The 115,098-nt window shown below is 70.7% G+C and carries 101 protein-coding genes and 1 pseudogene (2 of these 102 running past the window's edge); 62 read left to right on the top strand and 40 right to left on the bottom strand.

Annotated elements, in window-relative coordinates; all coding sequences use genetic code 11:
• Positions 1–759 carry the 5' portion of a mechanosensitive ion channel family protein gene (locus OC490_RS08245; RefSeq protein WP_262057150.1) on the bottom strand. The gene continues 339 nt to the left of window position 1, outside the view, so the window shows 759 of its 1,098 coding nt (coding positions 1–759); it begins with the start codon at positions 757–759; its stop codon lies off the left edge, out of view.
• Between the two features lie 415 nt (positions 760–1,174).
• Between OC490_RS08245 and OC490_RS08240 the strand changes: the two genes are divergently transcribed.
• The 8 genes and pseudogenes from OC490_RS08240 (at position 1,175) to OC490_RS08205 (ending at position 7,195) form a co-directional block, all read left to right on the top strand.
• Positions 1,175–1,366 (top strand): hypothetical protein, encoded by a 192-nt coding sequence (locus OC490_RS08240; protein WP_410098597.1) that lies wholly within the window; start codon positions 1,175–1,177, stop codon positions 1,364–1,366.
• Positions 1,367–1,515: 149 nt separating this feature from the next.
• Positions 1,516–1,719: a hypothetical protein gene (locus OC490_RS08235; RefSeq protein WP_262057148.1), complete on the top strand. Its 204-nt coding sequence runs from the start codon at positions 1,516–1,518 to the stop codon at positions 1,717–1,719.
• Between the two features lie 4 nt (positions 1,720–1,723).
• A pseudogene (locus OC490_RS08230) lies at positions 1,724–2,005 on the top strand (transposase); the annotation flags it as partial.
• The gene (locus OC490_RS08225) at positions 1,998–2,447 is read left to right on the top strand and encodes a hypothetical protein (RefSeq protein ID WP_410098598.1); all 450 of its coding nucleotides are present in this window, start codon (positions 1,998–2,000) and stop codon (positions 2,445–2,447) included. The pseudogene OC490_RS08230 and the gene OC490_RS08225, both read left to right, overlap by 8 nt.
• Positions 2,448–2,569: 122 nt before the next feature.
• The gene (locus tag OC490_RS08220) at positions 2,570–3,739 is read left to right on the top strand and encodes a low temperature requirement protein A (RefSeq protein ID WP_262057147.1); all 1,170 of its coding nucleotides are present in this window, start codon (positions 2,570–2,572) and stop codon (positions 3,737–3,739) included.
• 121 nt (positions 3,740–3,860) lie between these two features.
• Positions 3,861–5,057, top strand: coding sequence for an MFS transporter (locus tag OC490_RS08215; protein WP_262057146.1), 1,197 nt, complete (start codon positions 3,861–3,863; stop codon positions 5,055–5,057).
• Between the two features lie 22 nt (positions 5,058–5,079).
• The gene (locus OC490_RS08210) at positions 5,080–5,454 is read left to right on the top strand and encodes an ester cyclase (RefSeq protein WP_262057145.1); all 375 of its coding nucleotides are present in this window, start codon (positions 5,080–5,082) and stop codon (positions 5,452–5,454) included.
• Between the two features lie 109 nt (positions 5,455–5,563).
• Positions 5,564–7,195, top strand: coding sequence for an FAD-binding oxidoreductase (locus OC490_RS08205; RefSeq protein ID WP_262057144.1), 1,632 nt, complete (start codon positions 5,564–5,566; stop codon positions 7,193–7,195).
• 67 nt (positions 7,196–7,262) lie between these two features.
• Here the strand turns inward: OC490_RS08205 and OC490_RS08200 are convergent, their stop codons facing one another.
• From OC490_RS08200 to OC490_RS08175, 6 genes are read right to left on the bottom strand one after another with little or no spacing between them, the layout of a single operon-like run.
• A complete protein-coding gene (locus OC490_RS08200) occupies positions 7,263–8,099 on the bottom strand; it encodes an SDR family NAD(P)-dependent oxidoreductase (protein ID WP_262057143.1) in 837 nt (278 codons plus the stop codon).
• A 17-nt stretch (positions 8,100–8,116) separates the two neighbouring features.
• Positions 8,117–8,566 carry a VOC family protein gene (locus tag OC490_RS08195; protein WP_262057142.1) on the bottom strand — a complete coding sequence of 150 codons (450 nt, stop codon included), beginning with the start codon at positions 8,564–8,566 and terminating at the stop codon, positions 8,117–8,119.
• 10 nt (positions 8,567–8,576) lie between these two features.
• The gene (locus tag OC490_RS08190; RefSeq protein WP_262057141.1) at positions 8,577–8,948 is read right to left on the bottom strand and encodes a nuclear transport factor 2 family protein; all 372 of its coding nucleotides are present in this window, start codon (positions 8,946–8,948) and stop codon (positions 8,577–8,579) included.
• Between the two features lie 42 nt (positions 8,949–8,990).
• On the bottom strand, positions 8,991–9,809 hold the full coding sequence (locus OC490_RS08185) for an ester cyclase (protein ID WP_262057140.1): 819 nt from the start codon (positions 9,807–9,809) through the stop codon (positions 8,991–8,993).
• Positions 9,810–9,819: 10 nt separating this feature from the next.
• Positions 9,820–11,439: a GMC family oxidoreductase gene (locus tag OC490_RS08180; RefSeq protein ID WP_262057139.1), complete on the bottom strand. Its 1,620-nt coding sequence runs from the start codon at positions 11,437–11,439 to the stop codon at positions 9,820–9,822.
• Between the two features lie 25 nt (positions 11,440–11,464).
• Entirely contained in the window at positions 11,465–11,878 is a 414-nt protein-coding gene (locus tag OC490_RS08175) for a nuclear transport factor 2 family protein (RefSeq protein WP_262057138.1), read from the bottom strand.
• Positions 11,879–12,197: 319 nt separating this feature from the next.
• On the opposite strand from OC490_RS08175, the gene OC490_RS08170 reads away from it, so the two are divergent.
• Genes OC490_RS08170 through OC490_RS08150 form a run of 5 tightly spaced genes read left to right on the top strand, consistent with a single transcriptional unit; the run spans position 12,198 to position 18,800 of the window.
• Complete coding sequence (locus tag OC490_RS08170) at positions 12,198–13,037, top strand: type 1 glutamine amidotransferase domain-containing protein (RefSeq protein WP_262057137.1); 840 nt, start codon at positions 12,198–12,200, stop codon at positions 13,035–13,037.
• Positions 13,038–13,087: 50 nt separating this feature from the next.
• Positions 13,088–14,764 (top strand): thiamine pyrophosphate-binding protein, encoded by a 1,677-nt coding sequence (locus OC490_RS08165; protein ID WP_262057136.1) that lies wholly within the window; start codon positions 13,088–13,090, stop codon positions 14,762–14,764.
• A 5-nt stretch (positions 14,765–14,769) separates the two neighbouring features.
• Positions 14,770–15,363 (top strand): DJ-1/PfpI family protein, encoded by a 594-nt coding sequence (locus tag OC490_RS08160; protein WP_262057135.1) that lies wholly within the window; start codon positions 14,770–14,772, stop codon positions 15,361–15,363.
• A gap of 27 nt (positions 15,364–15,390) precedes the next feature.
• On the top strand, positions 15,391–17,379 hold the full coding sequence (locus OC490_RS08155) for an alpha-1,4-glucan--maltose-1-phosphate maltosyltransferase (protein ID WP_315986659.1): 1,989 nt from the start codon (positions 15,391–15,393) through the stop codon (positions 17,377–17,379).
• Entirely contained in the window at positions 17,376–18,800 is a 1,425-nt protein-coding gene (locus OC490_RS08150) for a maltokinase N-terminal cap-like domain-containing protein (RefSeq protein WP_262057134.1), read from the top strand. Before OC490_RS08155 ends, OC490_RS08150 begins: the two co-directional genes overlap by 4 nt.
• Before the next feature lie 305 nt (positions 18,801–19,105).
• Here OC490_RS08150 and OC490_RS08145 read toward each other — a convergent pair whose 3' ends face one another.
• The gene (locus OC490_RS08145; RefSeq protein ID WP_262057133.1) at positions 19,106–20,461 is read right to left on the bottom strand and encodes a helix-turn-helix domain-containing protein; all 1,356 of its coding nucleotides are present in this window, start codon (positions 20,459–20,461) and stop codon (positions 19,106–19,108) included.
• A gap of 277 nt (positions 20,462–20,738) precedes the next feature.
• On the opposite strand from OC490_RS08145, the gene OC490_RS08140 reads away from it, so the two are divergent.
• Positions 20,739–20,891: a hypothetical protein gene (locus OC490_RS08140; RefSeq protein WP_158697264.1), complete on the top strand. Its 153-nt coding sequence runs from the start codon at positions 20,739–20,741 to the stop codon at positions 20,889–20,891.
• Positions 20,892–20,921: 30 nt separating this feature from the next.
• Here the strand turns inward: OC490_RS08140 and OC490_RS08135 are convergent, their stop codons facing one another.
• From OC490_RS08135 to OC490_RS08125, 3 genes are read right to left on the bottom strand one after another with little or no spacing between them, the layout of a single operon-like run.
• Positions 20,922–23,249, bottom strand: coding sequence for an ABC transporter ATP-binding protein (locus tag OC490_RS08135; RefSeq protein ID WP_262057132.1), 2,328 nt, complete (start codon positions 23,247–23,249; stop codon positions 20,922–20,924).
• Positions 23,246–24,139 (bottom strand): ABC transporter permease, encoded by an 894-nt coding sequence (locus OC490_RS08130; RefSeq protein ID WP_262057131.1) that lies wholly within the window; start codon positions 24,137–24,139, stop codon positions 23,246–23,248. Before OC490_RS08130 ends, OC490_RS08135 begins: the two co-directional genes overlap by 4 nt.
• On the bottom strand, positions 24,136–25,119 hold the full coding sequence (locus OC490_RS08125; RefSeq protein WP_262057130.1) for an ABC transporter permease: 984 nt from the start codon (positions 25,117–25,119) through the stop codon (positions 24,136–24,138). The genes OC490_RS08130 and OC490_RS08125 overlap by 4 nt, the downstream gene beginning before the upstream one ends.
• 149 nt (positions 25,120–25,268) lie before the next feature.
• On the opposite strand from OC490_RS08125, the gene OC490_RS08120 reads away from it, so the two are divergent.
• Positions 25,269–26,918 carry an ABC transporter family substrate-binding protein gene (locus tag OC490_RS08120; protein WP_410098596.1) on the top strand — a complete coding sequence of 550 codons (1,650 nt, stop codon included), beginning with the start codon at positions 25,269–25,271 and terminating at the stop codon, positions 26,916–26,918.
• Between the two features lie 55 nt (positions 26,919–26,973).
• Here the strand turns inward: OC490_RS08120 and OC490_RS08115 are convergent, their stop codons facing one another.
• The 6 genes from OC490_RS08115 to OC490_RS08090 all read right to left on the bottom strand — a co-directional run bounded on the left by OC490_RS08115 (position 26,974) and on the right by OC490_RS08090 (position 35,753).
• Positions 26,974–28,191, bottom strand: coding sequence for an IS701 family transposase (locus OC490_RS08115; protein WP_262057128.1), 1,218 nt, complete (start codon positions 28,189–28,191; stop codon positions 26,974–26,976).
• Complete coding sequence (locus tag OC490_RS08110; RefSeq protein WP_262057127.1) at positions 28,184–30,343, bottom strand: AGE family epimerase/isomerase; 2,160 nt, start codon at positions 30,341–30,343, stop codon at positions 28,184–28,186. The genes OC490_RS08115 and OC490_RS08110 overlap by 8 nt, the downstream gene beginning before the upstream one ends.
• Position 30,344: 1 nt before the next feature.
• The gene (gene glgX, locus OC490_RS08105; protein WP_262057126.1) at positions 30,345–32,480 is read right to left on the bottom strand and encodes a glycogen debranching protein GlgX; all 2,136 of its coding nucleotides are present in this window, start codon (positions 32,478–32,480) and stop codon (positions 30,345–30,347) included.
• A gap of 62 nt (positions 32,481–32,542) precedes the next feature.
• Entirely contained in the window at positions 32,543–33,253 is a 711-nt protein-coding gene (locus tag OC490_RS08100; RefSeq protein ID WP_019072611.1) for an NAD(P)H-binding protein, read from the bottom strand.
• A gap of 59 nt (positions 33,254–33,312) precedes the next feature.
• Positions 33,313–34,647, bottom strand: coding sequence for an NDP-sugar synthase (locus OC490_RS08095; protein WP_262057125.1), 1,335 nt, complete (start codon positions 34,645–34,647; stop codon positions 33,313–33,315).
• A gap of 173 nt (positions 34,648–34,820) precedes the next feature.
• Positions 34,821–35,753 (bottom strand): YbhN family protein, encoded by a 933-nt coding sequence (locus OC490_RS08090; protein ID WP_262057124.1) that lies wholly within the window; start codon positions 35,751–35,753, stop codon positions 34,821–34,823.
• A gap of 138 nt (positions 35,754–35,891) precedes the next feature.
• On the opposite strand from OC490_RS08090, the gene OC490_RS08085 reads away from it, so the two are divergent.
• Positions 35,892–37,766: an ABC transporter ATP-binding protein gene (locus OC490_RS08085; protein WP_262057203.1), complete on the top strand. Its 1,875-nt coding sequence runs from the start codon at positions 35,892–35,894 to the stop codon at positions 37,764–37,766.
• Between the two features lie 40 nt (positions 37,767–37,806).
• Here OC490_RS08085 and OC490_RS08080 read toward each other — a convergent pair whose 3' ends face one another.
• A complete protein-coding gene (locus tag OC490_RS08080) occupies positions 37,807–39,258 on the bottom strand; it encodes a purine-cytosine permease family protein (RefSeq protein WP_262057123.1) in 1,452 nt (483 codons plus the stop codon).
• A gap of 136 nt (positions 39,259–39,394) precedes the next feature.
• On the opposite strand from OC490_RS08080, the gene panD reads away from it, so the two are divergent.
• From panD to OC490_RS08060, 4 genes are all read left to right on the top strand, one after another.
• Positions 39,395–39,814 (top strand): aspartate 1-decarboxylase, encoded by a 420-nt coding sequence (gene panD / locus OC490_RS08075; protein ID WP_262057122.1) that lies wholly within the window; start codon positions 39,395–39,397, stop codon positions 39,812–39,814.
• Positions 39,815–39,836: 22 nt separating this feature from the next.
• Positions 39,837–40,184 carry a GNAT family N-acetyltransferase gene (locus OC490_RS08070; RefSeq protein ID WP_262057121.1) on the top strand — a complete coding sequence of 116 codons (348 nt, stop codon included), beginning with the start codon at positions 39,837–39,839 and terminating at the stop codon, positions 40,182–40,184.
• Between the two features lie 49 nt (positions 40,185–40,233).
• Complete coding sequence (locus OC490_RS08065; protein WP_262057202.1) at positions 40,234–40,872, top strand: aspartate/glutamate racemase family protein; 639 nt, start codon at positions 40,234–40,236, stop codon at positions 40,870–40,872.
• A gap of 501 nt (positions 40,873–41,373) precedes the next feature.
• Positions 41,374–41,727, top strand: a complete 354-nt coding sequence (locus tag OC490_RS08060; RefSeq protein WP_262057120.1) for a VOC family protein — start codon at positions 41,374–41,376, stop codon at positions 41,725–41,727.
• Positions 41,728–41,766: 39 nt separating this feature from the next.
• Here the strand turns inward: OC490_RS08060 and gndA are convergent, their stop codons facing one another.
• Positions 41,767–43,206 (bottom strand): NADP-dependent phosphogluconate dehydrogenase, encoded by a 1,440-nt coding sequence (gene gndA / locus OC490_RS08055; RefSeq protein ID WP_262057119.1) that lies wholly within the window; start codon positions 43,204–43,206, stop codon positions 41,767–41,769.
• 233 nt (positions 43,207–43,439) lie between these two features.
• Between gndA and OC490_RS08050 the strand changes: the two genes are divergently transcribed.
• Complete coding sequence (locus tag OC490_RS08050; RefSeq protein WP_262057118.1) at positions 43,440–44,663, top strand: transglycosylase family protein; 1,224 nt, start codon at positions 43,440–43,442, stop codon at positions 44,661–44,663.
• Here OC490_RS08050 and OC490_RS08045 read toward each other — a convergent pair.
• Positions 44,653–45,792 carry a DMT family transporter gene (locus OC490_RS08045; RefSeq protein WP_262057117.1) on the bottom strand — a complete coding sequence of 380 codons (1,140 nt, stop codon included), beginning with the start codon at positions 45,790–45,792 and terminating at the stop codon, positions 44,653–44,655. The genes OC490_RS08050 and OC490_RS08045 overlap by 11 nt on opposite strands.
• Positions 45,793–46,001: 209 nt before the next feature.
• Between OC490_RS08045 and OC490_RS08040 the strand changes: the two genes are divergently transcribed.
• From OC490_RS08040 to OC490_RS08005, 8 genes are all read left to right on the top strand, one after another.
• The gene (locus OC490_RS08040; RefSeq protein ID WP_262057116.1) at positions 46,002–46,757 is read left to right on the top strand and encodes a (2Fe-2S)-binding protein; all 756 of its coding nucleotides are present in this window, start codon (positions 46,002–46,004) and stop codon (positions 46,755–46,757) included.
• A 40-nt stretch (positions 46,758–46,797) separates the two neighbouring features.
• On the top strand, positions 46,798–47,949 hold the full coding sequence (gene glgA, locus OC490_RS08035) for a glycogen synthase (RefSeq protein ID WP_262057115.1): 1,152 nt from the start codon (positions 46,798–46,800) through the stop codon (positions 47,947–47,949).
• A 51-nt stretch (positions 47,950–48,000) separates the two neighbouring features.
• Complete coding sequence (glgC, locus tag OC490_RS08030; protein WP_262057114.1) at positions 48,001–49,221, top strand: glucose-1-phosphate adenylyltransferase; 1,221 nt, start codon at positions 48,001–48,003, stop codon at positions 49,219–49,221.
• Between the two features lie 143 nt (positions 49,222–49,364).
• Positions 49,365–51,977 (top strand): PA14 domain-containing protein, encoded by a 2,613-nt coding sequence (locus OC490_RS08025; RefSeq protein ID WP_262057113.1) that lies wholly within the window; start codon positions 49,365–49,367, stop codon positions 51,975–51,977.
• Positions 51,978–51,994: 17 nt separating this feature from the next.
• Positions 51,995–54,304: a GH92 family glycosyl hydrolase gene (locus tag OC490_RS08020; RefSeq protein ID WP_262057112.1), complete on the top strand. Its 2,310-nt coding sequence runs from the start codon at positions 51,995–51,997 to the stop codon at positions 54,302–54,304.
• A gap of 155 nt (positions 54,305–54,459) precedes the next feature.
• Positions 54,460–55,785 (top strand): wax ester/triacylglycerol synthase family O-acyltransferase, encoded by a 1,326-nt coding sequence (locus tag OC490_RS08015; protein WP_262057111.1) that lies wholly within the window; start codon positions 54,460–54,462, stop codon positions 55,783–55,785.
• A gap of 106 nt (positions 55,786–55,891) precedes the next feature.
• Positions 55,892–57,385, top strand: coding sequence for an SDR family NAD(P)-dependent oxidoreductase (locus OC490_RS08010; protein WP_262057110.1), 1,494 nt, complete (start codon positions 55,892–55,894; stop codon positions 57,383–57,385).
• Between the two features lie 72 nt (positions 57,386–57,457).
• Positions 57,458–57,691 (top strand): hypothetical protein, encoded by a 234-nt coding sequence (locus OC490_RS08005; protein ID WP_262057109.1) that lies wholly within the window; start codon positions 57,458–57,460, stop codon positions 57,689–57,691.
• 16 nt (positions 57,692–57,707) lie between these two features.
• On the opposite strand, the gene OC490_RS08000 is transcribed toward OC490_RS08005, so the two are convergent.
• The 3 genes from OC490_RS08000 to OC490_RS07990 all read right to left on the bottom strand — a co-directional run bounded on the left by OC490_RS08000 (position 57,708) and on the right by OC490_RS07990 (position 59,890).
• On the bottom strand, positions 57,708–58,517 hold the full coding sequence (locus OC490_RS08000) for an SDR family oxidoreductase (protein ID WP_262057108.1): 810 nt from the start codon (positions 58,515–58,517) through the stop codon (positions 57,708–57,710).
• Between the two features lie 25 nt (positions 58,518–58,542).
• Positions 58,543–59,118 carry an HD domain-containing protein gene (locus OC490_RS07995; RefSeq protein WP_262057107.1) on the bottom strand — a complete coding sequence of 192 codons (576 nt, stop codon included), beginning with the start codon at positions 59,116–59,118 and terminating at the stop codon, positions 58,543–58,545.
• 136 nt (positions 59,119–59,254) lie between these two features.
• On the bottom strand, positions 59,255–59,890 hold the full coding sequence (locus tag OC490_RS07990; RefSeq protein WP_262057106.1) for a TetR-like C-terminal domain-containing protein: 636 nt from the start codon (positions 59,888–59,890) through the stop codon (positions 59,255–59,257).
• Positions 59,891–60,002: 112 nt separating this feature from the next.
• Between OC490_RS07990 and OC490_RS07985 the strand changes: the two genes are divergently transcribed.
• Positions 60,003–61,073, top strand: a complete 1,071-nt coding sequence (locus OC490_RS07985; RefSeq protein ID WP_262057105.1) for an esterase FrsA — start codon at positions 60,003–60,005, stop codon at positions 61,071–61,073.
• A 19-nt stretch (positions 61,074–61,092) separates the two neighbouring features.
• On the opposite strand, the gene OC490_RS07980 is transcribed toward OC490_RS07985, so the two are convergent.
• Positions 61,093–61,659, bottom strand: a complete 567-nt coding sequence (locus OC490_RS07980; RefSeq protein WP_262057104.1) for a class I SAM-dependent methyltransferase — start codon at positions 61,657–61,659, stop codon at positions 61,093–61,095.
• A gap of 131 nt (positions 61,660–61,790) precedes the next feature.
• Between OC490_RS07980 and OC490_RS07975 the strand changes: the two genes are divergently transcribed.
• From OC490_RS07975 to OC490_RS07955, 5 genes are all read left to right on the top strand, one after another.
• A complete protein-coding gene (locus tag OC490_RS07975) occupies positions 61,791–63,062 on the top strand; it encodes a sensor histidine kinase (RefSeq protein ID WP_262057103.1) in 1,272 nt (423 codons plus the stop codon).
• A complete protein-coding gene (locus OC490_RS07970) occupies positions 63,059–63,766 on the top strand; it encodes a response regulator (RefSeq protein WP_262057102.1) in 708 nt (235 codons plus the stop codon). Before OC490_RS07975 ends, OC490_RS07970 begins: the two co-directional genes overlap by 4 nt.
• Before the next feature lie 59 nt (positions 63,767–63,825).
• Entirely contained in the window at positions 63,826–65,580 is a 1,755-nt protein-coding gene (locus tag OC490_RS07965; protein WP_262057101.1) for an alpha/beta hydrolase, read from the top strand.
• Positions 65,581–65,693: 113 nt separating this feature from the next.
• A complete protein-coding gene (locus OC490_RS07960; protein ID WP_262057100.1) occupies positions 65,694–65,867 on the top strand; it encodes a hypothetical protein in 174 nt (57 codons plus the stop codon).
• 55 nt (positions 65,868–65,922) lie between these two features.
• Positions 65,923–66,405, top strand: coding sequence for a GNAT family N-acetyltransferase (locus OC490_RS07955; RefSeq protein WP_262057099.1), 483 nt, complete (start codon positions 65,923–65,925; stop codon positions 66,403–66,405).
• A 9-nt stretch (positions 66,406–66,414) separates the two neighbouring features.
• Here OC490_RS07955 and OC490_RS07950 read toward each other — a convergent pair whose 3' ends face one another.
• Entirely contained in the window at positions 66,415–67,758 is a 1,344-nt protein-coding gene (locus tag OC490_RS07950) for an amidase (RefSeq protein WP_262057098.1), read from the bottom strand.
• A 257-nt stretch (positions 67,759–68,015) separates the two neighbouring features.
• On the opposite strand from OC490_RS07950, the gene OC490_RS07945 reads away from it, so the two are divergent.
• Positions 68,016–69,875 (top strand): beta-N-acetylhexosaminidase, encoded by a 1,860-nt coding sequence (locus OC490_RS07945; protein ID WP_262057097.1) that lies wholly within the window; start codon positions 68,016–68,018, stop codon positions 69,873–69,875.
• Between the two features lie 18 nt (positions 69,876–69,893).
• A complete protein-coding gene (locus tag OC490_RS07940) occupies positions 69,894–71,441 on the top strand; it encodes an alpha-L-fucosidase (protein WP_262057096.1) in 1,548 nt (515 codons plus the stop codon).
• Positions 71,442–71,465: 24 nt separating this feature from the next.
• Here the strand turns inward: OC490_RS07940 and OC490_RS07935 are convergent, their stop codons facing one another.
• Both OC490_RS07935 and OC490_RS07930 read right to left on the bottom strand, forming a co-directional pair.
• Positions 71,466–72,371: a helix-turn-helix domain-containing protein gene (locus tag OC490_RS07935; RefSeq protein ID WP_262057095.1), complete on the bottom strand. Its 906-nt coding sequence runs from the start codon at positions 72,369–72,371 to the stop codon at positions 71,466–71,468.
• Between the two features lie 159 nt (positions 72,372–72,530).
• Entirely contained in the window at positions 72,531–72,782 is a 252-nt protein-coding gene (locus OC490_RS07930) for a DUF397 domain-containing protein (RefSeq protein WP_200709817.1), read from the bottom strand.
• Positions 72,783–72,992: 210 nt separating this feature from the next.
• On the opposite strand from OC490_RS07930, the gene OC490_RS07925 reads away from it, so the two are divergent.
• Positions 72,993–73,541, top strand: a complete 549-nt coding sequence (locus OC490_RS07925) for an ATP-binding protein (RefSeq protein ID WP_262057094.1) — start codon at positions 72,993–72,995, stop codon at positions 73,539–73,541.
• A gap of 65 nt (positions 73,542–73,606) precedes the next feature.
• On the opposite strand, the gene OC490_RS07920 is transcribed toward OC490_RS07925, so the two are convergent.
• The gene (locus tag OC490_RS07920; protein ID WP_262057093.1) at positions 73,607–74,413 is read right to left on the bottom strand and encodes an SAM-dependent methyltransferase; all 807 of its coding nucleotides are present in this window, start codon (positions 74,411–74,413) and stop codon (positions 73,607–73,609) included.
• Between the two features lie 70 nt (positions 74,414–74,483).
• Entirely contained in the window at positions 74,484–75,491 is a 1,008-nt protein-coding gene (locus OC490_RS07915; protein ID WP_262057201.1) for a LacI family DNA-binding transcriptional regulator, read from the bottom strand.
• A gap of 271 nt (positions 75,492–75,762) precedes the next feature.
• On the opposite strand from OC490_RS07915, the gene OC490_RS07910 reads away from it, so the two are divergent.
• Genes OC490_RS07910 through OC490_RS07880 form a run of 7 tightly spaced genes read left to right on the top strand, consistent with a single transcriptional unit; the run spans position 75,763 to position 85,741 of the window.
• Entirely contained in the window at positions 75,763–77,055 is a 1,293-nt protein-coding gene (locus OC490_RS07910; RefSeq protein WP_262057092.1) for an ABC transporter substrate-binding protein, read from the top strand.
• Between the two features lie 6 nt (positions 77,056–77,061).
• Complete coding sequence (locus tag OC490_RS07905) at positions 77,062–77,955, top strand: carbohydrate ABC transporter permease (RefSeq protein ID WP_262057091.1); 894 nt, start codon at positions 77,062–77,064, stop codon at positions 77,953–77,955.
• Positions 77,952–78,854 (top strand): carbohydrate ABC transporter permease, encoded by a 903-nt coding sequence (locus OC490_RS07900; RefSeq protein ID WP_262057090.1) that lies wholly within the window; start codon positions 77,952–77,954, stop codon positions 78,852–78,854. Before OC490_RS07905 ends, OC490_RS07900 begins: the two co-directional genes overlap by 4 nt.
• Before the next feature lie 43 nt (positions 78,855–78,897).
• A complete protein-coding gene (locus OC490_RS07895; protein ID WP_262057089.1) occupies positions 78,898–80,154 on the top strand; it encodes a glycoside hydrolase 5 family protein in 1,257 nt (418 codons plus the stop codon).
• Positions 80,151–82,169 (top strand): endo-beta-N-acetylglucosaminidase, encoded by a 2,019-nt coding sequence (locus OC490_RS07890; RefSeq protein ID WP_262057088.1) that lies wholly within the window; start codon positions 80,151–80,153, stop codon positions 82,167–82,169. Before OC490_RS07895 ends, OC490_RS07890 begins: the two co-directional genes overlap by 4 nt.
• Positions 82,170–82,211: 42 nt before the next feature.
• Positions 82,212–85,226: an alpha-mannosidase gene (locus tag OC490_RS07885; protein ID WP_262057087.1), complete on the top strand. Its 3,015-nt coding sequence runs from the start codon at positions 82,212–82,214 to the stop codon at positions 85,224–85,226.
• Positions 85,227–85,273: 47 nt separating this feature from the next.
• Positions 85,274–85,741 carry a DUF4231 domain-containing protein gene (locus OC490_RS07880; protein ID WP_262057086.1) on the top strand — a complete coding sequence of 156 codons (468 nt, stop codon included), beginning with the start codon at positions 85,274–85,276 and terminating at the stop codon, positions 85,739–85,741.
• Between the two features lie 179 nt (positions 85,742–85,920).
• Here OC490_RS07880 and OC490_RS07875 read toward each other — a convergent pair whose 3' ends face one another.
• Positions 85,921–86,622 carry a FadR/GntR family transcriptional regulator gene (locus tag OC490_RS07875; RefSeq protein WP_262057085.1) on the bottom strand — a complete coding sequence of 234 codons (702 nt, stop codon included), beginning with the start codon at positions 86,620–86,622 and terminating at the stop codon, positions 85,921–85,923.
• A 164-nt stretch (positions 86,623–86,786) separates the two neighbouring features.
• On the opposite strand from OC490_RS07875, the gene OC490_RS07870 reads away from it, so the two are divergent.
• From OC490_RS07870 to OC490_RS07835, 8 genes are read left to right on the top strand one after another with little or no spacing between them, the layout of a single operon-like run.
• Positions 86,787–87,860 (top strand): sugar ABC transporter substrate-binding protein, encoded by a 1,074-nt coding sequence (locus OC490_RS07870; RefSeq protein WP_262057084.1) that lies wholly within the window; start codon positions 86,787–86,789, stop codon positions 87,858–87,860.
• On the top strand, positions 87,857–89,350 hold the full coding sequence (locus OC490_RS07865; protein WP_262057083.1) for a sugar ABC transporter ATP-binding protein: 1,494 nt from the start codon (positions 87,857–87,859) through the stop codon (positions 89,348–89,350). Before OC490_RS07870 ends, OC490_RS07865 begins: the two co-directional genes overlap by 4 nt.
• A complete protein-coding gene (locus tag OC490_RS07860; protein ID WP_262057082.1) occupies positions 89,343–90,371 on the top strand; it encodes an ABC transporter permease in 1,029 nt (342 codons plus the stop codon). Before OC490_RS07865 ends, OC490_RS07860 begins: the two co-directional genes overlap by 8 nt.
• A 60-nt stretch (positions 90,372–90,431) precedes the next feature.
• A complete protein-coding gene (locus OC490_RS07855) occupies positions 90,432–91,781 on the top strand; it encodes an L-fuconate dehydratase (protein WP_262057081.1) in 1,350 nt (449 codons plus the stop codon).
• On the top strand, positions 91,778–92,533 hold the full coding sequence (locus OC490_RS07850) for an SDR family NAD(P)-dependent oxidoreductase (protein ID WP_262057080.1): 756 nt from the start codon (positions 91,778–91,780) through the stop codon (positions 92,531–92,533). The genes OC490_RS07855 and OC490_RS07850 overlap by 4 nt, the downstream gene beginning before the upstream one ends.
• Entirely contained in the window at positions 92,530–93,519 is a 990-nt protein-coding gene (locus OC490_RS07845; protein ID WP_262057079.1) for an aldo/keto reductase, read from the top strand. Before OC490_RS07850 ends, OC490_RS07845 begins: the two co-directional genes overlap by 4 nt.
• The gene (locus tag OC490_RS07840; RefSeq protein WP_262057078.1) at positions 93,516–93,830 is read left to right on the top strand and encodes an L-rhamnose mutarotase; all 315 of its coding nucleotides are present in this window, start codon (positions 93,516–93,518) and stop codon (positions 93,828–93,830) included. The genes OC490_RS07845 and OC490_RS07840 overlap by 4 nt, the downstream gene beginning before the upstream one ends.
• Entirely contained in the window at positions 93,827–94,666 is an 840-nt protein-coding gene (locus OC490_RS07835; RefSeq protein ID WP_262057077.1) for an amidohydrolase family protein, read from the top strand. The genes OC490_RS07840 and OC490_RS07835 overlap by 4 nt, the downstream gene beginning before the upstream one ends.
• Here OC490_RS07835 and OC490_RS07830 read toward each other — a convergent pair.
• Positions 94,654–96,081: a lipase maturation factor family protein gene (locus tag OC490_RS07830; RefSeq protein WP_262057076.1), complete on the bottom strand. Its 1,428-nt coding sequence runs from the start codon at positions 96,079–96,081 to the stop codon at positions 94,654–94,656. The genes OC490_RS07835 and OC490_RS07830 overlap by 13 nt on opposite strands.
• A 135-nt stretch (positions 96,082–96,216) precedes the next feature.
• Between OC490_RS07830 and OC490_RS07825 the strand changes: the two genes are divergently transcribed.
• The 3 genes from OC490_RS07825 (at position 96,217) to OC490_RS07815 (ending at position 100,618) form a co-directional block, all read left to right on the top strand.
• Positions 96,217–97,590, top strand: a complete 1,374-nt coding sequence (locus OC490_RS07825; protein WP_262057075.1) for a DUF6777 domain-containing protein — start codon at positions 96,217–96,219, stop codon at positions 97,588–97,590.
• A gap of 66 nt (positions 97,591–97,656) precedes the next feature.
• Positions 97,657–99,723: a SpoIIE family protein phosphatase gene (locus tag OC490_RS07820; protein ID WP_262057074.1), complete on the top strand. Its 2,067-nt coding sequence runs from the start codon at positions 97,657–97,659 to the stop codon at positions 99,721–99,723.
• A 31-nt stretch (positions 99,724–99,754) separates the two neighbouring features.
• Complete coding sequence (locus OC490_RS07815; RefSeq protein WP_262057073.1) at positions 99,755–100,618, top strand: Fpg/Nei family DNA glycosylase; 864 nt, start codon at positions 99,755–99,757, stop codon at positions 100,616–100,618.
• A gap of 31 nt (positions 100,619–100,649) precedes the next feature.
• On the opposite strand, the gene OC490_RS07810 is transcribed toward OC490_RS07815, so the two are convergent.
• From OC490_RS07810 to OC490_RS07800, 3 genes are all read right to left on the bottom strand, one after another.
• Positions 100,650–101,300 carry a zf-HC2 domain-containing protein gene (locus OC490_RS07810; RefSeq protein WP_262057072.1) on the bottom strand — a complete coding sequence of 217 codons (651 nt, stop codon included), beginning with the start codon at positions 101,298–101,300 and terminating at the stop codon, positions 100,650–100,652.
• Between the two features lie 141 nt (positions 101,301–101,441).
• Entirely contained in the window at positions 101,442–101,957 is a 516-nt protein-coding gene (locus OC490_RS07805; RefSeq protein ID WP_019068324.1) for a hypothetical protein, read from the bottom strand.
• 157 nt (positions 101,958–102,114) lie between these two features.
• On the bottom strand, positions 102,115–102,660 hold the full coding sequence (locus tag OC490_RS07800; RefSeq protein ID WP_093623629.1) for a sigma-70 family RNA polymerase sigma factor: 546 nt from the start codon (positions 102,658–102,660) through the stop codon (positions 102,115–102,117).
• Positions 102,661–102,882: 222 nt separating this feature from the next.
• On the opposite strand from OC490_RS07800, the gene OC490_RS07795 reads away from it, so the two are divergent.
• Positions 102,883–104,022 (top strand): CapA family protein, encoded by a 1,140-nt coding sequence (locus OC490_RS07795; protein ID WP_262057071.1) that lies wholly within the window; start codon positions 102,883–102,885, stop codon positions 104,020–104,022.
• Positions 104,023–104,047: 25 nt separating this feature from the next.
• Here the strand turns inward: OC490_RS07795 and OC490_RS07790 are convergent, their stop codons facing one another.
• Positions 104,048–104,518 (bottom strand): MarR family winged helix-turn-helix transcriptional regulator, encoded by a 471-nt coding sequence (locus tag OC490_RS07790; protein WP_262057070.1) that lies wholly within the window; start codon positions 104,516–104,518, stop codon positions 104,048–104,050.
• Positions 104,519–104,575: 57 nt separating this feature from the next.
• On the opposite strand from OC490_RS07790, the gene OC490_RS07785 reads away from it, so the two are divergent.
• Complete coding sequence (locus OC490_RS07785) at positions 104,576–105,403, top strand: alpha/beta fold hydrolase (protein WP_262057069.1); 828 nt, start codon at positions 104,576–104,578, stop codon at positions 105,401–105,403.
• A 7-nt stretch (positions 105,404–105,410) separates the two neighbouring features.
• Here the strand turns inward: OC490_RS07785 and OC490_RS07780 are convergent, their stop codons facing one another.
• Positions 105,411–105,872, bottom strand: a complete 462-nt coding sequence (locus OC490_RS07780; protein ID WP_262057068.1) for a universal stress protein — start codon at positions 105,870–105,872, stop codon at positions 105,411–105,413.
• 89 nt (positions 105,873–105,961) lie between these two features.
• Here OC490_RS07780 and lysX point away from each other — a divergent pair, with 89 nt between their 5' ends.
• Together lysX and OC490_RS07770 are read left to right on the top strand one after the other, a co-directional pair.
• Entirely contained in the window at positions 105,962–109,240 is a 3,279-nt protein-coding gene (gene lysX / locus OC490_RS07775) for a bifunctional lysylphosphatidylglycerol synthetase/lysine--tRNA ligase LysX (protein ID WP_262057067.1), read from the top strand.
• 91 nt (positions 109,241–109,331) lie between these two features.
• Positions 109,332–110,171 carry a polysaccharide deacetylase family protein gene (locus OC490_RS07770; RefSeq protein WP_262057066.1) on the top strand — a complete coding sequence of 280 codons (840 nt, stop codon included), beginning with the start codon at positions 109,332–109,334 and terminating at the stop codon, positions 110,169–110,171.
• A gap of 39 nt (positions 110,172–110,210) precedes the next feature.
• Here OC490_RS07770 and OC490_RS07765 read toward each other — a convergent pair whose 3' ends face one another.
• Positions 110,211–110,882, bottom strand: a complete 672-nt coding sequence (locus OC490_RS07765) for a class F sortase (protein ID WP_093623622.1) — start codon at positions 110,880–110,882, stop codon at positions 110,211–110,213.
• Positions 110,883–111,214: 332 nt separating this feature from the next.
• Here OC490_RS07765 and OC490_RS07760 point away from each other — a divergent pair, with 332 nt between their 5' ends.
• The gene (locus tag OC490_RS07760) at positions 111,215–111,718 is read left to right on the top strand and encodes a hypothetical protein (protein WP_262057065.1); all 504 of its coding nucleotides are present in this window, start codon (positions 111,215–111,217) and stop codon (positions 111,716–111,718) included.
• A gap of 97 nt (positions 111,719–111,815) precedes the next feature.
• Here OC490_RS07760 and OC490_RS07755 read toward each other — a convergent pair whose 3' ends face one another.
• The 3 genes from OC490_RS07755 to OC490_RS07745 form a co-directional block, all read right to left on the bottom strand.
• Positions 111,816–112,364: a hypothetical protein gene (locus OC490_RS07755; RefSeq protein WP_262057064.1), complete on the bottom strand. Its 549-nt coding sequence runs from the start codon at positions 112,362–112,364 to the stop codon at positions 111,816–111,818.
• A gap of 222 nt (positions 112,365–112,586) precedes the next feature.
• A complete protein-coding gene (locus OC490_RS07750; RefSeq protein ID WP_262057063.1) occupies positions 112,587–113,351 on the bottom strand; it encodes a DUF4239 domain-containing protein in 765 nt (254 codons plus the stop codon).
• Between the two features lie 16 nt (positions 113,352–113,367).
• Positions 113,368–113,994 carry a hypothetical protein gene (locus OC490_RS07745; RefSeq protein WP_262057062.1) on the bottom strand — a complete coding sequence of 209 codons (627 nt, stop codon included), beginning with the start codon at positions 113,992–113,994 and terminating at the stop codon, positions 113,368–113,370.
• A gap of 320 nt (positions 113,995–114,314) precedes the next feature.
• Here OC490_RS07745 and OC490_RS07740 point away from each other — a divergent pair, with 320 nt between their 5' ends.
• Positions 114,315–115,098, top strand: partial view of an SCO0930 family lipoprotein gene (locus OC490_RS07740; protein ID WP_262057200.1) — the 5' portion only. 128 nt of this gene lie beyond the right edge of the window; 784 of the gene's 912 nt are visible here — the first part of the coding sequence; its start codon is at positions 114,315–114,317; its stop codon lies beyond the right edge, outside the window.

Raw genomic sequence — 115,098 nt, 5'->3', positions numbered from 1 at the left:
GCTGTCGTAGCCGACGCCCACCTGGACCAGGATCGTCAACTGCTGCTCAGGACGCATGAAGTTGGTCATGTTCGTCTTGGCGAGCTGGCCGTTCGGTATCACGACGAGGTTGTTGGAGAGCGCCCTGACCGTCGTCTGACGCCAGTTGATGTCCTCGACGTATCCTTCCTCGCCGCTGCTCAGCCGGATGTAGTCGCCGGGCTGCACGGTCTTCGACGCGAGGATGTGGATGCCCGCGAAGAGGTTCGCGAGGGTGTCCTGAAGCGCGAGCGCGACGGCGAGACCACCCACGCCCAGGGCGGTGAGCATCGGCGCTATCGAGATGCCCAGCGTCTGCAGCATCACCAGGAAGCCGATGGCCAGGACCAGTATCCGGGTGATGTTGACGAAGATCGTGGCCGAACCGGCAACACCGGAGCGGGAGTTGGTGACCGCCCGGACCAGGCCGGCTATCACCCGGGCCGCCGACACCGTCACGGCGAGGATGACCAGCACCTTGAGGCTCTGGTTGACCTGGTGCTGGACCGTGTGCGTCAACGGCAGCACCGCCCCCGCGACCGCCGCGCCACCGGCGATCGCCGACCACGGCAGCGCGGTCCGCAGCGCGTCGACCATCACGTCGTCGCCGCTCCAGCGCGTGCGGTCGGCGTGCTTGCCGAGCCAGCGCAGCAGTACGCGCAGCAGGAACGCCGCCAACAGGCCCGAGGCCAGGGCGATTCCGGCCAGCATGAAGTCGTCCAGGGTCGGCGTGCGGTTCATCGGTCACCTCCGGGAGAAGAAACTGCGGCGAAGAGCGCCGCGGACGGCCGGATGTGAAGTGTCGTCACGTTGCCACCTGCTCGAATTGCGGGCATTGCAGGAAATACGCTCGCGCCGGCCGGGACGGGCCCGTGCACCGGCGCGACCGCTCATCCTGCCGTATCCGGACGGGGAGTTCGTACCCGGTGCGGGGCTGTGAGCACGGCTTTCGGACGATCGGCCCATCGATCTTCCAACGGTGTCGGCCGAGCCGCACGTCGGACTCGATGCCCGGGCGCGCGATGCGCGGGCCCCGGCCCGTTGGTTGCGCGTCACGTGGGACGAGGGCGACGGGAACCGGTCCCGATGACCAACGCCCGTACCTGCTTACTACACTCCCACGATGAACAACATACGGTGCACCCAATGCGGTGCGGTGGGGCTGGAGCCGGGCTTCGTCGAGGACTCCGGACAGGGCGCTCGCGGGTTCGCGAGGTGGATCGCGGGTCCCCTTCAACGAGGCCCGCTCGGCAATGCCAAGAGGATGGGCCGACCGCGCTGGCAGATCGACGCCTATCGTTGCCCCACCTGCGCACACCTGGAACTGTTCGCCGCCCAGCAGGACTAGGTCCTGTCTGACGAATGATCAGTGCGTCGCCGGATTGGTGGAACCATATTCGCCTTGCTCCGGCTGGGCAGGACAACAATGCTGGGCCGGTGGCACGACAGAAGAAGACCAGGCACCGGGACGGCAGGCAGCGAGTAGCCGCTCGTCTCGTGTCTGAAGCCGGCGGCTGGGAAGTGGTCTTCGAGACTCAGGACGAGTCGGCATGGCGTGCCTACCTCCGCCTACTGCGGGCAGCGGACGAGCAGATCGACTGGTCAGCGGCTCGCATGGACACGTTCTGCGGACGACTGACACAGCCGACCACCTACCGGCTGAGTCTGTTCGTGCCGGACCGGGCACGCCCGGACCATTGATCTCGTGGTGGGACGAGGCGAGGTGACGGATGCGGCGTGGGAGCGGATAACGCCGCCACTGCCGGGTGTTGATGGCCGTGGGCGGCCGTGGCGGGATCACCGGCAGGCCATCCACGGTGTGTTGTGGCGGCTGCGGACCGGAGCACCGTGGCGTGACCTGCCGGAGCACCATGGCCCGTGGCAGACCGTCTACGAACGCTTCGCCCGCTGGGAGACGGACGGGACGTGGGCGAAGCTGCTGGACACATTCGCTCACCGGACCCGCGTACGCCCGTCTGGTGCCGGGCACCCGGCCCGAAGGGGCGCACACCACCGGCGAGTTGCAGCAGTCGGTGCACCTGTACCGGCAGCGGATCGGCACCCGGGTGGTCGTGGTCGGTGCCGAGGACGTCTCCTACTGGGCAGCCGACGCCGCGCGGGCCGCCGGGGCCGAAGTCGTCGCCATGGTCACGGAGTTCGACCGCTCGCAGACGACACCCGCCCGCGCCCACCACGCCCGCCTCCGCCACCGGGACGGCCGTACCGCCCAACTGGCCCGCGTCACCGTCGTGTTCACCGGGGGCTTCGTGTCCGACCACGAACTCGCCAGGTTCGGCGGGCTCGTTCTGGACCCCGGTACCCGGAGCCCCGCCGTCGGCCCGGTGTGTTCGCCGCCGGCGGTGTGCTGCACCCCGGGCAGAGCGCGGCCACCGCCACCCGAGAGGGCGCTCGTGTCGCTCTCTCCGTAAGGGAGTTGCTCGCGGGTGCGTAGGCCCCGGAGTTTCCACAGCAAGCGGCTCGACTCGCCGCAGTAGGCGGCCGTTTCTCACATTTCCCGTCCGCCGGACCCCGCCCGTGCGGCGATACGACGATGACCGACGCAACCGCGACAACGACCGTCCCGGCCGTTCAGGTGCGCGACCGGGCCACCTGGGCGGAGCTCTTCTTCGATCTGGTCCTCGCGTTCGGCGTGGGCCAGATCGCGCACCTGCTCGCCGGACACCCCACCTGGCCCGTCCTCGGACAGTGTCTGCTCGTGCTCGTCCCGCTCTGGTGGGCCTGGGTGGACGTCGTCATGGCGATGAACGCCGTCCACGAGACCAATCTGCAACGCGTGTTCCTCCTGATGACCGCACTCGCCGTCTACGGCATGGCAGTTGCCGCGCCGCAGGCACTCGTCGACCGCGAACAGGCCCTGCTGTACGCGGGCAGCTACCTCGCCCTGCGCCTGCTCATCGGCGAGGCCATCCGCAGAGAGTGCGCCCTCTACACCATCCATCCCTACCGGGCCGGACTCGCCTTCGCCCTGGTGCTGTTCGCCGCCGCCACCCTCCCCGCCCCCTGGCGCGAGGTGTGCTGGGCGTTCGCGGTGGTCGCCGAACTCGTGGCACCCGTGCTGCTCAGCGGCCATCTGCGGCGACTGGCCTTCGGGGTCAACCATCTCCCGGAAAGGTTCGGCCTGTTCATCATCATCGCCCTCGGCGAGAACATCTTCTCCGTCGGTGCCGGAGTCGCCAAAGGACCGCTCGACCCGGTCAGCCTGACCGCCCTCATCCTCGCGTTCCTCATCGGCTGCGCCCTGTGGTGGCTCTACTTCCACCTCGCCGCCTCGGCCGTCGCCCACGCCCTGCGCACCCACCCCACCCCCGCCGTCGTCGTCCGCGACGTCCTCAGCTACGGCCATCTCGCCCTGGTCGCCGGGCTGTTGCTGGTCTCCGTCGGCGCCGTACGCACCGTCCACCACCCGCTGCGGGCCCCGCACTCCGGCGCCGCCGGACTGCTGCCCGTCGGCGCCGCCCTGATCCTGCTGACGTTCTGCTACACGCGCCGCCGGATGTTCGGCGCCGCGTCCGCCACCCGCTTCTACTGCGGACTCGTCCTGCTGGCCGCCGCCGTCGTGGCACCCTTCGTGCCTGCCCTCGCCGTGCTGGCCCTCACCACCCTGCTGCTCCTGCTGGTCAACGGCGTCGAGCACTGGCTGATCAGTACCGGCCGGAGCGTGCCGCTGGTGTTGCGCTCACGGTCCTTCGGCGCGACCTGACGTAGTGCGGGGGCGGATCTCGGGCAGTACCGCCGGCCTCCGCGCGACGCGCGCGAGGGTCCGCCCGGCGTTCCTACGGTCGCCGTATGCAACTTTCCCGTTCGGAAGAGGAGGTGGCGTGATGCCCTCCCGCAACGCCTTACCGGCCTTGCTGTCGCTGTCACTCGGCTACTTCAGCCTGGGGACGATCTCGCTGGCGGTCGTCGGCCTGAACGGTCCGATCGGGGACGACCTGCATGTCCAGCCCGCCTCGGTGGGCATCCTCGTCACGGTCTTCGCGCTGACCTTCGCCGTCTGCGCGCCCAGCGCCCCCATCCTGCTGCGCCGGTGGAACCGCAAGCGGATCCTCCTCGTCGGCATCGGGCTGCTCACCGTCGGCGCCGCGCTCGGCGCCGTGGCGCCCAACTACGGCTTCCTGACGGTCACTCGGGTCCTCGCCGCGATGGGCGCGGCCGTCTTCGGCCCCGGTGCCTCGGCGGCCGGGGCGCTCATCGTCCCGGCGGAGCGCAGACAGCGGGCGCTCGCGACTGTCTTCGGCGGTATGACGGCCGCCGCCGTGCTCGGTGTGCCGCTGGCGTCCTTCCTCGGCGGCAGCCTCGGCTGGCGTCCGGCCCTCCTCGGCGTGGCCGCGCTCTCCGCCATCGCCTTCGTGACGGTGTTCGTGTTCGTCCCCGAGATCCCGGCCGGCGAACCGCCCACCGTCCGGGCCTACCGTGGTGCGCTGCACACCCCCGCCACCGTGGCCACCGTCTCGACGACCCTGCTGTTCATGGCCGCCCAGTTCACCGTCTACGGCATCGCGGGCGCCTATCTCAAGGACCGCTTCGACGCGTCCTCCGGGCTGATCTCGGTGACCCTGCTCGCCTTCGGCGTCATCGGCGTCGCGGGGAACGCCTCCGCGCCGAGGATCGCCGAACGGATCGGCGGCGACCGCACGGTGGGCGTCGCGGTCATCGGACTCGCGGCCGGCTTCGCCCTGTTGCTGGTCGCCCCGCACTCCCACGCCGGGCTGGTGTTCTTCGCGTTCTGGGCCTTCTTCAGCCAGCTCTACCAGGCCCCGCAGCAGGCCCGGCTGGTCGAACTCGTGCCCCTGCAACCGGGGTTGATCCTCGCCCTGAACGCCGCCGCGCTCTACCTCGGGATGAGCCTCGGCAGCTTCATCGGCAGCTCCCTGCTGCCGGGCGTGGGCGCGGGCCCCATCCCGGCCGCGGCCCTGGGCGTCCTCGTCCTCGCCGCGCTGGCCCATGTGCTGTCCGTCCGGCAGGCCTCGGCGGCGGCGTCCGCCGAACAGCCCGCCACACCTGTACACATCAGTTAGATCAGTCAGTCAAGGAGAACTCATGAGCAGCCACCAGGTGCACTTCGTCAGCGAATACCTGGAGACCGTCTGGAACCAGGGGCAGACCGACCTGGCCGACAAGTACCTGGCCGCGGACCTCATCCAGCACAACCCGAACCTGCCCGACGGGCGCAAGCCGCTGGTCGAGTTCATCGAGGGCTTCCGCAAGCAGCTCCCCGACGCACGGTTCGAGATCAAGCGCGCGGCGAGCTCCGGTGACCTGGTCTTCGTGCACACCCACTTCCGCGCCACCGCGACGGACCGGGGCTCGGTGGTCGTGGAGATCTTCCGGCTCGAAGGCGGACTGATCGTCGAGCACTGGGACGTCCGCGACGAGATCCCGGAGACCACGGTCAGCGGACACGACGTCGTCTGACGCCCCCTCAACTCCTGCCGCCCAGAAGGCTCCCGGCCTCCTGGGCGGCAGTTTTTCGTCCAACCGCCAGAAGACGAAGTCCAGCGACCACAAGACGAAGGAGACAGCAGTGACACCACCACAACCCGACCGACGCCCGTCCGCCGGCCTCACCCGGCGCGGACTCCTCGGCACCGCCACCGCCGCGGGGATCGCCGCGGCCGTGGTCCCCACCCGCGCCCTAGCCGCCGACAGCACGGTCACGGACACCACCACGCCCGCCGCGGTCACCGTGAACGCGGCCGACCCCCGCTATCTCGATCTCACCTCCCGCGGCTACAACGCGAGATTCACCGCCGCACCCGACTCGATACGGCTCGTCCACACCACCGCGCAGGTGGTGTCCGTCGTCCAGGAGGCGGTCGACGCCGGCAAACGCATCGGCGTGCGCGGCGGCGGGCACTGCCTCGACGGACTCGTCGACGACCCGGACGTACGGATCCTCGTCGACATGTCGGAGATGGACGCGGTCCGCCACGACCCCGCCCGCCGCGCCTTCCTCGTCGAGGGCGGCGCCACCCTCGGCCACGTCTACCGCACCCTCTACCTGGAGTGGGGCGTGTCCCTGCCCGGCGGCACCTGCCCGACCGTCGGCGTCGGCGGCCATGTCACCGGCGGCGGCTACGGCGCGATGTGCCGTCAGTACGGCGCTGTCGTCGACCACCTGTACGCCGTGGAGGTCGTCGTGGTCGACGCCTCCGGCACCGCACGCGCAGTCGTCGCCACCCGCGAGGCCGACGACCCGCACCGCGACCTGTGGTGGGCTCACACGGGTGGCGGCGGAGGCACCTTCGGCATCGTCACCCGCTACTGGTTCCGCACCCCGGACGCCACCGGCACCGCCCCCTCCACCCTCCTGCCCAGACCGCCCAAGACACTCCTGAAGTCGACGGTCGCCATCAAGTGGAGCGACCTGACGGAGGCCGCCTTCACCGCGCTGATCGCCAACCACGGCACCTGGCACGCCCGCAACAGCGTCGCCGGTTCCTCCTACGACAGCCTCCACAGCATCCTGATCCTCTACAACCGGATCCAGGGCAGCCTGGTCCTCAACACCCAGATGGACGGCACCCGTTCGGACGCCTCGGCCCTCCTCGACGCCTACGTCTCCGCCGTGACCAACGGCATCGGAGTCCCGTACACCGACGCCCGCTCCTCCTGGCCCTGGCTGAAGACGACTCTCAAGGACCCCTACGACACGGGCCTCTACAACCGCACGAAGTCGAAGGGCGCCTATCTGCGCCAGGGCTGGTCCGCCGAACAGGCCAAGACTCTCTACGGTTACCTGTCCGACGCCGCCTACGACGGGCACGCCGGCATCCTGCTCTACTCCTACGGCGGCAAGGTCAACACCGTGTCGCCCACCGCCACCGCGCTGGCCCAGCGGGACTCGATCCTCAAGGCCAACTTCACGACGTACTGGCCCGATCCGACGCAGGACGACCGGCACGTGGCCTGGATGCGCGCCCTGTACCGCGACCTGTACGCGGACACCGGCGGGGTGCCCGTGCCGAACGCCACCAACGACGGCTCGTACATCAACTACCCCGACACCGACCTCACCGACCCGGCCTGGAACACCTCCGGCGTGCCCTGGCAGACCCTCTACTTCAAGGGCAACCTCGCCAAGTTGCGCCAGGTAAAGGCCACTTGGGACCCGGGCAACGTGTTCCACCACAAGCTGTCCGTCACCGCGAGCTAGTACCCGCACACCACGAAGCCCCCGCCTCGCGTGCACGAGGCGGGGGCTCGGTACTGCCGTGGGCCGCTCAGCCGCTCAGGTCGGCCGGGAAGACCACCCCGGTCAACGACTCGCTCAGCGCCCGCAGTTGGGCACGCGCCTTCTCGTCGTAGGCCTGGGCGCCCGCCCGGGCGCGCTGGGTGCGGTTGAAGTAGGTGCCCGTGACGTCGTCGAGGGCAGGGTCGGTGATCAGGCGCAGGGTGCTGTGCACACCCTCCGCGACCGTGGACTGCGGGGTGAACAGGTTCACCACCATCTTCGTCGGCATGTACGACGCCGGGTGCAGGGCGTTGGCCGTCACCCCGGTGCCGCGCAGCCGCTCCGCGAGGTCGATGGTCAGGCTGATCTGGGCCAGCTTCGCCTGGCAGTAGGCCTGCACCCCGTCCCAGTGCCGCTCCAGCATCACGTCACGGAAGTCGATCGGCGCCTGGCCCGCGGAGCTGACGTTGATGATGCGGGCCGGGGCCGAGCGCACCAGCAGCGGCGCCAGCCGGCAGCTGAGCATGTACGCCGCCAAGTAGTCGACCTGGAAGGTGAGTTCCAGTCCGTCCTGGCTCTCGTGGCGCACCAGCTCGACCCCGATGCCGGCGTTGTTCACCAGCGCGTCGAGCCGGTCGTGCGTGGCGAGGATCCGGTCGGCCAGCTTGCGGATGTCCTCCAGCGAGGAGAAGTCGGCCAGCTCGTAGCTGAGCCGGTTGTTGCCGGTGGACGCGCGCAGCTCGGCCAACAGCTCCGCGCCCTTGGCCGCGTTGCGGCCGTGCAGGATCAACGACGCCCCCTGCGCGGCGAGTTCACGGGCCAGCTCACGGCCCATGCCGTCGGTGGCGCCGGTGAGGAGGATGGTCTGGTCGGGGACGGGCCTCATGGTGGTGCACTCTCCTGTCAGGCGTACGTGGCCAGTTCGTCGGTGGTCTGATCGGTGTAGCCCTGGCTGACCTCCAGCACGATGCCGTCCGGGTCGGACACCCACACCGTCTTCCAGCCGGGGATGAACTCGTCGAAGGTCAACGGGCCGAGCAGCGGCTCCAGTTCGCCCCCGGCGGCGGCGAGGAACGCGTCCACGTCGTCGACCTGGAACGCGAGATGGCGTGCCGTGCCGGGGTTGGCCGGGCCGTCCTTCGCCGTGGTGAACAGGGCGTCCGCGCCGGTCGCGAACAGCTCCAGATAGACGGGGCCGTTGCGCAGGAACACCACGCGGACCCCGTCGGCCTCCACCACCCGGGCTCGGGCGAACCCGAAGTGCCGGGTGTAGAAGTCCTCCGTGGCCTTCTGGTCACGGCAGTTGAGGCCGACGTGCGACCAGCGCAGGCCGGCGGGAGCGGCGGTCGTCATCGGTGAGCCCTCACTTCCCGGTGACCGCGGCGAACGGCACACTGTCGTGGAAGTTCGCGAAGTAGGTGATGAGGCCGCCGGTGACGCGGAAGTAGTTGCAGACCTTCGCCTCGACGGTGATGCCGTCGTGGGTGCGACCGGTGATGTCGGAGACCACCGCGGCCTGCTCGCCGTCCACGACCACGTGACGGGGCACGTTGGCGAAGGAGGCGTACATCTCCGGGAAGCCCTTCATCATCTCCCGGAGGGTCTCGCGGCCCTCGACATGTCCGGCCAGCTGCTCGTCCATGGTCTGGTCGATGGCGAACAGGTCGCACCAGGCGTCCCACTCGCCGGAGTTGGCCAGCCGGTAGTACGTGTCGACCACTTCTCGGGTGTTCATGCACCTGTCCTTTCCTGTGGCTGTTCCGGGGTACGGGATCGATCAGGGGAGCGGGACGCCGACCTGGCGCATCAGGCCCGCGGTGTCGGCCTGCACCCAGCGCTCGACGACCTTGCCGTCCTCCAGCCGGTAGACCTCAAGGCTGGTCCAGGAGACCTCCTTGCCGGTCGGCTCCTGGCCGAAGAACGGCGCGATGTGCCTGCCGTGGAAGGTGATGTGCATGATCACCTTGTCCGGTGCGGCCGGGTAGAGCGCGTCGAGGTGCACGGAGAAGTCGAGCCCGTCGTACGCGCCCTGGATGATCCCCTTCAGCTCCTCCAGGCTCTCGCAGCTCCACGCCGGGTTGTTGTCGTGGAACGTCGGCCCGAACAGGTCGTCGAGGGCGTCCAGGCGGCGCTGGTTGACGGCGTCGCTGACCTGCTGGACGACGGCCAGGTTCGAGGCGTCCGAGGAGATCTGCTCGCGCAGCCCGAGCATGTCGTCCTGAGCCCACCGCTCCACGAACAGGCCGCCCCGGACCCGCCAGATCTCGGTGGTGGACCACTCCACCTTGCGGCCCGTGGCCGGGAAGCCGAGCAGCTCGCCGAGGTGTGTGCCGGTCAGCCTGACCCGGGTCAGCACCCGGTCCTCGCCGAGCGCCGACAGCTCCTCCAACTCACCCTTCAGATCAAGGGTGTTGTAGGCCCCGCGCAGCGCCTCCAGATAGGAGTCGAGGCCGTTGATGTCGAACCCGGGGTGGTGGTCGGTGAAGTCGGCGGCGATGACCCGGGGCATCTCCGCCTGGTCCCCGGCGTTGAACGCGTCGAGGAACCGCCGGTACAGCTTCAGGTTCTCCTGCTGGGACTGGTCGAGGTCGGACATGGTGCATCCCCTAGCTCAAGTGGACGTCGGACAGGGAGAGTTCGGAGAGAGCCGGGACGGCTGCCTCGCGGACGAACGCCGCCGCACGCTCGCCGATCATGACGCTGGGCGCGTGCGTGTTGCCCGCGGTGATCGACGGCATCACCGACGCGTCCGCGACCCGCAGCCCCGCGATGCCGTGCACGCGCAGCTCGGGGTCGGTGACGGCGTCCGCGCCCGTGCCCATCCGGCAGGTGCCGGCCGGGTGCCACAGGGTGGTCGCGTTCGTGGCGACGTACCGGCGCAGCTCGGCGGGTCCGGTGACGTCCTTGCCGGGGCCCAGCTCGTCGCCGCGGAACGCGTCGAAGGCGCGGGTGGCGGCCAGCTCGCGGGCCAACTGCACGCCGCGCACCAGGACGTCGAGGTCGGCGGTGGAGGTGAGGTAGCCGGCGCTGACGACGGCGTTGGACGTCGGGTCGGCGTCGCGCAGCCGTATCCGGCCCCGGCTCTCCGGTCGCAGTGCGATCGGCGCGAAGGTGAAGCCGGGACCCTCCCACTGGTCGGCGGGGGCGGCGGCCGGCAGGAACTTGATGGGGCCGAAGGTGAATTGGAGGTCGGGGGAGTCCTCCGGACCGGCCTCGCGGGTGTGGGTGAACAGCCCCGCCTCGGACAGCAGCGCCCCGTCCGGGTGCTCCTGGAGCGACTGGTAGCAGATGGGCGTGAACAGGTGGTCCTGCAGTCCGGCGCCGACTCCCGGCAGGTCCTGGACACAGCGGATGCCGTGCTCCCGCAGTTGCACGGCGGGCCCGATGCCGGACAGCATGAGCAGCTTCGGCGTCTCGAACGCCCCGGCGGACACGATGACTTCACTGTCGGCGCGCAGTTCGTGCCGGGTGCCGTCCTGGACGTACTCGACGCCCGTGACCCGCGTCCCGGTGAGGAGCAGCCGGGTGGCCAGGGTGTCGGTCAGCACGGTCAGGTTGGGGCGCCCGAGGGCCGGCCGCAGATACGCGTCGGCGGTGCTGCACCGGCGGCCCGCGTCGTCGCGGAACGTCTGGTACAGGAAGCCGAAGCCCTCCTGCCGGACGCCGTTGTAGTCCCCGTCGGTGTCGGTGGCGTACCCGAGTTCACCGGCGCCTTCCACGAACGCCCGCGCGATCGGCGAGGGTCGGTCCAGCTGCCGCACCCGGACGGGACCGCCCGCGCCACGGAACTCGTCGGCGCCGCCCGAGTAGTCCTCGGCCAGCCGGAAGAACGGCAGGACCTCGTCGTAGGACCATCCGGTCGCGCCCTCGGCGACCCAGCGGGTGTAGTCGTGGCGGCTGCCGCGCACCCACATCAGGGCGTTGACGGAACTGCATCCGCCGACGACCTTGCCACGGGCCACGGGGACACGGCGGCCCTCCATGCCCGCCTCGGACTCGGTGACGTAGCCCCAGTCGATCTCGCTCCGCCACTCGGCGGTGAGCAGCGAGAGGACCGAGGCCGCGTCGGCCCGGTGGATCTCGGGGCGCTCGTCCCAGCCGCCCGCCTCCAGCAGGACCACGGTCGTTGACGGATCCTCGGTCAGGCGGGCCGCGACCGCGCAGCCGGCCGAGCCGGCGCCGACGACGATGTAATCGGCCCCGAGGGGCAGCGACTTCGACGGCATGACAGCCTCCAAAAGGTGACGGGAATCAGATCGCGGCCGGCTCGCCGACCCGGTAGTCGACGATCAGCGGGCGGGCGCCCGGCGCGGGGCGCTCCAGCTGCCACTTCTGGTTGATCCGGAAGGACGAAACGGTGCCGTCCGCAGTCGACTTGGCGGTCCACACCACCGTGACGTCGACGTCGACACGGGTGCCGTCCTCGTGCACGGTGACCTCCTCGACGGTGTGGCTCTGGTCGGTGTAGGCCGCGCCGACGGCCGTGTACCAGTCGAGGAAGTCGGCGTGGCTGTACAGGGTCCGCTCCGGGAAGGCCATCACCAGGCCCTGGTCGGCGACGAAGGGCAGCAGCTCCTCGACCGGCGCGTGCTCGCTCAGCAGGTCGTACCAGCGCTGCACGAACCCGGCGATCTCCCGGTCGGAGCCGGTCTGTTCGCTCGGCATGTGTGTCTCCGCTCATCGGGGGTTCCGCTCCCGGGGGCCGGAAGCGGCACGGGTCCGATGACCCCACATCCGCGCCCGCCCGGTCCGCTCGTGCGCGCGGACCGGCCGCACTGTGCGAAGTCGCGGCCCGAGCTGCGGCAACTCCCGGCGTGCGCCGGTGGGTTCACGGAATGAAGACCGATGGCCACAACATGCCGTAGTGCGTTCGGCCACTTGAGGATGTGCCGTGAGCGGGGCGCCGCCGGCGGCCGGGGCGAACGGCCCCGACGTAGACAGGAATCCGCCAGTTGGCACCGTCCCGCCGAACGGGAGGAACCCCATGAGCAGGCGCATTCTGGTCGTCCTGTCCGAACACGGCTACTGGGGCGAGGAGTTGATCGGCCCCCTGGAGACCTTCGACCAGGCCGGCTACCACCTCACCTTCGCCACCCCCACCGGCAAGCGCCCGCAGGCGCTGCCGCCGAGCATGGACCCCGAGTACGTCGACCCGCCGCTCGGCCGCTCCGTCACCACCCCCGAGACCGCCGCCAAGGTGCGCAAGGTCGAGGACTCGGACCGGCTCGACAACCCACTCGACCTGTCGTCCTGGCTGCCCGACCGGCCCTACCGGTCCAAGCCGTACTTCCTGCGCGACTGGGAGGCCTACAACACCCGCCTGGAGCAGGTGCGTTCACAGATCGCCGACCGCTACGACGCACTGCTGATCGTCGGCGGCAGCGGACCGATCGTCGACCTCGCCAACAACTGGCGGGTCCACGACCTGATCCTCGCCTTCCACGCCCTGGACCGGCCGATCGCCGCCGAGTGCTACGGCGTCGCCTGCCTCGCCTTCGCCCGCGACCAGGAGACCCGCGAGTCCCTCATCCGCGGCAAGCACGTCACCGGCCACTGCATCGAGTACGACTACAAGGACGGCACCGGGTTCCTCGGCACCGACTTCGTCATGGGGCCGCCGCCGTACCCGCTGGAGTACATCCTGCGCGACGCCACCGCACCCGGCGGCGCCTACCACGGGAACTTCGGCAAGGAGACCTCCGTCATCGTCGACTACCCGTTCATCACGGGCCGTTCGACGCCCGACTCCTACCTGACCGGACAGAAGACCGTCGAGGTCCTCGAACAGGGCCTGCGGCAGTGGGGGTTCAGGACGACCGCCTGACCCAGGCGACCGTCCCACGCTCCTTCGCCCCGACGAGAGGTGAGCACACGATGGACAGCAGGCCCGCGCGGATCGCGCTGCTCGAACAACTGCAGGCCGAAGGGGTCCGGTTCATGTTCGGCAACCCCGGCACGGTCGAGCAGGGGTTCCTCGACGAACTGCGCTCCTTCCCCTCGATCCAGTACATCCTGGCCCTCCAGGAGTGCACGGCCGTCGGCATGGCCGACGGCTACGCACGCGCCACCCGCACCCCGGCGGTCCTGCAACTCCACTCCGGAGTCGGGCTCGGCAACGGCATCGGCATGCTCTACCAGGCGATGCGCGGCCACGCCCCGATCGTCACCCTGGTCGGCGAGGCCGGGCTGCGCTACGACAGCATGGACGCGCAGATGGCCGCCGACCTGGTCGGCATGGCCAAACCGGTGACCAAGTGGGCCACCCGCGTGGTCGACCCCGACTCCACGCTGCGGGTGCTGCGCCGTGCCTTCAAGGTCGCCGCGACCCCGCCGTACGGTCCGGTGCTGGTCGTGCTGCCCGCCGACGTCATGGACCGCGACACCGCCGAACCGGTGGCGCCCGTCTCCTACCCGGAGACCCGCAGTCTGCCCGCCCCCGACACCGTGGCGAGGGCCGCCGCGCTGCTCGCCGACGCCCGCAACCCGCTCGTCATCGCCGGCGACGGTGTCCACTTCGCGGGCGCCCAGGCCGAGTTGGGGCGGCTGGCCGAGGTGTGGGGCGCAGACGTGTACGGCGCGGACTGGGCCGAGGTCAACCTGTCCGTCGAACACCCCGCCTACGCGGGCCAGTTGGGCCACATGTTCGGCGAGCAGAGCCGAAAGACCACCGGCGCGGCCGACGGGGTCCTCATCGTGGGCACCTATGTGCTGCCCGAGGTGTACCCGGCACTCGACGGTGTCTTCGGGGCCGGTGTCCCGGTCGTGCACATCGACCTCGACTCCGGCGCGATCGCCAAGAACCACCCCGTCGACCTCGGTATCGTCGCCGACCCCAAGGCCACCCTGGGCCTGCTCGCCGACGCGCTCGGCCGGGAGATGGGCCTCGGGCGGCGGACGGCGGCGGCCGAGCGGCTGCGCCGGCACGCCGCGCAGCGCTCGGCCGCGCTCGCGGCGGCCGACGCGAGGGAGGAGGCCACGGCCACCGCCCTGGAACTGCCCACCCTCGCCCTCGCCCAGGAGTTCGCCCGCCGGCTGCCGTCGGACGCGATCCTGTTCGACGAGGCGCTGACGGCGTCCCCGGAGCTCTTCCGCCGGCTGGCGCCGACCGTGCCGGGCCAGTGGATGGCGACCCGCGGCGGCTCCCTCGGCGTCGGCATCCCCGGCGCGCTGGGCGCCCAACTCGCCCACCCCGACCGCACGGTGGTCGGCTTCACCGGCGACGGCGGCAGCATGTACACCTTCCAGGCCTTGTGGACGGCGGCCCGCTACGGCCTCCCCACCAAGTTCGTCATCTGCAACAACGGCCGCTACAAGCTCCTTGAGGACAACATCGAGGAGTACTGGCGGGACCAGCACATCCCCGCCCACGAACAGCCCGAGATCTTCGACCTGAGCAGCCCGGCCGTCGACTTCGTCTCCCTCGCCGGCTCGCTCGGCGTGGCCGCCGTACGGGTCGAGAAGCCCGGGCAGGCCGAGGAGGCGGTCGCGCAGGCGCTCGCGCACCGCGGGCCGTTCCTCATCGACCTGGTGACCGCCAAGGGGAAGGGGTAGCCGCCGTGCGACTGTCCGGTCACAAGATCGCCGTCCTGATGGAGAGCGACTTCTACGAGCCCGAGATCCTCTACTACCGGTACCGCTTCCCCGAGGAGGGAGCCGAGATCCACTTCCTGTCCCGGCTGTGGGGCAACGAGCAGATGACCTTCCAGGGTCATGAGCACCGCATGCCCTTCGAGGTCACCGAGTCCTTCGAGGACCTCGACGAGTTCGCGCTGAAGGAGTACTCCGCGGTGATCGTCCCCTCCGGGATGGTCGCCGACCGGCTGCGCTTCACCGAGGACCCCCAACTGCTCCCGCCCGCCAGCCAGTTCCTGCGCCGCGCGTTCGCCGACCCGGCGATCCTCAAGGGCATCATCTGCCATGGCATGTGGCTCGCCGCACCCGTGCAGGGCCTGATGCAGGGCAGGCGCGCGGTGGTGCACAACAACCTGCTGGGCGACCTGCGGAACATGGGCGGCGAGTACGTCGACCAGGACGTCGTCATCCACGACGACCTGGTCACCGGCCGCACCGGCAACCACTGCCACCTCTTCGCACGGACCATCATCGACCTGCTCGCATCCCGTACGCCGGCCCCGACCGGGCTCCGCTGACGCGATCCGACCGGGGAGGAGTCAACCATGACACCGGTGACCGGGCGCATCCCCGTCCTCGACGTCCGACCACGGGTGCGGGACGGGGAGCTGCCCGCCAAGGCCGTGACCGGAGAACACCTCGACATCACGGCCACCGTCTTCCGCGAGGGCCACGGCGCCGTCGCCGCGGACGTCGTCCTGCACGATCCCGCGGGGCGCCCCGCCCACCGGGTCCCGATGACCCTCGTCGACGAGGACGCCGACCGCTGGCGGGCGACCGTGGTGCCCGACACGGAGGGCCTGTGGACCTTCCGCGTCGAGGCCTGGGCCGACCCGCTGGAGACCTGGCGGCACGACGCCGCGCTGAAGCTAGAGGCGGACGTCGACACCGAACTCACCCTGACCGAGGGCGCGTTGCTGCACGAACGGGCGGCACTCGGCATCACCGCATCGGACCGCCGGGAGGCGGTCTCCGCGGCCGTGGCCGCGCTCCGCGACACCCTGGGCCCCCCTCCGGCCCGGCTGTCCGCCGTCACCACCCCCCGGGTGACGGCCGCCCTGGGGCGCTACGCGCTGCGTGATCTCGTCACCGCCTCCCGGCCCCTGCCGCTGCGCGTCGAACGGCGGCGCGCCCTCGTCGGCTCCTGGTACGAACTGTTCCCGCGCTCGGAGGGCGCGGTGGTCCGGGCGGGCAGCCGCCCGGTCGGCGGCACACTGCGGACGGCCGCCGAACGGCTGCCCGCCGTCGCCGCCATGGGCTTCGACGTCGTCTACCTCCCGCCCGTCCATCCGATCGGCACCACCCATCGCAAGGGCGCGAACAACACCCTCCACGCCGGCCCCGACGACGTCGGCTCGCCCTGGGCCATCGGATCCCGGCACGGCGGCCACGACACCATCCACCCCGACCTCGGCACCGAGGACGACTTCCGCCATTTCGTCGCCACCGCAAGGGAGTTGGGCCTCGAAGTCGCCCTCGACCTCGCCCTCCAGTGCTCGCCGGACCACCCCTGGCTCACCGAGCACCCCGAGTGGTTCCACCACCGAGCCGACGGCTCCATCGCCTACGCCGAGAACCCGCCCAAGACGTACGAGGACATCCACCAACTCGACTTCGACGGCGACCCCGAGGGCCTGTACGCCGAGGCGCTGCGGATCGTGCGGCACTGGATGGCCCTGGGCGTGCGCATCTTCCGCGTCGACAACCCGCACACCAAACCGGTGCAGTTCTGGGAGTGGCTGATCGCCGAGGTCGATGCCACCGACCCCGACGTGCTGTTCCTCGCCGAGGCGTTCACCCGGCGGGCCATGGTGCACGCGCTGGCGCAGGCCGGCTTCCAGCAGTCGTACACCTACTTCACCTGGAAGAACACCAAGGCCGAACTGACCGCCTACCTCCCCGAACTCGCCCGGGACAGCGCCGACTTCCTGCGGCCCAACCTCTTCGTGAACACCCCCGACATCCTGCACGCCTACCTCCAGCACGGTGGCAGGCCCGCCTTCGAGGTCCGGGCCGTGCTCGCCGCGACCGCCGCGCCGAGCTGGGGCGTCTACGCCGGCTACGAACTCTGCGAGAACACCCCGCTGGCGGAGGACACCGAGGACTACCTCGCCTCGGAGAAGTACCAACTCCGGCCCCGGGACTGGGCGTCGGCGGAGGCCGAGGGCCGCACCATCGCCCCGCTGATCACCCTCCTCAACCGGATCCGCCGACAGCACCCCGCACTCCAGGAGTTGCGCAACCTGCGCCTGCAGAGCACGGACAACGACCAGCTCCTCGCCTACACCAAACACGTCGAACTCCCCGACGGCTCCACCGACTTGGTGCTCGTGATCGTCAACCTCGACCCGCACCACGCCCACGAGGCCACCGTCACCTGCGACCCGGCCGCCCTCGGCCTGCCCGCCGACGGCACCCGCAAGCTGCGCGACGAACTCACCGGCGAGACCTACGCCTGGGGCGAGTCCACCTACGTACGCCTCGATCCGGCCCACCAGGTCGCGCACGTGCTCACACCCGCGGAGGGAACATGAGCGACGGCATCCTCGAACCCCTGCTGCCGGCCCTCGCACCATGGCTGGAGGGCCGCCGATGGTTCGACGCCCGCTACGGCGGAGCACGGCTCGAAGCCAGAGCCGCCACCGTGCTCGGCACCGAACCGCCCCTGCTGCTGCACGCCGTGGTCTCGGCCCGGCGCGAGGACCGGTCGGTCCTCGACTACCAACTCCTGCTCGGCCTGCACCCCCACCTCCCCACCCGCCTCGAACCGGCCGCCATCGCCACCGTGCCCACCGGCCCCTTCCAGGGCTGGCAGGTCTACGACGCCCTCGCCGACGGCGCCCTGCTCGGGCTGCTGCTGCGCACCCTCGCGGGCCCCGGCACCGACCCCGGCCTGCGCCTGGAACGCACCGGCCGCTACCCCCTGCCCGTCGGCCTCGTGCCCCACCCGCTCGACGGCGAGATGAGCAACACGGCCGTGGCGTACGGCGGCCGGATCCTCCTCAAGATCTTCCGCCGCCCCGAACCGGGACCGCACACCGAGGTCGAGGCCCTGCACGCGCTCACCCGGCAGCACTGCGCCCGCACCCCCCACCTCTACGGGGCGCTGCACAGCGACGCCCAGGGCGCGGAGGGCCTGGTGCTCGGCCTGATCGAGGAGTTCCTGCCCGACGCTCGCGACGGCTGGGAGGAGGCGGTGCGGCAGGCGGGCGACTGCATGGACGGCGTGGGCCGCACCGCCCCGGCCACCGGCGGCTTCACCGCGCACGCGCACGGGCTCGGCCGAGCCGTGGCGGACGTGCACGGCGCGCTGGGCAAGGCGTTCGGCCGAAACCGCCTCACGGCACAGGACGTGGCCGAGGAAGCGGCACGCATGAACATGCGGCTCAAGGAGGCCGCCGAGGAGGTTCCGGCACTCGCCCGCTACACCACCCGGCTCGGCGCCCTCTTCGACGACTACGCCCGGGTCGCCGGGCGCGGCAGCCCCGTCTTCGCCCAGCGCACCCACGGAGATCTCCATCTGGGCCAGGCGCTGCGCACCGCGGACGGCTGGCGGATCGTCGACTTCGAGGGCGAACCTGCCCGGCCCGCCGCCGAACGCGCCCGCCCGCAACCGGTGTTGCGGGACATCGCGGGCATGCTGCGCTCCTTCGACTACGCGGCCCGCACCGGCCTGGCCGCCCGCGAGTCCGGCGACCCGGGGGAGGAGGGCTCGCCCGCGCGGCGACTGCGCCGACGCCGGCGCGCCTATGCGTGGGCGGTGCGCAACCGGCGGGCGTTCATCGAGGGATACGCCTCGGCCGGGCGGGAGGACCCGCGCTGCCAACCGGTCGCGCTGCGCGCCCTCGAGGCGGACAAGGCCGTGTACGAGGCCGTATACGAATCCCGCCACCGCCCCGACCGGTTGAAGGTCCCGCTCGCCGCCGTGCACCGGCTGGCGAACACCGCCCGCTGAACTCCGCCGAATTCACCGACCCCCGCCGGAATACCAACTCCCGTGCCGTGTAAGGGAATTCCGGCGGCGGGAGACCGGGCGGAATTCACCGACGGATTTCCCGCCCTCACGGCCCGTCGAACGGAGACACGGCGAACCCCCCGCCCCGGGCACTCTTCCAGGCGGGGGGTTCGGAGGGCGCGGATCCGGCCGGAAACGGAACCGGGTCGCCTGCCCCGTCGGACCGCTCGACGCCGAAAGGTCCGTGCCTTTGGCGGGGGTGAGGGGCAAAGGTCCGTACCGGATTCGGGAAAACGGCGGGCAGTTCAGGCGCGGTGCTGCTCGGAGAGGATCTGCCCGGGGTCGCGGTGCGGTGCCATACCGGCGGCCGACAGCGCCCGGTCGTACGCCTTGAGCGCCTCGGCGGTGTTGCCCTGCCGCTTCCACAGGTCGCCCAGGTAACGCCAGTTGAGGGCCACCTGGTGGGAGGGCCGGAACTGGCGCAGCTGCCGGGTGGCGGCCTGCAGATACTGTGCGGCCTGCTCGTGGTTGCCGCGCATCAGCTGGATCTCGGCGAGCGTGCCGCGCGCGCCGACCGCCTGGATGCGGGACTCGGTGCCGGTCAGCCCGAGGGCCCGCTCGGCGTGCGCCGCGGCCTCGTCCCACTGCCCGAGCATCGCGTCGGCGTCGGCGAGACCGATCTCGCACTGGGCGAGCTCCGGCGCGTTGCCCACCTCGGCCAGGAGTTGCTGCGCCTCCTCCAGCAGCTGCTTGCCGCGCGCCGGTTCGGGCTCGTCGACCTGGAGCAGCAGGGAGCCGTAGTTCATCTTGAGCATGGCGAGGTGGCGCAGGTTGTCGTCCTCGGACATCAGCGCGAGCGCCCGCTCCACCAGGGCCAGGGCCTCGTTGAGCTGGCCGCGGGAACGGGCCACAAGACCGGCGTTCCAGTAGACGGCGCCACGCGCTGCCCTCGCGCCCTGCTTCTCGGCGGCGTCCAGGAGCTTGCCGCCCATCAGCTGGGCGTGGATGAGGTCGCCGCGCATGTGGAACGAGCCCATGAGGGTGGCACCGAGCTGGACGTGGTCGACCGTCACGTCCAGGCCGAGGGCGTCCAGCCGGGCCATGGCGCGCTCGCCGATCTCGATGCTGAGCGTGATGTCGCCGGCGTTGCGATAGCAGCGGCACAGGGCGACCGCGATCTGGCACCACTCGGCTGAACCCGGCGCCAGGTCGGGGTCCCGCTGGAGTTCCTCCAGGACCGCGATGGCGGCCTCGGTGCGGTCGAGCTTCTCCAGCGCGGAGGCCTGCCCCATGCGCGCCCGCCGGGTCATCGAGACGTCCAGGAGGGTGGGCCTGGTCAGCAGCTCGCTGAGGGTCTGCAGGGCCTCGCCGTTGCTGCCGTTGCGCAGGGCCATCTCGCCGAAGGCCAGCCGCAGGCGGGCCTCCTCCAGCTCGTGGTCGTCCCGTCCGCTGCGCAGGTACTCGGCAGAGCAGCCGAGGCGCTCCGCGAGGGCGGCGAGCACCGCGTCCGACGGTGCGCGCTTGCCGGATTCGATCAAGGAGATGTAGCTCGCCGAAATCTCGCTGGACGCCAGGTCCTGCTGCTTGAGGCCACGTTTGCCGCGCAGCAGCCGGATGCGGTTGCCCAGCCCTGCGGTCGTCGTGTTTTCGAGAGGGTCCATGTGGGCTCCTAGGAGGTGGCTATGACCACCGGGATGACAGATCAACGTTACCAGTAAGTCGCCTGCCATCCAATGGAGTCTTCTTGATCGATTCGCTGGCGCGAAGTGGTCTGGGCTGGCATTTTCTGAATTTGCGTTAATTCAAACTTCATTTGGGTGTGGGCATTCCGCTTTTCGAGATCGTCTTTTGTGAGATTAATACTTGACTGATTGAGTAAGTTCTTGTTGACTCATCTTGTCAACGCGTCATCCGTAAATGCTCGGAGAGGAGATTTTCATGAGCATCAAAGTATTCACGCTCATCGCAATCGTCGTCTTCGTCGGTGGGCTAGTGACGAGCGGACTCTGGTTGAACGGTTCGGGCGCCACCACGCATCCCTTGCGCGAGGGCATTGCCCAGTCGAGCGGTGCGAGCGGCGCCTGTTGCTGAGGCGGCCGTACGGACAACGGCACACGAGGCTCAGCGGACCGGAGGACGGTCCGGCGGCTCGCTCCAGGGCCGACCGGTCGTCCCCCGGTCTGTCCGTGTCCCCTCCCAGGGCAGTCCCCGGTGCGGGAAGTGGCACGCCACCGTATGGGTGCCGGCCGGGGTGACCTGGGACGGCCGCGGGACCTCGGTCTCGCAGCGCATCCGCCGCCCGGCCGACAGGGCCGCGGCGACGGGACAACGGGGCCGGAAACGGCATCCCCCGACGAGCGGTACGCCGGCCGGGGGTTCGCCGGGCAGCACGATCCGGCGCCGGGCGCGCTCGGCGACCGGGTCGGGCAGCGGGACGGCCGACAGCAGCGCCCGCGCGTAGGGATGGCGGGGCCCGTCGAACACCTCGGCGACGGGCCCCGTCTCCACGACCCGTCCGCCATACATCACGGACACCCGGTCGGCGATCTGCCGGACCACCGCCAGATCGTGCGACACCAGCAGATACGCCGGCCCCAACTCCCGCTTCAGCCGGAGCAACAGATCCAGGATCTGGGCCTGCACGGACACGTCCAGCGCGGACACCGGCTCGTCGAGCAGCAGCAGCGCGGGCTCCACGGCCAGGGCGCGCGCGATGGCGACACGCTGGCGCTGCCCCCCGGAGAACTGATGCGGATAACGTTCCGCGTCCGCCGGATCCAGACCCACCTGAGTCAGCAACCGCGGAATCCGCGACTCTACGACGCCCCGTGGCACCCGCCGCGCATACAACGGCTCGGCGACGATGTCGCCCACCGGCATCCGCGGATCCAGACTCGACAGGGGATCCTGCGGCACGATCTGCACGGCACCGCGCAGCAGTCGCGCGGTCCGCCGGGTCAGCCGTGCGACATCCTGCCCGAGGATCTCCACGATCCCCGCCTCCGGGGCGGTGAGCGACACGATCTCCATCAGCGCCGTCGACTTCCCGGCCCCGGACTCACCGACCAACGCGAGGGTCTCCCCGCGGCACACCTCCAGATCGACGTCCTCGACCGCCCGAACCGCCCGCTCACGACGGCGCCGACCACTGACGGGCACGTACGTCTTGGCGAGACCGGAAACCCGGAGCACGACCTCGGGGGCGGCCGGGCCGGGGCGGGACAGGGGAAACGCCGTCGACTGGAGGGCACTTGGGAGGGCGTGTCTTCCACCCGGCGTGGTGTGGCCCCGGCCCGGGACGGCCGATCCTCTGCCCGGTAGCGCGGGTTGCCCGCTCGGGTGGGGTCCAGCGCCGTGGACGCCGCGCGTCCCGACAGGTCCGGCGTGCTTCCCGCCCACGACAGCCCATGCCCCGCCCGGCGGAAACAGTCCCGTCGCCGTCCGGTGGATGACCAGGGGGATCCGGCGGCACGCCGCCTCGTGCGTGGCGGGGCCGGCGAGGCCGGCGCGGGAGGGGCTGTCCACGCCCACGAGGGGGATGTCGGAGGTTTCGCACTCCGGCTGGGTGAGCGGGCAGCGGGGTGCGAAGGCGCAGCCGGGACCCGTCGTGCCCGGTGTCGGGGCCGTTCCCGGTATCGGGGTGAGGGGGACCCGGGCATCGGTCCGCGGTACCGAGCCGACGAGTCCGACCGTGTAAGGCATCCGGGGGCGGGTGAGTACCGCCTCGACCGGGCCCGTCTCCACGACCCGGCCCGCGTACAGCACGGCGACCCGGTCCGCCGTGCCCGCGATCACGCCGAGGTCGTGCGTGACCAGCAGCAGGGCCGCGCCGGTCTCCCGGCGGGCGTCGGCGAGGGCGTCCAACACCTGTGCCTGCACGGTGACATCGAGCGCGCTGGTGGGCTCGTCCGCGACCAGGACATCGGGGCCGTTGGCCATCGCCATCGCGATCATCGCCCGTTGCAGCATCCCCCCGGACAGCTGATGCGGGTAGGCACGAGAGGCCCGTGCAGGCTCCGGCACCCCTACGAAGTCCAGCAGCTCCACCGCCCGCCGCTGCGCCGACTCCCGCTGCGGGCGCGGGCGTTGGTGGATGCGCACCGCCTCCGCGAGCTGGTCGCCGACCCGCCGCACCGGGGTGAAGGCGTGCAGCGGGTCCTGGAAGACCATGGCGATCCGGCGCCCGCGCACCCGCGCCAACTCCCGCTCCGGCAGCCCCAGCAGCTCCTCGCCCAGCAGCCGTACCGACCCGCCCACCGTTGCGCCCGGCGGCGCGAGCCCCATGAGGGAGAGTGCGGTGAGGGTCTTGCCGGTCCCCGACTCGCCCACCAGGCCCAGTACTTCACCGCGGCGAAGGACGAGATCGACGCCTCGCACCACGGGCACCGGCGGGCGTCGCCCCACGCCGACGGCGACCGTCAGGTCATGGACCTCAAGGACGGCGTTCACCGCGACATCCCCGACACCGTCGTACGGGACGGCGCGACGGCGTCCACCGTCGTCGGATCGAGCGCGTCCCGCAGCGCACCGCCGACGAGGTTGACGGCCAGCACGAACGCGATCAGCAGCCCGGTGGGGAAGAAGAACATCCACGGATACACCAGCGCCACGTCCGTCGCGTCCGCGATCAGCGTGCCGAGGGACACGTCAGGGGGCTGTACGCCGAGACCGAAGTACGACAGCCCGGTCTCGCTGATCACCGCCGCGCCCACGGCCAGCGTCGCGTCCGTGATGAGGAACGACGCCGTGTGCGGCAGCACGTGCCGCCACAGGATCCGAACCGGTGAGACACCCATCAGCCGTGCCACCACCACGAACTGACGCTCTTTCAGCGACCGGGTCATCCCGCGCACGGCCCGCGCGGTGACCATCCAGCCCAGCAGCGCCAGCAGCCCGACCAGCGCGATCCAGCTCCGGTCGCGCAGCCGGGGCGCGGCCACGGACAGCACGAGGAAGGCCGGGAGGACGAGCATGAGGTCCACGACGAACATCAGCACCCGGTCCGTCCAGCCGCCGAAGTAGCCCGCGCAGGCACCCACCACCGCGGCGAGCCCGGTCGAGAACACCGCGACCAGGAGCCCGATCAGCAGCGACTTCTGCAGTCCCCGCACCACCTGGGCGAAGACGTCCTGCCCGATCCGGTTGGTGCCCATCCAGTGCCGCGCGTCCGGCGGCTGCCGCAGCGCGGTGTAGTCGACGTCCGTGTGCGTCCACGGGCTGATGTACGGCCCGAGGAACGCCAGGGCGAACAGGACCAGCAGGACCGCGAGCCCGCACAGCGCCCCCGGCCGCCGTACCGTCCGGCGCAGCACCACGCGCCCCCGCCCGCCGCCCCTCATGGCTGCCGTACCCGGGGATCGAGCAGTGCGTGCAGGACGTCGGCGAGCAGCCCGGCGAGCAGGACCACGGCCGCGGCGAAGATGTTGACGGCCACCACCGAGTTCACGTCGCCCTTCTGCACCGAGTCGACGAGCCAACTGCCCATGCCGGGCCAGCCGAAGACCGCCTCGGTGAACACCGCTCCGGTGAACAGGGCCAGCATCCCGTAGGCGAAGAACACCGACACCGGGACGAGCGAGATCCGCAGCCCGTGCCGCAGCAGCGCACGGCCCGGGGTGAGCCCCTTGGCCCGGGCGGTGCGCAGATGGTCGGCGCCCAGGACGTCGAGGGTGGCGGCGCGCTGGTAGCGGCTGTAGGAGGCGATCGCGGGGATCGCCACACAGATCGCCGGCAGCAGCAAGTGGGCGGCCGTGTCCCGCAGTTGGACGGTCCAGTCGCCCTGCAGACCCGGTGTGTGCTCGCCCGTGTAGAGGATGACCTGGCTACCGGCGGCCCGGTTGACCGCCAGCGCCCCGGTCTTCAGCAGCAGCGCCAGCACGAACGTGGGCACGCACAGCACCGCGAACGAGAACACCGTCAGGATCCGGTCGCCCGGCCGGCCGTGGCGGACCGCCCCCCACACCCCGGCCAGTACCCCCACCGCCGTACCCACCAGGGTGCCGATCAGCAGCAGCCGCACCGACACCCCGACCCGGCGGCCGAACTCGGCGTTCACCGACTCCCCGTCGATGGTCCGGCCCAGGTCGCCGTGGACGGCCCGCCCCGCCCAGTGCGCGAAGCGCTCCGGCAGCGGAGCGCGGTCGTCCATGCCCAGCCGGGACAGCTCCGCGTCGACGACCCGGGCCGGCGGGGGCGGCTGGCGGCCCTCGAAGTAGGCGCGCGGATCGAGCGCGGTCGAGGCGAGCGCGTAGGTGAGGACGACGGAGGTCAGGAAGAGGATCGTGCAGTGGACCAGGCGCCTGAGGATCAGGGAGAGCATGGGCCCTCGTTCCGCTTCATGTGGGTGACACATCGTGATGTTAAGCTCCGGCTCCGTAATGCGCAGGACAGTTCGGGCAGTTGACGGTTCGTCCGTACTGGGAGGGCCGCGTGGTGGAGCGATTACGGGGCAGGCTCGCGCGCTCGCTGGTGTGTACGCTCGTCCTCCTCGGCGTGGCCGGCTGCTCCGGTCCCCCCGGCACCGTCCGCCGTCCGGCGCTGCCGACCTACGGCACCTACGACATCAACGCCCAGCCCGCGGACGCCCTCCGATCGGGCGGCACGCTGACCCTGCCGATGGCGCAGATGATCACGCAGTTCAACTTCGACCACGTCGACGGCGCCCTGGACGACGTGTGGACCGTCGACAGCATGACCGAGCCCCGGCTCTTCGCCCGCGACGCCAAGGGCGTCCCGCACGCGGTGCCGGAGTACCTGCTCTCCGCGTCCGTCACCGGCACCTCGCCCCAGGTCGTCACCTACCGGCTCAACCCGAAGGCCCGCTGGTCCGACGGAACGGCCCTGGGCTGGCGGGACTTCGCCGCCCAGTGGCACGCGCTCGGCGGCGCCGACCAGCGCTACCTGGTCGCCGACACCAGCGGCTACGACCGTATCGCCGACGTACGCCAGGGAGCCGGCGCCCACGAGGTGCGGGTCACCTTCAAGCAGCCGTACGCCGACTGGCGCAGGCTGTTCACCCCGCTCTTCCCGGCCGCCGCCTACGACACCCCGCAGCGCTTCAACTCCGGCTGGCAGGGTCAACTGCCCATCAGCGCGGGCCCGTTCAAACTCGACTCGGTCGACCGGACAGCGCAGACTCTCACCCTCGTCCCTGACCCCCGCTGGTGGGGCACGAAACCCAGACTGGACCGGATCGTCTTCCGCGTCCTCGACGCCGACGCCGCCCTGCAGGCCTTCCTGAACGGCGAGGTCGACGTGGTCAACGCGGCCACCAGCGAGGCCTACGCGCAGTTGAAGAACGCGCGGGACAGCGAGATCCGCATCGGCTCCGCCTGGGACGAGGTGCACATCACCCTCAACGGCGCGGGCGGCCCGCTTGCCGACCAGGCGGTACGCAACGCGGTCCAACAGGCCGTCGACCGCACCGCGTTGGCCGACGTCGCCGCCGAAGGCCTCCCGGTCAAGGTGCCGTTGCTCGGCAACCACTTCTTCATGACCAACCAGCCCGGATACGCCGACAACTCCAGGCCCTACGGCACCTACGACCTCAAGGCCGCCGAAAAGGCCCTGGACGCCGCCGGCTGGAAGAGTCCCGGCGCGGGGAAGATCCGCGTCAAGAACGGCCGCAGCCTCACCCTCCGCTTCGTGCTCAGCGAGGGCACCAACCGGCTCGGCGAGGACCTGGCCCAGCTCGTCCAGCACATGCTGGCCCAGGCCGGCGTCCGGGTCGACATCCAGAAGGTGCCCGCGTCCGCCTACGCGCCGCAGTACCTGGAGAAGGGCAACTTCGACCTCGCCATCTTCCGGTTCACCGGCCTGACCTACCCGAGCTCCGCCTACGCCATCTACCGCCGCCCCGAGGCGGGACAGCCCTTCCAGAACTACGGCGGGGTCGGCTCGGCGCGGGTGGACCAGCTCCTCGGCCAGGCCGTCGGCGCCCTCGACGAACGGACCGCCGAGCGGCTCTACGACCGGGCGGACGCCGAGATCTGGCGGCTCGGCCACGACATCGAGCTCTACCAGCGACCGCAGATCCTCGCCGTGCGCAAGGGCCTCGCCAACTACGGGGTGCCGGGACTCGGCGACGTCGACTTCAGCAAGGTCGGCTGGCAGAAGTGAGCGCACGGCGGCCCCGTACGGACGTATCCGTACGGGGCCGTCGTGAGGCGCTGGCTCAGGCACGCGGGCGGCTCAGGGCTCTCTCGTCCGCCTGCTGGCGCACCATGTCGTAGCCGAGCGCGGCCGAGGCCAGCGTCACATGGTGGTGCCAGCCCCGGAAGGAGCGGCCCTCGAAGTCGCCGAGCCCGAACTCCTCGTGCATCCGGCCGAGCGCCCCTTCCGCGAACCGCCGCAACTGAGCCAGCGGCACGATCTCCGCCAGCCGGCGGGCCGGGAGGTTCGTCAGCCAGTAGGCGCGCGGCCGGGAGCGGCCGTAGGGCCAGTCCGCGAGCAGGAGACGCGGCCGGGGGAGTGTGCCCGCGGCCGGGTCCGCGCGCAGCAGCACCGGGCCGGTCACGAACTCCGAGTGCCGCATGCGTTCGGTCACCGGGTCGTGCCAGGTCACCGAGGCCCGCTCACCGTGGCGCGCCGCGTGCGCGGCGAGTTCGGCGAGCGTGCCGCGCGTCCCGGGGGCGGCGGCCTGCCGCCGGGGCAGCAGGACCGGGGTGTGCGGCGCCGCCTGGACGAGATAGCCCAGGCCGCGCGCCTCCAGACCGCGCAGCAGCGGGTCCGGGTCGCTCTCGCAGCGCCAGTCGGCCAGCACCGGCAGCGGTTCGAGCGACCACTCGTCGAGCATCTCGTCGAGCGCTTCCAGTACGTAGCTCCAGCGCGGCCTGCACCGTTCCTGGGTCGGCACATGGGCCTGGCCGCGCAGTCGCTCGTCCCGGTCCCAGCGGGCCGGCAGCAGCAGCCGCCAGTTCACCGGGACCCCGCCCGCCTGGCCCACCAGCGAGGCGGCGAGCGCCAGTTGGCAGTTCACCGTCCGTTCCTGGGAGGCGGCGTACTGGCGGGCGACGCCCACCGACCGGTCGCCGTTCTTGGCGAAGACGACCTCGTCGACGGACCAGGCCTCGGCGCGGAAGGCCCGCACCACCTGCCGGGCGAGCCGCCCCCGCACGGGAGCGGACGCCCACGGACTCTGGTTCACGAACTGCTGGATCTGCTGCACGGCCCGCTTCCCGAGCACCTGCTCGGAGATCCGGGCGGGTGTCTTGCGCCCGGGCACGTCCAGCAGCCCGCGCACATAGACCTCCCCCCAGCGCCGCTGGTCGGCGCGGGTGAAGTCGCCGAACAGCTCGCGGCAGTAGGCGGGGAGACCCGGGGAGGTGCCCGGCGGTGCCCCCGGGGTGCGCATCGGGGGTAATGGGAGGGTGATCGTCGCGAGGTCATTCATGGTTGCACTCGTCACCCCCAGCCAGCAGGAAGGCGTCCGTGGCGAGCAGCGCGTCCGCCACGTCCGGCAGCGCGCAGCCCACGATGACGAAGTCGACGTCCAGACCCGCCTTGGTGCGCTGGAACAGCAGCTCGTTGATGGCGGGCCGGCACATGCCCCCGACCTCGCACAGATGGAACTCCACGCGCTGCGGGGCCGCGGCCATGACCTCGGCCAGGACACGGCGGAACTTGCCCAGTTCGGTCGCGTCGATCACGCCGTGGCAGCTGACGTGCGCGGTGCCGCCGTCGAACGAGGTGCGCATCCGCAGCCGCATCGTGGCCGGCTCCAACTCGACGCGTACGCGCACCGGTTCGTCGCCGCGCGGGAGTACGACCGTCAGGTCCTTGCCGTCGAAGTTGTGGTACGGCTGGTCGTCGACCCACACCCGGGTCAGCTCCACCGAACCGGCCGGCAGCAGATCCGGCGCCACCCGCAGCACCCGGCCCGGCAGGTCCTCCGGTCGCGGCTTGAAGTGCAGGGTGACCGGGTCGTCGCTGAGCAGCAGCCCGGTGTAGGCGGCCGACAGGTAGCACAGCTCCAGCGCGTGGTAACCGGCCATCGCGTGGCTGCCCTTGAGGCGTTCGGTGCCCAGCAGGTACGGGATGCCGTTCGCCAGCACGTTGAAGTAGACGCCGCCGTCCTGGCAGTCGAGGAAGAAGGCGTTGTAGAACGCCGCCGCCTCGCGCGCCAGCCGCAGCTGCTCCGGGTCGCCGGTGGTGCCGGCCAGGATCAGATAGGCGAGGATCGCCTGTTCCTGCTGCCACCAGGCCTTGCGGTCGTGCCACACCATGCGGTGGATGCCGCTGTCCGGGTCGGGCTGCCGCTCGACCACGTCCAGCCAGCCGCCGCGCAGCCCGTCGCTGCCCACCGCCGGCATGATCTCGGCGATGCGCTCGGCGGTCGTGGCGTACTCGGGCTTGTCGTGCAGGGACTTGATGCGGGTCAGGTTCCAGGCGATCTTCAGGTTGTGGCCGACGACGGCCCGGTCCTGCTGCCAGCCCCAGGTCCGGTCCGGACTCCAGTCGGCGTGGAACCGCTCCTGCACGAAGGGGCTGTTCGGCTCGTCCGGGAACCGCTCCACGATGGTGTCCGCGGTCTCCTCCAGCAGCGCGGCGAAGTCCGAACGGCCCGTCGCCAGAAAGGCGTTGATCAGATACGCCGGGGCGTGGTCGCCGACCGAGTTCCAGTTCTTGCGGGACCGGTTGCGGCCGAGCGAGTCGGCGTTCGGGTCCAGGGTGATCGGGTCGAGGTGCGAGAAGAACCCACCGCGCACGGGGTCGCGGAAGTACTTCTGGAACAGCTCGACCGTCCGGTCGATGTCCTGCAGGATCCGCGGGTCGCCGGTGATGCGGAACGTCTGGGTGGGACCGGCGAGCGCGTAGATCTGCTCGTACATCGGGATGGCGTCGAAGTCGTCGCCGAACTCCGAGGCGAAGACCGGACGGTGGCCGGAGGACGTGATGTCGACGCCGTGGTACCAGTAGGTGATCCCGTCGGCGGTGTCGTCCACCCGCATGTGCTCGCGCAGATACTCGGTGCCTGCCTCGGCCGCCTCCAGGAAGCGGTCCTTGCCGGTCAGCAGATACGCCGTGGCCAGGCCGTAGACCAGCCGGGAGATGGTGTCGGTCTCCTGGCGTACGTCCGCGCCGGCGAAGTCCGGCAGATGGGTGCCGCTGAGCGTGAGATGGGTGCGGAACCCGCGCCAGTCGTACACGCCGTCGGGGAAGTGGCCGCGCAGATAGAAGTCGGCGATGGCGGTGGCCTGTTGGACCCACCAGTTCGGGTGCTCGAAGACGTACTGGCCGCGGGTCTCCTCCGGGAAGGTGATCTCCTTGGCCTCGAACCGGGAGCCGCCCTCCCACTCGTAGAGGATGCCGTACGCGAAGACGTAGCGGCCCTCGGCCAGCATGTCGACGGTGTCGGCGGTGGTGTCGCGGTAGTCGTCGCCGAGGTTGCGGACGATGCGCGAGACCGCGTTCGCGGGCAGGTGGACCGTGAACTCCCGTTCGTCCGAGGTGCGCAGGCCGAAGCGGCGGCCGGTCGGGCTGTAGTAGGTGATGTAGCCGGCGAGCGTGTCGGAGTTGATGCGTCGTTGCGCAGGTGCACTCATCTCAGGTGCCCTTCTCGTCGGGCAGGGACGCGAGCAGGACGACGCTGCGGCCCTGGGCGTGGTGGGTCGGACCGGCGACCAGCTCCTCTTCTCCGGGCGGAAGGATGTCGTAGGGGCCGGGGCGGGCCGTGTCGAGCACGCGGTGCCAGTGGTGGCCGGGGACGTCGGGCAGCTCGAAGTCGAGCCCCAGGTGGTACATGTTGAGGATCAGATGCAGGTCCGGGTCACCGTCGAAACCGCCGTACGTGCAGGCCAGCACCCGGGCGTTGGGGTCGTCCCAGCCGGGTTGGTGGAGCCGGGTGCCGTGCCAGGTGATGTCGGGCTGGGAGCGGGAGTTGAGGCGTTCGGAGAAGAACTGCGGTTCGCGCAGGGTGCGGTAGCGCTTGCGGAGCTGGACGACGCGCTGGGTGAAGCCGGTCGTCTCCTTCTCCTTCCTGGCCTGGTTCCAGTCGAGCCAGGAGGTCTGGTTGTCCTGGCAGTAGCCGTTGTTGTTGCCGCCCTGGCTGTTGCGGAACTCGTCGCCGGCCAGCAGCATCGGCACCCCGCGGCTGAGCATGAGCAGGGACAGCAGGTTCTTGATCTGCCGAACCCGCAGGTATTCGACGTCGGAGTCGTCGGTGGGTCCCTCGACTCCGCAGTTCCAGCTGTAGTTCTCGTCCGCCCCGTCGGCGTTGGCCTCACCGTTGGCGTGGTTGTGCTTCGCGTTGTAGCTGACCAGGTCGTTGAGGGTGAAGCCGTCGTGGCAGGTGATGAAGTTGATGCTGTTGGTGGGGAGTTCGCCCTGGGCGGCGAACAGGTCGGCCGAGCCGCCGAGCCGGGAGGCGACCTCGCCGACCAGGCCGGCGTCGCCGCGCACGAACCGCCGTACGTCGTCACGGAACGGGCCGTTCCACTGCGCCCAGCGCTTCCCCGGGAACCGGCCGACCTGATACAGGCCGCCGCCGTCCCACGGCTCCGCGATGATCTTCGTCTCGGACAGCACCTGCGACAGCTCGATCGCCCACAGGGCCGGCGGCACCGCCATCTCGTAGCCGAGGGGGCCACGGGAGAGTTCGGAGGCGAGATCGAAGCGGAAGCCGTCGATGTGGTGCTCGGTCACCCAGTACTCAAGGCACTCCACGATGAACTTGGTGACCATCGGATGGTTGGCGTTGACAGCGTTGCCGCAGCCGGTGAAGTCCATGTAGTGCGAGCGGTCCTGCGGCCACAGGTGGTAGTACGCCTCGTTGGCCGCACCCCGGAAGCTGATCGTCGGCCCGAACTCGTTGCCCTCGCTGGTGTGGTTGAAGACCACGTCGAGGATGACCTCGATGCCCGCCTTGTGGAACGCCTTCACCATGTCGCGGAACTCGGTGATGTGCGTGGCGAGATGGGGGCTCGAGCAGTAGCCGGTGTGCGGGGCGAAGAAGCCGTAGGGGTCGTAGCCCCAGTAGTTGCGCAGCGGGGTGCCGTCGGGTCCTGTGCGCAGCACCTGGGTCTCGTCGAAGTCGAAGACCGGCAGCAACTCCACTGCCGTGATGCCGAGTTCGCGCAGGTGCGGGATCTTGTCGATGACGGCAGAGAAGGTGCCGGGCCGCGCGGTCTCCGAGGTGGGGGAGGCGGTGAGGCCGCGGACGTGCATCTCGTAGACGACGGTCTCCGCCATCGGGGTGTGCAGCGGGGTGTCGCCCTCCCAGTCGTAGTCGTCGAGGTCGACGACCAGACTGCGCATGCAGTGTTCGACGTTGTCGCCGGGGCCGATGGCGGTGGTGCGCTCCCAGCGGCTGTTGACGTTGGCCCGCGCGTACGGGTCGATCAAGACCTTCCGCTGGTCGAACCGGCTGCCCAGGGCGCTGAGATCGCGCGGTCCGTCGATGCGGAAGGCGTAGACCTGGCCGGCGCCGATGCCGTGGACGTGGCAGTGCCAGAAGTGGAAGCTGCGGTGGCGGTCGGGGAGGAGCGGGATGGTGCGGTAGGGGTGCGGGCTGTCGCAGTGCTCGAAGAGCAACAGGTCGACGCGGGTGGCGTGTTCGGAGAAGAGCGAGAAGTTGACACCGTCGCTGTCGACGGTGGTCCCCAGCGGCTGCGGGCGGCCGGGGGTGACGTCGGAGGGATGGCCGCCGTAGATGTCGGAGGCCTGGTCGGGGCGTAAGGTCATCTGTTCTGTCATGGCATCTGTCGCAGAGTCCGTCGGAGTGTCGTACACATCGGTGGCCACCCTCAGGCGAGTGCGGCCCGGGCCGCGGTCGGAGTGTCGGCGCGGAGGCCGGTGAACAGTTCGTCCCAGGGCGGGGAGCCGGCGCCCGGTCCCACCTCGCTGCGCATCTCGAAGGTCACGCCCCGGGCGGCGGGCGAGTACAGCGCCTCGACGCAGGCGTCGGCCACATGCGGGCGGGCCACGCGGCCGTCGCCGACATCGCCCTGCTCCAGGTGCAGATGGCCGTGGCCGGGCTCGTCCGTCAGCCAGCCCGGGCGGATCACCGTGTACGGCAGCCCGGAGGAGCGGACCGCGTTCTCGCCGGCCAGCCGCCAGTCCAGCATCCGGCCGTAGGCGTTCATCGGGTGGTCGCGGCGGGTCACATGGCGCTGGCTGACCAGCACGAAGTGCGGGCTGCCGGAGGCGGCGAGCAGGGCGTCCAGGACATGGCGGACCCCGGTGTGCAGGGTGGTCTCGGGGCTGTCGGGACCGGCGTCGTCGGTGCCCGGTTCCACGATGTAGACGACCGCCGAACAGCCGTGCAGGGGTGTGCGGACGGTGGCGGGGGCGCGTACGTCGGCCGCGAAGAACTGTGCCTGCGGCGGATTGTGCCGCCGGGCGCGCTGAGTGCTGCGGCCGATGACCCGCACGCTCTCGCCGCGGGCGAGCAGTTGACGGGCGACGAGCCGGCCGACTCGGCCGGTTCCTCCTATGACTGCGATCGGGCTGTCCATCGAGATCTCCACGGGGCTGCGGAAGAGCCGGAAAGGGCGGGGGAGTTGGCGGGGCGCGCTCAGATCCAGTGCAGGATGTCGTCGGAGCTGGTCAGATGGGTGCCGGTGGGCAGGCCGGTGACGGCGGGCACCCGCAGCCGCGGGTACACGCTCACCCCGGTCAGCCGGGTGCCGGGACGCAGGTCGGCGGCCTCGCCGATCGCGGAATGCAGCAGCCGGACCGGGTTGTCCCGCTCGGAGTGCACCCGCGCCAGCGGGCCGACGTACGAGTCGGTGATACGGGCGTACGGCCCGACGACGGCGCCGTCGCCGATCGCCGTCCGGCTCAGCCGGGCGCCCTCGTCCACGTCGACGCCGTCGCCGATGTCGCTGAACCGCAGCTTCACTCCGGGACCGATCTCGGCGTTGCGCCCGATGCGGACGGCGGGGCCGATGACGACACTGCCCTCGGAGATCTTCTGGGCCAGGGTGGTGCCGGTCACGCTGTCCTTGGTGCGCAGGCTGGACTCGTGGATCCAGTACCGCGGGTCGGTACTGGTCGGTTCGCCCATGGCCTGGTTCATCCGGCGGTAGTGGCCGCCGAGCACGTCACCGAGGGTGGCGAGGTAGTCGGGGATGCTGCCGAGGTCGCCGAGCCGGTCGATGGGGGCGACCGCGACCGGCAGTCCGCGCCCGACCAGCCAGGGCAGCAGGTCGCCGCCCCAGTCGAGGCGCTGGTGGGCGAGCCGGATCATCTCGGGGTTGCGCGCGGCGAGCCGCAGCCGGCCGCAGTCGACCAGGTACATCCCGGCGTTGGTGGGCAGGGTGCTGCGGGAGCCGGGCAGCGAGGTCTCGGGGAAGACGCGGTGGACACGGTCCAGATCGGGCTTCTCCAGGAATCCGGCGACCAGTCCGTCCGAGGAGGTCTGCATCACGCCGTACTTGCCGGCGATCTCCTCGGGGGTACGGCCGACCGTGGCGACGGTCACGACGGCGTCGGCGGCGTCGTGCGTGTCGACCAGCGTGTTGAGGTCGAACTCGAAGACGGAGTCCACGGGCAGCACCAGGGCGCGGCCCGTCAGGTCCCACTGTTCGAGGTTGTGCAGGGTGGCGGCGCCGGAGCCGACGTTGTAGCGGTCGAGCCGGGCGCGGGAGTAGTGGATCTCCACGCCGAACCGTTCGCCGTGGCCGAGCACGAGCTTGATCTGGCTGTGGTTCTCGGCACCCTGGGCGATCACGTAGAAGCGGCGGATGCCCTGGTCACGGCAGGACTCGACGAGCCATTCGACGACGGACCGGCCGACGAACGGGATGAGGGCCTTGCTGCGGATGTAGTCGGACGAGGCGAGGGTGAGCGGCTTGGCGCGTTCGCCCCGGCCTCCCGCCAGGATGATGCCTAACGTCTCGTCCCCCATGACAGTCCTGCCTCCTCGGCTGACAAATCAACGCCCTTCAGTCAACTCGTGCTGTCATGTGTAGTCAAGTAAAAAGTAAAACAAGCGAGTTGAGGCAAACGCGAATCAGCCCCGGTCAACGATTCGACCAGGGCTGATGCTGCTTTACAGGGGTGTCAGAACAGAGTCGCGAATTAGATGACTCTCAGCCGGACCAGCGCACCGAGCGTCAACGCGCCCGGAATGATGGGGATCCAGACCGTGATGATCCGGTACGCCAGCACCACCGCCGTGGCCACCGCGACCGGACCGCCCGCCGCGACCAGCGCCACGATCAGCGCGGCCTCCACCGAGCCGATCCCGCCCGGCGTCGGCACCAGCGCGACGGCGACCGTCGCCGCCAGATAGGCGAGCGCCATCTGCGCGGGCGGCACCGGCAGGTTCAACGCCTGCCCCACGGCCACCAGTCCGGCCGCCTGGAGCGCGGGGAACGCCAGCGAACCGCCCCACAGCGCCAGCGCCCGGGCCGGCCGCGTGTGCACGGAACGCGCCTCACTCAGCGCCGTACGGAGGAACGACAGGACGGCCGTCCGCAGCCGACGCACCAGAACGAGCACCACGACCGCCGCGCACAGCACGGCACCGATGATCAGGAGCAGCGGGCCAAGTGCCCCCGCCGGAAGGAGAGTTCCCAGGCGCAGGGCGTCCGGGAAGGCGATCAGCAGACCGGTGAGCAGAGTCAGCCGGGCTATCGACTCCGCCAGCAGGAACAGCGCCAGCGCGGCCGACGAACGGGCCAGCGGCAGCCCGCACACCGTGAGGAAGCGCAGGTTCACCGCGCCCGCGCCAAGTCCCGTGGGCAGCAGGTGATTCGCCGCGCCCGCCGCGAACTGCGTGGCCAACAGCCGCCGTGCGGGCAGCCGTTCGACCACGGCACCCTGCCGGGTGAACGCGGCGGCGACCCAGGTCAGACAGGTGGCACCGGCCGCCGCCACCAGCCAGGGCCACTCCGCCGACCGCAGCTGGCCGAAGCCCGCGACGAGGACGGACCGGTGCTGTACGGCGACGACGGTGACCAGGAGCAGCGGAAGCAGGCACAGGATCTGCCGGACGCGGATGTGTCTCACATCACTGGAGGTTCTCCGCGCCACGACAACTGCGGGTTGCGCCAGCACGGACAGTTCCTTACGCCCGTCGCTACACGAGGCTTTGGCGAACACGTTGACCTCAACGCCGCTTGAGGTCCTACGGTCTACCCCATGAGCATGGAGAGCACCGCCTGGACCCAACTGCACAGTGTCATGACCGCAGAACAGGAGCGCCGCCCGTTCGCGCTCGCCACGCTGCGCCGCATCGCGGAGTTCGCGCGGCCGCACCGCCGCGAGATCGCCCGCTTCGTCCTGCTCGGGGTGCTGACCGCCCTGCTCGCCGTCGCGACCCCCGTCCTGGCCGGACACGTCGTCGACGCGATCGTGTCGGGCGGCGACGACGGCACCGTCGTGCGCCTCGCCCTGCTCATCGCCCTGATCGCGGTCGCGGAGGCGGCGCTCGGCATTCTGGGCCGACGCCTTTCGGCGGCGCTCGGGGAGGGACTCATCCTCGATCTGCGGACAGCCGTCTTCGATCATGTGCAGCGCATGCCGGTCGCGTTCTTCACACGTACCCGTACGGGAGCGCTCGTCTCCCGACTCAACAACGACGTCATCGGCGCGCAGCGGGCGTTCAGCAACACGCTCTCCGGAGTGGTGTCCAACGTGGTGACCCTGCTGCTCACACTGGCCGTCATGCTCACCCTGTCCTGGCAGATCACCCTGCTCGCCCTCGTGCTGCTCCCGGTCTTCGTGATCCCGGCCCGCCGGATGGGCAGCCGCATGGCCCGCATGCAACGCGAGGCGGCGACCCTGAACGCGGCGATGAGCACCCGTATGACCGAACGCTTCTCCGCCCCCGGCGCCACCCTCGTCAAACTCTTCGGCCGCCCCGAGGAGGAGTCCGTGGAGTTCGCCGAGCGCGCGAGCCGGGTCCGCGACATCGGCGTCCGCACGGCCACCGCCCAGTCGGTGTTCATCACCTCCCTGACCCTGGTCTCCGCCCTGGCCCTCGCCCTCGTCTACGGCCTCGGCGGCTGGTTCGCCCTGCACGGCACCCTGGAGCCGGGCGCCGTCGTCTCCTTGGCCCTGCTCCTGACCCGCCTCTACGCCCCGCTCACCGCGCTCGCCGGAGCCCGCGTCGAGGTGATGAGCGCCCTGGTCAGCTTCGAGCGCGTCTTCGAGGTGCTCGACCTGAAACCGCTGATCGAGGAGAAACCCGATGCCCGCGAGGTGCCCGAGGGCCCGGTCGCGGTCGAGTTCGACGAGGTCCGCTTCGCCTACCCCTCCGCCGACAAGGTCTCCCTCGCCTCACTCGAAGAGGTCGCCTCCCTCGACACCCGCGGCGGCGCCGAGGTCCTGCACGGCATCTCCTTCCGCGCCGAACCCGGCGAGACCATCGCCCTCGTCGGCTCCTCCGGCGCCGGCAAGTCGACCATCGCCCAACTCCTGCCCCGGCTCTACGACGTCGACGACGGCGCCGTCCGCATCGGCGGGACCGACGTCCGCGACCTCACCGCCGCCTCCCTGCGGGCCACGCTCGGCATGGTCACCCAGGACGGCCACCTCTTCCACGACTCGGTCCGCGCCAACCTGCTGCTGGCCCAACCCGCCGCCACCGAGGACGAGTTGTGGGACGCCCTGCGCCGCTCCCGCCTCGAAGATCTCGTACGGTCCCTGCCCGACGGCCTGGACACGGTCGTCGGCGAGCGCGGCTACCGGCTCTCCGGAGGCGAGCGCCAACGCCTCACCATCGCCCGCCTGTTGCTGGCCCGCCAGCGCGTCGTCATCCTCGACGAGGCCACCGCGCACCTCGACAACACCTCGGAGGCGGCCGTGCAGGAGGCCCTGACGGAGGCACTCCAGGGCCGTACCGCCGTGGTGATCGCCCACCGGCTGTCCACCGTGCGCTCCGCCGACCAGATCCTGGTCGTCGAGGCGGGCCGCGTCGTGGAACGCGGGACGCACGATCAACTCCTCGCCGCCGGTGGGCGATACGCCGAGCTGTACCGCACGCAGTTCGAGAAGCAGCAGCCGGAGACGGTCGCCTGACGGTGCGTCAGGGGTCCGGCGTGGTCGGGGCTCCGGTGTGTCAGGGTTCGCGGTGCTCGTGCGCCGCCTGCTCCAACTCCGCAGCCTCCGCCTCGGCCACCCGGATCTCGGCCGCCACGTCGATCGAGCGGCTCAGCCACCAGTACAGCAGCCCGGCGACCGGCAGCCCGACGAACAGGGAGAGGTCGGCGCCGTCCATGGCATGGGCGATCGGGCCGACGTAGAGCGTGCCGACGGAGAAGAACGGCACCATCACGCCGAAGCCCACCAGGTAGGAGATGATCCCGTGCCAGCCCCAACGGCCGTAGATGCCGTGCGGGTTGAAGATCTCCGCGATGGCGTAGTGGCCGCGGCGCACCACGTAGTAGTCCATCAGGTTGACCGCGGTCCACGGGATGAACAGATAGAGCACCAGCAGCAGGAAGTTGTTGAAGTTGGTGAGGAAGTCGGAGGTCGCGGCGAACGCGCCGACCAGCGAGAGCGCGGCCGTCAGCCCGATCGTCAACGCCCGGACGCCCACGGTCGGTTGGACCTTCCTGAACGAGTCGATCGCGCTGATCAGGGTCAGTGAACCGCCGTACATGTTCAGCGCGGTCACGGAGACCAGGCCGAGCGTGGCGAAGAGGAGCACGATCGCGCCGAAGCCGCTGAACACCTTGTCGCCCGCCGCGTTGATCGAGCGGATCGTGTCGAAGTCCTTGCCAGCCCAGGCGGCGAGCAGCGCGCCCAGCGTCATCAGCCAGACCCCGCCGAGCGCCGACCCGAAGTAGGTCCAGTAGAAGGTCTTGCGGACGGTCACGTCCGGCGGGAGGTAGCGCGAGTAGTCCGAGACGTAGATCGCCCAGCTGATCTGATAGCCGGCGACCACGCCGAACTGGGCCAGGAATGGCGTCCAGGAGAAGCCGCCGAGGTCGAAGGAGCCCGCCGGGTAGTGCAGGGTCGCCAGCACACCCACGGTGAAGATCCCGAAGACGACCAGGAAGGTGTACGTCAGGAACTGCTCCGCCTTGTGGATGACGTCGTAGCCCACGAGCGCGATCACGAAGCCGACCACGGTGACCACGGCCACCCACATCTTGGTGTTGCCGTGCACCGTGGTGTGCAGGGCCTCACCGGCCAGGATCGTGTTGAAGACGTTGAAGCCCGCGTACTGGACATAGGCGAACAGCCACACCAGCAGGGCCCCGACATAGCCGAACTGGGGTCTCGACTGGATCATCTGGGGCAGCCCGAGCTGCGGACCCTGCGCCGAGTGGAAGGCCATGAAGAAGGTGCCGAGCAGGGTGCCCGCGACGATCGCGATGAGCGACCAGATGAGGTTGCCGCCCTCGGTGATGCTGATCAGACCGACCGCCAGCGTGGCGATCTGCGCGTTCGACATGAACCACAGGGGGCCGAGGTGCCACAGCTTGCCATGGCGCTCGTCGAGGGGGACGTAGTCGATGGAACGTATCTCCAGCCCCGACACCCGGGGCTCTGAAGCGGTGGTCACGGTGCCTCCCAGGTGCTGATCCAGCCTCTGTGGCCACATTCATCCCCCACAGGGGACCCGGCAACCGCAACGGATACTGTGAAACCCGCCCTTGACCCGCGACTGCGGGCAGGGAGCCGAGTCCCGGGAGTGTCCGATGCTGCGCACCATGTTCAAGTCCAAGATCCACCGTGCCACCGTCACCCAGGCCGACCTGCACTACGTCGGCTCCGTCACCATCGACGCCGACCTGCTGGACGCCGCCGATCTGCTGTCCGGCGAGCTGGTCCACATCGTCGACATCACCAACGGCGCCCGCCTGGAGACGTACGTCATCGAGGGCGAGCGGGGCTCCGGTGTCATCGGGATCAACGGGGCCGCCGCCCACCTCGTGCATCCCGGAGACCTGGTGATCATCATCAGTTACGCTCAAGTGTCCGACGCCGAGGCGCGGGCGCTTCGGCCCCGGGTCGTGCACGTGGACTCCGCCAACCGGATCGTGAGCCTCGGCGCCGATCCGTCCGAACCGGTGCCGGGTTCGGAGCAGGTGCGCAGCCCGCAGGCCGTCACGGCCTGACCACCACACCAGGAGAAGGCCCATGAGCGAGATCGAGATCCGCGACGACCGGGCGGCGGGCCGCCTGGAAGCGATCGGCGACGGCGACGAAGTCGTAGGCCACATCGAGTACTTCGTCCTCGAATCGCCCCAGCGCGCCCTCGTGCCGGTCCACACCCTCGTGGAACCGGCCCACGAGGGAAAGGGCATCGCGGGTTCACTGGCCCGCGAGTTGTACGGCATCGCCGCCCGCGAGGGCATCGTCGTCGCCCCGCTCTGCCCCTACGTCGTGAAGTGGGCGGCCCGCCACCCCGACGAGGCCCCGGCCGCCGACCCCGCGCTGCAGCGGGCGGCGATGGAGTGGCTCACGGCGCATCCCGGCCGGTTCTAGGACCAACGCCCGTGTCGTTGTGAGCGTCTTGGAGAAAGGCCCCGCCCGCGTGCTCGCCCTGCTGCACACCTCGCCCGCTCATGTCCCGGTCTTCGACGCCCTGCGCGACGAGGACCACCAGGGCCTGGAACTACGGCACTTCGTCGACGAGGAACTCTTGGCGCGGGCCCGCCGCGAGGGACCGGAAGCGGTGACCGACGCGGTGCGGGACGCCCTGGAGGAGGCCGTCGCGGTAGGAGCCCGGGCGGTGCTGTGCACCTGCTCGACCATCGGCGCGGTGGCGGAGTCGGCCGGTGCCGATGTCGGCGTGCCGGTGCTGCGCGGTGACCGCCCGATGGCGGCGGCGGCCGTCGCCGCGGGGCCGCGCGTCGTCGTGGCCGCCACGCTGGAAAGCACCCTGGAGCCGACCGTGGCGCTCGTCGAGGAGGAGAGCCGCCGTATCGGCCGCCCCGCCGAGGTCCGCACCCTGCTCGTCGACGGTGCCTGGGCCCGCTTCGAGGCCGGCGACACGGAGGGCTGCGCCCGGCTGGTGGCGGAGGCGGTGGACGCCGTCATCGACGCCGACGCGATCGTCCTGGCGCAGGGCTCCATGGCCCCCGCCCAACACCTGACGACCACCGCCGTCCCGGTGCTGTCGAGCCCCCGCCCGGGGCTGGCCGCCGGGGCTCGGGCAGTGCGGGTGGGGTGAGTCCGGCGGGGCCGGGGTGGGTCCGGGTGGTGCGCGTCGCGTGAGTCCGCCCGGGTGAGTGGCGGCGCGGGTGTCGGGTAGGCGGGGGAGTAGTCCAGAGCCGACGCACCCACTGGCTGGAGGACACCATGACCAACCCGTACCCCGACCCCGTACCACCGGGACCCACCCCCGGCCCCGACCCCGTGCCACCGGGACCCACCCCCGGCCCCGCTCCCGTACCGCCGGGACCGACTCCCGGCCCCGGCCCCACACCGGGCCCGAACCCGGAACCCCCGGCGCCTCTGCCCACGCCACCACCGGGCCCCGGCCCGAAGCCGTCTCCGCCCCCGGTCCCACCGGGCCCGGTTCCGACCCCCGAGCCCTCTCCGTCGCCTGTCCCGCCGGGCCCGGAACCCGTACCGAACCCCGAGCCGGGACCACCGCTCACCTGAAGCCGGTCTGCTGGGACAGTCCGTCCGAATCCGGCGCCCCGACCGCCCTCCTGGCAGGATGGCCGATATGGAACGTGTGCTTGGAATCGGCGGACACTTCATGCGGGCGACCGACCCGGCGGCTCTCGGCACCTGGTACCGCGAGTGCCTCGGCCTCGACGTCGACGAGCACGGTCTGTGGCAGCAGGAGGCCGGGCCGACGGTGTTCGCGGCCTTCCCCGCCGACACCGACTACTTCGGTTCCCGCACCCAGCAGACCATGCTCAACTTCCGGGTCCGCGACCTCGACGCGATGCTCGCGCAGCTGCGCGCCAAGGGCGCGGACGTGGACGCGGAGACGCAGGACATGGACGGCGTGGGACGGTTCGGCTGGGTCACCGATCCCGAGGGCAACCGCATCGAACTGTGGCAGCCCGCCTGACCGGATCCCCGGCAGGCGGGCTCTGCACAGCCGGCCACGTCAGCCCGCGACCTCCGAGCGGTCACCGCCCCAGAGAGTGTGGAACGAGCCGTCCCGGTCCACCCGGCGGTACGTGTGCGCTCCGAAGAAGTCCCGCTGCCCCTGCGTGAGTGCCGCGGGCAGCCGCTCGGCGCGCAGTGCGTCGTAGTAGGCGAGAGCGGCCGAGAAGCCGGGCGTCGGGACGCCCTGGCGGGTCGCCGCGACGACGACTTCGCGCCAGTCGTCCTGCGCCGCCGCGATCTCCTGCGCGAACGTCTCGTCGGACAGCAGGCTCGGCAGGTCCGCGCGGGCGTCGTACGCGGCGCGGATACGGTCGAGGAAGGCCGCGCGGATGATGCAGCCGCCGCGCCAGATCGAGGAGACCGCGCCGAGGTCGACGTTCCAGTCGTACTCCTCGCTGCCCGCCGCGATCTCGTGGAAGCCCTGCGTGTACGACACGATCTTCGACGCGTACAGCGCCTGCTCGACCCGGTCCGCGAAGGCCGCCGCCTCGGCCTCGCCCAGCGGGGAGGCGGTCGGTCCGGCCAGACCCCGTGAGGCCTCGCGCAGTGCCGCGTGGCCGGAGAGGGAGCGGGCGAAGACCGCCTCGGCGATGCCCGAGACCGGGACGCCGAGGTCGAGGGCGATCTGCACCGTCCAGCGGCCCGTGCCCTTCTGCTCGGCCTGGTCGACGACGACGTCCACGAACGGCTTGCCGGTGGCCGCGTCCACGTGGGACAGCACCTCGGCGGTGATCTCGATCAGGTAGGAGTCCAGCCGGCCCGTGTTCCAGGTGCGGAAGATCTCGGCGATCTTCGCGGGGGAGTACCCGGCGACATCGCGCAGCAGCTGGTACGCCTCGCCGATCAGCTGCATGTCGGCGTACTCGATGCCGTTGTGCACCATCTTCACGAAGTGCCCGGCGCCGTCGGGACCCACATGGGTCACACAGGGCGCCCCGTCCTCCGCCTTCGCGGAGATCTTCTCCAGCATCGGACCGAGCGAGTCGTACGACTCCTTCGGGCCACCGGGCATGATGCTCGGCCCGTTCAGCGCGCCCTCCTCGCCGCCGGAGACACCCATGCCGACGAAGTGGATGCCCTGTTCGCGCAGGTCGCGCTCGCGGCGCCGGGTGTCCGCGAAGTGCGCGTTGCCACCGTCGATGATCATGTCGCCGGGTTCGAGGAGCGGGGCGAACTCCTGGATCACCGCGTCCGTCGGGTCACCGGCCTTGACCATGATGACCAGGCGGCGCGGTCGCTCCAGCGCCGTGACGAAGTCCTTGGCCGTCTCCGCCGCGATGAAGTCGCCCTCGCCGCCGAACTCCTCCACCAGGGCGTGGGTGCGGGACGCGGTCCGGTTGTGCACGGCGACCGTGTAGCCGTTGCGCGCGAAGTTCCGGGCGAGGTTGCGGCCCATGACCGCGAGGCCCGTGACGCCGATCTGCGCTGAAGTGCTCATTCGGTTGGCTCCTAAAGATCAGGAAGGTCCTGAACATCGGTGGTACCGGTCGTGCTCGCCAGTATTGCCGCTCGGTCCATCCTGGCCTGCCGGTACCCCGACCGCACGTGCTCACCGCAACCGGAGCGGCCCGCTCGCCACTTGAGCCACAGGGCGGCCGGTTGCCGTCTTGTCATGGCCTGTTCGTGGCGCTTACTTTTGGCCCTCCTGACGTATGTCGAGGGGGATTCTCCATGGCCGTACGCGGCCGGCACCGCCGGTATCAGCCGAACAGGATCAACCGTTCCTCGCTCCTCACGGTCACGGCGGGCGGTGCGGGCATCGCGATCCCCCTCGTCGGCGCCGGTGCGGGCAGTGCCCAGGCAGCCGATGTGAGCACCTGGAACAAGGTCGCCGCCTGCGAGTCCAGCGGCGACTGGAGCATCAACACCGGCAACGGGTACTACGGCGGGCTCCAGTTCACCCAGTCCACCTGGGAGGCCTACGGCGGCACGGCGTACGCGAGCCGCGCGGATCTGGCCACCCGGGACCAGCAGATCGCCGTCGCGGAGAAGGTGCTCAAGGGGCAGGGCCCCGGCGCCTGGCCGGTGTGCTCGGTGCGCGCCGGGCTCACCCGGGGCGGCGGCACCCCCGACATCCACGTCGGCGGCACGAAGACGGGCGGCACGAAGACCGGGAGCGCCAAGGCCGAGGACGCCAAGGCGCAGACCGTCAAGCGGTCCGTGAAGGACGTACAGCCGCAGACCACACCGCAGTCCCGCGCGGGCACCGTCGAGATGTACACGGTCGTGCGCGGCGACACCCTCTCCGGGATCGCCGAGACCGAGCGCGTCGACGGCGGCTGGCACGGGCTCTACGCCGCGAACCGTACGACCGTCGGCGACGACCCGGACCTGATCCTGCCGGGCCAGCGGCTGAACCTGCACTCCAAGGCCGACACCACGACCCGCACCACGACAAAACCGGCCACCAAGCCGGCCACCAAGTCCGCGACGAAGAAGGCCACTTCGGACACCGCGGAGAAGAAGGCCACCACCAAGAAGTCGACGAGTCACTCCCTCGTCGCTCCCGTCAACGCCCCCATCGGCACGGAGTACCACGCGGAGGGCTCCGCCTGGTCGAAGGGTTACCACACCGGCGTCGACTTCCTTGTCCCCACCGGCACTTCGGTGAAGGCCATCGAGGCGGGGCAGGTGGTCACCGCCGGCTGGGGCGGCTCGTACGGCTACCAGGTGGTGATCCGGCACGCCGACGGGCGGTACTCGCAGTACGCCCACCTGTCCGCGATCTCCGTGCGGGACGGCCAGTCCGTCGGCGCCGGCCAGCGCATCGGGCGGTCGGGGTCCACCGGCAACACCACGGGCCCGCATCTGCACTTCGAGGTGCGCACGGGGCCCGAGTTCGGTACCGACATCAACCCGCTCACCTATCTGCGGGCCGGCGGCGTCAGGATTTGACTCGTGTGCGATGCCGGTCGTGGACCGGCATCATCACGTACAGCCCGGCGTGGAACGGGCCGAAGTAGCTCGGCGGTTCGGCGGAGCCGGCCGGCTCCAGGGTCCCGTAACCCTCGTCGGCCGGGATCGCCGCCGGGGCCGGGACGAGGAGTTCGGCGCTCCGCGCGGCGACCGTGAGGTCCGTGCCGCGCGCGTCGACGTTCGCGCTCACGTCGACGGGCTGTCCAGGGAGGGCGTCGAGCAACTCCTCGATGGGCGACGGCGCGACGGGCGTCGCCGTCGTGGACGGTGCGTGCTCGCTCTCCAGCCGCTCAGTGGTCAGCAGGATCAGGCCGCCCGCGGCGACCACTCCGGCGCTCAGGGCGAGCAGGGTGCCGGTCGTGCCGTAGCGGAAGGTCTCGCCGAACATCGTGATGCCGACGACGGCCGCCACCACCGGGTTCACGACGGTCAGGACCGCCAGCGGAGCCGCCAGGCCCGCGCCCCGGTAGGAGGCCTGCGAGAGCATCAGACCGGCCACGGCGAAGACCGCGATCACGGCCAGGAACGGGATGTCGGACGCCGATATCGCGCCGTTGTCCCAGTCGACCGTCACCGTCTTCGTGAACACCGAGGACATGCCGAACGCTATGCCGGACGCGGTCGCCAGCAGCACGCTGCGCACCGCCGGGTGCCGGTGTGCCGCGCGGCCCGCGATCATCAGGGTCACGACCACCGCGCCGGTGAACACCGCCACGGACACCCGCTGGGCGGTGCTCAGCGAGTGGCTGTCGGACGCGCCGACCAGGGAGAGCAGACCGGCGAGACCGATCGTCGCCATGATCGCGCCGCGCCAGGCGGTGGAACCGGCCTTGCGGCCGACGAACAGGGCCGCCATCGGCAGCGCGAACACGATGGTCAGCGCGCCCAGCGGCTGCACCAGGCTCAGCGGGCCGTACGCCAGCGCCACCACGTGCAGCAGACCGCCCGTACCGTTCAACGCGACCGCCGCCCACCAGCTCGGGCGGCGCAGCGGCGCGTACTCCTGGTCGGGAGAGGACACCGCGACGCGCTCCTGCACGATCGCTCCGCCCGCGTAGGCCACGGCGGAGACGAGCGACAGCACGATGGACAACGCGAGGGCGCTCATCGGCAGCTCCTCTGCGTCAGGCGGGTGCCTCTGGCACCACGCGGCGAACGGTCGGCTTTCATACAGAACACGATGCCGCTCGATGTTCTTCCCGTCGTCGTACCTGAGCACCGATTGGGTAGTACTGCCGATGGAGTACGAAACGCCCTCTGTCCTCCCCAAGGTGGGTGACACCGGACGACACCCCCTGGGTGAAACCCCTAGGAGCCTTGGTACTACTGCTGTTCGTGGACCTGGACCCCGAACTCGCAGCGCTCCGACCCCTCGGCGGCTTCTTCGTACTACGCACGGGCGCAGCGCCGGACGGCCCGCTGCCGACGCTCGCGACGACCTACGAAAACCCGGTGTCGGATGTTTACGGAAATTCCCTGACTTTCCGTGTCCATGCCGTCGCGGAGCGTCTCCGGGCCCCTGAGCTGCGCATTGCCGCCTCGGTCGCACAGCAGGCACTCGCGGCCCGGTTGTGGTCGGCGGCGCTCGGCTGCGCCGCCCTCTACGGCCACGTCCCCGACCTCGACCCACGCCTGCTGCACTGGGACGCCCAGAGCAGCGCCCCGGACGACCTGTGGCTCGCCGAGGTCCGCCCGCTGCCCGGTGACGCCGCCACCCTCGCGGACACCGTCCTCCTGGGCCACCTCGAACCGCTGACCGCCGCCCTGGTCGCCCACCACCGCATGTCCGCCGGCCTGCTCCGGGGCAACGCGGCCTCCGCGCTGGCGGGCGCGGCCCGCGAACTCGACCGGTGGGCACGCGCGCGTGGCCGTACGGAAGTGGCCACGCGCGCGCGTGCCCTCACCGCGGAACTCCTCGCCCACCCCCTCCTCGCCGACACCGGAACCCTTACCGGAACCGCCTTCCGGCGCCGCAGCTGCTGCCTCTACTACCGGGTCCCCGGCGGCGGGGTCTGCGGAGACTGCTGCTTCACACAGCCGCCCGGCCCTTCCGCGAAAGCCGCTTCTGGGTGACCATGAGTGCAATCAGCCGCCGAGAACAAGGGGTTAACGGGTGCGAGTGGGACTGCTGACCCGGGAGTACCCGCCGGATGTGTACGGCGGCGCGGGCGTCCATGTGGAGTTCCTGGCCCGGGAGTTGAGGCCCCTGGTCGACCTGGACGTGCACTGCTGGGGCGAGGGCCGCACGGAGGGCGTCGTACGTCACCGCTCCTGGCCGACCCTGGACGGCGCCAACGACGCCCTGCGCACCTTTTCCGTGGACCTCTCCATGGCCGCCGCCCTCGAAGGCCGCGAACTCGTCCACTCCCACACCTGGTACGCCAACCTCGCCGGCCACTTCGCCAAGCTCCTCTACGGCGTCCCGCACGTGATGACCGCCCACTCCCTGGAGCCGCTGCGCCCCTGGAAGGCCGAGCAGCTCGGCGGCGGATACGCCCTCTCCAGCTGGGCCGAGCGCACCGCGATCGAGGCCGCGGACGCCGTGGTCGCCGTATCGGGAGCCATGCGCGAGGACATCCTCACCTGCTACCCGTCGCTGGACCCCGCCACGGTGCGGGTCATCCACAACGGCATCGACACCACGCTCTACCGCCCCGACCACGGCACCGACGTCCTCACCCGGCTCGGCATCGACCCCGACCGCCCCTACGTCCTGTTCGTCGGCCGCATCACCCGCCAGAAGGGCGTGCCCCATCTGCTGCGCGCGGTGCGTGACCTCGACCCGGCCGCGCAGGTCGTGCTGTGTGCCGGCGCGCCGGACACGCCGGAGATCGACCGCGAGTTCCGCGACCTCTTCGAGGAGCTGAGCCGGGCCCGCGAGGGCGTGCACTGGATCCCCCAGATGCTGCCCCGACCGGAGGTGATCCAGCTCCTCACTCACGCCACCGTGTTCGCCTGCCCCTCGGTCTACGAGCCCCTGGGGATCGTCAACCTGGAGGCGATGGCCTGCGGTACGGCCGTGGTCGCCTCCCGGGTCGGCGGCATCCCCGAGGTGGTGGCGGACGGTGAGACCGGCCTGCTGGTGTCCGTCGAGGAAAACTTCGAGGAGAACCTGGCGTCGGCCCTCGACTCCGTGCTCGCCGACCCGGAGACTGCGAAGCGCATGGGCGAGGCGGGGCGGAAGCGCGCGGTGGGCGAGTTCGGCTGGGACGCCGTGGCGCTGCGCACCGCGCGGCTCTACGCGGAGATCCTCAAACAGGCTTAGTGTGCGCTGCTCAGGGGCAGGCTGGGATCAACCAGGGTGAGGGGAGCGGCCATGCGTCGTGGTGGTCCTTCGGTGCTCGGAATCGTGCTCGCGGGCGGTGAGGGCAAGCGACTGATGCCCCTGACCGCGGACCGCGCGAAACCGGCGGTCACGTTCGGCGGGACGTACCGTCTCGTGGACTTCGTGCTGTCCAATCTCGTCAACGCCGACGTCCTGCGCATCTGCGTCCTCACGCAGTACAAGTCGCACTCGCTGGACCGCCACATCACCACCACGTGGCGCATGTCCAGCCTGCTCGGCAACTACGTCACACCCGTCCCGGCGCAGCAGCGCCTCGGTCCGCGCTGGTACCTCGGCAGCGCGGACGCGATCCTGCAGTCGCTGAACCTGATCTACGACGAGCGCCCCGAGTACGTCGCGGTCTTCGGCGCCGACCACGTGTACCGCATGGACCCCCGGCAGATGCTCGCCCAGCACATCGACAGCGGCGCGGGCGTCACCGTGGCCGGTATCCGCGTCCCGCGCGCGGAGTCCTCGCAGTTCGGCGTGATCACCCCGGGGTCGGACGGCCAGACGGTCGAACGCTTCCTTGAGAAGCCCGCCGACCCGCCGGGCCTGGTCGACGACCCGGAGTGCGTCTACGCCTCGATGGGCAACTACATCTTCACCACCAAGGCCCTGATAGAGGCCCTTCAGCGGGACGCGGAGGACGTCAGCTCGATCCACGACATGGGCGGCTCGATCCTGCCCGCGCTCACCGACCGGGGCGAGGCCGCGCTGTACGACTTCAGCGCCAACCACGTCCCCGGCGAGACCACCCGCGACCAGGGCTACTGGCGGGACGTCGGCACCCTGGACGCCTACTACGACGCCCACATGGACCTCATCGCCGAGCGCCCCGCCTTCAACCTCTACAACCGCAACTGGCCCATCTACACCCACTCCGGCCAGCTCTCCCCGGCCCGCTTCAACGCCGGCGGCATGGCCAGCGAGTCGATCATCAGCTCCGGGTGCCTCATCCGCGGCCAGGTCACCCGCTCGGTGCTCTCCCCGGGTGTGGTCGTCGACCCCGGAGCGGTCGTCCAGGGCTCGATCCTGCACGACAACGTCCACATCGGGCGGGGCGCGGTGGTCCGGGGCGCCGTCCTGGACAAGAACGTCGAGGTGCCGCCGGGCGCGACGATCGGGGTCAACCCGGAGCGCGACGCCGACCTGTACACGGTCTCCAAGGGCGGCGTCATCGCCCTGGGCAAGGGCCAACTGGTCACGTAGCAGCGAACATCGGCCCCGGTGCGTCTCGACCGCACCGGGGCTTTGCCGCAGCTTGACGCAGGCTTGTCATGTCCCTGGACGGAATGCGGAATCCGTGTTGTCATGCCAACTGCTGCCCATGACAACGTTGTTATGGAGGTTCCGTGCGCATCAGACGACTCAGAGACCGACTCGCGTTACTGCTCGCGCTGGCACTCGGCATCGCCGCCCTGGCCGCCGTCCCCACCGCGACCGCCGCCGCCGACAACCCCGTCGAGATCCACGGCCTGAAGGGCGAGTACTACACCCAGTCCGCCCCCGGCGCCTTCGACTTCGCCGACCTCAAGGCCACCGGCGTCGACCCGAACCTCGACTTCGACAACCTGGAACCCCGACTCGCCTTCACCACCGGACAGTCCGACGACGTGAGCGTCCGCTGGACCGGAAAGATCGTCCCGACGAAAACCGGCCCCCACACCTTCTCGATCATCGGCGACAACGGCTTCCGCCTCTGGATCGGCGGACAGCTCGCCATCGACCACTGGGTCGACGACTGGGATCGCGAACAGACCGCCGCCCCCGTCGAGTTGACCGCCGGCACGGCCTACGACATCAAGGTCGAGTACTTCGAGCACTACGGCGGCTCCAACCTCCACCTCCGCTGGACCGAACCCGGCGGCACCAAGGTCCCCGTCCCGCAGTCGGCCTTCCGCCTCCCCGACGGCTACGACTACGACGGCGCCCTCGCCGCCACGGTCACCAGCACCGGCCGCACCCTCAGACTCGACTTCGCCCAGCCCCTCGCCGCACCCCCGGCCGACCTCACCGACCACCTCGAAGCGGTGATCGGCGGCGCCAAGTGGCCGCTGGGGACAGCCGAGTTGGACCCGGCCGACCCGCGCACCCTGATCGTCCCCCTCACCGAACCCGTCGTGGGCAACAAGACGGGCACCGCCCCCGGCACCGCAGACATCCGCTACGACGGCGAAGCCGGCCTCACCACGGCCGATGGCAACGTTATCAACGCGTTCTGGAGCACCGGCCAGAACCACTCCACCCACGAACTGCGCACCCAGTGGGCCGACCAGGTCGGCCCGCACAACGCGCTCCCCGAGTACCCCCGCCCCCAGCTCACCCGCACCGACTGGCGCAACCTCAACGGGAGTTGGCAGTTCGCGGCGGCCACGGAGGGCGAACAGCCGCCGGTCGGCCGTGACCTCGCCGAGCACATCCTCGTCCCGTACCCCGTCGAGTCCCAGCTCTCCGGCCTCGAACGACACGAGGACCGCATGTGGTACCGCCGCACCTTCACCGTCCCCGCCGACTGGCGGATCGGCTCGGGCAAGCGGCTGATGCTCAACTTCGGGGCCGTCGACTGGCGGGCCGAGGTCTACGTCAACGGCACGAAGGTCACCGAACACCAGGGCGGCTACGACAAGTTCAGCACCGACGTCACCGACGCCCTGAAGCCCGGCCGCACCCAGGAACTGATCGTCGGCGTCTACGACCCCACCGACGCAGCCAACGGCGAGAACCCCCCGATCGGCAAACAGCGTCTCGACCCCAGTGGCATCTGGTACACCCCGACCTCGGGCATCTGGCAGACGGTCTGGATGGAACCGGTCGCCCCCGACCACGTCGACTCCCTCAAACTCACCCCGGACGTCGCCAAGAGCCAACTCACCGTCGAGGCACAGGGAGTTCGGGACGGCGTACCGATCACGGCGACGGCGTACGACGGAAAGCGCGCGGTGGCCACCGCACAAGGCCGCACCGGCGACCCGCTCACCCTGACCGTCACGAACCCCCAACTCTGGTCACCTGACAACCCGTTCCTCTACGACCTCAAGGTCACCGTCGGCAAGGACCGCGTCGGCAGCTACTTCGGGATGCGCTCGATCGCCGTCGAGAAGGTCAACGGTGTCCCGCGCACGGTCCTCAACGGCAAGCCGGTCTTCATGATGGCCACCCTCGACCAGGGCTTCTGGCCCGACGGCCTGTACACCGCCCCGACCGACGAGGCACTCGCCCACGACCTCAAGGTGCACAAGGAGTTGGGCTTCAACGCGGTGCGCAAGCACATCAAGGTCGAACCCGACCGCTGGTTCTACTGGGCCGACCGGCTCGGCCTCATGGTGTGGCAGGACATGCCCGCGATGACCGCCGGGGTGAACCCGTCGCCCGCCGCCCGCGCCGAGTACGAGCGCGAGCTGAAGCAGATGATCGACCAGCACATCAGCAGCCCGTCGGTCGTCATGTGGGTGACGTTCAACGAGGGTTGGGGCCAGTACGACGAGGCCCGCATAGCCGACCAGGCGAAGGCATGGGACCCGACGCGGCTCGTCAACAGCATGTCCGGCATCAACCTCGGCGTCGACGGCGGCACCGGCGACATCATCGACGAACACGGCTATCCCAGCCCCGCCCTGCCACCCCACCCGGACGGCCAACGCGCCCTGGTCAGCGGGGAGTACGGCGGTCTCGGGCTCGCGATGCCGGGACACGCCTGGTCGGTCCAGCAGTCGTACGTGGACGTCGACCCGGCCGCCTACACCGACGACTACCTCGCCAAGCTCGCCGAGGTGCACGCCCTGACCTGCCAGGGCGGCAACGGCGCGGTCTACACGCAGATCTCCGACGTCGAGGGCGAGTTGAACGGCCTGACGACGTACGACCGGCGGGTGCTCAAGCCCGACGCGCAGCGGGTGAGGGCCGCTCAGCAGGCCCTGATCCGCGACGCCTCGCAGGCGACGCCCGCAGGGTGCCCCACCACCTGAACTCCCTTGGAGGACCCATGAGATGGACCCGGCGCCTGCGGTTGTGCATGGCGGGGGCGGTGGCAGTGTCCGCACTGTTCGCCGCCCCCGCCGCAGCCTCTGCCAACGGTCGACTCACCGACCTGGTCAACCCGTTCATCGGTACCGAGAACGACGGCAACACCTATCCCGGCGCCGCCGTGCCCTTCGGCATGGTGCAGTTCTCGCCGGACACCGGCCACAACACCGGCTACGACTACTCCCAGAACCACATCCGCGGCTTCTCCCTCGTGCACCTCTCCGGCGTCGGCTGCGGGCTCGGCGGCGATCTGCCCGTACTGCCCACGACCGGCGAGGTGACGCAGACGGACTACGCCCAGTACGCGGCCGAGTTCAGCCACGACGACGAGCACGCGAGCCCCGGCTACTACCAAGTCGGCCTGAAGACAGGCATCGACGCCGAACTGACGGCGACCGCCCGCACCGGCGTCCAGCGCTACACCTTCCCGGCCACCGACAAGGCCAACGTCCTGCTGAACGCGGCCCAGTCGCTCCACTCCGGCGTCTCCGCGAAGGTGGACGTCCTCGACAACCGGACCGTGCGCACCACCATCACCGGCCGCGGCTTCTGCCAGGACACCAAGCCGTACACCGTCTACACGATCACCCGCTTCGACCGGCCCTTCACCACCTACGGAACCTGGAACGGCGCGACGGTGACGGCCGGTTCGAGAAGCGGGAGCGGCGGCGCGTACGTCCGCTTCGACACGACCAAGGACCGTACGGTCGAGGCGACCACGGCCCTCTCGTATGTCGACGCACGTGGCGCGGCCGTCAACCTCCGTGCGGAGGGCGGGAGTTCCTTCGACGCCGTGCGCCACCGCGCCCAACAGGCCTGGGAGGACCGGCTCGACGATGTCCGCGCCCAAGACGGCTCGGACAGTCTGCGCCGGACCTTCTACTCGTCCCTGTACCGGTCGTTCCTCGCGCCGAACATCGGCAGCGACGCCGACGGCCGCTACACCGGCTGGGACCAGAAGATCCACCACGCGAAGGGCTTCACCTACTACCAGAACTGGTCCCTGTGGGACACCTACCGCACCCAGTCCCAGCTTCTCGCCCTGCTCGCACCCCGCGAGGCCCGCGACATGGCGATCTCGGTGATCAGGATCGACGAGGAGAGCGGCTGGCTGCCCAAGTGGGGCTACGGCACGGTGGAGACGAACATCATGACCGGCGACCCGGTCACGCCGTTCCTCACCAACGCCTACCAGCAAGGCCTGTTGAAGGGCTACGAGGAGCGTGCCTACCGGGCGCTGAAGCAGAACGCCGACGGCGTGCCGCCCACCGACTCGGCGGCGGTCGGGCGGGAAGCCAACAAGGAGTACATCGCCGAAGGCTTCGCGCCGTACATCAAGGACCGCCCGCACGCGAAGCCCGGTGACTCGGACTACGACCACGGGGCCTCGGCCACCCTGGAGTACGCCCTCTCGGACGCGATGCTCGCGCAGATGGCCCGCGAGCTGGGCCACGGGGCCGATGCCGCACGCTATGCGGCCCGCGCCCAGAGCTACCGCGACATCTTCGACCCGTCGACCGGCTTCTTCCGCGCCCGCGACGCCTCCGGTGCCTTCGTCGGTCCTGCCGATCCGGCGCAGAGCGAGGGCTTCCACGAGGGCACGTCCTGGCAGTACCAGTGGCTCGTCCCGCAGGACCTGCCCGGCATGGTCGACCTCATCGGCGGCCGGCAGGCCGCCAACGCCCGGCTCGATTCCTTCTTCGCCTACGACCAGCTGCTCGCCGATCCGGCGAAGACCGCCCGCGAGGTGTGGGTCAACGGGCCGTACGACTACTACAACGCGGACAAGTACAACCCGCAGAACGAGCCCGACCTGATCGCCCCGTACACCTACCTGTCGACCGGACAGCCGTGGAAGACGACCGATGTCGTCCATGCGGCACTGACCCTGTTCACGGACGGCCCGACCGGCATGACCGGCAACGACGACCTCGGCACGATGTCTGCCTGGAACGTCCTGTCGTCGATCGGGATCTTCCCGGTCCAGCCCGGCTACGACACCTGGGGCCTGTCCACGCCCGTCTTCGACCGGGTCGACCTGACCCTGGACCGCCGCTACTACCCGCACGGCGCCCTGACCGTCAAGGCGCCCGGCACCTCCGCCGACGACCGCTACATCCAGGCGGCCCGGACGGACGGGGTGTCGTACGACCGCACCTATCTGACGACCGGGCTGCTGAGGTCCGTACGGTCGTTGGACTTCACGGTCGGCCCGCACCCGTCGGAGTGGGGTACGTCACCCCAGGCGGGACCACCGGCACTGAAGTGATCTCAGGCGCATCCTGAGTCCCACCCCTCTCGGAGGGGTGGGATCGGGGCCGGATGTAATCTGCTGTTAACTGTGCGTAGCTTGATCGTACTTGACCGTAATCGCTTGTCGGCGCTTGACTGCTTGCTCACCCCTAGTCGACGCGAGGCAAGCCTTTGACTTCCGACCTGCTCGCTCCTCTCGACCTGGCGTTCTGGAACATCGAGTCCGACCTGAACCCGATGCACCTGGGCGCACTCGGCGTCTTCTCGGCACACTCGCCGACCGCGGGAGCCCACGCCGCCGACCTTCTCGCCGCCCGCGCAGCCGCCGTCCCCGGGCTGCGGATGCGTATCCGGGACGTGTGGCAGCCGCTGTCCCTGTCCTTCGGGAGCGCCACCCGCGAGCCCGACCCCGACTTCGACCCGCTCCAGCACGTCCGGCTGCACGCCCCCACCGCCGACTTCCAGGAGGTCGCCGGCCGGCTCATGGAACGCCCGCTGGAGCGCGGCCGGCCCCCGTGGGAGGCGCATGTGCTGCCCGGCGAGGACGGTGTCTCCTTCGCCGTGCTGTTCAAGTTCCACCACGCCCTGGCCGACGGACTGCGGGCGCTGACCCTCGCCGCCGCGATCCTCGACCCGATGGACATGCCCGAGCGGCGACCACGCCCCGAGGAGCCCGCGCGCGGCCTCCTGCCCGACGTGCGCAAGCTGCCCGGGCTGCTGCGGGGCGCCCTGTCCGACGTCGGCCGGGCCCTCGACATCGGGGCGTCCGTCGCCCGCTCGACCCTCGACGTCCGCTCGTCGGCGGCACTGGCCTCCGAGCCGTCGGGCACCCGTCGTACCGCCGGAGTCGTCGTCGACCTCGACGACGTGCACCGGATCCGCAAGACCGTCGGCGGCACCGTCAACGACGTGCTCATCGCCGTCGTCGCGGGCGCCCTGCGCCGCTGGCTCGACGAACGCGGCGACGGCAGCGAGGGCGTCGCGCCCCGCGCCCTGATCCCCGTCTCCAAACGCCGCCCGCGCGGCGCGCAGCCACAGGGCAACCGGCTGTCCGGCTACCTGATACGGCTGCCCGTCGACGACCCGGACCCCCTCGCCCGGCTCGACTCCGTGCGCGCCGCCATGGACCGCAACAAGGACGCGGGACCCAACCGGGGCGCGGGCGCCGTCGCCCTGCTCGCCGACCATGTCCCCGCGCTCGGCCACCGGCTCGGCGGACCCTTCGCCGCACAGGCCGCCCGGCTCTGGTTCGACATCCTCGTCACCAGCGTCCCGCTGCCCGGCATCGGGCTGAAGCTCGGCGGCAACCCGGTCACCGCGGTGTTCCCGTACGCCCCCCTGGCCGGCGGCCAGTCCCTCGCGGTCGCCGTCTCCACCTTCCGCGGACACGTCCACTACGGCCTCGTCGCGGACGCGGCGGCCGTACCGGATCTCGATCTGTTCGCCCGTGCCCTCACCGAGGAGGTGGAGACACTCATCACCGCCTGTGGGTCGTGACGCGGCACGAGTTTGGTGCTGCGGCCCGGCGCTCCGTAAAATTCCCTGTTCGACGGCTGGTGCGATCGGAGCGCCGCCGCGGATCACCCAAGGAAACGGCAGCGCGATGACGGTGACAGAGAACGGCTCCACGACCCCGGACGAGGTCGTGTACGGGCCCGGCATCGACCCCGAGCGGCTGGCCGTCTGCCTCAGCGTGCTCGACGAACTGGAGAAGATCGACGTCGACCACCCCGACGCGATCACCGTGCGCCGGGCCACCGCGGGCATCTACCGCAGTGTCAAGCAGCGCCGCCGTCAGGAGCGCCGGGCCGCGAAGACCGCGCACGACAAGGCCGTCACCGAGTCCACCGCGACCGGCTCCGCACAGCGCATCGACGACGAGACCGAGGGTCTGCTCCCGTCGTCGGTGACGGAGGAGGGCCGGATCGCCGGGATACTGCAGCGCCCGCGCTCCTGCTACACCTGCAAGACCCGCTATGTGGAAGTCGACTACTTCTACCACCAGCTCTGTCCCGACTGCGCCCGCCTGAACCGCGAGAAGCGCGACGTCCACGCCGACCTCACCGGCAAGCGCGCCCTGCTCACCGGCGGTCGCGCCAAGATCGGCATGTACATCGCGCTGAGGCTGCTCCGCGACGGCGCCCACACGACGATCACCACGCGCTTCCCGAAGGACGCCATCCGCCGCTTCAAGGCCATGGACGACTCGGCGGACTGGATCCACCGCCTCGACGTCGTCGGCATCGACCTGCGCGACCCGGCCCAGGCCGTGGCCCTCGCCGACCAGGTCGCCGAGGCGGGCCCGCTCGACATCCTCATCAACAACGCGACCCAGACCGTACGGCGGCTGCCGTCCGCCTACGCCGCGCTCGTCGACGGCGAGAGCGCCCCGCTGCCCGCCGGTGAGCTGCCCGCCCACCACGTGATCGGCGCCTTCGGCTCCGGCGCGGTCGACGGACTGGCCGCGCTGCCCGTCGGCATCAGCGGCCTCGACGCCCAGCAGGTCGCCGACCTCGCCCTGGTCGCGGGCAACGCCAGCGTCGCCCGGCACCTCGACGGCACCGCCATCGACGCCGGCGGCCTGGTCCCCGACGTCGTCGACACCAACACCTGGGTGCAGACCATCGAGCAGATCTCCCCGGTGGAGCTGCTTGAGACCCAACTCTGCAACTACACCGCGCCGTTCATCCTGATCAGCAAGCTCCGCCCGGCCATGGCCGCCGCCGCCAAGGCCGCGGCCAGCGGACGCGCGTACATCGTCAACGTCTCGGCGATGGAGGGCGTCTTCGGCCGCGGCTACAAGGGCGCCGGACACCCGAACACCAACGCAGCCAAGGCCGCCATGAACATGGTGACCCGGACCAGCGGCCAGGAGATGTTCCAGACCGACGGCATCCTCATGACCTCCGTCGACACCGGCTGGATCACCGACGAACGCCCCCACTACGACAAGCTCCGCCTTGCCGAGGAGGGCTTCCACGCACCGCTCGACCTGGTCGACGGGGCGGCACGGGTTTACGATCCGATTGTGTGCGGCGAGCAGGGCGAGGACCTGTACGGCGTCTTCCTCAAGGACTACGCGCCCGGCAAGTGGTAACCCGCCACCCCGGACCCGAGTCCCGGTGAGCGCCGGGCCCCGGCCCTGGTGAGTGCCGCGCGAGGAGTTCCCATGGCCAGTGCACACGGCATCGATCCAAGGGCCTTCAAGGACCCGCGCAACCACTATCCGACCGACGACCAGTTCTATGCGAGCGACCGTCCGGCCCACCCCGTCCTGCCGGAGGACCGCCCGCGCGGCGGCGGGCCCACGACCGCGGTGAAGCACCGCGGGACCTGGGCCACGGTCGCTCTCGTCGCCGGGATCGTCCTGCTGATCCTCGTGGGGATCGCCCTGTTCCCGTAATCCCGTCAGGGAGCCGCTACGGGCGGGGCGGCCCCGCCGACCTCAGCCGGTCGTGGACGGCGTACCCGCCCGACGCGTACGCCGCCCGCACCCGCGTCCCGCCGTCCACCAGCAGATCCGCCCCGGTGATCCACTCGGCCTGGTCGGAGGCCAGCCACAGCACGGCCCGTGCGATGTCGGCCGGCTCCCCGATCCGCCCGAGCGGCAGCCCCGCGGCGACCTCCGCCTCGCCCGGCTCCCACACGAAGCGCGCCATCTCGGTGCGTACGAGTCCGGGGGAGACGGAGTTGACCCGCACCCCCGGCGCGAGTTCACCCGCGAGCTGCTGCGTGAGGTGAAGGAGCGCCGCCTTGCTGGTGGAGTACGCCCCCACGTTCGGCCCGACATGCCCGGCGCCCTCGGTGCACACGTTGACCACCGCGCCGCCGTGCTCCCGCATCCACGCCCGCCACACGCACTGCGTCAACCGCAGCGGCGCCTCGACGTTCACGGTGAACGCCGTCCGCCACGCGTCCGGATCGGCTTCCATCAGGGGGCCGTACGGCTGGTTCGTCGCCGCGTTGTTGACGACCACGTCGATCCGCCCGAAGGCGCGCAGCGCGAACTCGGCCAACTCCCTCGCGTGTTCGGGGTCGCCGACATCCCCGGCGAGCCCGACCCCGCCCAACTCCGCCGCGACGCGCCCCACTTCACCGGCGTCCCGCGCGCTCACGCACACCAGCGCCCCGGCCCCGGCGAACGCCTCGGCGACCGCGTGACCGATCCCGCGCGTACCGCCGGTGACCAGGACGGCCCGACCCCGCAGACCGAACGACGACGACGTCATCGCCGTACGATCTCATGACGGACCGTCAGTCGACAGCCCCCAGGCGGGAGTTGGGCAGTCGGGAGTTCCGGGTGGCCACTATGCCCAGGACCGTGCGCCAGTCCTCCAGGACCCCGGCGTCGAAGCCGACGACCTTGGCCGCGTCGTCGGCCTGGCGGAGGGTGATCGCGTCGTCGGCGAGCGGATCGCGCTCGAAGGCCGCGGCCTCGGCGCGGGACATCGGGCCGCCCTGCGCGCGGAGCGTCAGCGTGCTCTGCGCGGACAGGTCGTGGTCCGGTGCGGCGGTGGCCAGATAGCGCTTCGCGGGCACGTGCAGCCGGACCAGGTGGGCGACCCGTGCGCCGAGCAGGGCGTGTACCGCGTCCGCCGCGTGGTCGGCGTGTCCGGCGTCGTCCCCGGGTTGCAGGAGATGTCCGATGTCGTGGACCAGGCCGGCGATCTGAAGTTCCTTGTCGGCGGGGCGACTTCGGCGCAGCAGCGCGGCCGTCTGCAGTGCGTGGTCGTGCAGATCGACCGGATCACCGCTCCGGTCCGGGGTGTCCCAGGCGCCCCGGCAGGCGTACAGCAGGTCCATCAGCTCCTCGACGCTGCGCAACTCCACGCGTCAGTCCTCCCGCGAGACAGCCTGTGCGGAACGCCAGGAGATCATGGCGAGCTTTCGGCGCAGCCAACGGGATCTGAACTGCGCGACGCCTTCAGTGACGCAGGTCATGTTCTCGCCGGCGCGGGCCTCGGTGTCACCGGGAGTCGGGCCGTGTGCGGGCGGAGCCCGGTCCGGCCAGGCCGTGCAGGAGGGTGTCGACCATCCGCTCGATCCGGTCCTCCTCGATGGGCTGCCGGATGAGCAGCGCCCTGAAATGCAGCGGTGCGACCAGCAGTTCGAGGGTGAGCCGGTGATCGGTGTCGGCCGCCAGCTCGTGGCGGTCGATGGCGCGGTCGACGATGATCCGGGTGACGTCGTAGCGGGTCTGCCAGAACTGGGCGCGGCTCTCGGCCAGTTGGGGATCTTCCTCGGCCGTGGCCAGCGCCTGGGCCAGCGCGGCGCCCAGGGGAGTGTTCAGGTAGACCGCGATCAGCCGGGCCAGCGCGACCATGTCGTTCCGGAGGTTCCCGGTGTCGGGGACCGGTAGTTGTTCCTGGCTGTAGGACAGCAGCGCGTCCAGGACCAGGTTCTGCAGGGCGCCCCAGCGTCGCTGGATCGAGGTGGCGTGGACGCCCGACCGCCGGGCGACCTCGCTCATCGTCAAGCCGCTCGTGCCGTTCTCGGCGAGCGCTTCCAGGGTCGACCGCAGGACATCGGCGCGGACCCGCGCGGACCGGCCGCCCGGACGGCGGGACGCCTCTGCCTGGTCGCTCGTCTCGTTCTTGCTCACCACGTCACGTTAACGCACGGATCTTGCGTTTGTGTCCGGGCGAGCGTAGCGTCCACTAACGCAAGATATCTGCGTTAGTGGCAGTGTCGCAGAAGAAGCGGAAGGAGCCGTCATGCCCTACCAATGGCCACTGGACGCGTCGGAGCTGTTCGGCGAGCGGTATCCGCAGATGGTCAACACCGGGCTGCCGGTGGCCGACGTCGACGCCGTGCGGGCCGCGGTCACCGAGATGTGGGCGGACGCTCCGGGCGGGTGGGTCCATGAATGGTCGAAGCTGGCCGCGGCCTATGCCGACGCGGGAGCCCATGAGCAGGCGGCGCTGGCCTACGGATGGGCGAAGTTCCCCGCCCTGGCCGACGAGAGCAAGCGCGTCGCGCTCGCCAAGCAGTTGGAGCAGTACCGGCTCGCCGCTCCCGGGTTCGGGCTGCGCTTCGAGCGGTACGTGCTGGAACTGCCGTACCGAGGAGGCGCGACCAGTGTCCCGGTCCATCTGCTTGCGCCCCTCGACCTTCCCGCCGACCGGCCGGTGGTGCTCGCCAGCGGCGGCGTGGACAGCTGGAAGATGGATGTGCACGGGCTGATGGTGCTCCTCGCCACCCATCTGCGCGTCGCTGTGCTGGTGTTCGACATCGCGGGCACCGGTGAATCGACGGTGCCGATGACCGGTTCCGGCGGCGCGGAATTGGTCAGCGGGCTGATCGGACATGCCCGGTCGCTGGGCAACGGCGTGGTGGCGCACGTGGGCATCTCGATGGGCGGGCACTTCTCGGCCCGGTCGGGACTCGGTGGTGAGGTCGACGCCGCCGTGGTGCTGGGCGGGCCGGTCGAAACGGCGTTCACCGAAGAGCGGATGTACGCCTTCGGGATGGACGGGATCGTCGGCAACGCGATGGGCTTCGACGCACCGCCCACCCCCGAGCAACTGGTCGCGGGCAGGGCCGAGTTCTCCCTGCGCCCGCTGCTCGACCAGGACTGCAACAACCCCATGCTGGTGGTCAACGGCGCCGACGACGTCCATGTGCCCCAGCACGACACCCTGGTGTTCCAGGGCCGCCGCGACACCGTCGTGAACCTCGTCCCCGACACCGGACACTGCGCGGTGAGCAAGTTGCCCGAGGTGTTCCCGACGATCATCGGCTGGTTGGACCGCACCCTGACCGCCACTGCCGAGCCGGACCGGTGAGCGGCCGTATCCCGGCCGGTCATGGCTTCCGGGTGGCCCGGTGCACGAAGGCGGGTGGGAGGTTCGGCCACACCACGGTCGAGCGTTCCAACTTGCCGAAACGGCAGGCCAGTTCGGCGGTGAAGTGACGGGCGGGTGGGGTCCAGGACGCGTGCAGGTAGGCGAAGGTGGTGAACCGGCCGCCGGGCGCGAGGACTTCGGCCACGGCGTCCAGGATGTGCCCGCGCTGTTCCCGCGGCATGACCGTCCACGGCAGCCCGGAGACCACCGCGTCGGCCGGTTCGCCCACTGCGGCGGCCAGTTCGGCGGCCGAGCCCCGTATGACGGTCAGGCGTGCGTCGCGCCGGGTGGCCGACAGCCGTGCCGCGAGCACCGGGTTGAGTTCGATCGCGACGAGCCGTGCGGCGGGTGCGAGCCGGGCGAGGATCGCGTCGGTGAACACCCCGGTCCCCGGGCCGAGTTCGACCACGAGCCGGGCCTCCTCCAGGCCGATGCCCTCGGTCATCGCGTACGCCAGCCGTCGTGAACTGGCCGCCACGGCACCGGTCATGAGGGGCCGTCTGAGGAATTCGGTGGTGATCGACATGGCGGCCATGGTGGAAGCGCCCCGGGTGGCCGTACGTCGTGTCCCCGGCCGGTACGTGTACGACCGTGGGAGGACCCCATGACGCCCGCCGGGACGATGTGGGGGAGCGGGCCCGGCCGTAGCGTGAGGTGGTGTATCGACTGATCGAGACCCTGTCCCGCCTGCGGCGGAGCCACCCGTGGCTGACGGACGCCCTGCTGGTCGTGCTGGTGGCGGTGCCGCCGGTGATCCGACCGGAGCCGGGCTGGCGGCCGGTCTGGGTGCAGGTGGTCGTGTACGTCGCCCTGGTACTGCCCCTGCTGTGGCGTCGCCGCCGGCCGGTGCTGGTCGCGGCCCTGGTGACGGCGGTGTTCTGGGCGCAGTACCTCGGACAGGTGTGGGGACAGGAGCCGGGACGCGGCGCCGTCGCCCTCGCCGCGGCCCTGGCCACCCTCACCGTGCGTGGCCTGCGCCGCGCCGCAGCGGTGACGGTGGTCTGCGCCGCCGGCTGCGTGCTGCTGTGGATTCCCGCGTGGCAGCGGGACTACGGCGGTGGCCCGGGTGCCCGGGGCGCCTGGCTCACTTCGCTCGCGGTGGGGCTTCTGCTGGCCGGGGCCTGGGTGTTCGGCGAGTACGTGCGTGCCCGGCGCGCCTACGTCGCCGAGTTCGAGCGGCGGGCCGCGCTCGCCGAGTCGGAACGCCTCGCCCTGGCCCGGGTCGCCGTCGCCGAGGAGCGGGCGCGCATCGCCCGCGAGATCCACGATGTCCTCGCGCACAGCGTGAGCGTGATGGTGCTGAACGCCGAGGGCGGCAGGCTGATGCGGCAGATCGACCCCGCCGTCGTGGATCGGACTCTCGGCGTCATCAGCGCGACCGGCCGCGAGGCCCTGGGTGAACTGCGCCGACTGCTGGAGGTGTTGCGCACTCCCGACGCGAACGCCCCGGCCGGCGACTCCGGTTCCGCTTCCGATGGGGCCGGCGAAGACCTCTCGGCCGATCTGCGGCGGCTGGTCGGACGCCTCGACACGGGCGGCAGACGCGCCCTGTTGGACCTTCGTGGAGAACGGGACGGCCTTGCGGCGGATCTGACCGCGCAGACGTACCGCATCGTGCAGGAGGCGCTCACCAACGTCGTCAAGCACGCTCCGCCGGACGCCACGGTTCACGTACGGGTCGACACCGGTAGGCAGGGGCCCGGGCGGCTGGTCCGCGTCAGGGTGGAGAACTCGGCCGGAACGGAAGCCGGAGGGGCGGGCCAACGCCCCGCTCCGCTGCTCGCGTCCGGTCGTGGACTCACCGGCATGCGCGAGCGCACCGCCCTCTACGCCGGGCGCCTCGACGCCGGCCCCACGCCCGACGGCGGCTACCGCGTCGTGGCGACCCTGCGTCCTGCCGAGCCCGAGCCCACCGCGGCGACCGCATGACCGCCCTCGACCCGACCCCGGATCGCACCGCGTCATCGTCGTCATCGTTCCGGGTGCTGATCTGCGACGACCAGGAGCTGATCCGGATGGGGCTGCGGATGGTCGTCGACAGCCAGCCCGATCTCACCGTGGTGGGCGAGGCCGCCGACGGTGACGCGGCGATCGCGGGGGTGGCCGCGCTGGAGCCGGACCTAGTCCTGATGGACGTACGCATGCCGGGCCTGGACGGGCTCGCCGCGACCGAAATCCTGTGCGCGCAGCCCCACGGGCCCCGCATCCTCCTCGTCACCACCTTCGACCTCGACGAGTACGCCTACGCGGCCCTGCGTGCCGGCGCGAACGGCTTCCTCGTCAAGGACGCCCCCGCCGAGGAGATCCTGGTGACCGTCCGCGCGGTGCTGAGGGGCGAGGTCATGGTGGCGCCCTCGCTGACCCGGCGCCTGGTCGAACGCTTCGTCCTGCACGCCCCCGCGTCCGCGCCCGCCCAGCGCAGCCGCCTGGCGGCTCTCACCGAGCGGGAACGGGAAGTCCTGGCCCTGGTCGCCAGGGGACTGGCCAACGGGGAGATCGCGCACCGCCTCTTCGTCGGGGAGACGACCGTCAAGACCCACCTCGGCCGGATCCTGACCAAACTCGGCCTACGGGACCGTATCCACGCGGTGATCTTCGCCTACGAGAGCGGGCTGGTACGGGTCGGGGACTGAGCGGTGACGCCCTAAAAATCGGAATACAGCCCCCACCAGGGATGGCTACAGTGAGTGATATGACGATCACGTTCCGCGTGGGATTGGGGAGGGCGGTGGCAGCCGCTCTGTTGGCCGTCGCCGCCCTCCCGACGGCCGCGGTCGCTTTCCCGTCGGCCCCGGCCCCGACCACACCCACGGACCCGTCTCCGGACCACCGGCGCCTCGTCTGGAAGACCTGTGCCCGCGGTCCCGACGACGACACCGGCAAGGCTCTCGACAGGGCCGGCGCCCAATGCGCCGATCTGAAGGTGCCCCTGGACTACGCGACCCCCGCCGGCCGGACGATCGGCATCGCGGTGGCCCGCCTCCGGGCCGCCGACCCCGCGCACCGCATCGGCACGCTGCTCTACAACATGGGCGGACCGGCGGATCCCGCGATCGAGTCCCTGCCCGCCGTCAGCGCGGCGATGGGGGAGACGGCCCGCCGCTACGACATCGTCGGCGTGGACCCGCGCTTCACCGGCCGCAACACACCACTGGACTGCGGCTGGCGCACCGAGACGTACTTCCGCTCGACGGGACCGGACCGGGCGGGCTTCGACCGCATGCGGGCCTTCGAGCGCGGCCTCGCCGAGCAGTGCCGAGACCGCGCCGGAGCCCTTCTGCCCTACGTCTCCACGCGCAACGCGGCCCGCGACATGGACGCCGTCCGCGCCGCCCTCGGCGAGCGCCGGATCTCCTTCTACGGCGTTTCGTACGGCACCTATCTGGGCGAGGTCTACACGGCGATGTTCCCCGGCCGCACCGACCGTGTCGTCCTGGACGGAGTGCACGATCCGAGCCGCCTCGCTCCCTGGGCCGAGTACGGCACCGAGCAGGTCAACGAGGACGCCCTGCGCCACTGGGCGGGCTGGGCGGCGGCCCACGACCGTACATACGGGCTGGGCGGCACCGCCGACGCCGTGCTCGCCACCCTCGACGGCATCCAATCCGCGGCCGTCGGGCGGCCGTTGGCCATCGGCCCCTACCGGGTGGACCGGCACGTGGCGCCGCTGTTCGACTACGCGGTCCTCGGCGACGACACGGAGGAGGGGGACGCGCTCGTCGCGGGTGTCTTCCGCACACTCAAGCGGGCCGCCGACACCGGGCACGCCGAGCCGGACGCGTTCCTCACCGCCTTCCTGGCGGCGACGCTGACCGGCGACGGCTCCGCGTACGGCAGCACCCAGACCGCGTACCTGTGCGCCGACACCCCAGGACCGCGCGACACCGAGGTCCATTGGCGCGCGATCGAACGGACCCGGGCCCGGCACCCGCTGTTCGGCCCGTTCCTCAACAACGTGACCCCGTGCTCCTTCTGGCCGCGGCCCAAGGAGCGGCCGGTCACCACCGTCCACAACGACATCCCGGCGCTCATGGTCAACGCCACCGGCGATCCCCGGGTGCCGTACTCGGAGGCCCGGCAGATGCACGCCAGGTGGCCCGCTTCCCGGCTCGTCACCGTCACCGGTTCCTACCGGCACGGGGTGTACGGCACCGACTACGGCGACACCTGCGTCAACGACACCGTCAACGCCTACCTCGCCACCGGCCGACTCCCCGCGGCCGACCTCACGTGTGCTCCCGTACGGCCGCCACGTACCGCGGTGGCGACCCATCCGGACCTTGTGGCCGCGCGTGTCTATTATTTACCCCATGTTTTCAGCCCCATCGAGCGGCAGCCCGCTCATTTGGTTAATCTGAGGCAGACGGACAGCAACAAGGGGTCCCACCCACACCCGTGGTCCGTCCCGGGGCAAGCCGTTCACAACGGCCTGCTCTCACACGAGTAACCGGCGCCACCGCGTCCGAACTGCCTTCAACCCACACCCGAGCGGGCCTCAGGTACCGGACCGAAGAATGGCCGGTATGCCCCGAGGGTGACCCGACACATAAGGAGTGCGCGGTGACACCGGAAAAGACGAATCGCGAGCAACGCCCCCAGCAACCTACGGAGCGTGCGGGCCACCGGTCCGACGAGCTCGGCAGCCTGGCCGTGTGGGCACGGTCCGCCCCCATCCGACTGGCCGGATACGAGGACGACCTCGCCGAGCCCCACATCCTGCCCAGCGTGGACTGAACCCCACGGGACCCATCGCGATCGCCGACAGCATGGGCGTGCGAAAATCGCGCCCATGCTGATCAGAGAAGCCGCGGCCGACGACTGGCCGCGGATCTGGCCTTTCTGGCACCGGATCGTCGCTGCCGGCGACACCTACACCTGGGCCCGGGACACCTCCGAAGAGGCGGCCCGGGCCCTGTGGACGTCCCCGCCCAAGCGCGTGTACGTCGCCGAGGACGAGAACGGAACGATCGTCGGCTCGGCCTTCGTCACCCCCAACTACGGCGGCCCCGCGGCCCGCATCGCCAACGCCGGCTTCATGGTCGACCCCGACCACGGCGGCCGGGGCATCGGCCGCGCCCTAGCCGAACACATCCTCACCGCCGCCCGCGACCAGGGCTTCCGGGGCATGGTCTTCAACGCGGTCGTCGAGACCAACCCCGCCGTCAAGCTCTGGCTCTCCCTCGGCTTCACGATCCTGGGCACGGTGCCGGACGCCTTCGACCATCCCCGGGACGGCCGCGTGGGCCTGCACATCATGTACCGCTCCCTCTGACGGGAACCCTCAGTCGAGCGGCGCGGTCCGCACCCACGGGTGCAGCTTCTCCAACTGCTCCGCCAGCTCCAGCAGCGCCGCCTCCGACCCCGGCCGCCCCACCAGCTGTACGGCGCAGGGCGCGCCCGAGGGCAGGGTGCCGAACGGGACCGACATCGCGGGCCAGCCGGTGAGGTTCCACGGGGGAGTCATCGGCGAGTAGTTGGTATTGGCCAGCACATTCAGCAGCCAGCCCCGCTCGTGCCACGGCCCGGCCTTGGGGGAGCGGCGGGCCAGCGCCGCCGTCAGCAGGATGTCGTGCTCGGCGAAGAACGGCGTGAGCCGTTCCCGCAGCTGCTCCCGGCTCCTCCCGGTACGGACGCCGTTCACGAACCGGCGCCCGATCGCCGCGTGCACCCGGGTCCGGCGCGTCAGCCTGCGCGGGTCGAGCCCCGCCGCGTCCACCGAGGTGCCCGCCGTCCAGTGCGCGAGCGAGGTGGTGCTCAGGGACAGCGGATACGGCGGATCGGCGCGGTGCAGCGCGTGCCCCGCCTTGGCCAGCAGCCCGGCCGCCTCCCGGACGGCGGTCGTATACGGCTTGCTGACGGCGACCCCGGCGAGCGGGCTGCGCACGGAGACGGCGATCTTCCGGGAGGTGGGCTCATCAGGGCGTACGACCTCGATGTCCGCGATGACCGAAAACATCAGCCGGACGTCCTCGACGGTCGTCGCCAAGGGCCCGTTTTCGGACATTCCGAACCAGTCGCCGTCGCCGATGCCGGCGGGCACCACCCCGAACCCCGGCTTGATCGTGACCAGACCGCAGTTCGCCGCCGGGATGCGCAGCGAGCCCATGCCGTCGTTGCCGAGCGCGATCGGTACCATGCCCGCCGCGACCGCAGCCGCGCTGCCGCCCGAGGAGCCCCCGGCGGTGCGGGTGGTGTCCCACGGGTTGCGGGCCGTGCCGTAGACGCCCTCGGTGCTGCCGAAGACGCACAGCTCGGGCACGTTCGTCAGCCCCACGACCACCGCGCCCGCCGCCCGCAGCCTGGCCACGGTGACATGGTCGTGGTCGGCGGGCGTGTCCGGGGTCGCGGCCGAACCGACCCGGGTGGACTCGCCGGTCACGGCGAGGTTGTCCTTCACGGCCACCGGCACGCCCGCGAGCGGCAGTTCGGCCAGGTCGGCCCGTGCGCCCACCGCGTCGGCCTCCGCGAGCGCGGCCTCGGCCCGCACCACCCGGAACGCGCCGATCCGCCCGTCCAGCCGCTCGATCCGGGCGAGATGCTCGGCCACCACCTCACGGGGCGTGGCCCGCTTCTCGCGTACGGCGGCGGAGATCTCGGCGGCGGTACGGCCGATCCAGCTGGTCACGGGCGCGCTCCTTCAATCTACTCGCGAGTACGTAGGGAGAACTGTGCCTCGGTCCAGGCGCCGCGTCGAGAGGCGACCGGCCTTGGACATTCGCTCCCCTCTTCTTGGACTTTTCACGAGCCGGTTCCGGGCGCGTAGCGACTGACGTGCTGGTCATCCGATCAATGGCTCAACTCGACTGCTCCCGTCGCCCGTTGACAGTCCCTGAACGCAGTCCAATCATCAGTCGTCCGATCAATCGCGACCGGTGGAGTGTCATGGCTGAGCGTGGGAAGAGACGTTTCCGGCTGATCGGCTTCGCGGCGGTGTTCGCGCTGTTCATGGCGTCCGCAGCGCCGGCGGTCGCGGCCCGGCAGGAGCAGGCAGCATCTCCGGTGACCGTGCCCGCGCTGTCCAACTGGACCCCGCAGAACGGGAGCTACGACTTCGGGGCCGGGACCCGGCTGGTGGCCGGCAGCGCGAGTGAACGCAGGGTCGCCGACACCCTCGCCGACGACCTCAAGGCGGCGGGTCACGGAACGGTGCCCGTCGTACGGGGCGGTGCCGCCCGACCCGGCGACATCGTGATCGAAGTCCGGCCGACGCAGGGCTCGTTGGGCGCGGAGGGCTATGAACTCCAGGCGGGCAGGCGGCTGTCGGTCACCGGCGCGACCGAGACCGGCGCCTTCTACGGCACCCGCACCCTCCTCCAACTCCTCGCCCAGGGCGACCACATACCGGCCGGACGCACGGTCGACGTCCCTCGGTACAAGGAGCGCGGAGTCGGCGTCTGCGCCTGCTACATCCACATCTCCCTGCCCTGGCTGGAGAACCTGGTGCGCGAGATGGCGTACCACAAGCTCAACCAACTGCTCCTGGAAATCAAGGTGAAGAGCGACGCGCACCCCGAGGCGAACACCTGGGGCTACTACACCAAGGACGAACTGCGCCGCCTCGTCGCCCTCGGTGACAAGTACCACGTCGAGATCATTCCCGAGATCAACTCCCCGGGCCACATGGACCCGTGGATAGAGAACCGCCCCGACCTCCAGCTCACCGACAGCGACGGCAACAAGCAGCCCGCCCGGCTCGACGTCACCCAGCAGGCGGCGTTCGACTACTACACCAGCCTGATGGACGAGTACGCGCAGGTCTTCACCGCGCCGTCCTGGCACATGGGCGCCGACGAGTACATGCTCGGCTCCGACTACTCCAAGTACCCGCAGATGCTGCGTTACGCCCAGGAGAAGTACGGCGCGAACGCCACCCCGCAGGACGCCTACATCGACTTCATCAACCGCGTCCAGGCCTACGCCGCGAGCAAGGGCAAGCAGCTGCGCATCTGGAACGACGGGCTCACCGGCGCCAACACCGTGCCGGTGGCGCCGGGCACGACGGTCGAGCACTGGTTGAACGTCCAGACTAAACCGAGTCAACTCATCGCCCAGGGCTACCCGTTGATGAACGCGGCCTACTCCCTCTACCTGGTGCGCGGCGGCTTCCACAGCGACACCGAGTCGCTGTACGACCAGAGCTGGGACCCGCGGAGCTTCGAGGGCGAGAAGCTGACCTCCAGCGCCGGGATCACCGGGGCGAAGATCAGCCTCTGGCCCGACAACGGACGTGGCGAGACCGAGAACGAGGTCGCCGCCGACACCGAGCCCGCGCTGCGCCACCTCGCCCAGGCGACCTGGGGCGACCCGCACCCCGACGCCACCTACGCCCAGTTCACCGCGCGGGGCACGGCAGTCGGTCACGCGCCCGGATGGCGGGACCTGACCCGGGTACCGGTGGCGGACGGGACGTACACGTTCCGGACGGCGGGTGCCTCCTTCGACGCCACCGTGCAGCGCACACCGGACGGCTACGCGACGGTACGGACCGCCGACGGCTGCCTGGAGATACAGGGCGGGAAGCTCACCCTCAACGTGCCGCTCCAGCCGGGGGTCGCGGCGATCCCGCAGCCCTGCGACACCGCGAACACCATGCAGCGCTGGGAGTTGGCGCCCACGGCGGGCGGCTACCGACTCGTGAACGCCATCACGCAGATGGAGCTGAGCGTCGCCGACGACGGCAGCCTCTCCCAGTACCCGCCGGACCAGCACCGGCCCGCAGTCTGGCACTTGACCGCCCACTGACCAGAGGAGTCCCACCCCATGGCCCTCTCCAGACGTCTCTTCGTCCTCTCGGCCACCGCGCTCGCCGCGACCGGCACCGCGACGACCCCCGCCCTCGCGACGCCCCCGCCCCCGTCCGACTCCCGCTACCGCATCCCCGTCAGTCCGGACGACAGCGAAGCCGACCTGGTCCGCAAGGCCTCGCAAGTCCGGCCCACCGCACGGCAGGTGGCCTGGCAGCAACTGGAGCGGACGGCGTTCCTGCACTTCGGCGTGAACACCTTCACCGGCCTGGAGTGGGGGACCGGCGACGAGGACCCGAACGTGTTCCAGCCGACCGGCCTCGACACCGACCAGTGGGCCCGCGCCCTGCGCGACGGCGGCTTCAAGCTCGCCATCCTCACCGTCAAGCACCACGACGGCTTCGTCCTCTACCCCTCCCGCTACACCAACCACACGGTGGCCTACAGCAGTTGGCGTGCGGGCCGGGGCGACGTACTGCGCTCCTTCGCCGACTCCATGCGACGGTACGGTCTCAAGGCCGGCGTCTACCTCTCGCCCGCGGACGAGAACCAGTACCTCCACGGCGTCTACGCCAACGGCAGCGCCCGCGCCACCCGAACCGTCCCCACCCTCGTCGAGGGCGACGACCGCACTCCGGACGCCTTCTACACGCTGGACGCGACCGACTACGGCGCCCATATGCTCAACACCCTCTACGAAGTGCTGACCGAGTACGGCCCGATCGACGAGGTGTGGTTCGACGGCGCCCAGGGCCGCATCCCGCCGGGCCAGGTCGAGGACTACGACTGGGACAGCTGGTACACCCTGGTCAGATCACTCGCCCCGGACGCGGCGATCGCCGTGACCGGCCCTGACGTGCGGTGGGTCGGCAACGAGGGCGGCACCGCGCGGGAGGACGAGTGGAGCGTCCTCCCGGTCAAGGAGGAGCAGTACGGCCGCACGGACTGGGCGCTGTCCTACGACACCCCCGACGAGGGCAGTCGCGACGCGCTCGTGGCGGCGCAGCCGAACACGGACTACCTCCAGTGGTGGCCGGCCGAGTGCGATGTGTCGATCCACGACGGCTGGTTCTACCACCCGGGCCAACTCCCCAAGAGTGTCGAGGAGTTGACCGACATCTACTTCGGATCCGTGGGCCGCAACGCGGTTCTGCTGCTCAATGTGCCGCCGGACACCGATGGCCTGCTTGCGGACCCGGACGTGGCGCGGCTGCGCGAGTTCCGTGAGCGCGTGGACCGGGAACTGCCCGAGGACCTGGCGCGTGGAGCCCGCACGGCCGTCTCACCGGGACGGGTCACCGTCGACCTCGGGACGGAACACGAGGTGGACCGCGTCCGGTTGGCGGAGGACGTCCGACGGTACGGCCAGCAGGTCGAGGCATTCGTCGTCGAGGCGTACGTCGACGGGAACTGGACCGAGGTGGCCCGGGCCGGGACGATCGGCGCCAGTCGCATCCTGCTGCTGCCCGCGCCCGTACGCGCCCGGCGCTGGCGGGTCCGCGTGACAGCCGCCCGGGACACCGTACGGATCGCGGAGTTCGGGCTGTACAGGTCGCGGGTCTGAGCGGACCGTGCCCCGACCCCGACCTCACATGTCCTTGAGGAGCTTCTCCACGAAGACCACCGACTCGGGGCCGGGCAGGGCCACCAGGCTCAGCCGGTCCATGACCGCGAGATAGCGGTCGACCTCCTCCGCCTTGTCCAAGTACAGGGCGCTGGTGAGCTGTTCGAGATAGACGATGTCCGGCAGGTCCGGGACCGGGAAGCGCAGCACGGTGATCGGACCGCCCGCCGCCGCATGGCCGCCCACATCGAAGGGCAGCACCTGCAGCGTGACGTTCGGCAGGGCGGCCGTCTCGACGAGATGCCGGAGCTGGTCGCGCATCACCTCGACCCCGCCGAGCGGCCTGCGCAGCGCCGCCTCGTCCACCACGACCCACAGCTTCGGCGCTCCGGGCCTGCTCAGCAACTCCTGGCGGGTCATGCGGAGTTCGACGCGGCGCTGGATCGAGTCCGGGCTGTCGACAGGGCGGCCGAGCCGGATGACGGCCTCGGCGTACCCGGCGGTCTGCAACAGGCCCGGGATGAACTGGACTTCGTAGGTGCGGATGAGGGAGGTGGCCTCCTCCAGCCCCAGGTGCTGTTCGAACCAGGCCGGGAAGGAGTCGCCGTAGGCGCGCCACCAGCCGGGTTCGTTGGCGCGACGGGCCGAGTCCAGGTACTCCTGGCGGGCCTCCGGCTCGTGGAGGCCGTACAGCGTCAACAGGTCGGCCACGTCACGCTCTTTGAAGCCGACGCGGCCCAATTCCATCCGGCAGAGCTTGGCGTCCGAGGCGCGTATGGCCGAAGCGGCCGTGTCCCGGGTGATGTTGAGGGACTCGCGCAGCCGGCGCAGCCGGGTGCCCAGCATGATGCGCTGGACGGTCGGACCACCTCGCTGAAGGCTCAGCACGTCTGTGCCCAGGGGGGCGTGTTCCGGTTGAGCTGCAGTCATGTTCATCCCCTCGGCGGTCGCGCCGATACAGTCCGCAAGTTCTCGGGACTCAAAACAGGATCGTAGCACCGAGGTTCCGGATAACTGCGGGGAGTGAAGGAGCCGGAAGGTGCCGGCCTGTGTCCGGCGCCTTCCGGCCATCCGCGGGTTTGCCTGACTTCAGCGGCCGGGGAGTAGGCCGTCGAAGTCGCCGTCCTTCACACCGCGGACGAACGCGGAGATCTCGGCGCTGGTGTAGACGAGCGCCGGACCTTCGGGATGGCGCGAGTTGCGCACGGCGATGTGGCCGTCGGAGAGCGCGGCCAACTCGACGCAGTTGCCCTCGGGGTTGCTGTGGTGGCTCTTGCGCCACTCCGCGCCGCTCAGCAGGGTCGCCGACATGCCGTTCGCGTGCTCGATCTGAGGCCTCATCGCTCCCCCGGAAGATCGGATGCAATTGCATCTTCAATTGCATCCATTGGTGATGTGGAGGACGATAGCCCTCGGGGGCACCGCTCGCAAGATCATCTGCAATTGCAGCGGTAATTGCCGATGCACTTGCGTTCGCAGGGTCAGTCGGAGGACCATGTTCCGGACAGGTGTAGCGCGCGCAGTTGTTCTCTTGGGGTCTCAGGGGTCGCGATGTCCGCAGAGCAAGTCGTACGGCCGCTCGACTCCCAGCGGATCGAGGGCACTTGGGAGTGGCTGTGCCGGGCCGTCGACGAGGTGGGTCGACCCGCACCGGGGCAGACCATCACCCTGGTCCCCACCGTCGGGGACGGGGGCAACCCGGCACTCTGTTCCGTCCTGGCCGTGCCCCCGATGCCTCAATCGGCGCATGTGGCACGGGACTTCACTCGCGCCGCGCTGGCCGACCGGGCCGGGGACGAACTCGTCGACGACATGGCGGTGACCGTGTCGGAACTGGTGAGCAACGCGCTGCGCTACGGCCGGGCGCCCAACTCCCCGGTGGTGCAACAGCCTTCACTCTGGCTCGCCGTGTGGGACCGGCTGCCGTACGCCGTGTGCGCGGTCACCGACGACAGCGACCGCATACCCGTGGAGGGGCACCCCGACGAGTTCGCGGAGTCCGGGCGCGGCCTCCAGGTGGTCTCCGCGCTCAGCGACTCATGGGGCTGGAACCTGCGGGCGGGCGGCGGCAAGACGGTCTGGGCGCTGTTCCGGCTCTGACTCGACGGACAGGCAGAGAAGCGGGGTACCGGCCCAACGCCGGTACCCCGCTTCTGTGTTGCCGCTCAGATTTTGCGGCCGATGCCGCAGATCGTGTCCACGACGTCGGACGTGTCACTGCCCACGTCGACAGGCTCGGGCCGCCATTGTGAAATGGGGACGATGCCTGGCTCGACGGCCTCAAGACCGTCGAAGAAGGCCGTCACCCGCGCGGGGCTGCGCAGATAGTACGAGCTGGCGGAGTTGGCGTTGTACACCGAGATCGCCTGGTTGAGCGCCGGGTTGGTGTCGGTGCCGTCGGTCAGCGCGAGATAGCTGCCCGGGGGCAGGGCGTCGAGGAAGCGGGCCACGACGGCCTCGGGCTCGTCCGAGTCCGGGATCTGGCCCAGGATGCCGAGCATCGTCAGGGCGATCGGCTTGCTGAAGTCCAGTGTCCGGGCCGCGGCTTCGAGGATCGTCTCGGGATCGCGGACATCGGCCTCGACGTAGGCGCAGGCCCCTTCGGGCGTGCTGGTGAGCAACGCCTGCGCGTGCACCAGCACCAGCGGGTCGTTGTCGACGTACACGATCCGGCTCTCGGGCGCGATGCGCTGCGCGACCTCGTGCGTGTTGTCGACGGTCGGCAGACCGGTGCCGATGTCGAGGAACTGGCGGATGCCCGCCTCCGCGGCGAGATAGTGCACGGCCCGCACCAGGAAGCCTCGTTGGAGGCGAGCCAGCAGGGCGATGTCCGGGAACATCTTGACGATCATTTCGCCGGCTTCACGGTCGGCGGCGTAGTTGTCCTTGCCGCCCAGCAGGAAGTTCCACACGCGGGCGGAGTGCGGCCGGTCGAGCTGGAGCCGGTCGGCCAGCGGGTCTTCGGAAGTCATGGGCAAAGCCTCACACGAAGTACCCGGCGGTGTCCGGCGATTCGGGCTCGAACCGGGAGACACAGCACTTTCACACCCGGGCCGGACCTGTGCTGTCCCGCTCGATCAGCCGCGGCACCGGCACCCGCACGGTGCGCGCCGGGCCCCCGTCCAGCAACGCGGTCAACTCCTGGGCCGCCGTACGGCCGAACTCCACGCTGTCCCGGGACAGCGCCGACAGCCACGGCCGGACCATCCGGCACAGCGCCGAGTCCTCCCAGGCGACCACCGACACGTCCGCCGGTACGGAGAAGCCGAGTTCGGTCGCGGCGGCCACCCCGGCGACGGCCATCACGTCGTTGTCGTAGATCAACGCCGTTGGGGGAGCGGCGACTTCGAGGACCCGGCGGGTGACGGCGGCGCCCGCCGCGTCCGAGTAGTCGGTCGTCACCGAGTGCACCTCGGTCAGCCCGCGGCGCGCGGCCTCGGCGCGCAGGGCGCGGATCCGCCGCTCGGTGTGCGCGAGGCCCGGCAGACCGGCGATGTGCGCGATACGGCGGTGGCCGCGCGCGTACAACTCGTCGACCACCGAAGCCATCGCGCCCGCGTCGTCCGCCCACACCGTCGACAGACCGGGATGCCGTTCGTCCGGTGCGCCGCCGATCACCACGGCGGGCAGGCCCAGTTCGTCGAGGAGGTCGGGCCGTGGGTCGGCGGTGCGCGGGTCGGCCACCAGGACCCCGTCCACCCGGTGTTCGGCCCACCAGCGTCGGTACACCGCGCACTCGTCGTCGACGTCCTCGGCCATCTGGAAGAGCAGCCCGAGATGCCGCTCGGCCAGTATCTCCTGGATGCCCGAGACGAGTTGGAGGAAGAACGAGTCGACGCCGAGGGTGTCCGCGGGCCGGGCCAGCACGAAACCGACCGTCGCCGCACCCTCCCCGGACAGCGCCCGCGCCGCGGTGCTGGGCCGCCAGCCCAGTTGTTCCGCGACCCGGCGCACCCGGTCGCGGGTGATCTCGGAGACGCCGGGCCGGCCGTTGAGCGCGAAGGAGACCGCGCTCTCGGACACACCGGCGCGCTGCGCGATGTCCTTCATCGTCGGCCGACGCGCGGGTGACCGCTTGCCTGACAAGCCCGCTCTCCATTCCATCGGCACCGCGCACTAATGCGCTTGAGCCAGCACACCCTAAAGCGCATTAGTGATCCACCGCAAGAATGCGAACACACCTTGCTGAGCTGGGATGTTGGCCGGATCGGGCCAACTAATGAATTTAGCTGAGCGGAATCCATTGACGCACCCCGCGAACAGCGTGCAAGGTCTGCCCCGGCACGATTGGCCAACCCCCACTGCAAAGGAGCGATCCGCCGTGCGCATCTCCCGCAGAGCCTTCGCCGCCGCTGCCGCCGCCGTAGTCCTCATGCCGCTGAGCGCCTGCGGCTCCGGAGGAGACGACGGCGGCTCGACCGACGCCTCGGGCAAGGTCGAAGGCGACATCACCTTCCAGACCTGGAACCTCCGCGCCAACTTCAAGTCCTACTTCGAGGGCGTGATCTCCGGCTTCGAGAAGCAGTACCCCGGCACCCATGTGAAGTGGATCGACCAGCCCGCCGAGGGCTACGCCGACAAGATCAGCGCCGACGCCGCAGGCGGCACCCTGCCGGACGTCGTCAACGTCTCCCCGGACCTGGTCGCCCCGCTCGCCAAGGCGGGCCTCGCGATGGACCTGGACAAGGCGGCCTCGAAGTACAAGAGCGAGTACCTGCCCGGCGCCTGGGCGAGCCACCAGATACCGGGCATGACCGGGACCTACGCCTTCCCCTGGTACCTCAACACCGGACCGCTCTTCTACAACAAGTCCCTGTTCAAGCAGGCCGGACTCGACGCCGACCAGCCGCCGAAGACGTACGACGAACTCTTCGCCCAGGCACTCCAGTTGGCGAAGAAGACCGACGGCAAGGTCGCCACCCTCGCCAACGTCCCCACCGTCGAGGACTTCGGCCGCTACGGCGTCGAGCTCATGAACAAGGCCGGCACCGCCTTCGCCTTCAACGACGCCAAGGGCATCGAACTCCTCACCAAGTACAAGGAGTTGTACGACGCGAAGGCCCTCGACCCGCAGGCGCTCACCGCCACCCCCGAGTCGTCCGGCAAGAAGTTCCTCACCGGAGCCGTCGCCATGAACCCCGGCAGCGCCCTGGACCTGGACAACTTCAAGAAGCAGGCGCCCAGCCTGTACAAGAACATCGGCATCACCGACCAGATCACCAGCACCGGCCACGTCAACATGTACGTGATGGGCGTGATGGTCAACTCCAAGACCAAGCACACCCCCGCCGCCGTGGCCTTCGCGCACTACGTCACCGACGCCCAGCAGCAGATGTCGTTCGCGAAGAAGGTCGCCATCTTCCCGAGCACCGCGGGCTCCCTCGACGACCCGTACTTCACCAAGGAGGACGGCACCGACGAGACGCGGGTACGGATCGCCGCCGCCAAGTCCCTGAAAAACGCGGTGAATTACACGCCGGTGCTGTTCAGTGAGCAGATGAAGACCGCGCTGCGCAACGAGGTGGCCAAGGCTCTGCAAGGCAAGGAGAGCCCCGAGACGGCTCTTGACAACGCTGTCAAGCAGTGCAACACGCTCCTCCAGCAGCAGGGGTAGTCCGCGATGGCCCTCTCCACCGTCTCCCGGGTGCGGCGCCAACTGCCCATCAGCCCCTGGCTGTTCGCCGCCCCCGGACTGCTGATCACCGGCGTCTTCATCCTCTACCCGTTCGGCTCCACGCTGGCCAACGCCCTCACCGACCGGCGCACCCTGATCCCGGGCCACTTCGTGGGCTTCGCCAACTTCCGCGAGCTGTGGCACGACGACATGTTCTGGACCGGCCTGCGCAACAGCACCCTGTACATCCTCGGGGTGGTCCCCGCACTCGTCGTACTCCCGCTGCTGCTCGCCCTGTTGGTGCAGAAGAACATCCCCGGCATCACCTTCTTCCGGTCCGCCTTCTACACCCCGGTCGTCGCGTCGATCGTCGTGGTCGGACTCATCTGGGTGTGGCTGCTGGACGAACGCGGCCTGGTCAACTCGCTGTTGGAGACGATCGGCGTCGGCCGGATCGGTTTTCTGAGTGACCAGTGGCTGTTGCTGCTGAGCGCCATGGCCGTCACGGTCTGGAAGGGCCTCGGCTACTACATGATCATTTACCTGGCCGCGCTCGCCAACGTGCCCCGCGAACTCCACGAGGCCGCCTCGGTCGACGGCGCGGGCGCGGTACGCCGGTTCTTCACGGTCACCGTGCCCGCCGTCCGCTCCACGATGGTCCTCGTCGGGGCGCTGTCCTCGGTGGCCGCCTTCAAGGTGTTCTCCGAGGTGTACCTGATGGCGGGGCCGAGCGGCGGACCGGCCGGGGAGGACACCACCCTCGTGATGCTCGTCCAGCGCACCGGCACCGGCCTGACCGGCCGGGTCGGTTACGCCTCCGCGCTCTCGGTCGTCGTCTTCGTCGTCACCGTCGCGCTGATGCTGCTCGTCCTGCGGGCCGACCGGAAGGAGGACGCTTGAGCGTCATCGAACGCACAAGACCCGTCCAGAAGTCGGCGGTTCGCGAACCCCGCGTCACCGACGAGCACGGGCGCCGCATCCGCGTCTGGGAACTCGCCCTGCGCTACACGCTGTTGCTCGCCGTACTCGCCATCACGGTCGGCCCCTTCCTCTGGCAGCTCTCCACCTCGCTCAAGGGCCCGACCGAGGACATCTACAGCTCGCCGCCGACCTTCCTGCCCGAACACCCCACCCTGCACAACTACAAGCGGGTCGCCGACACCATCCCGGTGTGGGACTACGCCTTCAACTCGCTGAAGGTCGCCTCCGCCAACGTCGTGACGAACTGCGTCGGTTCGGCACTCGCGGGATACGCGCTCGCCCGGCTGCGCTACCGGGGCCGCCGCGTCGCCACCCTCGTCTTCATCCTCGCGATGCTGGTACCGGTGGAGGGCATCATCATCGCCCAGTTCACCACCATGCGGGAACTGGGCCTCAACAACACCCTGATCGGGGTGGTCCTCCCGGGCTGCATCGGCGCGATGAACGTCCTGCTGATGCGCAACGCCTTCCTCAACCTGCCCTACGAGATCGAGGAGGCGGCCTACGTCGACGGCGCCAACGTCTGGCAGCGGTTCCTGCGGATCGCGCTGCCGTCCGTGAAGGGGACCGTCGCCGTCGTCGCGATCTTCGCCTTCATGGGCGCCTGGGACGACTTCCTGTGGCCGCTCATCGTGCTCAGCGACCCGTCCAAGTTCACCCTCACCATCGGCCTCAACTATCTGCACGGAACCTTCGCCAACGACGAACGCCTGGTGGCCGCCGGCACGGTGATCGCCGTGGCCCCACTGATCGCCCTCTTCGCCTGCCTCCAGCGGTACTTCTTCCGGGGCGTGGGCGAAGGCGCGGTGAAGGGCTGACGTCCCCTTGCATTCGGACACGCACTACAGAACCAGGATCCCGATGTCTTCTGCCGTGCGCTTCGGCGTCAACTACACCCCCAGCCAAGGGTGGTTCCACCACTGGCTCGACTTCGACCTCGACTCCGTACGTGCCGACCTCGACTCGATCGCCGAGCTGGGCCTCGACCACATCCGGGTCTTCCCGCTGTGGCCGTACTTCCAGCCCAACCGCACACTGATCCGCCCGAAGGCCGTGGAGCAGCTCGTCGAGCTCGTCGACGCGGCCGGTGAGCGCGGGCTCGACGTCAACGTGGACGGTCTGCAAGGGCACTTGAGCAGCTTCGACTATCTGCCGGCCTGGACCCGCACCTGGCACCGGCGCAACCTCTTCACCGACCCGGACGTCCTCGACGGCCAGGCCGCCTACCTGCGCACGCTCGCCGCCGCCCTCGCCGACCGGCCGAACTTCATCGGCATGACCCTCGGCAACGAGGTCAACCAGTTCTCGGCGGGCCCGCATCCGGACCCCGACCGGGCGACAGAGGACCAGATCGACGCCTGGCTGGAGCGAATGCTGGCCGCCTGCGCGGAGGGGGCGCCCGGCAAGCCGCATCTGCACGCCGAGTACGACGCGACCTGGTACCAGGACGACATGCCGTTCACCCCGGGCCAGGCCGCCCGCCGGGGCGCGATGACGGCCGTGCACTCCTGGGTCTTCAACGGCACCGCCCAACGCCACGGCCGTACCTCCGTGCCGAGTGAACATCACGCCGCGTATCTCGTCGAGTTGAGCAAGGCCTGGGCCGACGAACCGCACCGGCCCGTCTGGCTCCAGGAGGTCGGCGCGCCCCAGCCGCTCGTCCCCGCCGAGCACGCGGCCGACTTCGCCTCCGCGACCATCGCAGGCGCCCTTGACTGTCCCGACCTGTGGGGCATCACCTGGTGGTGCTCCCACGACGTGTCCCGCGACCTCGCCGACTTCCCCGAACTCGAATACGGGCTGGGCCTGTTGACCAACGACCGGCAGGCCAAGGACATCGCGCTCGTGCTCGCCGAGGCGGCCCGTGAGCCCACGTACGCGCCCGCCCCCCGCAGCACGGCGCTCGTCGTGCCCGCCGATCCGTCGGTCCGCTCGGTCTGCGGTCCCGGCGGGCCGGTCTTCGACGCCTACTTCCGACTCGTCGCCGACGGCGCCCGACCGGCGACCGTCCTCGACGTGCGCGCGGACGACAAGGAACACCTCGCCGCGCGCGGCATCACCGAAGTCGTCACTCCGGACCAGGTACTCCCCACCCCACAAGGAGACACCAGCTCGTGAACCCCACCAGACGCACCGTCCTGCTCGCCGTCGGCGCGGCGGCCCTGTTGCCCCAACTGCCTCTGCCCGCCTACGCGGCAGGGCAGGCAGCGGCCACCGCGACCCAGCCGTACGCCAGTTACTGGTACCCGGACTCCCTGCCCTCCGGGACCCCGGGCACCGGCATCACCTGGCGCAGCCTGAAGACCTGGACCGCCGCCTCGGACACGGACCTCGCCTTCAACGCCGCCGCCGTCCCGCTGGCCGCGCGCTTCACCCCGACCCCCGCGAACAGCACCGCCCGCTCCGGCCAGGCCCGCATCCAGTCCCTGGTCTCCTTCGGGCCGACGTCGAGCAACCCCTCCCAGGGCGCGGCCACCGCCGACTACTACGCCCTCACCCACTGGTCCTACCTCGACGAACTCGTCTTCTGGGGCGGCTCCTCCGGCGAGGGCATCATCCTCGCCCCCAACGCGCCCGTCGTGGACGCCGCCCACCGGCACGGCGTACCCGTCCTCGGCAACATCTTCCTGCCGCCCGTCGCCTACGGCGGACAACTCCAGTGGACCCGCGACCTGGTCCAGAAGGACGCCGCCGGGCACTACCCGCTCGCCGCCCAACTCGTCGCCGTCGCCGCCGCGTACGGCTTCGACGGCTGGTTCGTCAACGCCGAGACCAGCGGCGGCAACACCGCGCTCGGCACCGACATGCAGGGCTTCGTCAGCGAGTTGAAGTCCCTCGCCGCCGCCCAGGGGCAGCGCGTCACCTGGTACGACGCGATGACCGTGAACGGCACGGTCAGCTGGCAGGGCGCGCTCAACACCTCGAACCAGGCGTTCTTCCAGGCCGCGAACGACATGTTCATCGACTTCCGGTGGAGCACGAGCACACTGGCCGCCTCCGGGACGAAGGCCGACGGACTGGGCCGCAGCCGCTACGAGTTGTGGGCGGGCGTCGACGTCGAGTCCAACGGGTCGAGCACGTCCGTGAGTTGGGACGCGATGGTGCCGACGACCAAGGCACACATCACGTCCATCGGCTTCTACCGGCCCGAGTGGACCCGCAACCACCTCCCCGCGACCCGCACCCCCGGCGACTTCCACGCGGCCGACGACCGCTTCTGGACCGGGCGTTCGCTCGACCCGTCGAAGCCGGACAGCACCGACCCCTGGCGGGCACCGGCGGTGTCGGTCGCCGACCGGTCCACGGTGGGCGGCGCACTGCCGTTCGCGAGTGTCTTCAACACCGGGCACGGGCTCCGCTGGTACGAGGACGGAGCGGTCACCTCGGACGCGCAATGGAACCACCTCGGACTCCAGGACCGGCTGCCGTCCCGCCGCTGGGCGGTGCGCACCACGGGCCAACGGCCCACCGTGACCCTCGACTTCGCGGACGCGTGGCGCGGCGGCAGCAGTGTGCTGGTCGCCGGCGCACTGGACGCGCCGACGACCCTGGATCTGTACGCCACCCAACTGCCGATCACCGATGACACCGTGGTCGACCTGACCTTCCGCACCGACAGCGGCAGCGCGACCGTCGAACTGGCCGTCGCCACCGCCGAACCGAGCACGGCCGGATCGACACCGCCGTACACATATCTTCCGGTGGCGGCCTCGGGCAGCGACTGGCAGACGGTGACCGTGCCGCTCACCGGTCTCTCCGGCACGCTCCACGCCATAGGTGTACGGCTCACCGCGACCGCGGGGCCCGTGAACTGGCGGCTCGGCGGGCTGGCCGTGCGCGATGCCGGCGCGTCACCGACGCCGGCCGCTCCCACCAACTTCCGTATCACCGCGGCCACCGGCGGCAACCTGCGCTTCGCCTGGGACGCCGTGCCCGACGCCGTACGCCACTACACACTGCACCGTCTGCTGCCGGACGGCACCCGGCGGTTCCTCGGCGGCACCTGCCAGCGCGCCTTCTACGTCGGCGGGCTGACGGCCGAACAGGGCGAGCAGCAGGCGTGGTTCGAACTGCGCGCGACAGGGGAGCTGTACACAGCGTCGGCCCCCGCAACGGTCGCGTACGCCTGGTAACACCCGTAGTCCCACCCGCAACCGAGCCACGGAGCACCCCACATGCATGACGACCGCAGCCTGGTCGAAGCCCGCCTCAAGCGTGTTCTCGAAGAGCGCATCCGTCCCGCCGTGTACCCCGAGTCAGTGCCGCTGGAGGTGGCCGTCTGGCACGCGCCCGGCGAGCCGGTGCCCGTGGCCGAGGGGCTCGCGGGCACACCCGAACCGATCGAGGTGGGCGCCCGGTGGGGTGCTCCCTGGGGGACCAGCTGGTTCCGTGTCACCGGGACCGTCCCGCAGGAGTGGGCCGGGAAGACCGTCGAGGCGCTGCTCGACCTCGGCTTCGACGAGAACATGCCCGGCTTCCAGTGCGAGGGCCTCGTCTACCGGCCCGACGGCACTCCCGTGAAGGGACTCAACCCGCGCAACCAGTGGGTCCGGATCGGCGCACCCGTCGCCGGTGGCGAGGAGGTGCGGCTGTACGTCGAGGCCGCGTCCAACCCGGTGGTCTTGGACTACCACCCCTTCGTGCCGACCCAGTTGGGCGACAAGGAGACCGCCGGCAGCGAGCCGCAGTACACGCTCACCCGCATGGACCTCGCCGTCCTCGACGAGAACGTCTGGCAGCTCGTCCTCGACCTGGAGGTGGTCGGTGAGCTGATGGCCGAGCTGCCGGTGGACTCCGCGCGCCGCTGGGACCTGCTGCGGGCCGTCGAGAAGACGCTGGACGCGGTGGACCTCCAGGACGTCAACGGCACGGCGGAGCGCGCCCGTTCACAGCTGACGGCCGTCCTGTCGACGCCCGCCGTCCCGTCCGCGCACCGCATCAGCGCCATCGGGCACGCGCACATCGACTCCGCGTGGCTGTGGCCGCTCCGCGAGACCGTCCGCAAGGTGGCCCGGACGACGTCCAACATGACGGCCCTGCTGGAGGACGAACCCGACTTCATCTTCGCCATGTCCCAGGCGCAGCAGTGGGCTTGGGTGAAGGAGCACCGGCCCGAGGTGTGGGCGCGGGTCAAGAAGGCGGTGGCGGACGGGCGGTTCGTGCCGGCCGGCGGCATGTGGGTGGAGTCGGACACCAACATGCCGGGCTCGGAGGCGATGGCCCGTCAGTTCGTGCACGGGAAGCGGTTCTTCCTCGACGAGTTCGGCATCGAGAACGAGGAGGCCTGGCTGCCCGACACCTTCGGCTTCGCCGCCGGACTGCCGCAGATCATCAAGGCCGCCGGCTCCAAGTGGCTGCTGACCCAGAAGATCTCCTGGTCGCAGACGAACAAGTTCCCGCACCACACTTTCCGTTGGGAGGGCATCGACGGCACCCGGATCTTCACCCACTTCCCGCCCGTCGACACCTACAACTGCTCCATGCAGGGCCGCGAAATCGCCCACGCGGCACGCAACTTCAAGGACAAGGGAGTCGCCCGGCACTCCCTTGCACCCACCGGCTGGGGCGACGGAGGCGGCGGCACCACCCGCGAGATGGTCGCCAAGGCGGCCCGCCTGCGCGACCTCGAAGGCTCGGCGACCGTGGCCTGGGAGACACCGAAGGAGTTCTTCGAGAAGGCCGAGGCCGAATACCGCGAACCCCCCGTCTGGGTCGGCGAGTTGTACCTCGAACTGCACCGCGCCACCCTCACCAGCCAGGCCAAGACCAAGCAGGGCAACCGGCGCAGCGAACACCTCCTGCGCGAGGCGGAGCTGTGGGCCGCCACGGCCGCCGTACGGGCCGGATTCCCTTACCCGTACGAGGACTTGGACCGGATCTGGAAGACGGTGCTGCTGCACCAGTTCCACGACATCCTGCCCGGCTCCTCCATCGCCTGGGTGCACCGCGAGGCCCGGAAGACGTACGAGGGGCTGGCCGCCGAGCTGAACGGCATCATCGAAGCGGCCCAGCGCGCGCTGGCGGGGGAGGGAACGCGGGAGCTGGTGTTCAACTCGGCGCCCCACACCCGCGACGGCGTCCTCGCGGGCGGCGCGCAGACCCCGGCGGTCCTGGGCGAGACGGCCCTCGCGACCCGGGTCGGCGGAGGCCACGTACTGGAGAACGGCCTGCTCCGAGTCGAGATCGACGGCCGGGGCCTTGTCGTCTCCGCCTACGACATCCAGGCCGACCGCGAGACGATCGCCCCCGGCCGGGCCGCCAACCTGCTCCAACTGCACCCGGACTTCCCGAACATGTGGGACGCCTGGGACGTCGACGAGTTCTACCGCAACACGGTCACGGACCTCACCGACGCGGAGGAGGTCGTCGCCGACGGGAACACGGTGCGGATCGTACGGTCCTTCGGCGCGTCCCGGGTCACCCAACTGCTGTCCCTCGCACCGGGGGAGCGGCGGCTGCTCATCGACACCGAGGTCGACTGGCACGAGACCGAGAAGTTCCTCAAGCTCGCCTTCCCGCTCGACGTGCACGCCGAACGGTACGCGTCGGAGACCCAGTTCGGGCACTTCCACCGCCCCACGCACACCAACACCTCATGGGAGGCCGCCAAGTTCGAGGCCTGCAACCACCGCTTCGTCCACCTGGAGGAACCCGGCTGGGGCGTCGCCGTCGTCAACGACTCGACGTACGGCCACGATGTGACCCGTACGGTCCGCACCGACGGCGACCGTGGTACGACCACCACGGTGCGCGTCTCCCTGCTGCGTGCCCCGCGATTCCCCGACCCCGAGACCGACCAGGGCGTCCACCGCTTCCGGCACGCGTTGGTGCCCGGCGCGGCCATCGGCGACGCGGTACGCGAAGGCTGGCGGATCAATCTGCCGGAACGGCGGGTCACGGGCGGGCAGGAGGTCGCCCCGCTGGTGGGTGTGGACCGGGACGCGGTCGTGGTCACGGCGGTGAAGCTGGCGGACGACGGGAGCGGGGACGTCGTCGTCCGCTTCCACGAGGCCCACGGGGGGCGGGCGCGGGCGACACTCACGGTGGGCTTCGCGTTCGACGCCGTGGAGGCCGTCGACCTGCTGGAGCGGCCGTTGGCCGATGTGGGGGAAGTGACCCGCGAGGGTGATCAACTCGCGCTGCGGTTGCGGCCGTTCGAACTGGTGACGCTGCGGTTCGGACGCTCCTGAGGCGGTGCGGCTTTCCCAGGCGGCCGTGATCGCCCGATGATGGGGCGATGAGACGAAGAACGGCCGTCGGTCAGGCCTGGGCCTCCGAGTCCGATCCGCTACTGGGGCTCGCCCGGCAGGAGTTGGAGTTCTACGCGGGGGCGTGCGACCGGGCCAGGTGGTTGCACTACACGACGGAACTCGGCGCTCTCGCCGCCACGTCCGCGACGGTCGTGGCGGCGGGACTGCACGCGCCCGCCTGGCTCACCGCCCTGATCGCGGGCGGCGCCGTCTTCTTCACCGGCATGCGCCAGCTGTTCAGCCCGGGCTCACGCTGGGTCCTGGCCGCGCAGGCCCGGGAGTCCCTGCGACGGGCGATCGACCGCTACCTGCTGCTCCCGCCGGTCGAGCGTGACGTGGACGCGCGGGCCGCTCTGCACCGGGCGATCGACGAGGTGGGCACCAGCGAGCTGCGCGGATGGGCGGAGGTCCAGGGGCAGCGGGGCGAACCGCCGCTGCCGGCCGCGGGCTCCTGAACGCGGGGGCAGGACGGGCGGATCCGGCATGGCCTCCGTTGTCCGCCGCGGGCGACTGAAGGCGACGGCAGGGCCGATGGCCTCGTGGTCCGGTGCGTGCCTCCGCGCGCCGGAGCTGCGCGGATGTCCGCTGCGTGCGCCCGTGTGTCAGGACTGCACAGGCCCCTGAACTCCCGTCCCTACGGCCCCAGTTGCGTCCGCAGCCACTCCTCGACCTCGCCCACGTGCGAGGCCGCCGCCGCTCGGGCCGCCTCCGGGTCGCGGGCCACCAACGCCCGGTGGATGGCGGCGTGTTCGCGGCGGGTGCGGGCGAAGGCGCCCTCTTCCTGGTAGCCGCGCCACACCCGGGCCCGGAACGTTCTGGACGACAGGCCCTCCAGGATCGCGGCCATGGTGTCGTTGCCCGCGGCGGCGGCGATCTCGCGGTGGAAGGCGAGGTCGTGGGCGAGGATCTCCTCGGGGTCGTCGGTGGCGTTCATCGCCGTGAGGTGCTTCTCCACCTCGGCCAGCTGGTCCGGGGTGATGCGGGCGGCGGCCAGGGCGGTCGCCGTCGACTCCAGGATGCGGCGGACCTCCAACAGCTCCACCAGACGCGGGCCGCGGGAGAGGTCGGCGACGACACCGAAGGTCTCCAGCAGGTCGCCGGCCTCCAACTGCGTGACGTAGATGCCCGAACCGTGCCGGGCCTCCAGCACGCCCAGCACCGTGAGCGCGCGGATCGCCTCGCGCATCGAACTGCGGGAGATGCCCAGCTGGGCCGCGAGATCGCGCTCCGTGGGCAGCCGCTGCCCCGGCTCCAGACGGCCCTCGCGGATCAACGCCTTGATGGAGTCGATCGCGCGCTGCGTCACGGTGCCCTTCTGCGGAGCCGTCTCGTCCACGCCAATCCTCCACTCACCGGGTGCGCTGCAGTCTAACCACTCATGTGGTCGGACCACTACGACGGAAATCCAGGAAAATCTGCCACTGCGGGGTGTTGTTTCGGGGAAGTGGTCTGATAAATATGCGGTCATCTGCTCGGACACGCTCAACGAGGAGCCACCAAATGCTCGGCAGGACAGTGGGGATACGCAGCAGGTTGCGCATGATCGGTGCGGTGGCCGCGGTCACGGGTACCGCGCTCGTGCTCACCGCGTGCGGCAGCACCAAGGACACCGGCGCGAGCAGCGCCGGCGGCAGTAGCGGCACCGGCAAGGTGGGGGTGATCCTGCCCCTGCTGACCTCGCCGTTCTGGCAGTCGTACAACGACTACGTGCCGAAGATGGCGAAGTCCGAGGGTGTCGACGCACTGAAGACCGTCAACTCCAACAGCGACCCCTCGCAGCAGATCACCGACATCAACAACGAGCTGAACCAGGGCGTCAAGGGCCTGGTCGTCGCCCCGCTGGACAGCGCCGCCATCGAGGCCGGCCTCGACCAGGCCGACCGCAAGGGCGTACCGGTCGTCGCCGTCGACGTGGCGCCCGACAAGGGCAAGGTCGCGATGGTCGTGCGCGCCGACAACGTCGCGTACGGCGAGAAGGCCTGCGAGTACCTCGGGGCGCACATCACCAGCGGCAAGGTCGTGCAGATCATGGGCGACCTGGCGTCCGTCAACGGCCGGGACCGGTCGGAGGCGTTCAGGGACTGCGTGAAGAAGAAGTACCCGAAGCTGAAGGTGCTGGAGATCCCCGCCAAGTGGGAGTCCGACACGGCGGCCTCCAAACTGGACACGCTCCTCAACGCCAACCCGGACATCAAGGGCATCTACATGCAGGCGGGCGGCGTCTATCTCGCGCCCACCCTCCAGACCCTCAAGTCCAAGGGCATGCTGAAGACGGCGGGCCAGGCCGGGCACATCACGATCGTCTCGAACGACGGGATCCCGCAGGAGTTCGACGCGATCCGCAAGGGCGAGATCGACGCCACCGTCTCCCAACCGGCCGACGCCTACGCCAAGTACGGCATGTACTACATCAAGGCCGCGATGCAGGGGAAGACCTTCAAGCCCGGCCCCACCGACCACGACTCCACGATCGTCAAGCTGCCCAGCGGCATCCTTGAGGACCAACTGCCCGCGCCCCTGGTCACCAAGGACAACGTCGACGACCCCAAGCTCTGGGGCAACACGGTCAAATGAGCACTCCACTCGTTGAGGCGCGGGGCATCGTCAAGCGGTACGGCCCGACCGTCGCCCTCGCCGACGGCCAACTCACCGTGCTGCCGGGCGAGTCCCACGCCCTCGTCGGCCGCAACGGCGCCGGCAAGTCCACCCTCGTCACCGTCCTCACCGGACTCCAGGCCCCCGACGAGGGCACGGTCCGCTTCGACGGTGAGCCCGCACCCCCGCTCGCCGACCGGGACGCCTGGCGGGCCAAGGTGGCCTGCGTCTATCAACGGCCCACCGTGGTACCCGAGTTGACGGTCGCCGAGAACCTCTTCATCAACCGTCAGCCGACCTCACGCGGCGGAGTCATCAGCTGGCGCAGGCTCCGCACCGAGGCCGCCGAACTCCTCGACACCTGGGACGTGCGCGTCGACCCCGAGGCGCGCACCGCCGACCTCAAGGTCGAGGACCGCCAAATGGTGGAGATCGCCCGGGCGTTGAGCTTCGGCGCCCGGTTCATCGTCCTCGACGAACCGACCGCCCAGCTCGACAACCGGGAGATCGAACGGCTCTTCACCCGGATGCGGGCGCTCCAGGAGTCCGGTGTCACCTTCCTGTTCATCTCGCACCACCTCCAGGAGGTGTACGAGGTGTGCCAGACAGTCACCGTGCTGCGCGACGCCCGCTGGATCACCACCGCACCGGTCGCCGACCTCCCGCGCCGCGCCCTGGTGGAGGCGATGGCGGGGGAGTCGATCGCCGAACTGGAGGTCCAGCTCCGCGAGTTGGACGACGCCGCGCCCGTTCTCCTCGACGCACGCGGGCTCACCTCCGAGTCGTACGAGAACGTCGACCTCACCGTCCGCCGCGGCGAGGTCGTCGGACTCGCCGGATCCAGCGGCAGCGGCAAGATCGAGCTGGCCGAATCCTTCACCGGGCTGTACACGCCGACCGGCGGAACGGCTCAACTCGACGGCGAGAAGCTGCCGTTCGGGGATGTGCAGGCCGCGCTGAAGGCCGGTGTCGGATGCGTGCCTCGTGACCGGCACGGACAGGGGCTGGTCTTCGGCATGTCCATCGGGGACAACGCCACCATGACGGTCCTGGACCGGCTCGGCCGCTTCGGCTTCGTCGGCACCGACCGCAAGCGCGGCTTCGCGACGGAGCTGATCGACCGCCTCGACATCCACGCCGAGGGTCCCGACCAGCCCGTCTCCGACCTGTCCGGCGGCAACGCGCAGAAGGTCGTCATGGCCCGCGCCCTCGCCTCCGACCCCAGGCTGCTGATCCTCATCAACCCCACCGCGGGCGTCGACGTGAAGTCCAAGGAGTCACTGCTCGCCCGCATGGACAGCGCCCGCGACGACGGCACCGCCGTGCTCGTCGTCTCCGACGAACTCGACGACCTGCGGCGCTGCGACCGCGTCCTCGTCCTCTTCCACGGCCGTGTCGTCGCCGAGCACCCGGCGGGCTGGCGCGACCACGAGCTGATCGCCTCCATCGAAGGAGTGGACCATGGCTGACACCAAGGCGGCCCCGCCGCTCGCCGCCCCACGCGCCACCGGGGCGGCCTCGGCCCGCACGGTCCTGCTCCGCCGGGCCCGTGAACTCGCCCTCGTACCGGCCCTGTTGGTGCTCCTGGTGCTCGGCGCGATCGTCAACGACTCGTTCCTCACCGAACGCAACCTGATCTCCATCCTCGGTGCCTCCGCCGCGCTCGCGATGGTGGTCCTCGCCGAGTCGCTGATCCTGATCACCGGGAAGATCGACCTCTCGCTGGAGTCGGTGGTCGGCATCGCGCCCGCCATCGGCGCCCTGCTGGTCCTGCCGTCCGCGGAGTCCGGCTGGGGCACGGAGTGGTCGGCACCGCTCGCCCTGGTCGCGATCCTCGTCGTGGGCGGGATCATCGGCGCCTTCAACGGCATCCTCGTGGTGAAGTTCAAGCTCAACGCCTTCATCGTCACCCTCGCCATGCTGATCGTGCTGCGCGGGCTGCTGGTCGGCGCCACCAAGGGCAAGACGCTGTTCGGGATGCCCGACTCCTTCTTCACCCTGGCCACCAGCACCTTCCTGAGCGTCCCGATGTCGGTGTGGCTGGCGGCGGTCTGCTTCGCCGTCGCCGGGTTCGTGCTGAAGTACCACCGCGTCGGGCGCGCCCTGTACGCGATCGGCGGCAACCAGGAGGCGGCCCGCGCGGCCGGCATCCGCGTCGACCGGATGCTCCTCGGGGTGTCGATCGTCGCCGGCGTGCTCGCCTCGGTGGGCGGGATCATGCAGACCGGCTACGTCGGCGCGATCAGCGCCAACCAGGGCAACAACATGATCTTCACCGTGATGGCGGCGGCCGTCATCGGCGGCATCAGCCTCGACGGCGGCAAGGGCACCATGTTCGGCGCCCTGACCGGCGTACTCCTCCTGGGAGTCGTGCAGAACCTGCTCACCCTCGCCCAGGTCCCGTCCTTCTGGATCCAGGCCATCTACGGCGGAATCATCCTGGTCGCCCTCATGATCGCCCGCATCACCACGGGCCGAGCCCAGGACTGACCGCTCGGCTTCCGGCACCCGCACGGCACCGGATCCCTGTACCCGACCGAAAGGCCTTCCGTGTCACCGATCCCCGGCCCCCCCGCTCGCGTAACCGCGGTCGACACCTACGACATCCGTTTTCCCACCTCGCGCGAACTCGACGGTTCCGACGCGATGAACCCGGACCCCGACTACTCGGCGGCCTACGTCGTCCTGCGCACCGACGCGGCCGACGGGCACGAGGGGCACGGATTCAGCTTCACCATCGGGCGGGGCAACGAAGTCCAGGTCGCCGCGATCCACGCGCTGCGGGACCATGTGATCGGCCGGTCCGTCGACGAACTGTGCGCGGACCCGGGGACGTTGAACCGCGACCTGATCGGCGACAGCCAACTCCGCTGGCTGGGGCCCGAGAAGGGCGTGATGCACATGGCGATCGGCGCCGTGGTCAACGCGGCCTGGGACCTCACCGCCAAGCGCGCGGGCAAGCCCCTGTGGCAGCTCCTCGCCGACGCCGACCCCGAATGGCTCGTCAGCCAGATCGACTTCAGGTACATCACCGACGCCCTCACCCCGGACGAGGCCCTGGAGATCCTGCGACGCGGCCGGGCGGGCGCCGAGGACCGGCGAACTCGCCTTCTGGAGCGGGGTTTTCCCGCCTACACCACCTCCGCCGGCTGGCTCGGCTACGACGACGAGAAGCTCACCCGGCTCGCCGTGCAGGCCGTCCGGGACGGCTTCCGGCAGATCAAGCTGAAGGTCGGCGCCGACCTCGACGACGACATCCGGCGCTGCCGTGCGGCCCGTTCGGCCGTCGGCCCCGACATCCGGATGGCGATCGACGCCAACCAGCGCTGGGACGTGGACGAGGCGATCCGCTGGACCAAGGCCCTCACCGAGTTCGACCCGTACTGGATCGAGGAACCCACCAGCCCCGACGACGTCCTCGGCCACGCCGCCATCCGCGCCGCCGTGGCCCCGGTGAAGGTCGCGACCGGCGAACACGTCCAGAACCGCGTCGTGTTCAAGCAGCTGCTCCAGGCCGGCGCCCTCGACATCCTCCAGATAGACGCGGCCCGCGTCGGCGGAGTCAACGAGAACCTCGCGATCCTGCTGCTCGCCGCCAAGTTCGGCATCCCCGTCTGCCCGCACGCGGGCGGCGTCGGCCTGTGCGAACTCGTCCAGCATCTCTCGATGTTCGACTACCTCGCCGTCTCCGGCACCACCGACGACCGCGTCATCGAGTACGTGGATCATCTGCACGACCACTTCCTCGATCCGGTGGTGATCCGCGAAGGTCACTACATGGCACCCACCACCCCCGGGTTCTCGGCCACCATGCGGCCCGAGTCCATCGCGCGCTTCACGTTCCCCGGCGGCACCTTCTGGGCCGCCGACATCGACAGCCAGAAGGGACACGCGGCATGACCGACTTCGAGGGGCTCAAGGCCCTGGTCACCGGCGGCGCCTCCGGCATCGGACGCGCCACGGCCGACCTCCTCGCCGAGCGCGGCGCCCAGGTCGCCGTCCTCGACCTGGACCCGAGCGCCGTCGAGAAGCCGCTGCTCGGCTACCGCGCCGACGTCACCGACGACGCCTCCGTACGACAGGCCGTCGCGTCCGTCGTCGCCGACCTCGGCGGACTCGACATCCTGGTCAACAACGCGGGCATCGGCGCCCAGGGCACCGTCGAGGACAACGACGACGAGGAATGGCACCGCGTCTGGAACGTCAACGTCATAGGCATGGTCCGCGCCGCCCGCGCCGCGCTCCCGCAGCTGCGCGAGTCCTCCCACGCGGCGATCGTCAACACCTGCTCCATCGCCGCCACCGCCGGGCTTCCCCAACGCGCCCTCTACAGCGCGACCAAGGGCGCCGTGTACTCCCTCACCCTCGCCATGGCCGCCGACCACCTCCGCGAGGGCATCCGCGTCAACTGCGTCAACCCCGGTACGGCGGACACCCCTTGGGTCGGCCGCCTCCTCGACTCGGCTCCCGACCCGGCCGCCGAACGCGCTGCCCTGGCCGCCCGCCAGCCCTCCGGCCGGCTCGTCTCCGCGGCAGAAGTCGCGGGCGCCATCGCCTACTTGGCGAGCCCGCTGTCCGGGGCCACCACCGGCACCTCGCTCGCCGTGGACGGCGGCATGCAGGGCCTGCGCCTGAGGCCGGTGGGCCAGTGAGCATCCTCGGCGCAAGCCGGGTCGAGGTGGGCGGGCTCGGCCTCGGCGCCGCCCCGCTGGGCAACCTGTTCACCGAAGTCGACGACAAACAGGCGTATCGGGCCGTCAACGTCGCCTGGCAGCAAGGCATTCGCTACTTCGACACCGCACCCCACTACGGCATCGGCCTCTCCGAGCGCCGCCTCGGCGCCGCGCTGCGCGACCGTCCGCGCGCGGAGTACACGATCTCCACCAAGGTCGGCCGCCGCCTGGAACCCGTGGAGACGGTGACCGGCGACGACCTCGTCAACGGCTTCGCCGTGCCCGCCACCAGCCGCCGTGTCTGGGACTTCACCGCCGACGGGATACGGCGCACCCTGGACGCCAGCCTGGAACGGCTCGGCCTCGACCACATCGACATCGTCTACCTCCACGACCCCGACGACCACGCCGAACAGGCCTTCCGCGAGGGCTATCCCGCCCTGGAGAAGCTCCGCGCCGAGGGCGTGGTCGGCGCCATCGGCGCGGGCATGAACCAGGCCGAGATGCTCACCCGCTTCATCCAGGACACGGACGTCGACGTGGTGCTCTGCGCCGGGCGCTACACCCTGCTCGACCAGAGCGCCCTCACCGAACTCCTCCCGTCCGCCGTCGCCCGCGGCAAGGCCGTCGTCATCGGGGGCGCCTTCAACTCCGGTCTCCTGGCGGACCCGAAGCCGGACGCGACCTACAACTACGCCCAGGCACCTGCCGAGTTGCTGGACCGGGCGCTCCGCATGAAGGAGACGGCCGAGCGGCACGACACGACCCTGCGCGCCGCCGCCCTGGCGTTCTGCGCCGCGCACCCGGCCGTGGCGAGCGTCCTGGTCGGCGCCCGCTCGGAGGCCGAAGTGCGGGACTGCGCCGAGCAGTTCGCGGCCAAGGTGCCGGGCGCGTTCTGGCAGGAGCTGCGGGACACGGGGCTGCTGTCCACCGACGCCCCGGTGCCGACAGAGGAGTCGCCATGAGAGTGGCACTCCACACCAAGGTGCGCGCCGACCGTGTCGCCGCCTACGAGAGCGCCCACCGCGAGGTCCCCGAGGAACTCACCGCCGCGATCCGGGCCGCCGGTGCCACCTCCTGGACGATCTGGCGCAGCGGCACCGACCTCTTCCACGTCCTGGAGTGCGCCGACTACGCCCGCCTGCTGGCCGAGCTGGACCAGCTCCCGGTGAACGTCGCCTGGCAGGCCCGCATGGCCCAACTCCTGGACGTGGTGCACGACTACACGAGCGAGGGCGCCGGCGCCGGCCTGCCCGTCGTATGGGAGCTGCCATGACCGTCGACGCACACCACCACGTCTGGGACCTCTCCGTCCGCGACCAGGACTGGATCACCGGCCCCGAACTCCAGCCGATCCGCCGTGACTTCACCGTCGCCGACCTCGCGCCCGAGGCCCGGGCGGCCGGCGTCGGCCGGACCGTCCTCGTCCAGACGATCACCGTCGCCGAGGAGACACCGGAGTTCCTCGCCCTCGCCGACACGCACGACCTCATCGCCGGAGTCGTCGGCTGGGCCGACCTCACCCGCCCCGACATCGCCGACGAACTGGCCCGGCTGCGCGAACTCCCCGGCGGCCACTACCTGAAGGGCATCCGCCACCAGGTGCAGGGCGAACCCGACCCGAACTGGCTGCTGCGCCCCGAGGTGCGCCGCGGCCTCGCCGCGGTGGCCGACGCGGGGCTCGTTTACGACCTGCTCGTGCTGCCCCACCAGTTCCCGGCCAGTGTCCAAGTAGCCGCGTCCCTGCCCCAACTCGCCTTCGTCCTCGACCACTTGGGCAAACCGCCGGTCGCCTCGGGTCGGCTGGAACCCTGGGAGGCGGCCCTCCGCTCCCTCGCCGCACTCCCCAACACCTACTGCAAACTGTCCGGCCTGGTCACGGAGGCCGACTGGAAGACCTGGAGCACACAGGACCTGCGCCCCTACACGGACGTCGCGCTCGACGCCTTCGGGCCGGGCCGGCTGATGTTCGGCTCCGACTGGCCGGTGTGCACCCTGGCGGCGAGCTACGGCGAAGTCGCCGCCGCCACAGGTGAGTTGACCGACGATCTCAGTGCGGCGGAGCGCGCCGAGGTCTTCGACGGCACGGCGACCCGCGTCTACGGCCTCTGAACCGCCTTCGCCAGCCCGGTCGGCGGGAAGTACTCCCGCACGAACGTCCGCTCCCAGCACGCGCCCGTCTCCCTCAACTCCCGCCAGTTCGTGCAGCGGTAGCGGAACAGACGGGCCCGGACGTAACGCGGGGGCGCGTCCGGTGGGAACGGGGAGCGGCGCAGCAGTCGTAGCGTGTCCCGGTCGTTCTCCAGGAGCCGTTCCATCAGGGCGCCGAACCAGGGCTCGGCGTAGCCGGGGGAGAGCGCCGCGAACCACATCATCCAGTCCAGCCGCAGGTGGTAGGGCGCGAACTGACGTGGCCAGTGGTGTGGTTCGCCCGGCTTGCCCCTGAACTCGTACTCCCGCCAGTCGGAGTCCACACGCGGGACGGCGTCCGTCGTGCCCTCGATCACCACCTCGTGGCGGACACGGCTGACGTTGCCGAATGCGCCGTAGGTGTTGACCAGATGGAGCGGGTCGAAGGAACGGTTCATGGTCTGGTGGCGGGAGAGCATGTTGCGGACCGGGCGGTGGCTGAGCCGCAGCAGCAGGGCGGCGACGGCCAGGACCACGACCTCGTACCAGAGGGGAGGGGGACCGGGGACGGTCGACGGCGCCGTGTGCGGGAGGCGGATCGCCGACAGGGCCAGCGCGATGGTGAGCCAGTTCAGCCAGGAGAAGTTGCCGGACAGGACCAGCCACAGCTGAGTGGCGATCATCAGGGACGCGGCGGCTGTCGCGATCGGCTGCGGCGTGAACAGCAGGACGGGGACGACGAGTTGGGTGACGTGGTTGGCGGCGGCCTCGATCCGGTGCAGCGGGCGGGGGAGGTGGTGGAAGAACCAGCTCAGCGGGCCCGGCATCGGCTGTGTCTCGTGGTGGAAGTCCAGGCAGGTCAGCTTCCGCCAGCACGCGTCGCCGCGCAGCTTGATCAGACCCGCGCCGAACTCGACCCGGAACAGGATCCAGCGCAGCAGGAACAGCACCAGGATCGGCGGGGCCACCTCGTCGTTGCCGAGGAACACGGCCAGGAAACCGACCTCCAGCAGCAGTGACTCCCAGCCGAACGCGTACCAGGTCTGGCCGACGTTGACGATCGACAGATACAGCGCCCACGGCACCAGCCACAGCACCATCCCGCCCCAGAGCGGGAGTCGGGAGTCGAGCCCGGCGGCCAGCGCCGCCGACACCGCGCAGCCCGTCCACGCGCAGACCGCGAAGAACCGGTCCGTGTAGTGGAGTTGGAAGAGGCTCGGGGCCCGCCCGAACGGCATCCGGCGGACGAACCGGGGGACCGGCAGCATGCCGCGCTCACCGATCAGCGCACGGAACTGCAGCGCCGCCGTGAGGAACGCGACCAGATAGACCCCGGCCAGGGCCCGCTGGAAGACCAGTCGGCTCAGCCAGTAGTCGGGTGCGGTGAACCATCCCACGACCGTGTGCTCCTCCCTCCATCGTCACACCTCGGTCGGCCGTCACTCTGTGTCTTCCATGCCCCCGGTTGCGTAACCCAAGCGGGTGAAGCAGACAATAGTGGCGAATCACCCGGCTTGAGGCGGGAGAACACGGTGCGCACATCCACCGGAACCATCGCCACGGCCTGCGCGCTCTCGGCGGCGCTCCTCGTCGCCGGCTGCGGCGGCGACGGCGCCAGAGGTATGAAATCGAGCGGCCAGGCCACGAAGTCGCGCGGCGAGGTCTTCCTGCAGCCCGTCGCGGCACAGGGCCCCGACCCCTTCACGGACTCCACGGCCGTCGCGCCGAGCGCCCCGCCACGGGTCACCCGAACGCCGCAGTCGCCGCCCACGCGGCCTGCACCTTCCTGGCCGCCGCCCACACGGACCGCTTCCCCGGTGCACACGCAGGCCGTCTCCGGCGCCACACCCGGCCTCTACGGCGGCACCGCGCGGAGCGGCAGTTGCGATGTCGAGCGGCAGATCGCGTACCTCACCCGCGACCAGGCCAAGGCCGGTGCCTTCGCGCAGGCCGAGGGGATCTCCCGGAGCGCGATTCCCGGCTATCTGCGCGGGCTGACCTCGGTCGTGCTGCGCGCCGACACCCAGGTCACCAATCACGGGTTCCGTGACGCTCGGGTGACCGGATTCCAGTCGGTCCTCCAGGCCGGTACCGCCGTCCTCTTGGACAACCGGGGCGTGCCCCGCGTGCGCTGCGCCTGCGGCAACCCGCTCAAGGCGGGCGTGGCGGGCGGCAACTCCGGCAGCAGCGGACGGGGCTGGTCGGGGTACCGGCCCGCCGAAGTGGTCGTGGTGACACCGGCGCCACAGGTGATCACCCACATCACGATCATCAACATCGTCGACAACACCTGGATCGAACGGCCCCTCGGTCATCGCGGGCCGCACCACGACCACGTCGTACCGCCGCCGGTCCATGTGCCGCCGACCCGGCCCGGCACCACGCCGGCCCCGCACGCAAGCACCTCTCCGCGCCCGCACGACAGCCATTCCGGTACCGCGTCCAGCGGGACGAGCACCCCGTCCAGCGGGACGGGCACCGCGCCGAGCACTTCGTCGAGCGCCTCGCCGGGACAGTCGCCGGGCGCCTCCCCGAGCGCGTCCCCGACCGTTCCTCCGAGTGCCTCCCCGAGCGACGGGAGCGCGTTCCCCGGTGACGGCCGGAGCGCCGCCCCGGACAAGTCCACCACTCCCTGCACGACCCCGACCGTCACGCTCCCCCCTGGCGCGACCGGCGGTGCGGCAGCCCGGTTGCCGTCGCCCGGCGCTACCGGCTGCCCCACCGCGACCGTCACGGCGGCACCCAGGACGGTCGCGCCCCAGCCCTCCCGGGACCAGGGATCCCCGGACGAGATCGGCCCGCCGACCGTCCCGGAGACCCCCGATCGGCCCGACGGCGGCGGGCTGATCCCCGATGGGACCACCAGCAGTGTCTTCGGCAGCCCCACGGACGTCTTCGGCGGCTGACCGAGCGGTCGGCCGTAGGAGTCCGAGAAGTCGAATAATCGGGCAAATCCTGGCAAGGTGGGCCGCATGGTTGATCGGGGAGCGAGCGCCCTGTCACTCCCGGACGACTGGCCCGCCCACCCGGACCCGATCCTGGCGCTCAACCGCATGGGCAGCTTCGACTGGGACCTGGACAACGGCCTGTTCCACATGGACGCCCAGGCCCACGAGGTCTTCGACCTGCGCCCCGACGAATACGACGGACACCCCGAGAGCCTGGCGATCCGGGTACCGCCGCCGGAGGGCTACCGACTGGACGGTCTCGTCTCCCAGGCGATGAAGGACGGCAGCGAGAACTACGGCGCCTACTTCCGTATGCGGCTGCGCGACGGCACCCTGCGCTGGACCCACACCCAGGGCTACATCCGGCGCGACGAGACGGGCCGCCCGCGCCGGATCATCGGTATCGTCCGGGACGCCACCCAGGAACTCGCCGAGAACGCCGCGCGCCGTGAACAGGCCGCCCTGGACGCGGCCCGGCGCGACCAGACCAACGTCGTCCAGCTCACGACCGCCGCACTCGCGCACGCCCGTACCGTCCAGGACGTCATCGACGTCCTCATGGACACCCACGGCCTCGTCCACCTCGGCGCGACCAGACTGGTCATGGGGCTGGTGGAGGCCGGCCGGATCCGCCTGGTCGCCGAGGGCAGCGTCGTACCCGGCAAGGAGGTCCTCCGGATCGACGAGCCGTACCCGATGACGGAGGTCGTACGGACGCTCAGCCCGGCGTTCATCGAGTCGCCCGAGGAGTTCGCCGAGCGGTACCCGCTGCTGTGGCAGCACATCGCCGAACTGCACATCACCGCGGGCGCCTACCTCCCGCTGATCGCCCAGGCCAGGCCGATCGGCGCCATGGGCCTGCTCTACAGCGACCGGCGGGGTTTCTCGGCGGAGGAACGCAACGTGCTCGTGGCGCTGGGCAGCAGCATCGCGCAGAGTCTGCAGCGCGCCATGTTCTACGAGCAGGAGAAGGACCTCGCCCAGGGCCTCCAGCAGGCGATGCTGCCGCGTGCCATCCCGAGCGTGCCGGGCGCCGATGTCGCGGTCCGCTACCGGTCCGCGAAGCTCGGGCGGGACATCGGCGGTGACTGGTACGACCTGATTCCGCTGCCCGGCGGGCGGGTCGGCGCGGTCATCGGTGACGTCCAGGGCCACGACACGCACGCCGCCGCCGTCATGGGGCAGCTGCGGATCGTCCTCAAGGCGTACGCCGCCGAGGGGCACACCCCGGCCACCGTGATGGCCCGTGCCTCCGTCTTCCTGCACGAACTCGACACCGACCGCTTCGCCACCTGCCTCTACGCCGAGGCCGACCTGTCCACCGGAGTGGTCCAGGTGGTCCGGGCCGGTCATATCGACCCGCTGGTGCGGCAGTTGGACGGGACCTGCCGTCGGGTACCCGTTGTCGGCGGGCTGCCGCTCGGCCTGTCCGCCGAGTTCGGGCGGCTCGAATATCCCGTCTCCACCCTCGAACTCGACCCCGGCCAGACCCTGGTGCTGTGCACCGACGGCCTCGTCGAACAGCCCGGCGCGGATCTAGACGACGGACTGCAGACCCTGACCGCCCTCATCGCCTCCGGCCCCGACGACGTACGCGATCTCGCCGACCTGCTCATCGACGTGGCCGAGGAGCGCGGCGGCGAGGACGACGTGGCGCTGCTCCTGCTGCGGCGCCGCGGCCTCGACGCCCCGCGCTCCGGCGGCCGGCTCCAGCAGCATGTGGCGCCCGGCGACTCCGAGGCCCTCACCCAGGCCCGGCACATGATCCGGGCCGCCGTCCGGGCCTGGGGCGGGCGTGAGCGCGCCGACGAGGTCGAACTCGTCGCGGACGAACTGATCACCAACGCCCTGATGCACACCGAGGGCTCCGCGATCGTCACCCTCAGGGTCCTCAACGGCCCCGACCGCCGGCTGCGCGTCGAGGTCGAGGACTCCTCCAGCGCCCTCCCGCGCCGTCGCGAGGCGGGCGAGGACGGGGTCTCCGGGCGCGGTCTGCTCCTGGTCGACCTGCTCACGGACGTGTGGGGAGTGGAGGCGCGCGGCAGCGGCAAGTGCGTGTGGTGCGAGTTCGTGGTGCCGGACCGGAGCTGACCCCACGCGCCGCTGATGGCACCCTGGACGTATGCCGGAACTTCCCGAGGTCGAAGCGCTGAAGGACTTCCTGACCGAACACCTCGTCGGCCACGAGATCGTACGGGTGCTGCCCGTCGCCATCAGCGTCCTGAAGACGTACGACCCTCCGCCCACCGCGCTGGAGGGACACGAGGTGGTGGCCGTGCACCGGTACGGCAAGTTCCTGGACGTCGAGACGGACGGCGGCCCGCACTTCGTGACCCACCTTGCCCGCGCGGGCTGGCTGCACTGGAAGGACCGCCTCCCGGACGGGCCGCCCCGCCCCGGCAAGGGCCCGCTCGCGCTCCGGGTGGCCCTGGAGACAGGCGAGGGCTTCGACCTGACCGAGGCGGGCACCCAGAAGCGCCTGGCGGTGTACGTCGTAGCAGACCCGCAGTCCGTCCCGGGTGTCGCCCGCCTCGGCCCCGATCCGCTGGCCGACGACCTCGACGAGCCGCGCTTCGCCGGACTCCTCAAGGACGAACGCCGGCAGCTCAAGGGCGCCCTGCGCGACCAGACCCTGATCGCCGGGGTGGGCAACGCGTACAGCGACGAGATCCTGCACGCGGCGAAGATGTCCCCGTTCAAGCTCGCGTCGTCACTGACGGCGGCCGAGACGCACACCCTCTACGAAGCCCTGCGCACCACACTCACCGAGGCCGTCGAACGCTCCCGGGGCGTGGCCGCGGGCCGTCTGAAGGCGGAGAAGAAGAGCGGCCTGCGCGTGCACGGCCGCACCGGCCAACCATGCCCGGTCTGCGGCGACACCATCCGCGAGGTCTCCTTCAGCGACTCCTCGCTCCAGTACTGCCCCACCTGCCAGACGGGCGGCAAGCCGCTCGCGGACCGCAGGCTGTCGCGACTGCTGAAATAGGCGCGCCAACCGGTCGCCGCGGGGCGGGACTTCAGTGGGACATGAGCCGGACCAGTTGCCGGCCGTCGGCCGTTCGGACGTCGTAGTGGTCGATCTCGTCGGGGTGCATCGCCGCGCCGCCCTGCATCGTGATCATCGTGGCGTCGTGTGCGGGCACGTTCCAACTGGTCACGACCTGCTCGGAACCGTCCCGTCCGACGACCACGAGACGACAGGAGCGGGGGCCCGCGCCGTCCTTGATCTTGAGGGACACATCACTGCCGTAGTTCTCGTTCGCGGCCGTGACCTGTGCCCACACGCCCGACTTGGCGTCGGTCGCGGTGAGTTGCACGGCCCCGTCGCCGCCCTTGGCGAGCGTCGCCACCGCGGGGCCGCCCACGGCCAGTACCACCGAGGCGGCCACGGCGTACAGAAAACGTCGCCGTCCGGCCCGCTGCCGGGCCGTCACCTCGCCGAGCAACCGGTCCAGCAGCCGGGGCCCGGGTTGCGCCATGGGGTGCACTGAGCGCGGCGTCGCCCGCCGGTACAGCATCAACTGCCGTGAGGCGGGACCGAATTCGGTCACATGAGCCGCGCAGCTAGTGCACTCCATGAGGTGATCCTCGAAGCGGAAGGCCTCCGCCTCGTCCAGCACGCCGAGCGCGTACGCGCCGACGTCGCGATGCCTTTCCAGGGACCTCATGACGAATCCTCGTGCCGTTAGGTGCGGGTGGGGTTACTCCTTGCTCCCATCGGTACGCACCAGCCCGTCGAATCACTCAAGGCGCACACAGAATCGCCATCACGAATTCGTAGCGGTCGAACCCATGGATTGGTCCTTGTTTCAAAAAAGATGGATGGCGAGATGGCCGAGCGGCAGACCCAGCTGCCAGGCGGGCGTCCAGACCTTCGGCCCGTCGTCCTCACCGGTCACCGGACCGCCTCCCGGTACCGCGTCCAGATCGGGCGCGAGCAGCTCGGTCTCCTCCAGCCAGCGCCAGGCGTTCTCCGCCAGCGCGAGGTCCGGTGCGTCGACGCCGGCCTCGACCGCCTCCGCCGTCAACTTGGACATACGTTCACCGACCCAGTCCTGCCACGGCTGGTCGTACGCCGTGAGCGAAAGCCAGGTCTCAAGTTGGGTGACCACCCTGATACCGGACAATTCGCCGTCCGTGTCGGAGAGGAAGATGGTCAGCGCCAGCGCGTCCCGTCCCGCGCGGAACTCGAAGGACGTCGGCGGCATCAGGTCGCCGGTCCGCAGCAGTTCGTCGGCGATGTACTCGGCGTACAACCAGGCCATGGGGACGGTGAGTTCACCGCCGCCGGTGCCGTCCGTGCTCTCTTGACCTCTGTGCAGCATCCCTTCCTGCCTTCCTCCGGTGCGTGCGCGTCGCCCGGCCCGAGGCTCCGTCAGGAACCCCCGAGCCCCCCAGTCCGGAACACGGATGAGGACAGCCGATTACTCAACCGGGGTCCTGAGCAAGGCGCTTTACGGAGGTTTGACTAAGGAGTTGGTTTCACCGCAGGTCGGCCGCATAGCCGGGAAGCACCCGGCGCAGGGCGCGGAGCGCGTAATAGGCACGGGACTTCACCGTACCGGGCGGAATCCCGAGGGCCGCCGCGGCCTCCGCCACACTCGCCCCCTGGAAGTACACGAGCACCAGGACTTCACGGTGCTCCGGAGTGAGAGTCTTCACAGCCTCCCGCACATCGAGCGTCGCCGCCGACCGTTCCGCGTGATCGGCACAGACGCGCGCGTTCTCCAGCACCGCGTCCCCGACCTCGGGCGGTCGCGCCTGCCGGGCCCGCCGCGCGTCGATGGCGAGCCGCCGGCCCACCGTCAGCAGCCAGGGCCGTACGGACTCGAAGTCGTCGGCGCGCAACGCCTCGGGGTGCTGCCAGGCCCGTACCAGGGTCTCCTGGACGAGGTCCTCGGCGCGCTGGCGGTCGCCGTCGCAGAGCCGGAGCAGCAGTGCGAACAGCGGCCTGCCGTGCTCGCGCTGCAGTGCGGCGAGCTCGTGCTCGGCGGTCGTTCCGTGGGTGAGCGTGGGTCCGGCCGTCATGGCCGTATGGCATCGCAGCGTGCGGCCCGGGGACAGGGCGCGCGCAGGGGGCTGCGGCGGACGGTCGATCGCGTCGACGAACGGTGCGACGAACGGTCCGCGCCACCCGGTGATCCCCCACACGCGCACACCGGACGGGTCATGAGGGGCCCGAAGCCGTTTGCGGGGGCGCTGAGGTTCATACCTATCGGTGGGTAAATATGACCACAGTGGGGTGAATTGATGATCGCACGCAGACGACTGGTGGCCGTCGCCCTGGTGGGCATTCTCGCCGCGGCCGCCGCCTGCCAGGCCCAGCACCACGACCCGAAGGCCGCCGGCCGCCCGGCACCCCCCGCCGCCCGCGGCTTCACCCTGGTCGCCGCCGGCGGCATCCTCCCGCACGGCGCCGTCCTCGACCGCGCCCGTTTCGACGCGGGCGGCACCGGCTACGACTTCGCGCCGATGCTCTCCGGCGTCCAACCCCTCGTCTCCCGGGCCGACCTGGCGCTGTGTCACATCGAGACCGCCTACGGCGACCGCACCGGCGCCCCGTTCTTCGACTCTCCGCCCGAGGAGGCCCGGGCCCTCGCCGCGACGGGCTACGACAGCTGCTCCACCGCCTCCGACCACAGCCTGGACGACGGCCCGTTCGGCATCCAGCACACCCTCGACACCCTCGACGGCGCCGGCGTACGGCACGCGGGAACGGCGCGCGGCGACGCCGAGGCGCGCACGGTCACGCTGCTGCGCGCCGGGCCCGCGAAGGTCGCCCACCTCGCCTACACCGCCGACACGAACGGCGTTCCGCTCCCGGCGGGCGAGCCCTGGTCCGTCAACCTCCTCGACCCGGCCCGCATCCTCGCCGACGCCCGCGACGCCCGGCGCGCGGGTGCCGACGTGGTCGTCGTCTCCCTGCGCTGGGGCACACCGGGCCAGGACGCGCCCGACCCGCAACAGGTCGCCCTGGCCGGCGAACTCACCGCAGCCCGCACCGCCGGCCGCCCCGACATCGACCTGATTCTCGGCACCCACGCCCGCACCCCGCAGGCGTACGAGAAGGTCAACGGCACCTGGGTCGTCTACGGGCTCGGCGACCAGGTCACCGGCGAGATGTACGACAACGCGGGCACCCAGGACCCCGGCGGCAACACGAGCACCCTCGCCCGCTTCACCTTCGTGCCGCCCGCCCGGCCCGGCGCGCGATGGGAGGTGGCCAAGGCGGAGTTCGTCCCGCAACTGTTCGACGTCGACGCGGGCCGGGTCGTCGACGTCAACCGGGCGATCGCCCAGGGCGCCGAGTTGACCGGGGACCGCGACCGCATCCGCGAGGTGGTGCTCGGCCGGGGCGCGGCGAAGGACGGGCTGGTGATGGGGAAGTAGCTCGTGACGGGGAAGTGGCGGACGGTCAGTCCACGTCCACGTGGTCGAAGGTCCTGAGGATCTCGGTGAGCACCCGCACGCACGCGCTGACCTCGGCGTCGGTCAGATCGCCGCCGACCTGGCGGTTCAGGGAGTGCTCGCGGCCGAGGACGGACGTGATGACGGACCGCCCCTCCTCCGTGAGCCGGATCAGGGAGGACCGCTGATGCGCGGGGTTGGGCGTGACCTCCACCCAGCCGTGGACCGCAGCCTCGTTGACCATCCGCTGCACGAACTGCCGGCTCAGGGCCAGGGTCCGGCCCATCTGGGGCACCGTCATGGGCCCGTGCTGCCGCAGCAGGTCCAGTACGGCGCGTACGCCGACGGAGACCCCCTCGACCGGTTCGCCCTGCTCGACCTTGCGCAGGGCGCGCCGGTAGAGCGGGCCCACCAGGTCGAACACCTCGGTGAGGCGGTGGCCGAGTTCGTCGGGGGACAGGGGAGGGGAGTCGTTCACCGGTCCATCATGACACCTGGGTTGCCAACCCTTCCCGAAGATGACACCTTGGTTGTCATGACAGCTGCTTCGGAACTTGCTTCGGAACTGAGCTTCTTCGCATCTGCCGACGGGAACCTCGCCTACCGGGACGTGGGCACCGGCGACCCCGTGGTCCTCCTCCACTCAGGCTTCGCCGACCACCGCGTCTTCGACGACCAGATACCGGTCCTCGCCCGCGACTTCCGCGTGATCGCCCCCGACATCCGCGGCCACGGCTTCTCGGCCAACGCGAGCAGGCCGTTCCGCTGGGCCGACGACCTCGCGGGACTCCTGCACCACCTCGACCTGGGCCCCGCTGTCCTGGTCGGCCTGTGCATGGGCGCGGCCGTCGCCACCGACACCGCGCTGGAACACCCCGACCTGGTCCGGGCGATCGTCGTCTCCGGCGCCGGCACCAGCGCGTTCGAGTACACCGACCCCCAGCTGCTCGAACGCCAGGCCCGCGTCGGGCAGTTGCTCGCCGCCGGTGACCTCACGGGCTGGCTCGACCATTTCGCACAGGGGGTGGCGGGCCCGCACCGCACGCCGGACGAGGTCGACCCGTCCGTAATCCGGCGCCTGCGCGAACTGACCTCCCACACGCTCGCCAAGCACACCCCCGGCGAGCGGGACTGGTACGTCCCGTTGGGCGACCCCTGGCCCCGCGTCCCGAAACTCGACGCCCCGGTCCTCGCGATCCACGGCGCCCTCGACTGGCCCGACAGCATCGCCATGGCGAACCGCTTCACCGACACGGTCCCGAACGGCCGCTCGACCACGATCGAGAGCGCCGCCCACTACCCGAACATGGAGAAGCCCGAGGAGTTCAACGCGATCCTCCTGGACTTCCTGCACTCCCTCTGACACTGCCCTACGGCACCACAGTCACCGGCCACCGCCCCGCCTTCACCAACCGCACCGCGACCGACCCGATGATCCGGTGGCCGGCCTGTTCGGAGGCGCCGACGATGACCGCGTCGGCCTTCAGCTCGTCGGCGGCCTTCACCAGGCCGCCGTAGGGGTCGCCACGGAACGTGTGGAACTCCCACCGGATGTCGAATATCCCCTTCACCCGCTCGGTCTCGTGCCGGATCTGGGCGACCAGGTCCTCGGCGATCTCGTCGGTCGTCTCGGCGACCGGCGCCCCCACGGCCGCGCCCGCCGCCAGCACCGGCTGCACGTACACGAGGGCAAGCAGCGCGTGCTGCCGCCGGGCCAGGCCGGCGGCGTATGCCGCGGCCCGGAACGAGGACTCGGAGCCGTCCACTCCGGCGACGATGACCTTTGGCCCGTCCGTGCCCCGCTCGAACTGAGTTGAGTGCTGTTCCGTCACGGCTGTGAGGCTATCTGAACCCGCAGGTCCCGAACCGCCCCGGAGTTCTCGACGGGCGCGCGGCCCGCCGTGTTCCTACAGTCGGAAGCATGACTGCCACCGTGGAGGCGCCCGGGTCCAAGGACACCAAGGCTCCGGTACGGTCGCCCGGCCACGGTCTCCTCAGCAGGGTGCCCGAGGGCTTCGCGACCTTCTTCGGCGCCCTCGGCCTGCTCTGTGTCCTGCTGGCCCTCATCGCCCCGCTGCGCCGCGTGCTGCGCCCAGTGGTCCGTTTCCTCGACCTCCTCATCGTCCCGGTCAGCGCCAACCTCGCCTACGCGGTCTTCCTGTTCCTGCTGGCCGCCGCGACCGCCGCCCGCAAGAAGATCGCCTGGTGGCTGGTCGTCGTCTATCTGGGCCTGCTCGTCCTGACCGACGTCCTCGGCGTGGCCCTCGGCCTGTACGCCGAGTCCCTCCCGTCCCTGATCGTCTGCGCCCTGCTGCTGGTCCTGCTGATCGTCGCCCGCAGGCAGTTCTACGCCGCCTCCCGCCGCGCGGCCGTACGACGAGCCCTCGCCGTCCTCTTCGCCGGGCTGGCCGTCGCGATCCTGGCCGGCTGGGGACTGGTCTCCCTGTTCCCCGGCACACTCCCCGAGAGCCAGCACCTGGGCTGGGCCGCCGACCGCGTCTGCGGCGGCCTGGTCTCCGGCCGCTCCTTCGACGGCCGCCCGCCCCGCGCCCTGTTCTTCCTGCTCGGCCTCTTCGGCGCGCTCGCCCTCCTCAACGCGGCCACCGTCCTCTTCCGCTCCCAGCGCCTCGAAGCGGCCCTGCACGGCGACGAGGAGGACCGCATCCGCGCCCTCCTGAAGGCCTACGGCGGCCAGGACTCCCTCGGCTACTTCGCCACCCGGCGCGACAAGGCCGTCGTCTTCTCACCCAGCGGCAAGGCGGCCGTCACCTACCGCGTCGAGGCCGGCGTCTGCCTCGCCAGCGGCGACCCGGTCGGCGACCGCGAGGCCTGGCCGCACGCCATCGCCGCCTGGCTCGACCTGGCCCGCCGGCACGCCTGGGCCCCCGCGGTGATGGGCGCCTCCGAGGACGGCGCGAAGGCCTTCGCCCGCGCCGGGCTCGGCGCCCTCCAACTCGGCGACGAGGCCATCCTGCACGTCGCCGGCTTCGACCTCGCAGGACGCGACATGCGCGTCACCCGCCAGGCCGTCGGCCGCGTCCGCCGCGCCGGTGCCACCTGCCGGATCCGCCGCCACGCCACCCTCACCGACGCCGAGATGGAAGAGGTCGTCGACCGCGCCGACGCCTGGCGCGACACCGAGACCGAACGCGGCTTCTCCATGGCCCTGGACCGCCTCGGCGACCCGGCCGACGGCGACTGCCTCCTCGTAGAAGCCCTGGGCGAGGACGGCAAGTTGCTCGCCCTGCTCTCCCTCGTCCCCTGGGGCACCGACGGCGTCTCCCTCGACCTGATGCGCCGCGACCGTACCGCCCCCAACGGCGTCATGGAGTTCATGGTCGCCGAACTCTGCGCCACCGCACCGAAGTTGGGCGTCCACCGCATCTCCCTCAACTTCGCCGTGTTCCGCTCGGCCTTCGAGGAGGGCGCCCGCATCGGCGCGGGACCGGTTCTCCGCCTGTGGCGCCGCCTGCTGCTGTTCTTCTCCAAGTGGTGGCAACTGGAGGCCCTTTACCGCTCCAACGCCAAGTACCAACCCGAGTGGTACCCCCGCTTCATCTGCTACGGCGAGACCGCCTCCCTGGCCCGGATCAGCCTCGCCTCCGGCATCGCCGAGGGCTTCGTCTCCGTACCGTCGCTGCGCCAACTCTGGGGAAAGGGGCACCCGAAGAGCGGACAGCGGCCCGCGACCACCGCAGGGCTGCCGTCCCTGTCGGCGCTCGGCCTCGACGGAGGGGACGAGGCCGGGACCGACGGTCCGGACAGCGGACTGCCCGAACAGGTCCGCGTCCGGCACCGCACCCTCGACCGCCTGATCGCCACCGGCACCGACCCCTACCCGGTCGGCGTCCCGCAGCGCACCCACACCCTCGCCGAGGTCCGCGCGGGGGACCAAGTCACCGTCGCCGGGCGGGTCATGCGGGTACGCGACCTCGGCGGCATCGTCTTCCTCACCCTGCGCGACTGGTCCGGCGACCACCAACTCGCTCTCACCCGCGCCGAGTCGGGCCCCGACCTCGACCGCTTCACCGCCGACACCGACATCGGCGACCACATCACCGCCACCGGCCGCGCGGGCACCAGCGACAAGGGTGAGCCCACCGTCTTCGTCACCTCCTGGCAGCTCACCGGCAAGTGCCTGCGCCCCCTGCCCGACAAACACCGGGGCCTCACCGACCCCGAGGCCAGGGTCCGCATGCGCTACCTCGACCTGGTCGCGAGCCCCGCCGCCCGCGATGTGCTCCGCGCCCGCTCCACCGCCGTACAGGCCCTGCGCCAGGGCCTGTTGGAGCGCGGCTACCTGGAGGTCGAGACCCCGATGCTCCAGCAGATCCACGGCGGCGCCAACGCCCGCCCCTTCACCACCCACATCAACGCCTACGACCTCGACCTCTATCTGCGCATCGCCCCGGAGCTGTACCTCAAGCGCCTCTGCGTCGGCGGCCTGGAGAAGGTCTTCGAGATGGGCCGCACCTTCCGCAACGAGGGCGTCTCCTACAAGCACAACCCCGAGTTCACGATGCTGGAGGCCTACCAGGCGTACGCCGACTACGACGTGATGCTCGACCTCGCCCGCGAGCTCATCCAGGGCGCGGCCACCGCCGCCTTCGGCTCCGCCGTCGCCCGCAAGGACGGCGAGGAGTACGACATCTCGGGCCCCTGGCCGGTCAAGACCGTCTACGGCGCCATCTCCGAGGCGCTGGGGGAGTCCGTCGACGCCGACACCGAACTGCCCGCCCTGCACCGGCTCTGCGACCGCGCCAAGGTGCCGTACGGCGTCGACGACCCGCGCGGGGACGTCGTACTGGAGATGTACGAGCGGCTGGTGGAGGAGCCGACCCGGCTGCCGACCTTCTACAAGGACTTCCCGACCGACGTCTCCCCGCTCACCCGCCAGCACCGCACCGACCCGCGGCTCGCCGAACGCTGGGACCTGGTCGCCTTCGGCACCGAACTCGGCACCGCCTACTCCGAACTGACCGACCCCGTCGAACAGCGCCGCCGTCTCACCGCCCAGTCGCTGCTGGTCGCCGGGGGAGACCCCGAGGCGATGGAACTCGACGAGGACTTCCTCGACGCCCTCGAATACGCGATGCCGCCCACCGGGGGCCTCGGCATCGGAGTGGACCGACTGGTCATGTTCCTCACGGGTCTGACGATCCGTGAGACGCTGCCGTTCCCCCTCGTCCGGCGCCGCTGAGCGCGCGAACGCTGGGCCGGGCGGGTGTTTTCCTGCCGCCGCACCGGTGTTGCCGTGGGGCGGCGGTCTCCTGCCGGGCGACTGATGAGTCATGAAGAAGGATCAGTCGCTCACGCGCCGACGGGCCCTGCTCGCCGGCGCCGCTGCCGTCGGAGCGGCCGGCACCGCCGGTCTGCTGTACTCCGGACTCTCGGACGACGCCCCCGTCCGGGCCGCCGCTCCCGCCGCCGGGCCCCCACCGCGCCTCGCGCGCAAGCCCTCCGCCTACCGCCTCCGGCCCGTGGCCGGATACGGCGCACCGCACACCACCCTCGCCCACGTCCCGGTACGGCACGAACCCTTCCTGCGCATGTCCGGACGCGGCAACACCATGGTGCTCACCTTCGACGACGGACCCGACCCCCGCTACACCCCGCACATCCTGGACACCCTCGCCGAGTACGACGTCCGCGCCACGTTCTTCGTGTGCGGCGAGATGGCCGACTGGAACCGGGACATCCTGGGCCGGATGTCCGACGAGGGCCACGTCGTCGGCAACCACACCTGGTCCCATCCGCTCCTGACGAAGCTGACCCGCGGTCAGATCCGCTCCGAGATGGAACGCACCAGCGATGTCATCGAGGACGCCTACGGCGAACGCCCCCAGTGGTTCCGCGCGCCCTACGGCGCCTGGAACCGGGCCGCCTTCCAACTCGGCTCCGAGATGGGCATGGAACCCCTCGCGTGGACCGTCGACACCCTCGACTGGAACACACCCGGCACCCGCCACATCGTCAACGCGGTCGAGGACGGCGCCGCCCCCGGTGTCGTGGTGCTCTCGCACGACGCCGGGGGCGACCGTTCCCAGAGTGTGCGGGCGCTGCGCGAATATCTGCCGCACCTGCTCGACTCCGGCTATCACATGACGCTGCCGCGCCGCAGGACCACTTGACGGATTGACGGGCCTTCGCCCGCCCGGCCGGGGAAACGCTCAGCGGACCTCGACCAGGCGGGCGAAGACGACGACGTTCCCGTCGTAGCCGTTCTGCTTGGAGAAACCGCCCCCGCACGTGATGACGCGCAGTTCCGGAGTTCCCTTGGAGGCATAGACGCGGTCGCCGGGGAAGTTGCTCTTCTCGAAGACCTCGATGCCGTAGATCTCGAATACGGCCGTCTTTCCGTCCTTGCGCTCGACCTCGACGCGATTTCCCTTCTTGAGGGCCCCGAGTCCGTAGAACACGGCGGGGCCCATTTTGTTGTCGACATGGCCGACGACGACCGCCGTGCCCTTCTCGCCGGGCGAGACGGCGCCGGTGAACCAGCCCGCCAGGTTCGGGTCCTCCGGCGGCGGGGCGCCGACCCAGCCGTCCGCGTCCAGGCCCACCGGCATGACCGGGGCGTCGACGCGGATCGCCGGGATCCGCACCCGGTCGGCGACGGAGTACGGGAGCGGGGCCGGGGCCTTGCCGAAGGTGCCGACGCCGGTACGGCTGTCGGCGGCTGCCGCCGACGCCGGCTGCGGCGGCCCCACATCGAACTCTCCCGAACCATTCCGAATGAGCGCGAGACCGGTCAGCAGAACAAGCGCTATCACTCCCCACGGGGCGCGCTTCTTCTGCCGCTCCTCCTCTTCGGCAAGCTCGGACAGCTCGGACGCAGACATTCGCCATCCCCTCTCGACGCGGCCGTCGCCACGTCAATCGCGCATACGAGAACGCTAAGTCCCGAATGCGGAACCGGCGACGGGGCAGGCGCGAACGGGTGGCCCGGACATTCTTATGTGCGCCATATGAGGAGAAGGCGGCAGGAATTTTCTGACGGTCCGTGACCTGCGGCAATATCCGATTGTCCGGTCTCCCTTCGGCGTGTCCTCTCACCAGGACGGACCATTCCCGAAATGCGGGCGCGTGCAAGGCATCTGAGGGTGCGTCTGGGAGGCGTTTTCTCGCCGATCGACCGGGGACGGGTCCCGGGGCGCCTTCCGCGGAGGATGACATGCGTACAACTCGTGCTCTGGCTGCCGCCGGTGCCGCGGTGGCCGTCCTGGGGCTCGCCGCCCCGGCGGCCCTCGCGGACGGCATGGGGGAGAGCCCCAGCAACATCGTCGCCCTGCCCAGCGTGATCGCCCGCGGTGGCCAGTTGACCGTCACGGTCGACGGCTGCTTCACCGGCGCCACCGCCAACTCACCGGGCTTCGAACGCCCCGCGAACCTGTCGGCACTCGTCGGCGGGGCCGGCCAGACCGCCAGCGGAACGGCGCGGATCAGCAGAAACGCCGGCCCGGGCCCGTACAGCATCACCGTGCGCTGCCGGAACGGTTCCGTGCTGACCCGGGACTCCGCCTACACCGTCATCGGCGGTGTCCGCGGCGGTCTCGGCGGCAGCAGCGCCACCGGGGCGACCCCGACCGACATGGCGATCGGCGGCGGCCTGGTCGCCGCGGCCGTCGTGGGCGGCGGAGTGTTCTGGATGCGCCGCCGCACCGAGCGCGCCATCTGACCTCCTCCCCCTTCGGAGGTCGAGGCGCACGGAACAGGCCTTCGCCCCGGACCCTTTCGGGTTCCGGGGCGAAGGCCTGTGCGGGTGGGTGGAACGGTCAGGCGCCGTCCTCTCCGGTACGGCGACGGGAGAAGTGGTACGCCGCCCCGACCGAGCCCGCGATGAGGGCCGCGCCGATGCCGAGCTCCTTGAGGTCGAAGCCTGCGATGCTGCCGCCCTCACCGGCCCGGACCCCTCGGGGCATCTGCTGCGCCGGCTGGAGCGGCTGGATGTTGTTGTTGGTCCGGCCGGAGGCGATGGTCAGACCCGTGGAGCCGCTCTCGCCGCCGCACGTGAACGTCACCTGGTACACCGCGCCCGGCCTGGCGTCCCAGTCGACCATCGCGGTCGCCGAGGACTGACCCGGGGAGATCCTGACGGTGTCGAAGACCCCGGAGGAGACCGTGGCGGAGCCCCGGCAGCCGCCGCTGTCGCGGTCGAGCTGCAGGGTCACCTGGCCGCCCGCCGCGATCGTCGAGGGCAGGACGCTGAAGCCGAACGGCGTGATGTTGTGGTTGCCGTCGCCCTTCGCGACGGCGGCCGGTGCCGCGAGGGCGAGGGCGCTGATGCCCAGCAGTGCGGCCGAGGCGACGCGTATCGCGCGCATGGTGATTCCTCCGGGTCCCCGAGGAGCAGCCGCGGACCTTTTCCGCTGGCGCCGTAAATGCACCTCGATGTCCGAAACGCTAGGAACATGTGTGCGCTCCCGCGATCCCAGTCGCGCGAATGGGGCAACCGTGTGCGCCGCACAGGGGACACCGTTCCTGCGACCGGGGGACGGCCGCGGCGCGGCGGACGTCCCCCGGCACGCCGTCCCGGTGAGGGGCCGTCAGTCCTTGATGTGCGGGAAGAGGTTCAGGAACGGCTGCGCCGACGCCGTGATGCCACGGCTGTAGGGCGCGTCGAAGTCCCAGATCAGGAACAGCAGGAAGGCGATCAGCGCCGAGAACAGCCCGGCGAGGATCAGCTCACGTGGCGTACGCCGGATCTGCAGCGCGAAGACCATGCCGATGGTGATCACGGCCCCGGCGAGCAGCCCGAACCACACCACCGACGGCATCGTCGCCCCGGTGGAGTCCGCGCGGGCGCTGCGGGCCAGGTCGGCCGCGGCGACCTGCTCGACGAGCGGCTGGTAGGCCTGCGCCTGGAAGTCCGTCTTCGGCTGGTAGTCGGTGACGTCCTGACGGATGCGCTCAAGGAGATCGGTGCCGCGCTGGGTGAGCTTCTGGTGGTCGGCCATCGTCTTCCACTCGGTGTTGACGACCTGTGAGACGTAGGCGTCGACATCCGCCCGGATGCGGTCGCGCTCGTCCGGCGGATAGGCCCGCACCCGCTCCGAGATCTCGTGCAGCGCCTGTGCCTCCGCCTGCACATGGTCCTGTGCGGCGCTGCGGGCCTCCCAGACACCGGCGATCGCCAGACCCAGGACGATGGCGTACACCACGCCGATCCACATCGTCATGTACTCGATGACGTCCGGGGTCTCGCTGGGGTCCTCGTCCTCGGACGCCGCGCGTTCGCGCAGAAAGGTGACGATGACGACGACGACACAGGCCGCCGCCATCGCGAGGGCGAGAACAAGCCATTCCGACAAGGGGTTCCTCCGGGGATCAGCGCGGACGCAGCGCGGCGATGGCGACCACCGCGGGCAGGGTGATGAGCAGGACGTAGACGACCGGCGGCGTCCGGCTGGGAGCGGGCCGCCGGTGCGCCTGGGCGTGGTACTTCGGATAACTCACCGGGGTCGCCGCGGGTTGCGGGGCGGGCCTGGGTACCGGCTTCGGTTTCGGCGGGGTCGGTGTGGGCGTGGGCGTCGGGGTCGGCCGGGTCAGCGGAGCCGCCGGTGCCGGACGGGGCGCCGGAGCAGGCGGGGGAGGCGTGGGTTTCGGTGTGGGCCGCGGCGTCGGCGTCGGCCTGGGTGTCGGAGTCGGGGTGGGCTTCGGCTTCGGCTTCGGTGGGGGCGGCGGTGTGGGCTTCGGCGGCGGTGGAGTGGGCGTAGGGGAGGGGCAGGGCGGCGGGGGCGGTTTCGGGGTCGGCTTCTCGCAGGCCGGGGGCGTCGGCCAGGAGCCGCTGCCGGCCACCGCCACCGCCTCCGTGCCGTCCGGCCCCGTCGAGGCGTACGCGCACGCGTCGGCCGCCGCCAGGCCCGCCGGTGCGCCCGCCAGCAGCCAGGTCAGTGTCACCAGGGTCAACACCCTTGCGGCGAGGGCGGTTCGGGTCGGTTCGGGTCCATGCACGACGCAGATCATGAAGCCTCGCGGGCCGGGGCGCGCGGGGGCGCGAAAGGATTGCCCCGAAGGAGTGGAAGGCGCTGTGCGGCGGTTTGACGAACCGGCCCCGGGAGGTGGCCGGATGCGTACGTACATACGAAGTGGCTGCCGTGACACAGGAGTCGGAAAGATTTTTCTGCGGCCGTTGAACACTTCCGTGGTCCCCACCCGTACCTAGGACCGTGCGGCGGCACAGACGGGCGCTGCAACATCCAGGTGATTATGGGGAGTTGACGATGAAGACCTCCTGGCGGAGCGCCTCACTCGCGGCGACGGCCGTGTCCGTCATGGCGTTGACGGCGGCGTGCGGTTCGGGAAATGTGGCCACACCTTCCTCTGCGGCGCAGAACGTCGGTGCCACGGCGGCGGCCGGAGGTTATGGCAGCGTGGGGGCCGCTACGTCGAGCCCCAGCACCGGTGCCGGCAACGGCTACGGAGCCGACGGCCAGCAGGCCGCGGCGGCCGAGCCCGCGGGCCAGCTGACCGTTGCCAACAACCCCGACCTCGGCAAGGTGTTGAGCGACGGAGCGGGTCTGACCCTCTACCGTTTCGACGCCGACACGGCCAATCCTCCCAAGTCGAACTGCGACGGCGACTGCGCCACCGCGTGGCCGCCGGTTCCCGCCGACGACGCCACTGCCGGTGCCGGTATCGACAAGTCCCTCCTCGGCGAGGTGACCCGCACGGACGGCACCAAGCAGCTGACCATCGGCGGCTGGCCCGCCTACCGTTACGCCAAGGACGTCAACGCCGGTGACGTCAACGGCCAGGGTGTGGGCGGCAAGTGGTACGCGCTCGCCCCCGACGGCAAGAAGGCGACCCTCGCCTCGCTGCCCGGCCTGTCCGTCCGCAAGGACGCCAAGCTCGGTGACATCGTCGTCGACAAGAACGGCCACACGGTCTACCGCTTCCTGAAGGACAAGGCGTGGCCGAAGTCGGTCTCGAACTGCGTCGGCGCCTGCGCGGAGAAGTGGCCGGCCGTCGGCATCGTCTCGGCGAATGACACCAAGGGCGTCGAGAAGAAGGGCCTCATGGGCTTCACCCGGTCCGACGGCGCCAAGCAGATGACCG

The organism is Streptomyces sp. STR69 (assembly GCF_024519455.1).
Lineage (GTDB): Bacteria > Actinomycetota > Actinomycetes > Streptomycetales > Streptomycetaceae > Streptomyces.
Note: the sequence above shows the minus strand (reverse complement) of the source record. Positions and strands in the feature narration are given on the sequence as shown.

Excerpts from the sequence above, each read along its gene's own strand:
- OC490_RS07895 (WP_262057089.1), top strand. The coding sequence starts at position 78,898 with ATGTCTTCTGCCGTGCGCTTCGGCGTCAACTACACCCCCAGCCAAGGG.
- OC490_RS08005 (WP_262057109.1), top strand. The coding sequence starts at position 57,458 with ATGGCCAGTGCACACGGCATCGATCCAAGGGCCTTCAAGGACCCGCGC.
- OC490_RS08170 (WP_262057137.1), top strand. The coding sequence starts at position 12,198 with ATGAGCAGGCGCATTCTGGTCGTCCTGTCCGAACACGGCTACTGGGGC.
- OC490_RS08100 (WP_019072611.1), bottom strand. The coding sequence starts at position 33,253 with ATGGACAGCCCGATCGCAGTCATAGGAGGAACCGGCCGAGTCGGCCGG.
- OC490_RS07810 (WP_262057072.1), bottom strand. The coding sequence starts at position 101,300 with ATGAGGTCCCTGGAAAGGCATCGCGACGTCGGCGCGTACGCGCTCGGC.
- OC490_RS07880 (WP_262057086.1), top strand. The coding sequence starts at position 85,274 with ATGAGACGAAGAACGGCCGTCGGTCAGGCCTGGGCCTCCGAGTCCGAT.
- OC490_RS07870 (WP_262057084.1), top strand. The coding sequence starts at position 86,787 with ATGCTCGGCAGGACAGTGGGGATACGCAGCAGGTTGCGCATGATCGGT.
- OC490_RS07835 (WP_262057077.1), top strand. The coding sequence starts at position 93,827 with ATGACCGTCGACGCACACCACCACGTCTGGGACCTCTCCGTCCGCGAC.
- OC490_RS07815 (WP_262057073.1), top strand. The coding sequence starts at position 99,755 with ATGCCGGAACTTCCCGAGGTCGAAGCGCTGAAGGACTTCCTGACCGAA.
- OC490_RS07755 (WP_262057064.1), bottom strand. The coding sequence starts at position 112,364 with ATGCGCGCGATACGCGTCGCCTCGGCCGCACTGCTGGGCATCAGCGCC.
- OC490_RS07920 (WP_262057093.1), bottom strand. The coding sequence starts at position 74,413 with ATGACTTCCGAAGACCCGCTGGCCGACCGGCTCCAGCTCGACCGGCCG.
- OC490_RS07945 (WP_262057097.1), top strand. The coding sequence starts at position 68,016 with ATGGCTGAGCGTGGGAAGAGACGTTTCCGGCTGATCGGCTTCGCGGCG.
- OC490_RS08115 (WP_262057128.1), bottom strand. The coding sequence starts at position 28,191 with ATGAATGACCTCGCGACGATCACCCTCCCATTACCCCCGATGCGCACC.
- OC490_RS08180 (WP_262057139.1), bottom strand. The coding sequence starts at position 11,439 with ATGCCGTCGAAGTCGCTGCCCCTCGGGGCCGATTACATCGTCGTCGGC.
- OC490_RS08130 (WP_262057131.1), bottom strand. The coding sequence starts at position 24,139 with ATGAGGGGCGGCGGGCGGGGGCGCGTGGTGCTGCGCCGGACGGTACGG.
- gndA (WP_262057119.1), bottom strand. The coding sequence starts at position 43,206 with ATGAGCACTTCAGCGCAGATCGGCGTCACGGGCCTCGCGGTCATGGGC.
- OC490_RS08020 (WP_262057112.1), top strand. The coding sequence starts at position 51,995 with ATGAGATGGACCCGGCGCCTGCGGTTGTGCATGGCGGGGGCGGTGGCA.
- OC490_RS08010 (WP_262057110.1), top strand. The coding sequence starts at position 55,892 with ATGACGGTGACAGAGAACGGCTCCACGACCCCGGACGAGGTCGTGTAC.
- OC490_RS08140 (WP_158697264.1), top strand. The coding sequence starts at position 20,739 with ATGAGCATCAAAGTATTCACGCTCATCGCAATCGTCGTCTTCGTCGGT.
- OC490_RS08095 (WP_262057125.1), bottom strand. The coding sequence starts at position 34,647 with ATGGGGGACGAGACGTTAGGCATCATCCTGGCGGGAGGCCGGGGCGAA.
- OC490_RS08125 (WP_262057130.1), bottom strand. The coding sequence starts at position 25,119 with ATGCTCTCCCTGATCCTCAGGCGCCTGGTCCACTGCACGATCCTCTTC.
- OC490_RS08110 (WP_262057127.1), bottom strand. The coding sequence starts at position 30,343 with ATGAGTGCACCTGCGCAACGACGCATCAACTCCGACACGCTCGCCGGC.
- OC490_RS08085 (WP_262057203.1), top strand. The coding sequence starts at position 35,892 with ATGGAGAGCACCGCCTGGACCCAACTGCACAGTGTCATGACCGCAGAA.
- OC490_RS07795 (WP_262057071.1), top strand. The coding sequence starts at position 102,883 with ATGATCGCACGCAGACGACTGGTGGCCGTCGCCCTGGTGGGCATTCTC.
- OC490_RS08165 (WP_262057136.1), top strand. The coding sequence starts at position 13,088 with ATGGACAGCAGGCCCGCGCGGATCGCGCTGCTCGAACAACTGCAGGCC.
- OC490_RS08195 (WP_262057142.1), bottom strand. The coding sequence starts at position 8,566 with ATGACGACCGCCGCTCCCGCCGGCCTGCGCTGGTCGCACGTCGGCCTC.
- OC490_RS07840 (WP_262057078.1), top strand. The coding sequence starts at position 93,516 with ATGAGAGTGGCACTCCACACCAAGGTGCGCGCCGACCGTGTCGCCGCC.
- OC490_RS07985 (WP_262057105.1), top strand. The coding sequence starts at position 60,003 with ATGCCCTACCAATGGCCACTGGACGCGTCGGAGCTGTTCGGCGAGCGG.
- lysX (WP_262057067.1), top strand. The coding sequence starts at position 105,962 with ATGACTGCCACCGTGGAGGCGCCCGGGTCCAAGGACACCAAGGCTCCG.
- OC490_RS07925 (WP_262057094.1), top strand. The coding sequence starts at position 72,993 with ATGTCCGCAGAGCAAGTCGTACGGCCGCTCGACTCCCAGCGGATCGAG.
- OC490_RS07970 (WP_262057102.1), top strand. The coding sequence starts at position 63,059 with ATGACCGCCCTCGACCCGACCCCGGATCGCACCGCGTCATCGTCGTCA.
- OC490_RS07905 (WP_262057091.1), top strand. The coding sequence starts at position 77,062 with ATGGCCCTCTCCACCGTCTCCCGGGTGCGGCGCCAACTGCCCATCAGC.
- OC490_RS08060 (WP_262057120.1), top strand. The coding sequence starts at position 41,374 with ATGGAACGTGTGCTTGGAATCGGCGGACACTTCATGCGGGCGACCGAC.
- OC490_RS07760 (WP_262057065.1), top strand. The coding sequence starts at position 111,215 with ATGCGTACAACTCGTGCTCTGGCTGCCGCCGGTGCCGCGGTGGCCGTC.
- OC490_RS08185 (WP_262057140.1), bottom strand. The coding sequence starts at position 9,809 with ATGTCCGACCTCGACCAGTCCCAGCAGGAGAACCTGAAGCTGTACCGG.
- OC490_RS07785 (WP_262057069.1), top strand. The coding sequence starts at position 104,576 with ATGACAGCTGCTTCGGAACTTGCTTCGGAACTGAGCTTCTTCGCATCT.
- OC490_RS07935 (WP_262057095.1), bottom strand. The coding sequence starts at position 72,371 with ATGACTGCAGCTCAACCGGAACACGCCCCCCTGGGCACAGACGTGCTG.
- OC490_RS07980 (WP_262057104.1), bottom strand. The coding sequence starts at position 61,659 with ATGTCGATCACCACCGAATTCCTCAGACGGCCCCTCATGACCGGTGCC.
- OC490_RS08000 (WP_262057108.1), bottom strand. The coding sequence starts at position 58,517 with ATGACGTCGTCGTCGTTCGGTCTGCGGGGTCGGGCCGTCCTGGTCACC.
- OC490_RS07955 (WP_262057099.1), top strand. The coding sequence starts at position 65,923 with ATGCTGATCAGAGAAGCCGCGGCCGACGACTGGCCGCGGATCTGGCCT.
- OC490_RS08190 (WP_262057141.1), bottom strand. The coding sequence starts at position 8,948 with ATGAACACCCGAGAAGTGGTCGACACGTACTACCGGCTGGCCAACTCC.
- OC490_RS08070 (WP_262057121.1), top strand. The coding sequence starts at position 39,837 with ATGAGCGAGATCGAGATCCGCGACGACCGGGCGGCGGGCCGCCTGGAA.
- OC490_RS08150 (WP_262057134.1), top strand. The coding sequence starts at position 17,376 with ATGAGCGACGGCATCCTCGAACCCCTGCTGCCGGCCCTCGCACCATGG.
- glgX (WP_262057126.1), bottom strand. The coding sequence starts at position 32,480 with ATGACCTTACGCCCCGACCAGGCCTCCGACATCTACGGCGGCCATCCC.
- OC490_RS07860 (WP_262057082.1), top strand. The coding sequence starts at position 89,343 with ATGGCTGACACCAAGGCGGCCCCGCCGCTCGCCGCCCCACGCGCCACC.
- OC490_RS07800 (WP_093623629.1), bottom strand. The coding sequence starts at position 102,660 with ATGACGGCCGGACCCACGCTCACCCACGGAACGACCGCCGAGCACGAG.
- OC490_RS08215 (WP_262057146.1), top strand. The coding sequence starts at position 3,861 with ATGCCCTCCCGCAACGCCTTACCGGCCTTGCTGTCGCTGTCACTCGGC.
- OC490_RS07820 (WP_262057074.1), top strand. The coding sequence starts at position 97,657 with ATGGTTGATCGGGGAGCGAGCGCCCTGTCACTCCCGGACGACTGGCCC.
- OC490_RS07765 (WP_093623622.1), bottom strand. The coding sequence starts at position 110,882 with ATGTCTGCGTCCGAGCTGTCCGAGCTTGCCGAAGAGGAGGAGCGGCAG.
- OC490_RS08155 (WP_315986659.1), top strand. The coding sequence starts at position 15,391 with ATGACACCGGTGACCGGGCGCATCCCCGTCCTCGACGTCCGACCACGG.
- OC490_RS08220 (WP_262057147.1), top strand. The coding sequence starts at position 2,570 with ATGACCGACGCAACCGCGACAACGACCGTCCCGGCCGTTCAGGTGCGC.
- OC490_RS08210 (WP_262057145.1), top strand. The coding sequence starts at position 5,080 with ATGAGCAGCCACCAGGTGCACTTCGTCAGCGAATACCTGGAGACCGTC.
- OC490_RS07850 (WP_262057080.1), top strand. The coding sequence starts at position 91,778 with ATGACCGACTTCGAGGGGCTCAAGGCCCTGGTCACCGGCGGCGCCTCC.
- OC490_RS08050 (WP_262057118.1), top strand. The coding sequence starts at position 43,440 with ATGGCCGTACGCGGCCGGCACCGCCGGTATCAGCCGAACAGGATCAAC.
- glgC (WP_262057114.1), top strand. The coding sequence starts at position 48,001 with ATGCGTCGTGGTGGTCCTTCGGTGCTCGGAATCGTGCTCGCGGGCGGT.
- OC490_RS07805 (WP_019068324.1), bottom strand. The coding sequence starts at position 101,957 with ATGCTGCACAGAGGTCAAGAGAGCACGGACGGCACCGGCGGCGGTGAA.
- OC490_RS08175 (WP_262057138.1), bottom strand. The coding sequence starts at position 11,878 with ATGCCGAGCGAACAGACCGGCTCCGACCGGGAGATCGCCGGGTTCGTG.
- OC490_RS08200 (WP_262057143.1), bottom strand. The coding sequence starts at position 8,099 with ATGAGGCCCGTCCCCGACCAGACCATCCTCCTCACCGGCGCCACCGAC.
- OC490_RS07940 (WP_262057096.1), top strand. The coding sequence starts at position 69,894 with ATGGCCCTCTCCAGACGTCTCTTCGTCCTCTCGGCCACCGCGCTCGCC.
- OC490_RS08145 (WP_262057133.1), bottom strand. The coding sequence starts at position 20,461 with ATGGACCCTCTCGAAAACACGACGACCGCAGGGCTGGGCAACCGCATC.
- OC490_RS07930 (WP_200709817.1), bottom strand. The coding sequence starts at position 72,782 with ATGAGGCCTCAGATCGAGCACGCGAACGGCATGTCGGCGACCCTGCTG.
- OC490_RS07770 (WP_262057066.1), top strand. The coding sequence starts at position 109,332 with ATGAAGAAGGATCAGTCGCTCACGCGCCGACGGGCCCTGCTCGCCGGC.
- OC490_RS08045 (WP_262057117.1), bottom strand. The coding sequence starts at position 45,792 with ATGAGCGCCCTCGCGTTGTCCATCGTGCTGTCGCTCGTCTCCGCCGTG.
- OC490_RS07885 (WP_262057087.1), top strand. The coding sequence starts at position 82,212 with ATGCATGACGACCGCAGCCTGGTCGAAGCCCGCCTCAAGCGTGTTCTC.
- OC490_RS07865 (WP_262057083.1), top strand. The coding sequence starts at position 87,857 with ATGAGCACTCCACTCGTTGAGGCGCGGGGCATCGTCAAGCGGTACGGC.
- panD (WP_262057122.1), top strand. The coding sequence starts at position 39,395 with ATGCTGCGCACCATGTTCAAGTCCAAGATCCACCGTGCCACCGTCACC.
- OC490_RS07965 (WP_262057101.1), top strand. The coding sequence starts at position 63,826 with ATGACGATCACGTTCCGCGTGGGATTGGGGAGGGCGGTGGCAGCCGCT.
- OC490_RS07915 (WP_262057201.1), bottom strand. The coding sequence starts at position 75,491 with ATGAAGGACATCGCGCAGCGCGCCGGTGTGTCCGAGAGCGCGGTCTCC.